We start from the raw sequence: 112740 nt of genomic DNA on the forward strand, positions 1-112740 counted from the left end.
GCGTACCGGCACCCGCTGGTCGGACTGCTGGAACTGCACCAGGAGAACTTCGCGCTGCCCGACGCGTCAGGCATGGAGCTGCTGGTCTTGTCCGCCGCTCCCGGCAGCCCCGCCGAGGACGGGCTGCGCCTGCTCGCCGGTCTGGGCGCGGACAGCTCCGACGCTCGTCCCGCGGCAGACGTCCGGGTGCGCGAGTGACTCAGCGGCGCAGGGCGGTCTCCCCGCGCATGCGGGACAGCTTCTCGGGGTTGCGCACGGCGTAGAGGCCCGTGATGCGGCCGTCGTCGAAGCGGACCGCCACCACGGTGTCGAGTTCGCCGTCGAGACGGATGACCAGGGCCGGATGGCCGTTCACCTGGGCCGGGTCCATCGTCATCTCGACGGGCAGCTTGGCCAGACTGCCCAGCATGAGGCGGGCCACCTTGTCGGACCCGGTGACGGGCCGCAGGACTGCCTGCTTGATGCCGCCGCCGTCGCCCAGCAGGACGACGTCGGGCGCCAGGATGTCGAGCAGGCCCTGGAGGTCACCCGTCTGTACGGCACGCCGGAACGCGGCGAGCGCGTCCCGTGTCTCGGCGCGGGAGACGGCCCCGCGCGGCCGGCGGGCGGCGACGTGGGCGCGGGCCCGGTGCGCGGTCTGGCGTACGGCGGCCGGGCTCTTGTCGACGGCCTCGGCGATCTCGTCGTAGCCGAGGTCGAACACCTCGCGCAGCACGAACACCGCCCGCTCGGTGGGCGAGAGCGTCTCCATGACCAGCATCATCGCCATCGACACGCTGTCGGCCAGCTCGACGTCCTCGGCCACGTCGGGGGTGGTGAGCAGCGGCTCGGGCAGCCAGGAGCCGACGTAGGACTCCTTGCGGCGGCCGAGTGTGCGCAGCCGGGTCAGTGCCTGGCGGGTGGTGACGCGGACCAGGTACGCGCGCCGGTCGCGCACCGTGTCGAGGTCCACGCCCGCCCATTTCAGCCAGGTCTCCTGGAGCACGTCCTCCGCGTCGGCGGCCGAGCCGAGCATCTCGTAGGCGACGGTGAAGAGGAGATTGCGGTGGGTGACGAAGGCCTCCGTGGCGGGGTCGGTGCCCGCGCCGTCCCGATCGCGCCCGCCGTCCGGCTCGCGTCCGCCGTCCCGATCGCGCCCGCCGTCCGGCTCGCGTCCGCCGTCCGGTTCGCGTCCGCCGTCCCGTTCGCGCTCGCCGTGCTCGCTCATCGCCGCTCGCTCCCGCTCGTTCTCCTCCAACGGTGTCATGCGCACAGGACGCCGGCCACCGCCCCTTTGTGACACCCGCCGGTGGTGGCCCAGGTCACAACAGCGCCCTGTCACAGGGACCGGGCCGTCGGCATCTTGTGTTCGTCACTGAGGCACCGAGAGCGAGGACGAGGTCATGGACACCCGATTCAACCTGTTCGAGAACGAGTTCGGCGGCCGGTTCGCGAAGAGGTTCGCGGGCGCCGGGATGCTGCTGCACCAGTCGGCGCTGCCGAGCGCCACGCAGGAGTTGGTGTCACTGCGGGCCAGCCAGATCAACGGCTGCGGGCACTGCATCGACATGCACGTCAAGGAGGCCGCGGCCGCCGGGGAGAGCGCGGTCCGGCTGCACCTGGTCGCCGCCTGGCGCGAGTCCACCGTGTTCACCGAGGCCGAGCAGGCGGCGCTGGCCCTCGCCGAGGAGGGCACCCGGCTCGCCGACGCCCACGAGGGCGTGTCCGACGAGACGTGGGCCCAGGTGCGCAAGCACTACGACGACGACCAGATCGCGGCGCTGGTCTGCCAGGTCGCCCTGATCAACGCGGCCAACCGGCTCGCCGTGATCACCCACCAGAAGGGTGGCTCGTACGAGGCGGGGATGTTCGCGGCGGCGATGGACTGACGCCGGGGCGTTGGTGCGGGCCTGGGCCGGTGTGTGGCCCTGGCCCAGGCCCACACCGACCCGACACCCGCCCCCATTCCCACGGTCACGATTGAGTCTCGGCCTCGCCGCACCCCTTGATTCCGCTCATGTAATCGTTTCCAATCCCTCGTGTAATCGATTCCACGAGGAGGTGGAACGGCGATGGCGAGCATCAAGGACGTTGCCGCCGAGGCGGGCCTGTCCGTCGCGACGGTCTCGCGGGCGCTCAACGGCCACCCGTCCGTCAGCCCCGCCGCACGCGAGCGCGTGCTGGCCGCCGTCGAGACGCTGGGCTACCGCCCGAACGCCGTCGCCCGGTCGCTGCGCACCGACCAGACCCGCACCCTCGGCCTGGTCATCAGCGACGTCATGAACCCGTACTTCACCGAGCTGGCCCGTTCCGTCGAGGAGGAGGCCCGCGCGCTCGGCTACAGCGTCATCATCGGCAACGCCGACGAGCGGCCCGATCTCCAGGACCACCACGTGACGACGCTGCTGGACCGGCGTATCGACGGGCTCCTCGTCTCGCCCACCGACGGCGGCTCCCCGCGCATGCTGGACGCCGCGCGGGCCGGGACGCCGATGGTCTTCGTCGACCGGTGGATCCCCGGCGTGGACGTGCCCGTCGTCAGGTCGGACGGGCGGGCGGCGGTACGGGATCTCGTCGCGCATCTGCACGGGCTCGGGCACCGCCGGCTCGCGATCATCGCCGGGCCCGCCGCCACCACGACCGGACGCGAGCGCGTCGACGCCTTCCGGGAGGCACTCGGCGCGTACGGGCTCCCCCTGCCCGACGCCTACATCGGCCAGGGCGACTTCCAGGCGGGCAGCGGACGCCGGGTCACCGAGGGCTTCCTCGACCTGCCCGAGCCGCCCGAGGTCGTCTTCGCCGCCGACAACCTGATGGCGCTCGGCGCGCTGGACGCCGTACGCGCGCGGGGTCTTCGGGTCCCCGAGGACATCGCGCTCGCCGCGTTCGACGACATCCCCTGGTTCGTGCACACCGATCCGCCCGTCACCGCGATCGCCCAGCCCACGGGTGAGCTGGGGCGGGCCGCCGTACGCGCGCTCGTCGACCGGATCGGCGGGCGGGCCGGCGAGTCCATCACCCTTCCGGCGCGGCTCGTCGTGCGCCGCTCCTGCGGCGAGCACGCCCCCACCACCCGAGATCCCCTGCCCCCCACCCCCGTACAGAAGTCCCTGTCCCCCTCCCCCGTACAAAGGAGTACGCCGTGAGCAGCCGCAGTCCGGACGAGTTGCTGCGCATCGAGGGCATCCGCAAGACCTTCCCCGGCGTGGTCGCGCTCGACAGCGTCGACTTCGACCTGCGCCGGGGCGAGGTGCACGTGCTCCTCGGTGAGAACGGCGCGGGCAAGAGCACCCTGATCAAGATGCTCTCCGGCGCCTACACACCCGACGCCGGGCGGATCCTGGCCGGTGGCGAGGAGGTGCGCATCCACGGTGCGCAGGACTCCGAACGCCTCGGGATCGCCACCATCTACCAGGAGTTCAACCTCGTCCCCGACCTCACGGTCGCCGAGAACATCTTCCTGGGGCGCCAGCCGCGCCGCCTCGGCATGATCGACCGCAAGAGGATGGACGCCGACGCCGAGGTGCTGCTGAAGCGGGTGGGGGTCCATGTGTCTCCCCGTGCGCGGGTGCGTGAACTCGGCATCGCCCGGCTCCAGATGATCGAGATCGCCAAGGCGCTCAGCCTCGACGCGCGCGTGCTGATCATGGACGAGCCGACCGCCGTGCTCACCTCCGACGAGGTGGAGAAGCTGTTCGCCATCGTGCGTCGGCTGCGCGAGGACGGCGTCGGGGTCGTGTTCATCACCCATCACCTGGAGGAGATCGCCGCCCTCGGGGACCGGGTGACCGTGATCCGGGACGGCAGGAGTGTCGGGCAGGTGCCCGCCTCCACGCCCGAGGACGAGCTGGTACGGCTCATGGTCGGGCGGTCCATCGAGCAGCAGTACCCGCGCGAGCGCACCGACGCCGGTGAGCCCCTGCTCAAGGTGGAGGGGCTGACGAGGGACGGGGTCTTCCACGACGTCGGCTTCGAGGTGCGGGCCGGTGAGGTCGTCGGCATCGCCGGGCTCGTCGGGGCCGGGCGGACGGAGGTCGTCCGGGCGGTGTTCGGCGCCGATCCGTACGACGCGGGGACCGTGCACGTCGCGGGCACCGCGCTCAGGCGCCACGACGTGAACGCCGCCATGGCCGCCGGTATCGGGCTCGTGCCCGAGGACCGCAAGGGGCAGGGGCTCGTCCTCGACGCCTCCGTCGAGGACAACCTCGGTCTCGTCACCCTGCGGTCCAGCGCCCGCGGCGGACTCGTCGACCTCAAGGGGCAGCACGCGGCGGCCGAGCGGATCGCCGGTCAGCTGGGCGTGCGGATGGCCGGGCTCGGACAGCACGTGCGGACGCTGTCCGGCGGCAACCAGCAGAAGGTCGTCATCGGCAAGTGGCTGCTGGCGAACACCAAGGTGCTGATCCTCGACGAGCCGACGCGCGGCATCGACGTCGGCGCCAAGGTCGAGATCTACCAGCTCATCAACGAACTGACGGCCGCCGGAGCCGCCGTGCTCATGATCTCCAGCGATCTGCCCGAGGTGCTCGGCATGAGCGACCGGGTGGTCGTGATGGCGCAGGGGCGGGTCGCGGGTGAACTCCCCGCCGAACAGGCGACCCAGGACGCCGTGATGGCCCTCGCCGTCAGCACTCACCCCAACGGAACGGACGGAACGGAGGCCTCCCGTGGCCACTGACACGCTCAAGAGCAAGCCGGGCGCGCAGGGCGCCACGGGCGGGCTGCGCCGCCTGCTGCTCGACAACGGCGCGCTGACCGCGCTGATCGTCCTGGTCATCGCCATGTCGGCGCTGTCCGGGGACTTCCTGACCACCGACAACCTCCTCAACGTCGGCGTCCAGGCCGCCGTCACCGCGATCCTCGCCTTCGGCGTCACCTTCGTCATCGTCTCGGCGGGCATCGACCTGTCGGTCGGCTCGGTCGCCGCGCTGTCGGCCACCGTGCTGGCCTGGAGCGCCACCGAGGCCGGCATTCCGGTGGTGCTCGCGGTACTGCTGTCCGTGGCGACCGGCATCGCGTGCGGCCTGGTCAACGGCTTCCTCATCTCGTACGGGAAGCTGCCGCCGTTCATCGCGACGCTCGCCATGCTGTCGGTGGGGCGCGGTCTGTCGCTGGTCATCTCGCAGGGTTCGCCGATCGCCTTCCCGGACTCGGTCTCGCATCTCGGTGACACGCTCGGCGGGTGGCTGCCGGTGCCGGTGCTCGTGATGATCGTGATGGGGCTGATCACCGCGTTCGTGCTCGGCCGCACCTACATCGGCCGGTCCATGTACGCCATCGGCGGCAACGAGGAGGCCGCGCGGCTGTCCGGGCTGCGGGTGAAGAGGCAGAAGCTCGCCATCTACGCCTTCTCCGGTCTGTTCGCCGCCGCCGCGGGCATCGTGCTCGCCTCCCGGCTCTCCTCCGCGCAGCCGCAGGCCGCGCAGGGCTACGAACTGGACGCCATCGCCGCCGTCGTCATCGGCGGTGCCTCGCTGGCGGGCGGCACCGGCAAGGCGTCGGGCACGCTCATCGGCGCGCTGATACTGGCGGTGCTGCGCAACGGCCTCAACCTGCTGTCCGTCTCCGCGTTCTGGCAGCAGGTCGTCATCGGTGTCGTCATCGCGCTTGCGGTGCTCTTCGACACGCTGCGGCGCAAGGCGGGCGCGATCACGCCCGCGGCCGGGGCCGGCGGGGGCGGCAACCGGGGCAAGCAGGCACTCACGTACGTGATCGCGGCGGTCGTGGCCGTCGCCGTCGTCGGCGCGACCTCGCTGCTGCACAACGGCTCCTCGGACGGGAAGTCGCAGAAGGTCGGCCTGTCGCTGTCGACGCTCAACAACCCGTTCTTCGTGCAGATCAAGGACGGTGCGCAGGAGCAGGCGAAGAAGCTGGGCGTGGACCTGACGGTCACGGACGCCCAGAACGACGCCTCGCAGCAGGCCAACCAGTTGCAGAACTTCACCAGCGAGGGCCTGTCCTCGATCATCGTCAACCCGGTGGACTCCGACGCCGCGGGCCCCGCGGTGAGCTCGGCGAACAAGGACGACATCCCCGTCATCGCCGTGGACCGCGGCGTCAACAAGGCGGACACGTCCGCGCTGGTCGCCTCCGACAACGTCGAGGGCGGTCAGCTGGGCGCCAAGGCGCTCGCCGAGAAGCTCGGCGGCAAGGGCACCATCGTCATCCTCCAGGGCCAGGCAGGCACCTCCGCCAGCCGGGAGCGCGGGGCGGGCTTCGCGGCCGGCCTGAAGGAGTACCCGGGCATCAAGGTCGTCGCCAAGCAGCCCGCGGACTTCGACCGCACCAAGGGCCTGGACGTGATGACGAACCTGCTCCAGGCGCACCCCGACGTCGACGGCGTCTTCGCGGAGAACGACGAGATGGCGCTCGGCGCGATCAAGGCGCTGGGTTCCAAGGCCGGCAAGTCGGTCCAGGTGGTCGGCTTCGACGGCACCCCGGACGGGCTGAAGGCGGTCCAGGAGGGCACGTTGTACGCGTCCGTGGCGCAGCAGCCGAAGGAACTGGGCAGGATCGCCGTACAGAACGCGGTGCGGGCTGCCGAGGACAAGAAGGTGGAGAAGACGGTGAAGGTGCCGGTGAAGGTGGTCACCAAGGAGAACGTGGCCGGCTTCGAGGGCTGACACCGGCACACGGGAGTGCACGGGCGGACGGTCGGGTGACCGTCCGCCCTCCTCACTCGGATCGGAGAACGACTGATGTACGACTACGACCTCCTGGTCGTGGGGTCGGCCAACGCCGACCTGGTGATCGGCGTCGAACGGCGGCCGGACGCGGGCGAGACGGTGCTCGGCTCGGACCTGGCCGTCCATCCGGGCGGCAAGGGCGCGAACCAGGCGGTGGCCGCCGCCCGGCTCGGTGCCCGTACGGCCCTGCTGGCCCGGGTCGGCGACGACGACTACGGCCGGCTGCTGCTCGACTCACAGCGGACGGCCGGCGTCGACACGGTCGGTGTCCTGGTGGGCGGCGCCCCGACCGGCGTCGCGCTGATCACCGTCGACCCGTCCGGGGACAACAGCATCGTGGTCTCGCCGGGCGCCAACGGCCGGCTGGCACCGGGCGACGTCCGCGCCGCCGCGAGCCTCTTCCACGCCTCCCGGGTGGTCTCCACGCAGTTGGAGATCCCGCTGGAGACGGTCGTGGAGGTGGTCCGCTCGCTCGCGCCGGACAGCCGCTTCGTGCTGAACCCGTCGCCGCCGCGCCCGCTGCCGCAGGAGGTGCTGGCGGCCTGCGACCCGCTGATCGTCAACGAGCACGAGGCGAAGGTGATCCTCGGCGACTCCCGTGTCGGCGAGCGTCCCGAGGACTGGGCCCGCGTCCTGCTGGCCAAGGGGCCGCGCTCGGTGGTCGTCACCCTGGGCGCGGAGGGTGCGCTGGTCGCGTCGGCCGCCGGGGGTGTGACCCGGGTGCCGTCCGTGTCGGTGGACGCCGTGGACACGACGGGCGCGGGCGACGCGTTCACCGCGGCGCTGGCCTGGCGGCTCGGCACCGGCGAGTCGCTCGCCGGGGCGGCGGCGTACGCGGCCCGGGTCGGCGCGGCGGCCGTCACGAAGGCGGGGGCGCAGGCGTCGTACCCGACGGCGGCGGAGGCCGAGGCGCTGGAGGCCGAGCCGCGGGAGGCCGAGCCGCTGGAGGCCCGGGCGCGGGAGGGGGAGGGCCGGTGAAGCGGGCCGGGATACTCAACCGCCACCTGTCCGGCGCCCTCGCCGAACTCGGCCACGGGGACGGCGTGCTGGTGTGCGACGCGGGCATGCCCATTCCGGGCGGGCCGCGCGTCGTCGACCTGGCGTTCCGGGCCGGGGTGCCCTCCTTCGCGGAGGTGCTGGACGGCCTGCTCGCCGAGCTGGTCGTCGAGGGCGCGACGGCGGCGACGGAGGTCCGGGAGGCGAACGCCGGGGCCGCGGCGCTGCTGGACGGGTACTTCCCCGCGCTCGAACTCGTCCCGCACGAGCGGCTGAAGGAGCTGTCGGCGGGGGCGCGGCTGGTGGTGCGGACCGGCGAGGCCCGGCCGTACGCGAACGTACTGCTGCGGTGCGGGGTCTTCTTCTGAGGTTCTGAGGGCTTGCTCCGAGAAGCCGAAGCGAGACGTTTGAGAGGGCCCGGTCCGTCGACCGGGCCCTCTCGGTTCCCTCCCCTTCAGAACCCCGTGATTCCCCCCCGGGACCCCCACGGGAGTTCCGATGCCAAGTACGACCCGCCGGACCGCGAGAGGGTTGCACGGGTCGCCGGGATTATTTTTCGGGCCCCGCGCCGCCCGCGCCGCCCGCGTGCGCGGCGAACCGTGCGGCAGTCTCGGCGAGCACCTCGCGTCCGTCGCGTGCCCACAGGCCCTCGTTGAACAGCTCGACCTCGATGGCGCCGGTGTACCCGGCCGCCTCCACGTATCCCTTCCACTCCCGCATGTCGATCGCGCCGTCCCCGATCTGGCCGCGCCCGTTGAGGACCCCCTCGGGCAACGGGGTCGTCCAGTCGGCGAGCTGGAAGGTGTGGATGCGTCCGCCCGCCCCGGCCCGGGCGATCTGCTCGGGCGCCCGGTCGTCCCACCAGATGTGGTACGTGTCGACGGTGACGCCGACCTGCTGGGCGGGGAAGCGTTCGGCGAGGTCCAGGGCCTGGGCGAGGGTGGAGACCACGCAGCGGTCGGAGGCGAACATGGGGTGCAGCGGTTCGATGGCCAGTCTCACCCCGTGCTCCTCGGCGTAGGGGCCGAGTTCGGCGAGCGCGTCCGCGATGCGTTCCCGGGCGGCGCGCAGGTCCCTGGAGCCGGCGGGCAGGCCGCCCGAGACCAGGACCAGGGTGTCGGTGCCGAGCGTGGCCGCCTCGTCGACGGCCCGCTTGTTGTCGGCCAGTGCCGCCGCCCGCTCGCCCGGGTCGATCGCGGTGAGGAAGCCGCCCCGGCACAGCGTCGTCACCGCCAGGCCCGCGTCGCGGACCAGTTTGGCGGCCGCCTCGACGCCGTACGACTGGACCGGCTCCCGCCACAGGCCCACGCCGGGTACGCCGAGGTCCCCGCAGGCGTCGACGAGTTCCGGCAGCGACAGCTGCTTGACCGTCATCTGGTTGATGCTGAAACGCGCGAGGTCGCTCACTGGTTCACTCCGTACAGGCTCAACAGGTTGCGCATCCGTTCCTCGGCCCGCTTCGGGTCCGGGAACAGGCCGAGGCCGTCGGCGAGTTCGTAGGCGCGGGCGAGGTGCGGCAGGGAGCGGGCCGACTGGAGGCCGCCGACCATCGTGAAGTGGCTCTGGTGGCCCGCGAGCCAGGCGAGGAAGACCACGCCCGTCTTGTAGTAGCGGGTGGGAGCCCGGAAGAGGTGGCGGGAGAGTTCGACGGTGGGGTCGAGGAGGGCGCGGAAGCCCTCCGTGTTGCCCGTGTCGAGGACGCGGACCGCCTCGGCGGCCAGCGGGCCCAGGGGGTCGAAGATGCCGAGCAGGGCGTGGCTGAAGCCCTGGTCGTCGCCCGCGATCAGCTCGGGGTAGTTGAAGTCGTCGCCGGTGTAGCAGCGCACGCCCTGCGGCAGGCGGCGGCGCAGGTCGATCTCGCGCTGGGCGTCGAGGAGGGAGACCTTGATGCCGTCGACCTTGTCGGGGTGGGCGGCGATGACCTCGAGGAAGGTGTCCGTCGCCGCGTCGAGGTCGGACGAGCCCCAGTAGCCCTCCAGGGCCGGGTCGAACATCGGGCCCAGCCAGTGCAGGACCACCGGTTCGGCGGCCTGGCGCAGGAGGTGGCCGTAGACCTCCAGGTAGTCCTCCGGGCCCTTCGCCGTCGCCGCGAGGGCGCGGGAGGCCATCAGGATGGCCTGGGCGCCCGACTCCTCGACGACGGCGAGCTGTTCCTCGTAGGCCGACCGGACGTCCGCGAGGGTGGGGGCGGTGCTGGCGGTGGCGGTGGCGGTAGTGGTGGTAGTGGCGGTCGTGGTCAGCTGGTCGGTGCCGACGCCGCAGGCGATGCGGCCGCCGGTCGCCTTCGCCTCGGCGGCGGAGCGGCGGATCAGTTCGGCCGCTCCCGCCCAGTCCAGGCCCATGCCGCGCTGTGCGGTGTCCATCGCCTCGGCGACGCCGAGCCCGTGGGACCACAGGTGGCGGCGGAAGGCGAGGGTGGCGTCCCAGTCGACGGCGGCGGGCGAGTCGGGGGTGGTGTCCGCGTACGGATCGGCGACGACGTGCGCGGCCGAGAAGACCGTACGGGAGGTGAAAGCGCTTCCCGGGCTCTCCCGGGTGACGGCCAGGGGCTCGGTGCGGGGTTCGTAGGCGCGCAGGGTGCCGTGCGCGTCGGGGAGGTGGAGGGTCACAGGGCGATCTCCGGCACGTCGAAGCGGCGGCCCTCGGCGGAGGACCTCAGGCCCAGTTCGGCGAGCTGGACGCCGCGGGCGCCGGCCAGCAGGTCCCAGTGATAGGGGGCGTCGGCGTAGACGTGGCGCAGGAACAGCTCCCACTGGGCCTTGAAGCCGTTGTCGAAGTCGCCGTTGTCGGGGACCTCCTGCCACTGGTCGCGGAAGACCTCGGTGGCGGGGATGTCCGGGTTCCAGACCGGCTTGGGGGTGGCGGAGCGGTGCTGGACGCGGCAGCCCCGCAGTCCGGCGACCGCCGAGCCCTCGGTGCCGTCGACCTGGAACTCGACCAGTTCGTCGCGGTTGACGCGGACCGCCCAGGAGGAGTTGATCTGCGCGATCGTGCCGCCGTCGAGTTCGAAGACGCCGTAGGCGGCGTCGTCGGCGGTGGCGTCGTAGGGCTTGCCGTTCTCGTCCCAGCGCTGCGGGACGTGGGTGGCGGCGAGGGCCTGGACGGACTTCACCCGGCCGAACAGCTCGTGCAGGACGTACTCCCAGTGCGGGAACATGTCGACGACGATGCCGCCGCCGTCCTCGGCGCGGTAGTTCCAGGAGGGGCGCTGGGCCTCCTGCCAGTCGCCCTCGAAGACCCAGTAGCCGAACTCGCCGCGCACGGACAGGATCCGGCCGAAGAAGCCGCCGTCGATGAGGCGCTTGAGCTTGAGCAGGCCGGGCAGGAAGAGCTTGTCCTGGACGACGCCGTGCTTGATGCCCTTCGCCTCGGCGAGACGGGCCAGTTCCAGGGCGCCGTCCAGGCCGGTGGCCGTCGGCTTCTCGGTGTAGACGTGCTTGCCCGCGGCGATCGCCTTCTTGATCGCCTCCTCGCGGGCGGAGGTGACCTGGGCGTCGAAGTAGATGTCGATGCCGTCGTCGGCGAGGACCGCGTCCAGGTCCGTGGAGACGTCGTTGAGGCCGTGCTGTTCGGCCAGCGCCTTCAGCGCGTGCTCGCGGCGGCCGACCAGGACCGGCTCGGGCCACAGCACGGTGCCGTCGCCGAGGTCGAGGCCGCCCTGTTCGCGCAGCGCCAGGATGGAGCGGACCAGGTGCTGGCGGTAGCCCATGCGCCCGGTCACGCCGTTCATGGCGATACGCACCGTCTTGCGTGTCACGTCATTCCCTTCGTACGAGCCATGCCGCAAGCTATGGATCGAGCCATACAGCAAGCGCTTTCTATGTATAACGAAGCTAGCCTGTGAACGGTGGTCTGGACAAGACCGCAGTCGGGGTGAGTTGTTCGAGGGTGCGAACGGCGGCGTGCGGTGGCCGTAAGGTCACCCGGGACGGCGTTCGGCACACGCGCGATGCGGAGGACGAGGACATGACGGTGACACTGGCGGACGTGGCGGCCCGCGCCCAGGTCTCCCCCGCGACGGTGTCGCGCGTGCTGAACGGGAACTATCCCGTGGCCGCCTCCACCCGGGAGCGGGTACTCAAGGCCGTCGACGAGCTGGACTACGTGCTCAACGGTCCCGCGAGCGCGCTGGCCGCGGCGACGTCCGACCTGGTGGGCATCCTGGTCAACGACATCGCCGACCCCTTCTTCGGCATCATGGCCGGCGCCATCCAGTCCGAGATCGGCGGCCCCGGCGGCAGAGCGGGCGGCGAGAGACTCGCCGTGGTCTGCAACACCGGCGGCACCCCCGAACGCGAGCTGACCTACCTCACGCTGCTGCAACGCCAGCGCGCGGCCGCGGTCGTGCTGACCGGCGGTGCGATGGAGGACGCGGCCCACCAGGCGGCCGTCGCGGCCAAACTGCGCAAGCTCACGGAGGCCGGGACGCGGGTGGTGCTGTGCGGGCGGCCGCCGGCGCCGGACACCGGGGCGATCGCGCTCACCTTCGACAACCGCGGCGGCGGCCGGGAACTGACCGAGCATCTCATCGGGCTCGGGCACCGGCGGCTCGGCTACATCGCGGGCCCGGAGGAACGGACCACGACCCGGCACCGGCTGGAGGGGCACCGCACCGCGCTCGCCGCGCACGGCATCGAGGAGGATCCCCGCTGGACGGTCCACGGCCGCTACGACCGGCAGGCCGGGTACGAGGCCACGCTGGAGCTGCTGCGCAGGGACCCGACGCTGACCGCGGTCGTCGCCGCGAACGACTCCGTCGCGCTGGGCGCGTGCGCGGCGCTGCGCGACTCGGGGCTGCGGATCCCGGACGACGTGTCCGTGGCCGGCTTCGACGACCTGCCGTTCAGCATCGACGCGGTGCCCGCGCTGACGACGGTCCGGCTGCCGCTGGCGGAGGCGGGGGCGCGGGCGGGGCGGGTCGCGATGGGGCGGGAGGAGGCGCCGGTGGGGGGGATCGCCACGGTGCGGGGGGAGTTGATGGTGCGGGGGTCCTCCGGACGGCCGCGGGTTTGAGCGGACCGTTGGTAACGCGGTGGGCCCGCGTTGGGGTGGGCCTCCCTGGGGGCTGCGCCCCCAGACCCCCGCTTCGGCCTGAACGGCCTCGTCCTCAAACGCCGGACGGGCTGGGAGTGCCGGGCTGAGAGTGCCCCGCCTGCGTCGTGAGGTGACGGGCCGGGGTTGCTCCGCCGCGACACCGAAGCGACGGGCAGGAGTGCGCGGCGTGGTGGCGGGTACGCTCCGGGACCATGAAGCTGGCGTTCTCCACTCTCGGTGTTCCCGGACTGCCCCTGACCGATGTGCTGGGGCTCGCGACCGCGTACGGCTATCACGGGGTGGAGTTGCGCGCCCATCCGGAGGAACCGGTGCACACGGGCCTGGCTCCCGGTGAACGGGCCGCGGTGGCCGCCGAGTTCAGGGCGGCGGGGGTCGAGCCGCTGGGGCTGGCGGGGTACGCGCGGGTCGCGGCGCCCGGGGACGACGACGCCGTGATCGCCGAGGTCCGCGCGCTGCTCGAGCTCGCCCGCGATCTGGGCGCCCCGTACGTCCGGGTCTTCCCCGGCGGCGGCACCGAGCAGAGCGCCGAGGAAGCCGACGCGGTGGCCGCCCGGCGGCTGGGCACGGCCGCCGAGTACGCCGCCGAGCTCGGCGTACGCATCCTGCTGGAGACGCACGACTCGCACCGCACCGGTGCCGACGCGATGCGCGTCCTGGGGCTGGTCGGGCACCTTCAGGTCGGCGCCCTGTGGGACGTGATGCACACCTGGCTGGGCGGCGAGCAGCCCTCCGACTCGTACGCGGCGCTCTCCCCGCACCTGGGCTACGTCCAGGTCAAGGACATCGCGTCCGCCGACGACACCACGCCGCTGCCGCTGGGCGCCGGCGTCCTGCCGCTCACCGAGGTGGTGGACGTGCTCTCCCGGCACGGCTGGGACGGCTGGCTGTGCTGGGAGTACGAGAAGCGGTGGTACGAGTCGGCCGCCCCGTTGCCCGAGCTGCTGGAGGGCGGCCGCGAGCACCTCGCCCGGCTGCTCACGGACGCGGCGTGAGCGCACCCGCCGCCGAGAGGACCCGGCGCTCCAGCCGCTCCCGGCAGCCCGGCCACTCCGCCGGCGTGATCGAGTAGATCGCGGAGTCGCGCAGCCGGCCCTCCTCGCCCGGCGCCCAGGAGCGGGACCAGTTGCGCAGGACGCCCTCGAAGCGGGCGCCGGTCTTCTCGATCGCGGCGCGGGAACGCTCGTTGCGGGCGTCGGTCTTCAGGTCGACGCGGGAGACCTGCCAGACCTCGAAGGCATGGCGGAACAGGAGCAGCTTGGCCTCGGCGTTCACGCCCGTGCCCTGCGTGGAGCGGGCGAGCCAGGTGAAGCCGACCTCGACGGCGTCGAGCGCGTCGTCCGTGAGCCAGGAGCGGGGTTCCCAGTAGGCGGTGGCGCCGACCGCGCGTCCGGTGGCGAGGGACACCTGCGCGTAGGGCGCCAGCCGTCCCGTGGCCGCCCTGGCCGACTGGGCGTCGATGTAGGCGCCGACCTCGTCGGCCCCCGGCACCCACGTGAACCCGTAGGTGCCGCGGTCCTCCTCCGCCGCCAGCGCCAGGTCGGCCGCGTGCCGGTGGCCCAGCGGCTCCAGTCGTACCAGCGTGCCTTCGAGGACCGGGCCCTTCAGTGCGAACGTCACCCGACGGATTCTTCAGTGCGGGCCGGGGGTCGTCCAACGAATTCCGGGCCGCCTCCCGTGGCGACGACGTCCGGCGTCCGGGTGCGGCCGCGCCGTGCGGGCGTGAGCGTCGTCAGGGCCACTCCGCCCACCAGCAGCGCCGCCGCGCACCAGCGCAGGGGGGTCACCGACTCGCCGAGGAACAGGGCCGCCGACGACATGCCGAAGACCGGGACGAGGAGCGAGAACGGCGCGACCGTCGAGGCGGGGTGACGGCGCAGCAGCCAGCCCCAGGCGCCGAAGCCGAAGACGGTCGAGACCCAGGCGACGAAGAGGATCGTGCCGGTGCCCTGCCAGTCCAGGGCGCGCAGGGCCGCGAGGTCCTCGGCCGGGCCCTCGGTGAGCAGGGAGAGGCCCAGCAGGGGGAGCACCGGGACGGTGGAGACCCACACCATGAAGTTCAGTGCGTCGGGCGGGGACGCCTTGCGGGTCAGGACGTTGGACAGGCCCCACGCGGCGGCCGCGCCGACGACCATCATGAAGGCGCCCAGCGGGCCGGAGGCGCCTTCGTCTAGCGCCGCCACGCCGATGCCGGCCAGCGCGACCAGCATGCCCAGCGCCTGGACGCGGGAGGGGCGTTCGCCCAGGACCGCCGCGGCGATCACCGCGGTGAACACCGCCTGGATCTGGAGGACGAGGGAGGACAGGCCGGCCGGCATGCCCTGGTCCATGCCGACGAAGACCAGGCCGAACTTGGCCACGCCCAGCACGAGTCCCACCGCCACGATCCACTTCCACGCCACCTTCGGGCGGCCCACCAGGAAGACGGCGGGCAGTGCGGCCGCCAGGAAGCGCAGGGCGGAGAAGAGGAGCGGCGGGAAGTGGTCGAGGCCGATCTCGACGACCGTGAAGTTCACGCCCCAGACGGCGGCGACGAGCACGGCGAGGAGGAGGTGGGGAGGTCGCATGTGTCGAGGATCGCGTCAGGGGACCGTGTAGCACCAGCGATGATTACTGCATGGTTGGATGAAGGACTGCTAAGCCTTCATCGCTGCCACCTCTTCTGCCCGGGGAGCCGTCATGCTCGATCTCCAGCGTCTGCGCGCCCTGCACGCCGTGTCCGTGCACGGGACGGTCGGGGCGGCGGCCGCCGCGCTCGGCTTCACGCCGTCCGCCGTGTCGCAGCAGATCGCCAAGCTGGAGCGGGAGACCAGGACGGTGCTGCTGGAGCGGGAGGGCCGTGGCGTGCGGCTCACCGACGAGGCGTGGCAACTGGCCTGCGCCGCGCGTGAGTTGCTGGCCATCGTGGAGCGGGCGGAGACCCGTCTGGAGGAGCGGCGCGGGGTGCCGTCGGGGCGGCTGACCGTGGCCGCGTTCGCGTCGGCGGCGCGCGGGCTGCTGCCGTCCGTACTGGCCGACCTGGCGGTACGTCACCCCGCGCTCGACGCGCGGCTCACCGAGGTCGACCCGCATCTGTCCGTGGACCTGGTGGCCAAGGGGGCCGTCGACCTGGTGGTGGCGCACGACTGGGACATCGCCCCGCTGCCGGCCCCGGCCGGGGTGGAGCAGGCGCCCATCGGCGAGGACCTGTGCGATCTGCTGGTGCCCGAGGGGCATCGTTTCGCCGGGAGGTCCGGCGTACGGCGTGCGGAGCTGGGCGGGGAGCGGTGGATCTGCCAGCCGCCGGGGCGGGTCTGCCACGACTGGCTGCTGCGGACGCTGCGCGGCGCCGGGCACGAGCCGGACATCGTCCACCAGGCGGACGAGAACCCGACGCTCGTCGCACTGGTCGCGGCCGGTCTCGGCGTCGCCCTGATCCCCCGCCTGGGACGGGGCCCCCTGCCCGCGGGGGTGGTGGAGGTCCCGCTCGACCCGATGCCGGTACGCCGCCTGTACGCCCTGTGGCGCACGGGCGCGGCCCGCCGCCCGGCGATCGCGGAGACGGTACGCACCCTGCGCGCCCACTGGCCGAAGGCCTCCGCCCACAACACCCGAACCACCGGACCCCACCCCGCCTGACCCAACCTCACGCTCACCACACGCCCCGCGCCCCACAACCCCGGCTGACCCAACCCCACGCCCCACCCTCACCGCACGCCGCACAACCCCGCACCCCACGACCCACGCCCCACGCCCCAGCCGACCCGTAGCCCGCGCCGACGTCACACCGTCGTCCTCACGACGGGCGGCTCGGCATCGGCCACCTCACACCCGGCCGCCGCACACCGGTCGCCCCGAACCGGCCGACTCCACGCCGGCGAGCCACCGGCGGTCCGCCCGGCGCACCGGGGCGGCCCGGCAGGGGCCGATCCCGCGCGCGGGCGAGCGGCTGCTGCTCGAGCCGAGCCCCAGCCACGCGCATCAGACGCACCGGCGCCGCGTGCCGGGCTTTCGCGCCCCACGCGTCCCGTCCGCACCGACTTGGGAAACCCCGTCCGGCCGGGAACCCGTCGCCCGTCGTGGTCGTCCAAGGCGTGCGTCGCCGGACGAGTCTTCGCGGTGCGGTGTCGGCCTCGCCGCCGGCTGCGAGCGCCGACCCACCTCTCCGCCGTACCGCGGCCGGCCGCACGCCGTCGCCGTCGCGACCCCTCCCTGCGCCGGCGGCGGCCCTCCCGCTCACCCGGCGTGGCTTCGGGCGACTCGTGTGCGCTCCCTTGACTGGCAGAAACTTCCCGGATATTGGTGACTCCTTGGCAGTTTCCTTCACCAGCCCTCCGGAAGGAGCGCACGTGCACCACAGCAGCACGGCCGGCACGGGAAGCACCGCACAGCCCTCCAGACGCACCGTCCTCACCGCCACCGCGGTCGTCACCGCGGCCCTGGCGGCCGGCGGCAGCACCGCGTACGCCGACGCCCGCAGGCCCGGCGACGACAAGCTCCGCGCCCTCATCTCCCGCATGACGCTGGAGGAGAAGGTCGGCCAGCTCTTCGTCATGCGGGTCTACGGCCACTCGGCAACCGACCCCGACCAGGCCGACGTCGACGCCAACCTCGAGGAGATCGGCGTCCGCACCGCGGCCGAGCTGGTCGCCAAGTACCGGGTCGGCGGCATCATCTACTTCGCCTGGGCGCACAACACCCGCGACCCGCACCAGATCGCCGAGCTGTCCAACGGCATCCAGAAGGCGTCCCTGGAGCTGCCCCGCGGCCTGCCCGTACTCATCTCCACCGACCAGGAGCACGGCATAGTGGCCCGCGTGGGCGAGCCCGCCACCCTCTTCCCGGGCGCGATGGCCGTCGGCGCCGGCGGGTCGCGTTCCGACGCCCGCGCGCTCGGCCGGATCGCGGGCGCCGAGCTGCACGCGCTGGGCATCCGCCAGGACTACTCCCCCGTGGCCGACGTGAACGTCAACCCGGCCAACCCGGTGATCGGCGTACGGTCCTTCGGCGCCGACCCGGCGGCGGTGGCGAAGCTGGTGGCGGCCGAGGTGACGGGGTATCAGCGCTCCGGCGTCGCCGCGTGCGCCAAGCACTTCCCCGGGCACGGTGACACCGCCACCGACAGCCACACCGGCTTCCCGGTCATCACGCACAGCCGCGAGCAGTGGGAGGAGCTGGACGCGCCGCCCTTCCGCGCGGCGATCGAGGCCGGCATCGACGCGATCATGACCGCTCACCTGATGGTCCCCGCGCTCGACGACTCCGGCGACCCGGCCACCCTCTCCCGCGCCATCCTCACCGGCATCCTGCGCGAGGAACTCGGCTACGACGGGGTCGTGGTCACCGACTCGCTCGGCATGGAGGGCGTGCGGACGAAGTACGGCGACGCGCGGGTGCCGGTGCTGGCGCTGAAGGCCGGTGTCGACCAGCTGCTCAACCCGCCGGACCTGCCGCTCGCCTGGAACGCGGTCCTGACGGCCGTACGGGAGGGCGAACTCACCGAGGCACGGCTCGACGAATCGATCCTGCGCGTGCTGCGGCTGAAGGCGAAGCTGGGGCTGTTCCGGGACGCGTACACCAGCCGCCGGGACGTCGACCGGACCGTCGGCACCCGGGGACACCTGGCCGCGGCCGACCGGATCGCCGAGCGGACCACCACGCTGCTGGTCAACGAGGGGCGCCTGCTGCCGCTCTCGCGCCGGGAGCACCGCAAGCTGCTGGTCGTGGGCGCCGACCCCGCCTCGCCGTCCGGCACGACCGGACCGCCCACCGGTGTCCTCGCGGGCGCACTCACGGAACTGGGCTTCACGACGACCGCCCTGTCCACCGGCACCGCGCCCTCCGCCGCCGTCATCGACCGCGCCGTCGCGGCGGCCGGGGACGCCGACGCGGTGGTGGTCGCCACGTACAACGTGACCGCGGGCAGCAGCCAGCGCACCCTGGTCACGCGGCTGCTGGAGACCGGGAAGCCGGTCGTCGCGGTCGCCGTCCGCAACCCGTACGACGTCGCCCAACTCCCCGGTGTCCCCGCCTTCCTCGCGGCCTACTCGTGGACGGACGTGGAGGTGCGTGCCGCTGCCCGGGTGATCGCCGGGCGGGTGCGGCCACGCGGAAAGCTGCCGGTGCCGGTGGTGCGCGCGGACGACCCGGACACGGTGCTCTTCCCACTCGGGCACGGACTGACCTACCGGTCGTAGCCGGTCGTAGCGCGCGCTACGACACGCGCCGGGGGCGCCCCCGGCGCCCGTGCCCGAAGCCTCCCGCGCGTCTGGCGTGCGCCTGCTCCGGCGGGTCACGCTGGACCGGGGAATCCGGGGGGCTGCGATGCGTGAGCGATGGACTGCGGGGGTGTGGGGTGCGCCTGCGGCGCTGTACGTTCTGCTGTGTGCCGTGCTGCTGACGGGCTGCCGGAGCCCGGAGGCCCAAGGCCCGGAGGCGGACTCGGCGGTGGCCGGGCCCCGGCCGTCCGGATACGGGGCGGTGTTCCTGGCGGTCGACGAGTGCAGTTCGTTCGGTACGGTCGGCTTCACCGAGGTGCCCTGTGACAGCGAGCGGGCGGCGGCGCGGGTCGTGGCCCGGGAGGACGGCCGGGCGAGCAATGGACCACCGTGTCCCGCCACCACCGACTTCGTGCTGCACATCAGTGAGCCGCGTCCCTCCGCCGACGAGGACGGCGACGGGACCGTGCCCCGGGGTTACGCCTGCATGCGCAAGCTCCTCCCCCCGCACCCCGGCGATCCGGGTGGCGGGGGCGGCCCGCGCACCGTCGTCGGCGACTGCGTCCGCGACAGCGGTGACGGCAGGGTCCGCGAGACCGCGTGCGACGGCAAGGGGGAGAAGGCGCCGCGGTACCAGGTGGTCCGGGCGGTCGCCGAACGGGCCGACTGCCCCGCCTCGACGGGCCTGTACGTCCGGCTCGGCGGTGAACGCCCGGTGGGCTGTGCCCGGCCGCTGTGAGCGGCCGGGCACAGTCACCGTGCCGGACGAGGGTCCCTTACGGGCGCAGCGCCGGCTCGCGCTCGACGTCCCGCTTGTCCAGCCTGGCGTCGAACGTCGCCAGCGGCCTGGCCGCCGACGGGTTCTCCTGGACCTTGGCGGAGGCGACACCCGCCCAGTCCAGGATGCGGGCCGTGGCGTAGGCCTTCTGGTCGGGCACCAGACCGGCCACGTTCGCGCCGTGGTTCATGCCGGGCGCGGTCAGGACGTAGGAGTCGCGCGCGCCGTGGCCGAGGCGGAACGGCTCGGCGCCCCACGGGTCGTTCTCGCCGTACACGAACAGCATCTGCCGGGCGTGGTGCTTCACCCAGGTGTCGACGTCCCGCATCGCCCACGACTCGAACTTCATCGGGATGGACCGGGGCACGAAGTTGCGCGGCGGCTGGTAGCCGTAGCGGATGTACTTCTTCTCGATGTGCGGGAAGTGGATCGTCGGCGCGCCCAGCTGGGTGCCCGCCTGGTAGTAGTACGGCGTGTAGGTCTCCAGGCCCTGGTCCGTGTAGGCGGAGAAGCCGGAGATCGTGTCGACGGAGTCCCAGATCGCCTCGTCGGAGGCGTTCTTGGCGTCGGCGGGGATGTCCGCGCAGTCGGCGAGGGTGCTGTACTGCCAGAAACCCCAGACGTAGTCGAGGACGACGGCCTCGTAGGCGCGGTCGAGGTTGCCGATGGTGTCGAACGTGTAGCCGTTCTCGGCCGCGTACGCCGCGTACTTCTTCTCCAGCGGTGCCCGGCGCACCAGCGCCTCGCGCTGCACCCCGTTCAGCTTGTCGCGGCACTCCTCGGTGCCGACGCGGGCGAAGAAGCGGTCGTAGGCCGAGTCCTCGCGGTTCACCACGTCGTTGGGGGCGACGTAGGCGACGACGCCGTCCATGTCACGCGGGTAGAAGCGCTCGTAGTAGGTGGCGGTCATGCCGCCCTTGGAGCCGCCGGTGGAGACCCAGTTCTTCTTGTAGAGCGGCTTCAGCGCCTTGAAGATGCGGTGCTGGTCGCTGGCGGCCTGCCAGATGTCCAGCTTGGACCAGTCGGCCGGGGCGGGCCGGGACGGGGTGAAGTAGCGGTACTCCATGGAGACCTGGTTGCCGTCCACGATCTGGGTCGGCTCGCGCCGGCTGGGGGTCGTGGAGACGTTGTAGCCGCCGGTGTAGAACACCGTCGGGCGGTTCACGTCCTTGTGCAGCACGGTGATCCGCTGCTGGAACGTGCCCTTGGACGGGTGCCGGTGGTCGACCGGCTGGGTGTAGTTGAGGACGAAGAAGCGGTAGCCGGTGTACGGCTTCTCCTCGATCAGGCTCATGCCCGGTATGGACAGCAGCCGGTCCTTGATGTCGACGGCCTTCGGCTCGGCGGCGGTGGCCGCGCCCGCCGTGCTGACGGTGCCTATGAGCACCACGAGAGCCAGCAGCCATCTGAGCGCCTTGCGCATGCACCCTCCCTGTGAAACTGATGTCCGCCGGAAGCTATCGGAGCAAGCGGCGCGAACACCAGGGCGCGCACACGAGGGTCAGCAGAGTATCCAGCCCGAACTGACCGAGTTCTTGGACACCTTGCCGGTCACCCACACGCAGCGGTTCCCGGCGTGCACGGTCACCGGCCCGGCCCGGTAGGCGAAACGGCCCGAGTCCACCACCGCCCGGCCGCCGCGTGCCCGCACACCGACGGACATCTGCCGCTTCGTGCCGGGCTTCTTGGGGACGGTGACGGCACAGACGTAGCCACCGCGCTTGTGGACGAGGACGGAACCGGTGGAGAAGTGCAGGGTGCGCACCTTGCGGCCGGGGCACCCCGTGGCCGCCTGCGCCTGATGCGGCAGCGCGACGGCGAGCAGGGCGGCCGCGCTCAGCACGGCCGTGCCGAGCGCCAGCCGACGGCGGGTTGCGGCACCGGCCCGGACCACTGCGGTCCCCCTCCATAGGGCGATCACTGACGTACGGATGTACGGATGTACGGACGCACGGCAGGCGTCGAATGGTTGCCCGAGCGGGTCGGTGTGTCAGCGCGTCGCGCCGACCGGCTCCTCCGGTTCGGCCGCTCCGACGAAGGTCCGCCACAGGCGCGCGTACCGTCCGTCGAGTGCCAGCAGTTCGTCGTGCGTGCCGTCCTCTGCGACCCGCCCGTCGTCCATGACGACGACGCGGTCCGCGCGGGCCGCCGTGGTCAGCCGGTGCGCGACGACGAGCGTCGTACGGCGTCCCGCGATGCGGTCGGTCGCCTGGTTGACCTGTGCCTCCGTGGCCAGGTCCAGGGCAGCCGTGGCCTCGTCGAGGAGCAGGACGTCCGGGTCGACCAGCTCGGCGCGGGCCAGCGCGATCAACTGCCGCTGTCCGGCGGAGAGGTTGCGGCCCCGCTCGGCGACCTCGTGGAGGTAGCCGCCGGTAAGTGTGGCGATCATCTCGTGCGCGCCGACCGCCCGCGCCGCCGCCTCCACCTGGGCGTCGGTGGCGTCCGGGCGGCCGTAGGCGATGGCGTCCCGGACGGTGCCGGGGAAGAGGTACGCCTCCTGCGGGACCACGCCCAGCCGGTGCCGGTAGGAGGTGAGGTCGAGGGCGCGCAGGTCCTGCCCGTCGACGGTGACCCGGCCACCGGTCGGGTCGTAGAAGCGGGCCACCAGCTTCACCAGGGTCGACTTGCCCGCGCCGGTCTCGCCGACGAAGGCGACGGTCTGCCCGGCGGGGATGCGCAGGTCGATGCCGGTGAGGGCCGTCTCCGCCGCGTCGTCACCGCCGTACTTGAAGTCCACGTCCTCGAACGCGACCTCGCCGCGCAGCGACGTGACCTCGGACGGCTTGTCGGCGGCCCGGGTCGAGGTGGGCTCGCGCAGCAGCTCCTGGATGCGGCCCAGCGAGACGGACGCCTGCTGGTAGCCGTCGAAGACCTGGGAGAGCTGCTGGACGGGTGCGAAGAACAGGTCGATGTAGAGCAGGTACGCCACCAGCGCGCCGGTCGTCAGCGTCGCGTCGTCGATCCGCCCGCCGCCCACGATCAGCACGGCCGCGGCGGCGCCCGAGGAGAGCAGCTGCACGAACGGGAAGTAGATCGAGATCAGCCACTGTCCCCGGATGCGGGCCTGCCGGTAGCTGTCGCTGCGCTCGGCGAACCGCCGCCCGCCGTCCCGCTCGCGCCTGAAGGCCTGCACGATCCGCAGGCCCGCCACCGACTCCTGGAGGTCGGCGTTGACCGTGGACACCCGCTCGCGGGCGAGTTCGTAGGCCTTCACGCTGGCCTTGCGGAAGAAGTACGTGGCGATGATCAGCGGCGGCAGGGTCACGAAGACGATCAGTGCGAGCTGCACGTCGATCACCAGCAGGGCGACCATGATGCCGAAGAAGGTGACGACGGAGACGAAGGCGGTGACCAGCCCCGTCTGCAGGAACGTGGACAGCGCGTCCACGTCCGTCGTCATCCGGGTCATGATCCGGCCGGTCAGCTCGCGTTCGTAGTAGTCGAGGCCCAGCCGCTGGAGCTGGGCGAAGATCTTCAGCCGGAGCGAGTACAGGATCCGCTCCCCGGTCCGGCCGGTCATGCGGATCTCGCCGGTCTGCGCCGTCCACTGGGCCAGCACGGCGAGCAGCCCGAGCAGCGAGGCCGCCCACACCGCGCCGAGGGCGACCTGGGTGACGCCTTCGTCGATGCCGTGCCGGATCAGCACCGGCAGCAGCAGCCCCATGCCCGCGTCCACGGCCACGAGGGCGAGGCTGATCAGCAGCGGCGCGCGGAAGCCGCGCAGCAGGCGCCGCAGACCGTACGACGACTCGGGCCGTACCGCTCGCGCTTCGTCGATGTCCGGGGTGCCGTCCGCCGGGGGCAGCGCGTCGACCTGGGCGAGCAGCTCCGGGGTGGCCGGGGTGCCGGCGAGCGCGGTGTCCTTGGGCGCGCGGTCGCCGGTCCACAGCCGGGGCGTGACCCCGCGCTCGGCGTCGAACTCGGCGTCCAGCTCGTCCCGTACGGAGGTGTCCTCCGCGGGTGCCTCGGGCAGGGCGTGGCCCGGTGAGACGCCGCCCAGCTCGTCGGGGTCGGTGAGCAGGCGCCGGTAGAGGGCGGAGCGCCGCTGGAGCTCCTCGTGGGTGCCGAGGTCGGCGAGGCGGCCGCGGTCGAGGACGGCGATGCGGTCGGCGAGGCCCAGGGTGGAGCGGCGGTGGGCGATGAGGAGCGTGGTGCGGCCCCGCATGACCTGCTTCAGCGCCTCGTGGATCTCGTGCTCCACGCGGGCGTCCACGGCGGACGTGGCGTCGTCGAGGACCAGCAGCCGGGGGTCGGTGAGGATCGCCCGCGCGAGCGCGACGCGCTGGCGCTGGCCGCCGGAGAGGGTCAGGCCGTGCTCGCCGACGGTCGTGTCGTAGCCGTCGGGCAGCGCGGTGACGAACCCGTGCGCCTGCGCCGCCCGCGCGGCGGCCTCGATCTCCTCGTCGGTGGCGTCCGGATGCCCGTAGGCGATGTTGGCGCGCACGGTGTCGGAGAAGAGGAAGGAGTCCTCGGGCACCAGCCCGATGGCGGCCCGCAGCGAGTCGAGGGTCAGCTCGCGCACGTCGTGGCCGCCGACGAGGACGGCACCGCGCGTCACGTCGTAGAAGCGCGGCAGCAGCAGCGAGACCGTGGACTTGCCGGAGCCGGAGGAGCCGACGACGGCGAGGGTCTCGCCGGCCCGGATCTCGAAGGAGAGCCCGTCGAGGACCGGCCTGCCCTCCGCGGACTCCGTGTCGTAGCCGAAGGCGACGTCGTCGAACTCGACGGTCGCGGGCGCGTCGGCCGGCAGCGTCTTCGTGCCGTCCTCGATCGCCGGCTCGGTGTCGATCAGCTCCAGGACGCGCTCGGTGCCGGCGCGGGCCTGCTGGGCGACGGTGAGGACCATCGCGAGCATGCGGACCGGGCCGACGAGCTGGGCGAGGTAGGTGGAGAAGGCGACGAAGGTGCCGAGGGTGATGTGTCCGCGTACGGCCAGCCAGCCGCCGAGGGCGAGCATGGCGACCTGCCCGAGCGCGGGAACGGCCTGGAGGGCGGGCGTGTAGGTGGCGTTCAGCCTGATCGTCCGCAGCCGCCCGGCGAAGAGCCTGCGCCCGACCTCCCTGAGCTTCCCGGTCTCCTGGTCCTCCTGCCCGAAGCCCTTCACCACGCGCACGCCGCTCACCGAGCCGTCGACCACGCCGGCGACGGCCGCGGCCTGGGCCTGGGCGTACCAGGTGGCGGGGTGCAGGCGGGTGCGGCTGCGGCGGGCGATGAACCACAGCGCGGGGGCGACGGCCAGCGCGACGAGGGTGAGCGGCGGGGACAGCCACGCCATGATCACCAGGGAGATCAGGAAGAGCAGGACGTTCCCGATGGTCATCGGGAGCATGAAGAGCAGGCCCTGGATCAGCTGGAGGTCACTGGTCGCCCGCCCGACCACCTGCCCCGTGGACAGTTCGTCCTGCCGCCGTCCGTCCAGCCGGGTGATCGTGTCGTACATGCCGGTACGCAGGTCGTGCTGGACGTCGAGGGCGAGCCGGCCGCCGTAGTAGCGGCGGATGTAGGTCAGCACGTAGACCACGACCGCGGCGCCGACCAGGAGACCGGCCCAGACGGCCATGTCCCTGGTCTTGTCGCCGATCACGTCGTCGATGATCACCTTGGTGATCAGCGGGACGAAGGCCATGACGGCCATGCCGCCCAGTGAGGCGCCGAGAGCGAGGACGACGTCCTTGGGGTGCCGCCAGGCGTACCCCGCCAGCCGTCGTACCCATCCCCGTTGCGCGTCCACGCCGTGCCCTCCGGTCGGTCGTCCTGCTCATCTGATCTACCGGAAGGCACCAACACGGGCGAGCGGGGATTTCATCCCGCTGTAACAATCAGACCCGCACGCGGAGCCTGAGGAAGCGGGTCGTCTGTACGTCGTTCTGGTTGTCGTCGCTGACGACGAGGACGTCGAGACGGCCCCCGGCGCGGCCGGTGACGGTCATCCCCTCGAAGTTGTCGAGGAGCGGATTGGGCTGGGGCTGCTTGGCCGTGGCGCCGAGGGAGGGGCAGTCGGCGAGGTCGGCGAGGCGGGTCTTGCCGAGCGTGGTGCCGCCGCGGTGCCGCTCGGCCAGCTGGAGACGGACGGTGTTGCCGACCCCGGCGGTGAAGCCCCGCTCCAGGACGAGGAGGCGTCCGTCGGGCGTCGCGGCGACCTCGGAGATGCCGAGCCCGGGGTCCGTCCGGTAGGTGTACCGGGCGCCGAGCCGGAAGTCGCCGTGCCGTGTCCGCTGCCAGGTCTGGAAACGGACCAGGTCGGCCGGGTCGCCGTCGAGCGGGTACTCCATCGAGGCGAGCAGGGTCCGGCCGCCGGGCAGGAGCGTCAGCCCCTCGAAGCTGCCGTTGGCCCGGGCGCGGCCCGCGGGAGCGGTACGCAGGTCGGTCGGCACGGGGAGGCGCTCGAGGATCCGGCCGGTGCGGGAGTAGCGGCGGACGGACGGCTCGGTCTCGGAGGAGACGAGGTACGTGCCGTCCCCGTCGGCGACCAGTCCCTCGGAGTCGAGCGCGGCGCCGTTCTCGTCGGCGAGCGTGATCACGCCCCGCGGCTTCAGGGTCCGCGTGTCCAGCCGGAACAGCTCGGACCGGTCGGAGAGCGCGGCCAGGGAGCCGCGCCGGTCCCCGGCGAGGGCGGAGAGGTTGCCGACGTAGGTGTCGTCGTACGTCGTCTTGTCGAGGGCGTCGGAGAAGCCGGTGAGGGAGACGGAACGGGAGCAGTCGTTGCGCTGGTGGCTCTGCTGTGCAGCGGCCGGTCCGGCGGCGGTCAGGCAGCCGGCCGCCGCGAGTCCCGCGGTGAGGGCGGCGAGGGCGGTACGGAGGGTTCTGGGGCGCATGGCCGTCACCCTAGGGCGGGGGGATGGACGGAAGTTGGCCGCTTTTCGAAAGGTGGGATGCGGGGGCGTCCCGGTGGCAAGTAATGCTCCATGCCAGAGCAGAAGGAAAGCGGTCAGCGATTGGCCGGGCGGCTGTACGCGACGCTGCGGGTGCTGAAGTTCATCGCGGACCCCGGCCGTCCCAAGCCGACCCTCCAGGATGATTTCAAGGACAAGGACAGTCCGCGGCAACGGATCCAGGCCCTGAAGCTGGACCTCTTCGAGGACCTGGTGACCGCCGTCCAGAAGGGCCGGCACGCGAAGGAGATGGCCGAGGTGTTCCGCGCGATGCCCGCCGTGGTGCCGCTCAGGCAGGGCGCCCTCAAGGACAACCTCGGCACGCCCGAACTCGTCGAGTTCAACGCGGGATACCGGGCCCAGCTCGCGACCCTCAAGGAGACCCTGCCCAAACTGCTCGACTGACCTCCGCGTTCAGCGGAGCCGCATGCCGCGGCTCTCCGCGATCCGGTGCACGTCCGTCAGCGCCTCGCACATCCGCGACAGCAGGAAGCGGAGTTGCTCGGGCGTCGCGCGCGCGTCGGTGAGCAGGTCGGCGGCGTGGTCCAGCAACTCCCCGGCCATGCCCAGTTGGGTGCTCTCCACGACGTCGGCCATCCGGGACAACGGTCCGTCGCCGTCGGTCAGGAGGTAACAGGGCTTGCCCTCGGAGCCTGCCCAGGGCAGCAGCCGGGCGGTGCGCGTGCCGTCGTTCACCGCGCGACCTCCACGCCGTGGATCACACGCGGCCCCAGGTCGATCCCGTGTACCGCGAACCACAGGGCCCTGCGCCGGACCCGCTGTCGCCGGGCTTCCTCGCGTCGCTCGTGGGCCAGGAGGTAGGGACGTACGAGGGCGTTGTCCTCTCCCCTCAGGGCGGGCGGGCCGGCGAGGGCGGTCGTGGGGTCCGCGCCGCGTGCGGGCTGCGCGGGCCTCGCCGCCGGACGCCGTCGTCGGCGCCGTCGTCCCGAGGCGGGCAGGAGGAGTTCGAGCAGCAGAAGCAGGGGCGGCCCGGCGAGGCGGGCGATACGGTGACGCATGTCGTCGACTCCGTTGTGGTCGGTGACCATGCCCCCGGACCGGTGCGACGGTCGCGGGGGTCTCGCTTTCCGTAGCGATACGCGTACAGAGTGAGACGGGCGGAACTAGGCTCGCCAGGGGTGCGGATGTGACAGCACCTTGGTCACACGGGAGTCGAACGGATGAGCAACATCTACGGCGACTGGCTCAGGCAGCAGCGCGAGGCGGCCGACCTGACGCAGCAGCGATTGGCCGACATGGCCATCATGACGCGGTCGCACATCGCCCATATCGAGGCGGGGCGCCGGGTGCCGTCGAAGGAGGACGCGCGGCGGCTGGACACGGCCCTGAACACGGGGGATGTCCTGACCAGCTTTCTTCCTCCGGACGAGGCGGCGGTTGCGGAGTACTTCGAGGCGGCGCGGCATCTTGAACAACAGGCGGTGATGATCAGGGAGTTCGCGCTGTCGTTCGTCCCGGGAATTCTTCAAACGGAGGGGTACGCACGTGCGGTTCTGAGCACGGCCTTCCCCCGCGTGGGTGATGAGGAACGTGACAGGCTGCTTGTCACACGCCTTGAGCGCGCGAAGCTACTCGACGATCCCGTTACGCCCGTAGTCTGGGCGCTGCTGGATGAGGCGGTGCTGCACCGCCCCATCGGCGGCCCCGCCGTCATGGCCGAACAGATTCGTCACCTCGCAGACCTCGCGGAGAGCGGCCGGATCCAGGTACATGTGCTGCCGTTCGCCCTGGGTTTCCATCCCCTCCTGAGCAACATGCTCACCCTGATGTGGTTCGAGGATCAGCCGCCAGTGGCGTACGCGGAAGGTCTTTACATGGGCATGGTCCACGACAGCCCGTCCGTCGTCCGGGAATTGCAGCATCGCTACGATTTCGCACTGGGCAACGCACTGCCGCTCAGGGAAACACTGGCTCTGCTCGAGGCGACGGCAAAGGACTACGAACGCCATGACTGATCGGACCATACGCAACTCGACGGTGCTGGAAGGCTGGCGGAAGTCCTCCCACAGCAATGATCAGGGCGGCAGTTGTGTGGAGGTGGTGGACGTGTACGCATCCGGGATACCCGTGCGGGATTCGAAGGTGCCGGGGGGACCGGCGCTGGTGTTCTCGGCGGCCGGCTGGGCGTCGTTCGTCACGGCCCTCAAGCAACACCCCTCTCCCTCAAAACCGTGAACAATCCAACCCTCCCTGTCCTCCACCCGCTCATACGAGTGGCCGCATGACAAAAACCTCCAAAGTGTTCACGCTTTCCCGACCATGGGTCCATGAGCCCGGCCCCCTGGCACGACCGCAACCCCCTCAGCACCGGCCATGTGATCAGCACGGTGCGTACCCTCATGCGCTCCGACGGCCTCGACGTCTCTGTGGCCGCCATCGCCCGCGCCTGCGGGACCTCGCGCAACTTCCTCTACGAGAACTGGAAAACCCCGTCCGCGCTTCATCTGCGCGCGCTGAGCTCCGAACTGGCGCAAGCCTTCGTCGTCGCGGACCGCACCCGCCCCAGCGACGGCACGGTTGACGGCATCGCCGAGCACCTGGCGCAGGTCGTACGGGTCGTCCGGCGCCATCCGACGACCGCTGCCGTCGCGCGTACCTCACTCACGGCGATGGCGAAGGCGCACACCACGACCGACGGTCCTCTGGTGCGGGTCGTGACGGAACGTGTGGGCGATCTGCTGCTCCCGCTCGCTCCACGTGGCGGGATCTGGGGCGATCCCGTTCTGCACTCGCGGCCGTGGAAGATTCTGTGGATCGCCCGTCCCGCGGCCCTCTGTCCCGAGGCCGTCGGCGACGAGGAATGGGAGGGCAGCCTGGACGCGGCCTTCGCCGAGCTGCTGCGTGACCTGCTCGCCCCGTGGGCCACCAAGGAGTGACCCTCCCGGCACGGGATTCACAGCCGGCCCCCAGTCCGAGCACAGCCCGTGCCCATCGGGCGTGGACACGGTGGTGTGGTGACATCTGCCACCGCTCCACCGCACGCGGCCACCGAGCCGCCCGTACCGTCCGCCGCACCCGGCGCGCCACGCTGGTCGCTGCCGGTCCTGCTGGCGATCCTCGCCCTGGCGGCCGGGCTGTACTCCTGGAACCTGTCCGGGGCCGGGCTGAACAGCTTCTACAGCGCCGCCGTGCTCAGCGGCACCGAGAGCTGGAAGGCGTGGTTCTTCGGCTCGCTGGACGCGGGGAACTTCCTGACCGTCGACAAGCCGCCCCTCGCCCTGATGGTCATGGGGCTCTCCTGCCGCCTCTTCGGGTACGGGACCTGGCAGATGATGCTGCCGATGGCCCTGGCCGCCCTGGGGACGATCTGGATCCTGCACGGCTCGGTGCAGCGGGTGTGGGGCCACGGCGCGGCGGCGGTCGCCGCGCTGGTGCTGGCGCTGACGCCGATCACGGTCGCCATCAACCGGGACAACAACCCCGACACGCTGCTGGTGTTCCTGATGGTGGCCGGGGCGGCGCTGGGCCTGCGCGCCGTCCGTGACGGGCGGCTGGTTCCCCTGCTGGGTTCGGCGGCCTGCTTCGGACTGGCGTTCAACACGAAGATGCTCCAGGGCTACATCGCTCTGCCGGCGGTCTTCCTCGTCTACGTGTACGCGACCGACCTCGGCTGGACGAAGCGGCTCAGGAACCTGGCGCTCGCCGCCGTCACGCTGGCCGTCTGCAGTTTCTGGTGGGCGGCGGCGGTGTCCCTGGTGCCGGCCTCCGAGCGGCCGTACATCGGCGGTTCGACGGACGGCACGGCCTGGGACCTGATCATGGGCTACAACGGCCTCGGCCGGGTCTTCGGCGGCGACGGCAACATGGGCGGGGGCGGCGGCGGAGGCGGCGGATTCTCCGGCACCGCGGGCATCGGCAGGATGTTCAACGACGCCCTCGGCGGCCAGATCTCCTGGCTGCTCCCCTTCGCGGGCATCGCACTCGTCGGCGGTCTGGTGCTGCGCGGCAAGGCGCCCCGCACCGACCTCACGCGAGCCGCGCTGGTGCTCTGGGGCGGCTGGACGGCCCTGCACTACCTGACCTTCGCCATGGCCGAGGGCACCATGCACCCGTACTACACGACCGCGCTCGCACCGGGCATCGCGGCGCTGTGCGGGGGCGGCGGCGTCATGCTGCTGCGCGCCTTCCGGACCGACCGGCGGTGGGTGTGGGTGCTGCCGCTCGCCCTCGGGGTCACGGGCGTGTGGGCGATCGTGCTGCTGCGCCGCGCCTCGGGCTGGAACACCTGGCTCTGGCCGACGGTCGCGGTGGTCATGGCGCTGGCGATCGCCGGGCTCCTCGTCTTCCGTTCGGGACGCCGGGTGCGGCTGCTGGCGGTGTCGGTGGCGGCGGCCGTCGTGGCGGCGGTGGCGGGCCCGGCGGCGTACGCCTGGTCGGTGCCGTCCGGTTCGGGCGGCGGCATGGGCGGGACCAACCCGACCGCCGGTCCCACGACGGGCGGCGGCATGGGCGGCCCGGGCGGCGGACGCGGCGCCGCCGGCGGAGGCCGGGGCGGCTTCCCGGGCGGTGACGGTGAGCGGCCCGGCGGCCAGCCGCCGAACGACCAGGGCGGCCCGGGCGGCGGCACCTCGCCGGGAAGCGACGAGCTGCCCAACGACGCCGAGTTGCCGAAGGGCGGCGCGGGCGGCGGCATGGGCGACACGAGCAGTGAGCTGGTCGCGTACCTGAAGAAGCACCAGGACGGGGCCACCTGGCTCCTGGCGGTGTCGAGTTCGCAGAGCGCCTCGCAGCTCATCCTCAGCAGCGGCGAACCGGTCATCTCCATGTGGGGCTGGTCCGGCAGCGACAACGCGATGACCCTGACCCGGCTCAAGGAGCTGGTGGAGAAGGGCGAGTTGCACTACGTCCAGGTGGGCGGCCAAGGCATGGGCGGCGGCAGGGGCGGCGGCTCCGGGCTCAGCTCCGAGGTGACCGAGTGGGTCCAGGAGCACGGCACGGCCGTCAAGGAGAGCGAGTACGGCGGGACTTCGTCCTCCGACGAGGCCGACGCGCAGTCGGACAGCGCATCGACCGTCTACCGGCTGGACCCCGCAGACGTGACCTGATCCGCGGCTCGGCCACCGTCACGTAATCGACACTCTCCGTACACTCCACCTCCAACATGTCCATGTCACGCTCGTGTCACCGCTCCACTCCACACGCGTAGATCGGACACCCCACATGCTCGCGATACGCACGCGGCGCCGGAAGGCGGCGGCCCTCGCAACGGCCGCCGTACTCGCCGGACTCGCCGCCCCCTCACTGGCGGCGACCCCGGCCACGGCGACAACGACGACGAACACGGACTACGACTCGACGTACTACAAGGACGCGATCGGCAAGACGGGCACCGGCCTCAAGTCCTCGCTCCACACGATCATCAGCGACCAGACGAAGCTGTCGTACTCGGCGGTCTGGGACGCGTTGAAGGCCACCGACGAGGACCCGGCCGACAGCGGCAACGTGATCCTGGTCTACTCGGGCGCCTCCCGCAGCAAGTCGCTGAACGGCGGTGACAGCGGGGACTGGAACCGCGAGCACGTGTGGGCCAAGTCCCACGGCGACTTCGGCACCGCCACCGGCCCCGGCACCGACCTGCACCACCTGCGCCCCTCGGACGTCCAGGTCAACAGCGACCGGGGCAACAAGGACTTCGACAACGGTGGGAGCGCCGTCGACAACGGCGGCGGCAGCCTCACGGACTCCGACTCCTTCGAGCCCCGCGACGCCGTCAAGGGCGACGTGGCCCGCATGATCTTCTACATGGCGGTCCGCTACGAGGGCGAAGACGGCTTCGCCGACCTGGAGGTCAACGGCAGCGTCGACAACGGCAGCAACCCGTACATCGGGAAGCTGTCCGTGCTGAAGGCGTGGAGCGACGAGGACCCGCCGGACGCCTTCGAGGAGCACCGCAACCAGGTCATCTACGACGACTACCAGCACAACCGCAACCCGTTCGTCGACCACCCGGAGTGGGTCGAGTCGATCTGGTAGCCGTTCTCGGCCCGGTGCCTTCTCAGCCCGGGTAGGGGGCGGCGGCGCGGGCCGTGTGCAGCGCCGCCGCCCACCAGGCCAGCTGCTCGAACAGGGTCTTCGCGTACCCGGGGGCGTCGGCGTCGAGCGGGCTGCCGTCCTGCCACGCGGCGTAGTAGTTCGGGAAGGCGAGCCCGTCCCGGATGGTCACCGCGTGCAGTTCGGTCAGGACGTTCTCCAGGTGCAGCACGGCGTGCCTGCCACCCGCAGGGCCGCCGTAGCTGACGAAGGCGACCGGCTTGGCCTTCCACTGCGTGAAGTGCCAGTCGATGGCCGCCTTCAGGGACGCGGGGTAGCTGTGGTTGTACTCCGGCGTGACCAGGACGACCGCGTCGGCGCCGGCCAGCGCGGACGTCAGGGGCGCCATCCCCGCCGGGCGGGGGTAGTCGTCGCCGGCCTGCCTCGGAGAGACCGCGGGCAGCGTCAGAGGGACGTCGACCTCGGCGAGGTCGACGACCTCCACGTCGAAACCGCCGTGGCCACGGGCCTGCTCGGCCACCCAGGAACCCACCACGGGGCCGAACCGACCGTCCCGGACGCTGCCGACGAGGACCACGAGCTTGAGCTTGTCGTTGTTCATGTCCCTCACCATCGGGTCCGCCCGGCGGGGCAGCCAGACCGTGCTCAGGCTGGCCCCGGCAGGGCCAGCCTGAGCCCCGCCGGAGCGGCCGGAGCCGTCCTATCCTCGACGGCATGGGGACACCTCTGGGGGACTTCATCCGGGCCAGGCGGGACAGCACCCAGCCGGAGTCGCTGGGGCTGCCGGACCACGGCCGCAGGCGGTCACCGGGACTGCGGCGCTCGGACGTCGCGGCGCGGGCCGGGATCAGCGTCGAGTACCTGACGCGCATCGAGCAGGGCCGGGACCGTCACCCCTCCAACGCCGTGCTGCGGGCGATCGGCGACGCGCTGAGCCTCTCACCGGCCGAGCGCGACCACCTGCGCTACCTCGCGAAGATCACCGGCGGTGAGTGCACCGACCGCACCAGGCCCGCCCCGCCACGCCGCGAGGTGCGCCCGTCGGTCCTGGAGACGCTGCGCCTGCTGGAGCCGGGGATCGCACTGGTCACCAACCGGCTGGGGGACATCCTGGCCCGCACTCCCGCGTACGAGTCGGTGACGAGCGGCACGGGGCTGCTCGACGGCGACGCCCCGAACCTCACGCGGTACGTCTTCACCGACCCGCGGGCCCGGGAGTTCTTCGCCGACTGGGACGACGTCGCGGACGAGCAGGCCTTCGACCTGTGGCTCGGGCCCGCGGCGGAGAACTCCGAGTGGTTCACCGCGGATCTCGCACCGGCGGCGGGGCCGGAGTTCACCCGGCGGCTGAACCGGCACGTCGTTCCGGCGCGGGGCGTGCTCCGGCTGCGCCACCCCTCCGGGCCGGAGCTGCGGCTGCGGCGCGAGACGCTCGACGTCACCTCGGACGCGCAGCAGCTGCTGGTGCTGCTGCCGGCCGACGAGGAGACCGCGCGGGCCGTCGAGCGGCTCGGGCGTGGGTCGCGCGGCGGTCTGCGGGCCATCTCCTGACCCTTCCCGGCCGGGGTGGCCGGGCCCGTCAGCCGAGGTGGGTCGGCGCGAACATCCGCAGTACGGCGGGGAGGACGACCACCGACGGACCCGGTGCGGCGAGCGCCTTCGCGAGGTCCGTCTCCAGGGTCTGCGGGGACGTACGCAGTCCGGGCACGCCGAAGGACTCGGCGAGGGCGACGTAGTCGGGGCGGGTGAGTTCGGTCGCCGTCGGCTGCCCGAAGGCGTCGGTCATGTACTCGCGCAGGATGCCGTAGCCGCCGTCGTCGACGATGAGCCAGGTGACGTTCAGGTCGTACTGGCGTGCGGTGGCCAGTTCGGCGACGGAGTACAGGGCGCCGCCGTCGCCGGAGACGGCCAGTACCGGGTGGGTGGGGTCGGCGGCCGCGGCGCCGAGGGCCGCCGGGAAGCCGTAGCCGAGGCCGCCGGCGCCCTGGGCGGAGTGCATGGTGTTGGGGGCCTTGGCGTCGAAGGCGGACCACGCCCAGTAGGCCAGGATGGTCATGTCCCAGAAGGAGGGGGCGCCGGACGGGAGGGCGTTGCGGACGGCGGCGAGGACGTCCTGTTCGAGGGTGAGTTCCTGGGACGCGATGCGCTCGCGGACCTGGTCCAGTACCGCTCGTACGCGCTCGGGGGCGGTCGGGTCGGTGCGCTCCTCCACCGTTTCGAGGAGGGCCTGGAGCGCGAGGCGGGCGTCGGCGTGGATACCGAGGGCCGGGTGGTTGGACTCCAGCTTGCCGAGGTCGGCCTCGATCTGGATCACCCGGCCGCGGGGGGCGAACGTGTGGTAGTTCGAGGAGAGTTCACCGAGGCCGGAGCCGACCACGAGGAGCACGTCGGCGTCCTGGAGGAAGTCCGTGGTGTGGCGGTCCTCCAGCCAGGACTGGAGGGAGAGGGGGTGCGTCCAGGGGAAGGCGCCCTTGCCGCCGAAGGTCGTGACGACGGGGGCCTGGAGCCGCTCGGCCAGCTGCCGCAGCTTCTTCGACGCGTCCGCGCGGACGACGCCCCCGCCCGCGATGATCGCGGGGCGTCGCGCGCTCGACAGCAAGTGGGCCGCCAGCGCCGTGAGTTCGGGGCGCGGGGGCAGTTCCTCGGGGAAGGTGTCGCCGCCCGTCACCACGGGGATCGGGGTTTCGGCCAGGAGGACGTCCTGCGGGATCTCCACCCACACCGGGCCGTGCGGGACGGTCAGTGCCGAGGTCCACGCCTCCGCGATCGCGGACGGGATCTGGGACTGGGTGCGCACGGTGTGGACGGACTTCACCACGCCACGGAAGGAGGCGGCCTGGTCGGGGAGTTCGTGCAGGTAGCCGTGGCGGCCGCCGCCGAGGCCCGCCGTGGGGACCTGGCTGCCGATCGCCAGGACGGGGGCGGAGGCCGCCCGCGCCTCCTGGAGCGCGGCCAGCGAGGTGAGCGCGCCGGGGCCGGTCGACAGCAGCAGCGGGGCCGCCTCGCCGGTGATCCGGCCGTACGCGTCGGCCGCGAAACCGGCGTTGTTCTCCACCCGCAGGCCGATGTAGCGCAGGTCGGAGCGGCGCAGCGCGTCGAACATGCCGAGGGCGTGCTGGCCGGGCAGGCCGAAGACGGTGGTCGCGCCGAGCCCGGCCAGGGTCTCCACGACCAGGTCTCCGCCGTTGCGTCCGGGGGGAGGGTTCAGCGCGGCCTCCGTCTGGGCGGTGGTCGGACGGAGCACCAGGTCGTGGTCGTGGGTCACTTGCTCTCGGTCTCCTGGTCCGTCGCGCGGGCCTGCGCGATCTGGCGGGACATGATGGTGGTCAGTTCGTACGCGGTGTGGGACGCCGCGACCGAGGTGATCTCGGCGTGGTCGTAGGCGGGGGCGACCTCGACGACGTCGGCCGAGACCAGGTTGCAGGATGCCAGGCCGCGCAGGATCTCCAGCAGTTCGCGGGAGGTCATGCCGCCGGCCTCGGGGGTGCCGGTGCCGGGGGCGTGGGCGGGGTCGAGGCAGTCGATGTCGATGGAGATGTACAGGGGGCGGTCGCCGATGCGCTGCCTCAGCTGGTCGGCGACCTCGTCGGCACCGCGGCGGTAGATGTCCGCCGACGTCACGATGCCGAAGCCCATCTTCTCGTCGTCGGTGAGGTCCTTCTTGCCGTACAGGGGGCCGCGGGTGCCGACGTGGGAGAGCGCGGAGGTGTCGAGGACGCCCTCCTCGACCGCGCGCCGGAAGGGGGTGCCGTGCGTGTACTCGGCGCCGAAGTAGGTGTCCCAGGTGTCCAGGTGGGCGTCGAAGTGGAGCAGGGCGACCGGGCCGTGCTTCTTGGCGACCGAGCGGAGCAGCGGCAGGGCGATGGTGTGGTCGCCGCCCAGGGTCATCAGGCGGGCGCCGGTGCCGAGGAGGTCGTCGGCGGCGGCCTCGATCGTCTCGACGGCCTCGTTGATGTGGAAGGGGTTCACGGCGATGTCGCCGCCGTCCGCGACCTGGGCGAGGGCGAACGGGGCGGCGTTCTGGGCCGGGTTGTAGGGGCGCAGCAGGCGGGAGGCCTCGCGGATGGCGTTGCCGCCGAAGCGGGCGCCGGGGCGGTAGGAGACGCCCGAGTCGAACGGAACGCCCACGACGGCGACGTCGGCGGCGCCGACCTCGTCCAGGCGGGGCAGCCGGGCGAAGGTCGCGGGGCCGGCGTACCGGGGGACACGGGAGGAGTCGACGGGACCGCGGGGCGTCTCGTTGCTGCTCATGTACTGCCTTCCTTCTTACGCTTCGTCGCGTATGTACTGCTGCTGTCCGACTCTACTGGTGAGCCGGGACCGGCGGTTCGGGCGCGGTGTCGGGGGCCCGTCCGGCGAGACGTTCGCGCCAGGCGGTGAGGATCGCCTCGTCGGTGGGGCGGGTCGCCAGGGAGACGGCGACGTAGACGGCGAGGGAGGCGAGCAGGCCGTAGTAGACGGGCTCGTTGGCGAGGATGCCGTAGCCCGCCATCAGGCCGACGACCGCGAGTCCGCCGACGGCGACGGCGGCGAGGGCGCCCTGTGCGGTGCCGCGCTTCCACAGCAGTCCGCCGAGGATGGGGACGAGGAGGCCGCCGACGAGGAGGTTGTAGGCGACGGTGAGGGCCTCGACCACGTTGTTGAGGGCGATGGCGGTGCCGATGACGGCGAGGCCCATGACGAGGATGAACAGGCGGTTGCCCTTCACCTCGTCGTGCGCTTCGCCCTGTACGTCGCCGTGCTCGTCGTCCGTGCTGCGGATCACGCCGCGCAGTCGCGACCAGATGTCGTTGTTGGCGACGGTGGCGCAGGCGATGAGGGCTCCGGAGGAGGTGGACATCACGGCGGCCAGGGCGGCGGCCAGCACCAGTCCGCGTACGCCGACGGGGAGTTCGTCCTTGACGATGGTGGCGAAGGCGTCGTCGGGGCTTGCGAGCTTCGGGTAGAGGACCTTGGCGGCGGTGCCGATGACGGCGCCCGCGACGGCGTAGACGAGGCAGTAGGTGCCGGCGACGGTGCCGCCCCACTTCGCGGTGCGGTCGCTGCCCGCGGTGAAGACGCGCTGCCAGATGTCCTGACCGATGAGCATGCCGAAGGTGTAGATGAGGACATACGTGAAGATGGTCTCGCCGCCGACGCCCAGCGGGTCGAAGTACGAGGTGGGCAGCTGAGCCTTCATCTCGCCGAAGCCGCCGGCCTTGACGACGGCGATGGGCAGCAGCAGGAGCAGTACGCCGATGGTCTTCACCACGAACTGCACCATGTCGGTGAGCGTGATGGACCACATGCCGCCGAGCGTGGAGTAGGCGACGACGATGGAGCCGCCCAGGATGATCGCGAGGGTGCGGTTCACGTCGAAGAGGACGTCGAAGATGGTGGCGTAGGCGATGGTGGAGGTGACGGCCAGCATCAGGGTGTACGCCCACATGACGACGCCGGAGATGACGCCGGCCCGGCCGCCGTAGCGCAGGTCGAGCATCTCGGAGACGGTGTAGACCTTCAGGCGGGCGATGCGGGCCGAGAAGAAGACGGACAGGGCGAGCAGGCCGAGGCCGATGGTGACGACCATCCAGGCTCCGGAGAGTCCGTACTGGTAGCCGAGGCCGACGCCGCCGATGGTGGACGCGCCGCCGAGGACGATCGCGGCCATGGTGCCGGAGTACATCGCGGGGCCGAGGCGGCGGCCGGCGACGAGGAACTCGCTCTTGGACTTGGCGCGGCGCATGCCCCACCAGCCCATGGCCAGCATGCCGGCGAGGTAGACGACGATCACTGTGTAGTCGACGGCCGTGAGGGCCCTCCTTCGCGCACTCTCGACGGCGGGTCGTGCGGTGGTCGGGGTTGACACTAGGTGGCCGAAAAGCGACTGCGAAGTGTACGTTTCATCCACTTGGGATCGCTGGAATGGAGGAACCGTCCACCATGCAGGAGCCGGCCGCACCGCCCACTCCCCCGGTGTCCCTGGCGGCGCTGCTCTCCCGCGACGACCTGGGCCTGCGCCGGATCGCCGGGCCCCCGGCCGCCGACGTGAGGGTCCACTGGGCGCACACCTCGGAGATGTCCGACCCCTTTCCGTACCTGCTGGGCGGCGAGCTGCTGCTGACGGCGGGGGTGCACATCCCGCCCGGGGCGGGCGCGGCGTACTTCGGCGAGTACGTCTCGCGGATCGTGGCGGCGGGCGGCGCCGCGCTGGGCTTCGGGCTGGCGCCCGTATACGACACGGTGCCCGGGGCGCTGGTCGCGGCCTGCGAGGCGTCGGGGCTGGCGCTGGTGGAGGTGCCGCCGCGCACGACGTTCTCGGGCGTGGCCCGCGCGGTGTGGCAGCTGATGGCGCAGGCCAGGCTGGCCGAGCTGCGCCGGGTCTCGGAGGCTCAGCAGGGTCTGGCGACGGCGGCCGCGCGTCCTGACCCGGTGCCGTCGGTGCTGCGCCGGCTGGCCGCCCGGCTCGAGGGGCGGGCGGTGCTGTACGGACCGGACGGCGCGGAGATCGCTGCGGCGGGGCGGGAACCCGGGGAGGAGGTGCGGCGGGCGCTGGCCGAGCTGGCCCGGTTCGTCACCGGCCACGCCTCCACCACGGCCACGAACAGCGTCGCGGGCGCCCGGCTGGCCGCGTACGCCCTCGGCACCGGGCCGGGCTTCGTCCTCGGGATCGCGGCCCCGCAGCAGGAACCCGGGGACCACACCATCGCCTCGGTGGCCGCGGTCCTGCTCTCCCTGCTCACCGGCGAGCACCGCGGCGGCACGGGCGCGGCCCGCTCCTCGGCACTCGTGCGGCTGCTGCTGGGCGCCCGGCCCGAGGAAGTGGCGCCACTGCTCGGCTCACGGGACGGCGAGGGCCCCGCCCACTGGCACGTCGTGCACGCCCGCCCGACCGCCGGCCCCCCGGACCCCGTCTCCGCCTCAGCACTGGGCGCGGCCCTGGGCTCCCCGCTGGTCGACCCGTCCGGAGACGTCGTACGGGTACTCGTACCGGCGGCCCCCGAGGCAGCGTCAGGGTCAGCTTCCGGTGCGACGCCGAGTCCGGCGTCCGGGGAGGCTTCCGGGCCGGCGTCCGCGGCGACTTCCCGGCCCGGGGCCGGGGCGGCTTCCCGGTCGGCGTCCGGCGAGGCTTCCCGGTCCGCGGCCGGGGGCGCTTCCCGGTCCGCGACCGGGCCGACTTCCGGGTCCGCGGCCGAGCCGGCGTCCGGGTCCGCTTCCCGGTCGGCGGCCGGGCCGGCTTCCGGGTCCGCTTCCCGGTCGGCGTCCAGGGACGCTTCCCGGTCCGGGGCCGGGTCCGCGGCCGGGGCGGTCGCCGACGGCCGGGAACCGGCGTACGGTCCGGCGCCGCAGCCCGGCTGGACGCTCGGGGTCAGCGCGGCGGTCGCGCCCGCCGAGTGGGCGGTCGCCGACGCGCAGGCGGCCCGCGCGCTGGCGAGGGCGAGGGCGACGCGGGCGACGCTGGTGCGGCACCGCGACCGGCGCGCGTTCGCCGACCTCGTGCCCGACGGGGAGGCCGAGGCGCACGCGCGGGCGCTGCTCGCGCCGGTCGCGGCGACCCCCGCGCTCACCGAGACGCTGCGCGCCTGGCTGTCGCTGCACGGCAGCTGGGACCGTACCGCCGTCGCGCTGTCCGTGCACCGCAACACCGTGCGCCAGCGCATCGCCCGCTGCGCGGCCCTGCTGGAGGCGGACCTCGACGACCCGGACGTCCGGATGGAGCTGTGGTTCGCGCTGCGGCGCACGTGAGGGGGCGTGCCGAGGCGCGAGCGGGGCGTGACCCGCGTCCCAGCGGGTGACATGGCGGAGACTGACGCAGGCCGCTGCCCCACAATGGAGCCATGCCGATACCCGGGACACCCAGCCGCGCCGAACTCGCCGAGCACCTCGTCAGGACGCGTATCGCGGGCGACGTCGCCACGCCCCGCGAGAACAACCTCTCCCACTACCGGAAGCTGGCGAACGGCGACCGGGGCTTCTGGCTCGGCCTGGAGCTGCGCGACCGCTGGAGCGACGAGCAGGACGTGCTCGCGGTGATGGCGGAGCGCGTCGGCGTCAACGACGACCCGGAGTACCGGTACGGCCAGGACACCATCGACCCCGAGCTGACCGTGTCCGCGCTGGAGCGCATGGCGGGGCGGCTGCGCAAGGCCGCCGACGGGGGGCAGCGGGTGCTGTTCGCCACCGGCCACCCGGGCGGCCTGCTCGACGTGCACCGCGCCACGGCCGCCGCGCTGCGCGCCGCGGGCTGCGAGATCGTCGTGATCCCGGAGGGGCTGACGACGGAGGAGGGGTACGTCCAGCAGTTCGCGGACGTGGCGGTGCTGGAGCACGGCGCCTCGCTGTGGCACACCCACTCCGGCGAGCCGATGAAGGCGATCCTGACCGGCCTGGAGCGCGCCGGCCGCCCGCTGCCCGACCTGGTGGTGGCCGACCACGGCTGGGCGGGTTACGCCGGTCAGCACGGCGTGGACTCGCTCGGTTACGCGGACTGCAACGACCCGGCGCTCTTCCTCGCCGAGTCCGAGGGCACCCTCCAGGTCGCGATCCCGCTGGACGACCACGTGGTCAGCCCCCGCTACTACGACCCGATGACGGCGTACCTGCTGACGGAGGCGGGACTGAAGTAGCCCGTCGGCCCCGTCACGGCCAGGGGTTCAGCCCCTCCCGGCGGCGCTGCGCGAAACCCGGCGTCGGGTCCAGGTAGACCCGGCGCACGATCGGGAACTCCTCGCGCAGCCGCTGCTCGGCCCGCTCGCACGCCCACTCGATCTGCGCCGCCGTCGCCACGTCCCGGAAGTCGACCTTGGCGGCGACCAGCGCCTCCCGCGGCCCCTGCACGAGGGTGGTCAGCTCCAGTACGGCCTCGATGTGCTCGACGGCCACCAGTTCCGCCCGGATCCGCTCCCGCACGGTGCGGGGCAGCGGGCGGCCGACGAGGAACTCGGCGTTGGAGCGGCCCAGCACCCAGGCGACGTACAGCAGCAGGGCGCCGATGCACAGCGAGGCGACGCCGTCCCAGACGCCGGAGCCGCTGAGCTGCCCGCCGAGCAGTCCGCCCGCGGCCAGCAGCAGTCCGGCCAGCGCGGCGGAGTCCTCCATGACGACGGCCTTCACGGCGGTGTCCGGGGTGCGGCGCAGATAGCGGCCGAAGGAGACGCGGTGGTGGGCGGCCTCGCCGCGGACCTGTCTGAGGCCGGTGCGCAGCGAGTAGCCCTCCAGCACGAAGGCGACGGCCAGGACGATGTACGACACGAGCGGGTCGCCGAGGTCCTCGCCGTGGGTGAGTGTGTGGATGCCGTCGTAGAGGGAGAAGACCGCGCCGCCGACGAAGGTGGCGACGGCGGCGAGCAGCGCCCAGATGTAGCGCTCGGGTCCGTGGCCCAGGGGGTGGTCCTCGTCGGCGGGGCGCACGCTGCGTTTGAGCGAGGTCAGCAGCAGCACCTCGGTGACGGTGTCGGCGACCGAGTGCGCGGCCTCGGACAGCATCGCGCTGGATCCGCTGATCACACCGGCGACCGCCTTGGCGACGGCGATGCCCAGATTGGCGAAGGCGGCGACGAGCACCGTGAAGGTGCTGTCGCCGCCGCCGTTCTTCGCGTCCGCTGTGTCCCCTGTCTCCGCCATGCCCCTCAGTGTTCCCGAGGGACGCGCACCACGCCTTCCTGGACGACCGAGACGGCGAGCCGCCCGTCCTGCGTGTGGATGCGGGCCTGGCCGAGGCCCCGGCCGCCGGACGCGGACGGCGACTGCTGGTCGTACAACAGCCATTCGTCGGCGCGGAAGGGCCGGTGGAACCACATGGCGTGGTCCAGCGAGGCCCCGACGACGTCCCCGACGGCCCAGCCGCCGCGGCCGTGCGCGAGCAGGACCGAGTCGAGGAGGGTCATGTCGGAGACGTAGGTGGCGAGGACGACGTGCAGGAGGGGTGTGTCGACGGCACCGCCCAGTTTGCCGTTGGTGCGGAACCACACCTGGGAGTGCGGCTCGCGCGGGGTGCCGAAGTCGCCGTACGGCGGGTCGTCGACGTGGCGCAGGTCGACGGCCGCGCGGGCCTCCAGGAACCGTTCGACGGTCTCGGCGGGCAGGTGCGGATAGCCGCGCAGCCGTTCCTCGCCGGTGGGGAGGGTCGCCGGGTCCGGTGCGGGCGGCATCGGGGCCTGGTGGTCGAGGCCCTCCTCGTACGTCTGGAAGGACGCCGACAGGGTGAAGATCGGTTTGCCGTGCTGGACGGCGACCACGCGGCGGGTGGTGAAGGAGCGGCCGTCGCGCAGGCGGTCGACGTTGTAGACGATGGGGGCGCCGGGGTCGCCGGGGCGCAGGAAGTACGCGTGCAGGGAGTGCGCGTGCCGGTCCTCGGGGACGGTGCGCCCGGCGGCGACCATGGCCTGGGCGGCCACCTGCCCGCCGAAGACCCGGGGGACGACGGCGGAGCGGGAGTGGCCGCGGTAGATGTCCTCCTCGATCCGCTCGAGGTCGAGCAGGTCGAGGAGGGACTGGAGTGCTTCGCTCATGTCCTGGAGACCCTGAAGATCCGCGGTCTACAGGCCCATGTTCTTCGCGATGATCATCTTCATGACCTCGCTGGTGCCGCCGTAGATGCGGTTGACGCGGTTGTCCGCGTACAGGCGGGCGATCGGGTACTCGTTCATGTAGCCGTAGCCGCCGTGCAGCTGGAGGCAGCGGTCGATGACGCGGTGGGCGACCTCGGTGCAGAACAGCTTGGCGGACGCGGCCTCGGCGGGGGTGAGTTCACCGGCGTCCAGGGCCTCGGTGGCGCGGTCGGCGACGGCCTCGGCGGCGTCCACCTCGGCCTGGCAGGCGGCCAGCTCGAACTTGGTGTTCTGGAAGTGGGCGACCGGCTTGCCGAAGACGGTGCGGTCCTGGACGTACTGCTTGGCGAACCGGACGGCGGCCTTGGCCTGGGCGTAGGCGCCGAAGGCGATGCCCCAGCGCTCGGAGGCCAGGTTGTGGCCGAGGTAGGAGAAGCCCGTGTTCTCCTCGCCGAGCAGGTCCTCGACGGGGACCTTGACGTCGACGAAGGCCAGCTCGGCGGTGTCGGAGGTGCGCAGGCCGAGCTTGTCGAGCTTGCGGCCGACCGAGTAGCCCTCGGACTTGGTGTCCACGGCGAACAGGGATATGCCGTGGCGGCGGTCCTCGGCCGTGGGCGCGTCGGTGCGGGCGCAGACGATGACCTTGTCGGCGTGCACGCCGCCGGTGATGAAGGTCTTGGCGCCGTTGAGGACGTAGTGGGTGCCGTCCTCGGAGAGCTTGGCGGTGGACTTCATGCCGGCGAGGTCGGAACCGGTGCCGGGCTCCGTCATCGCGATGGCCCACATCTCCTCGCCGGTGACGAACTTCGGCAGGAAGCGCTTCTTCTGCTCGTCGGTGGCCAGCATGTTGATGTAGGGCAGGGCGAGCAGCACGTGGACGCCGGAGCCGCCGAACTGGACGCCCGCGCGGGCGGTCTCCTCGTACAGGACGGCCTCGAACTTGTGGCTGTCCATGCCCGCGCCGCCGAACTCCTCGGGCACGTTGATGCCGAAGATGCCCAGCTCGCCGAGCTTGTGGTAGAACTCGCGCGGCGCCTGGCCCGCGGCGAACCACTCGTCGTAGACGGGGACGACCTCGGCCTCGATGAAGGCGCGGAGGGTCTCCCGGAACGCCTCGTGGTCCTCGTTGAACACCGTACGGCGCACCGCGCCACCTCCAGGGTACGTATCTAAGCGCTTGCTCAGACTTCACCGTACCGGCGGGTAGACAGAGGCGTCCAGGGTGGGAGGTGGGTAACCCTCGTCACTCCCCGCTCCCCTCACCGCAACGCGCCCCCTCACTGCGCCCCCACCGCCGCGAACGCCCCCCGTGCCATCCGGTGCAGGAGTGCCGCCGTGACCGCGCGGCCCGGCAGGGCGCCGGGGCGGCCCAGGTGCGGGGTGGAGTTCAGGAGGCCGAAGACCGAGTGGACCGCGGAGCGGGCGGCGGGCTCGGCGACGGCCGGGTAGACCTCGCGGAGCACCCCGACCCACAGCTCGACGTACTGCCGCTGCAACTGCCGCACCATCTTGCGGTCGGTGTCCCGCAGGCGGTCCAGCTCGCGGTCGTGCAGGGTGATGAGCGGGCGGTCGTCGAGCGCGAAGTCGATGTGGCCCTCGATGAGCGAGTCGAGTACCGCGTCGGAGCCGGTCGCCGCACCCGCCTCCGCCAGCCGCCGCTTCGCCCCGGTGAGCAGCGAGTCGCTGATCCCGACCAGCAGCTCGGCGAGCATCGCGTCCTTGCCCGCGAAGTGCCGGTACAGCCCGGGTCCGCTGATGCCGACCGCGGCGCCTATCTCGTCGACGCCGACCCCGTGGAAGCCGCGCTCGGCGAAGAGCCGGGCGGCCTCCTTGAGGATCTGCTCGCGGCGGGTCGGGGCGTCGGTTCTGGTGGCCATGGAGTCAATTCTAGACAGGCGGGTTAGCGGTCGTTAACCTGAGGGAAACGCGTTAACGCTCATTAACTGGTCGACCACTGGTGAGGGGACCGCAGGATGCACGAGGCACCGGAGATGACGACGGCGGCTGATCCCGCGTCCGAATCCTTTCGGGCCAACGAGGAGGCGCACGGCGTCCTCGTTCAGGAGCTGCGCGGCAAGCTCGCGGCGGCCCGGCTCGGCGGCGGGGAGCGGGCGCGGGCCCGGCACACCGCGCGCGGCAAACTGCTGCCGCGCGACCGCGTGGACACACTGCTCGATCCGGGCTCGCCCTTCCTGGAGCTGGCGCCGCTCGCGGCCGACGGGCTCTACGACGGAGCGGCCCCGGCGGCCGGAGTCATCGCCGGGATCGGGCGGGTGAGCGGCCGGGAGTGCGTGATCGTCGCCAACGACGCCACCGTCAAGGGCGGCACGTACTACCCGATGACCGTGAAGAAGCACCTGCGGGCACAGGAGGTGGCGCTGGAGAACCGGCTGCCGTGCCTGTACCTGGTCGACTCGGGAGGCGCGTTCCTGCCGATGCAGGACGAGGTCTTCCCGGACCGCGAGCACTTCGGGCGGATCTTCTACAACCAGGCCCGGATGTCCGGCGCCGGCATCCCGCAGATCGCCGCCGTCCTCGGCTCCTGCACGGCGGGCGGCGCGTACGTCCCGGCGATGAGCGACGAGGCGGTGATCGTCCGCAATCAGGGCACGATCTTCCTGGGCGGACCGCCGCTGGTGAAGGCGGCCACCGGCGAGGTGGTCACGGCGGAGGAGCTGGGCGGCGGCGAGGTCCACTCCCGGGTCTCGGGCGTGACCGACCACCTGGCCGAGGACGACGCGCACGCCCTGCGGATCGTGCGGCAGATCGTCTCCACCCTGCCGGAGCGCGGCACGCTCCCCTGGGGCGTCGAGCAGGCCGTCGAGCCGAAGGTGGACCCGCAGGGGCTGTACGGCGCGGTCCCGGTCGACTCCCGCACCCCCTACGACGTCCGCGAGGTCATCGCGCGCGTGGTGGACGGCTCCCGGTTCGCCGAGTTCAAGTCCGAGTACGGGCAGACCCTGGTCACCGGCTTCGCCCGCGTCCACGGCCACCCCGTCGGCATCGTCGCCAACAACGGCATCCTGTTCTCCGAGTCGGCCCAGAAGGGCGCCCACTTCATCGAGCTGTGCGACCAGCGCGGCATCCCGCTGGTCTTCCTCCAGAACATCTCCGGGTTCATGGTGGGCAGGGACTACGAGGCCGGTGGCATCGCCAAGCACGGCGCCAAGATGGTGACGGCGGTGGCGTGCACGCGGGTGCCCAAGCTGACGGTGGTCGTCGGCGGGTCGTACGGCGCCGGGAACTACTCGATGTGCGGGCGGGCGTATTCGCCGCGCTTCCTGTGGATGTGGCCCAACGCCAAGATCTCCGTCATGGGCGGCGAGCAGGCCGCGTCCGTGCTGGCCACGGTGAAGCGGGACCAGCTGGAGGCGCGCGGCGAGGAGTGGCCGGCCGAGGAGGAGGAGACCTTCAAGGCACCGATCCGCGCCCAGTACGAGAGCCAGGGCAACGCCTACTACGCGACCGCCCGCCTGTGGGACGACGGGGTCATCGAGCCCGCCGACACCCGGCAGGTGCTGGGTCTGGCCCTGACCGCGTGTGCCAACGCGCCGCTGGGCGAGCCCCGGTTCGGCGTCTTCCGGATGTGAGGAGGGGACTTCGATGGGAAGCGCGACGGGCAACGCCATGGGGAGCTTGATGTTCGACACGGTACTGGTGGCCAACCGCGGTGAGATCGCGGTGCGGGTCGTCCGGACGCTGCGCTCGATGGGCGTGCGTTCGGTGGCGGTCTTCTCCGACGCCGACGCGGACGCGCGGCACGTACGGGAGGCCGACGAGGCGGTACGGATCGGCCCGGCGCCCGCGACGGAGAGCTATCTGTCCGTCGAGCGGCTGCTGGAGGCGGCGGCCCGGACGGGGGCGCAGGCCGTGCACCCGGGGTACGGCTTCCTCGCCGAGAACGCCGGTTTCGCGCGGGCCTGCGAGGAGGCGGGGCTGGTCTTCATCGGGCCGGGCGCCGACGCCATCGCCCTGATGGGCGACAAGATCCGCGCCAAGGAGACGGTGAAGGCGGCCGGGGTGCCGGTGGTGCCCGGCTCCAGCGGCAGCGGGCTCACGGACGAGCAGCTCGCCGACGCCGCCCGCGAGATCGGGATGCCGGTGCTGCTCAAACCGTCGGCCGGCGGGGGCGGCAAGGGCATGCGGCTGGTGCGGGACGCCGCCGTGCTCGCCGACGAGATCGCCGCCGCCCGCCGGGAGGCCCGCGCCTCCTTCGGCGACGACACGCTGCTGGTGGAGCGGTGGATCGACCGGCCCCGGCACATCGAGATCCAGGTGCTGGCCGACGGCCACGGGAACGTGGTGCACCTGGGCGAGCGCGAGTGCTCGCTCCAGCGCCGGCACCAGAAGGTGATCGAGGAGGCGCCGAGCGTGCTCCTGGACGAGGCGACCCGCGCCGCGATGGGCGAGGCGGCCGTGCAGGCGGCCCGCTCCTGCGGCTACCGGGGCGCGGGCACGGTGGAGTTCATCGTGCCGGGCAGCGACCCCTCCCAGTACTACTTCATGGAGATGAACACCCGTCTCCAGGTCGAGCACCCGGTGACCGAGCTGGTCACGGGCCTGGACCTGGTGGAGTGGCAGCTCCGGGTGGCGGCGGGCGAGCCGCTCGGCATCGTGCAGGAGGACGTCCGGCTGACCGGGCACGCGATCGAGGCCCGCCTGTGCGCCGAGGACCCCTCGCGGGGCTTCCTCCCCTCCGGCGGCACGGTGCTGCGGCTGCGCGAGCCCGAGGGCGACGGCGTGCGCACCGACTCGGGGCTCAGCGAGGGCACCGAGGTCGGCAGCCTGTACGACCCGATGCTGTCCAAGGTGATCGCCTACGGCCCCGACCGGGAGACCGCGCTGCGCAGGCTCCGGGCGGCCCTGGCCGGGACGGTCACGCTCGGCGTGCAGACGAACGCCGGGTTCCTGCGGCGGCTGCTCGCGCACCCGGCGGTGGTGGCGGGCGACCTGGACACCGGGCTGGTGGAGCGGGAGGTGGACGGCCTGGTCTCCACGGACGTGCCGGAGGAGGTGTACGAGGCGGCGGCGGCCGTACGGCTGGAGGCGCTGCGCCCGCGCGGTGACGGCTGGACGGACCCGTTCTCGGTGCCGAACGGCTGGCGCACCGGGGGCGAGCCGAAGCCCGTCGCCTTCCCGCTGCGTGCGCCGGGACTCGAACCCGTCACGCACACCCCGCGCGGCACCCACACCGTCACCGACGACCGGGTCGCCGTCACCCTGGACGGCGTCCGGCACACCTTCCACCGCGCCGCCGACTGGATCGGCCGTGACGGCGACGCCTGGCACGTGCGCGACCACGACCCGGTCGCCGCCTCCCTCACCCGGGCGGCGCACGCGGGCGCCGACTCGCTGACCGCGCCGATGCCGGGCACGGTGACGGTGGTGAAGGTCGCCGTCGGCGACGAGGTGAGCGCGGGCCAGAGCCTGCTGGTGGTGGAGGCGATGAAGATGGAGCACGTCATCTCCGCCCCGCACGCGGGCACCGTCGCCGAGCTGGACGTGGCGCCCGGCACCACGGTCGCCATGGACCAGGTGCTCGCGGTCATCACCCCCGCCGACGACGCGAAGGACGCGCAGAACGCACAGGACGTGAAGGACGTGAAGGACGTGAAGGACGTGAAGGAGGAGACGGCATGAACGCCCCGGAGCCGGCCCTGCCGATGACCGTGCCGGCCGACGGCCTGCCCGCCCGCGTCCGTATCCACGAGGTCGGCGCGCGCGACGGACTGCAGAACGAGAAGGCGACCGTCCCCACGGTCGTCAAGGCGGAGTTCGTCCGCCGCCTGGCCGACGCGGGCCTGACCACCATCGAGGCGACGAGCTTCGTCCACCCGAAGTGGGTCCCCCAGTTGGCGGACGCCGAGGAGCTGTACCCGGCGGTGTCCGACCTGCCGGTGTCGCTGCCGGTCCTGGTGCCCAACGAGCGCGGCCTGGACCGGGCGCTGGCGCTGGGCGCCCGGAGCGTGGCGGTCTTCGCCAGCGCCACCGAGTCCTTCGCCAAGGCCAACCTCAACCGCACGCTGGACGAGGCGCTGGCCATGTTCGAGCCGGTGGTGGCCCGGGCGAAGGACGCGGACGGCATCCGCGTACGGGGCTATCTGTCGATGTGCTTCGGCGACCCGTGGGAGGGCCCGGTGCCCGTCCCGCAGGTGGTGCGGGTCTGCCGGGCCCTGCTGGACATGGGCTGCGACGAACTGAGCCTCGGCGACACCATCGGGGTGGCGACCCCGGGGCACGTGAGCGCCCTGCTGACCGCGCTGGGCGAGGCCGGTGTCCCCGTGGACCGGATCGGCGTCCACTTCCACGACACCTACGGCCAGGCCCTGTCCAACACCCTCACCGCCCTGCGGCACGGCGTGACGACCGTCGACGCCTCCGCCGGCGGCCTCGGCGGCTGCCCCTACGCGAAGTCCGCCACCGGCAATCTCGCCACCGAAGACCTCGTGTGGATGCTGCGCGGCCTCGGCATCGACACCGGGGTCGACCTCGGCCGTCTCGTCGCCACAAGCGTCTGGATGGCCGCCCACCTGGGCCGACCCAGCCCGTCCCGCACCGTACGAGCCCTCTCCCACCAGGAGTCGTGAACGACATGGACCACAAGCTCTCCCCCGAACTGGAAGAACTGCGCCGCACGGTCGAACAGTTCGCGCACGACGTGGTGGCGCCGAAGATCGGCGACTTCTACGAGCGGCACGAGTTCCCGTACGAGATCGTCCGCGAGATGGGCCGCATGGGGCTGTTCGGGCTGCCGTTCCCGGAGGAGTACGGCGGCATGGGCGGCGACTACTTCGCGCTGGGCGTGGCCCTGGAGGAGCTGGCCCGGGTCGACTCGTCGGTGGCGATCACGCTGGAGGCGGGCGTCTCGCTGGGCGCGATGCCGGTCCACCTGTTCGGCACCGAGGAGCAGAAGCGCGAGTGGCTGCCCCGGCTGTGCTCGGGCGAGATCCTGGGCGCGTTCGGCCTGACCGAGCCGGACGGCGGCAGCGACGCGGGCGCGACCCGCACGACGGCCCGCCTGGACGAGGCGACGAACGAATGGGTCATCAACGGCACCAAGTGCTTCATCACCAACTCGGGCACGGACATCACGGGCCTGGTGACGGTCACGGCGGTCACCGGCCGCAAGCCGGACGGACGTCCCCTGATCTCGGCGATCATCGTCCCGTCGGGCACCCCGGGCTTCACGGTGGCCGCCCCGTACTCGAAGGTCGGCTGGAACGCCTCGGACACCCGTGAGCTGTCCTTCGCCGACGTCCGGGTCCCGGCGGCGAACCTGCTGGGCGAGCGGGGCCGGGGCTACGCGCAGTTCCTGCGCATCCTGGACGAGGGCCGGGTGGCCATCGCGGCGCTGGGCACGGGGCTCGCGCAGGGCTGTGTGGACGAGTCGGTCGCCTATGCGAAGGAACGTCACGCCTTCGGCAAGCCCATCGGCGCCAACCAGGCCATCCAGTTCAAGATCGCCGACATGGAGATGAAGGCGCACACCTCCCGCCTCGCCTGGCGCGACGCGGCCTCGCGCCTGGTGACGGGCGAGCCCTTCAAGAAGGAGGCGGCGCTGGCGAAGCTGTACTCGTCGACGGTCGCCGTGGACAACGCCCGGGAGGCCACGCAGATCCACGGCGGCTACGGCTTCATGAACGAGTACCCGGTGGCCCGCATGTGGCGGGACGCGAAGATCCTGGAGATCGGCGAGGGCACCAGCGAGGTCCAGCGGATGCTGATCGCACGGGAGTTGGGGCTGGTGAGCTGAGGCTCGCACACCGCGGGGGTGGGGCCGCGACGGCCCCACCCCTGGACAAGATCTGAGGTTAGGCTAACCTACCTTCGAATTGTCCCGCAGAGCGCGACGCTCCGCACCGTTCGAAGGCAGCCACCACCATGTCCAACGCCAGAGTCACCCACCCGACCCGCCGCGGAATCCTCGCCGCCGGCGGCGCCCTCGGCCTCGGTGCCGTGCTCGCGGCCTGCGGGGACGACGACGCGAAGAGCGGTGGTTCGGGCGACGGGACGGACGCTGCGAAGTCCGGCCCCTGGTCCTTCAAGGACGACCGCGGCACGACCGTGAAGCTGGACGAGGTGCCGACGAGCATCGTCGCCTTCACGGGTGTCGCCGCCGCCCTCTTCGACTACGGCGTCCAGGTCAAGGGCGTCTTCGGGCCCACCACGACCAAGGACGGCAAGCCCGACGTCCAGGCCGGCGACCTCGACGTCGACAAGGTCACCGTCCTCGGCAACGAGTGGGGCAAGCTCAGCGTCGAGAAGTACGCGGCCCTCGCCCCCGAGGTGCTCGTCACCACGACCTTCGACACCGCTGGCACCCTGTGGTCCGTCCCGGAGGAGTCCAAGGACAAGGTCGCCAAGCTCGCCCCGAGCGTGGCGATCTCGGTCTTCGACCGCCAGCTCACCAAGCCGCTCCAGCGCATGTGGGAGCTGGCGGAGTCGCTCGGCGCGGACATGAAGGCCAAGAAGGTCACCGACGCCAAGGCCGCCTTCGACAAGGCCGCCGCCCGGCTGCGCGCGGCCGCCAAGGCCAGGCCCGAGATCAGGGTACTGGCCGGCTCCGCGAGCCCCGACCTGTTCTACGTCTCCGGCACCAACCTCTCCGTGGACCTGGAGTACTTCAAGGCCCTCGGCGTGAACTTCGTCGAGCCCTCCGAGGCTGCCAAGAAGGCCACCGGCGGCTGGTTCGAGTCCCTGAGCTGGGAGAACGTCGACAAGTACCCGGCCGACGTCATCATCATGGACGACCGCGCCTCGACCATCCAGCCCGCGGACATCTCCGAGGGCACCTGGAAGCAGCTCCCCGCGGTCAAGGCCGGCCAGGTCATCGCCCGCTCCCCCGAGCCGATCCTGTCCTACGACAAGTGCACGCCGCTGCTTGACAACCTGGCCGAGGCGATCGAGAACGCCAAGAAGGTCGGCTGACCCACCACCTTTCTCCGGAGCCCCTCATGACGACGGCCGTAGCCGCCCCGTTCCGCTTCTTCTCCCTCAGGGTCGCAGGGACGATGCGGCTCGGCCCGTCCCTGGCCCGCGTCACCTTCGCGGGGCCCGACCTGCGCGCCTTCCACTCCGACGGCCTCGACCAGTCGCTGTCGCTGTTCCTGCCGCACCCGGGGCAGGCGGAGCCCGCGGTACCCGTCGAGCTGGGCGACAGCTGGTGGCAGGGCTGGCGTGAACTGCCGGACGACGTACGGGCGGTGATGCGCTCGTACACGCTCAGGGCGCTGCGCCGCGGCCCCGGCGGGCACACTGCCGAGATCGACGTCGACTTCGTGCTGCACGGCGTCGAGCCGGGGTCGGCGCTCCAGGCGGGTCCCGCCGCCCGCTGGGCCGCCGAGGCCACCGCCGGCGACCGGGTCCTGCTGCTCGGCCCGGCGGTCGCCGAGAACCGGGCGATCCGCTTCCGGCCGCCCGAGGACACCGACCTGGTGGTGATCTGGGGCGACGAGACCGCCGTACCGGCCGCCTGCGCCATCGTGGAGTCCCTGCCGGCCGGCACCCGCGCGCGGGTCTGGCTGGAGGTGCCGCACGCCGAGGACGTGCAGGAAGTGACGACCGCGGCGGACGCCGAGGTCACCTGGCTGGTCAAGGAGGCCGCCGGCGGTCCCGAGACGGCCCTCGCCGCCCTCCGCGCCGCCGGACTCCCGCCCGCCGGGCAGCCGTACGTCTGGCTCGCCGGCGAGTCCGGGTGCGTCAAGGCGCTGCGCCGGCACTTCGTGGGCGAGCGCGGCGTCGACCGCCGCCGGGTCACCTTCGTGGGCTACTGGCGCCAGGGACTGACAGAGGAACAGCTCCGCGAGCGGGGCTGACGACCGGACACACGGGGCGCCAGTGACGGTGGTCACGCACAGGCATGTGTTCGAGCCGTCCAAGTTAGGTTAGGCTCACCTAAGTTGAATCAAGGGTTCCGGGTCTGCCCATGCCCGCCCCCCCCTCTCGGCCCGTCCCCAACCGGAGGACCTCCGCATGCGTTCGCACCTGCTCAACGACACCACTACGGAGCACTACCGCCGCTCCGTGATCGAAGGAGTCGAGCGGGTGGCCGCCAAACTCGCCACCACCGACCGCCCGTTCACCGGCGTCACCGCCGACGCCCTCTCCCCCCGCATCGACGGGATCGACCTCGACCGGCCCCTGCACGACACGGCCGCGGTCCTCGACGAGCTGGAGGACGTCTACCTCCGTGACGCCGTCTACTTCCACCACCCCCGCTACCTCGCCCACCTCAACTGCCCCGTGGTCATCCCGGCGGTGCTGGGCGAGGCCGTACTGTCCGCCGTCAACTCCTCCCTGGACACCTGGGACCAGTCGGCCGGCGGCACGCTCATCGAGCGGAAACTGATCGACTGGACCACCGCCCGGATCGGCCTCGGCCCCGCCGCCGACGGCGTGTTCACCTCCGGCGGCACGCAGTCCAACCTCCAGGCGCTGCTGCTGGCCCGCGAGGAGGCGAAGGCCGAGAGCCTCGCCGACCTCAGGATCTTCGCCTCCGAGGTCAGCCACTTCAGCGTGCGGAAGTCGGCGAAACTGCTCGGTCTCGGCCCCGACGCCGTCGTCTCGATCCCCGTCGACCACGACAAGCGCCTGCAGACCGTCGCCCTCGCCCGTGAGCTGGAGCGCTGCGCGAAGGACGGCCTCGTCCCCATGGCCGTCGTCGCCACCGGCGGCACCACCGACTTCGGCTCCATCGACCCGCTGCCGGAGATCGCCGGGCTGTGCGAGCAGTACGGCGTGTGGATGCACGTCGACGCGGCCTACGGCTGCGGGCTGCTCGCCTCCCTGAAGTACCGGGACCGCCTCACCGGCATCGAGCGGGCCGACTCGGTCACCGTGGACTACCACAAGTCCTTCTTCCAGCCGGTGAGTTCGTCCGCCGTGCTGGTCCGGGACTCGGCCACCCTGCGCCACGCCACCTACCACGCGGAGTACCTCAACCCGCGCCGCATGGTGCAGGAACGTATCCCCAACCAGGTGGACAAGTCCCTCCAGACGACCCGCCGCTTCGACGCGCTCAAGCTGTGGATGACGCTGCGCGTGATGGGTGCCGACGGCATCGGCCGGCTCTTCGACGAGGTGTGCGACCTCGCCGTCGAGGGCTGGAAACTGCTCGCCGCCGACCCGCGCTTCGACGTGGTGGTCGAACCGTCGCTGTCCACGCTGGTCTTCCGCTGCATCCCGGCGGCCGTCACCGACCCCGCCGAGATCGACCGCGCCAACCTGTACGCGCGCAAGGCCCTGTTCGCCTCCGGCGACGCCGTGGTCGCGGGCACCAAGGTGGCCGGGCGCCACTACCTGAAGTTCACCCTGCTCAACCCCGAGACGACCACGGCCGACATCGCCGCCGTCCTCGACCTGATCGCCGGCCACGCCGAGCAGTACCTGGGAGAGTCCCTTGACCGCGCATCCTGAGTCCGCGCTTCCTGAAGCCAGCGCCGCGTACGACTTCGTGGGCATCGGCCTCGGCCCCTTCAACCTCGGCCTCGCCTGCCTCACCGAGCCCGTCGCCGAGCTGAACGGCGTCTTCCTGGAGTCCAAGCCCGACTTCGAGTGGCACGCCGGCATGTTCCTGGACGGCGCCCACCTCCAGACCCCGTTCATGTCGGACCTGGTCACGCTCGCCGATCCGACCTCCCCGTACTCCTTCCTCAACTACCTGAAGGAGAAGGGCCGGCTGTACTCCTTCTACATCCGGGAGAACTTCTACCCGCTGCGCGTCGAGTACGACGACTACTGCCGCTGGGCCGCCAACAAACTGAGCAGCGTCCGCTTCTCCACGACGGTCACCGAGGTCACGTACGACGAGCGCGAGGAGCTGTACGCCGTAGCGACCACCGCAGGCGACACCTACCGGGCCCGCCGCCTCGTCCTCGGCACCGGCACCCCGCCGCACATCCCCGACGCCTGCCGGGGCCTGGCGGGCGACTTCCTCCACAACTCCCGGTACGTCCAGCACCGTGCGGAGCTGGTCAAGAAGAAGTCGATCACGCTGGTCGGCAGCGGCCAGTCCGCCGCCGAGATCTACCACGACCTGCTCGGCGAGATCGACGTCCACGGCTACCAGCTCAACTGGGTGACCCGCTCCCCGCGCTTCTTCCCCCTCGAATACACCAAGCTCACCCTCGAGATGACCTCCCCGGAGTACGTGGACTACTACCACGCGCTGCCCGAGGACACCCGCTACCGCCTCACGGCCGAGCAGAAGGGCCTGTTCAAGGGCATCGACGGCGACCTGATCAACGAGATCTTCGACCTGCTCTACCAGAAGAAGCTCGCCGGTCCGGTCCCCACCCGCCTGCTCACCAACTCGGCGCTGACAAGCGCCCGGTACGCGGACGGCACGTACACGCTGGGGTTCCGCCAGGAGGAGCAGGACACGGACTTCGAGATCGACACCGAGGGCCTGGTGCTCGCCACCGGCTACCGGTACACCGAGCCGGAGTTCCTCAAGCCCGTCCGCGACCGGCTGCGCTACGACTCCCACGGCAACTTCGACATCGCCCGCAACTACGCCGTGGACGTCACGGGAGGCGGCGTGTTCCTGCAGAACGCGGGAGTCCACACGCACAGCGTCACCAGCCCCGACCTGGGCATGGGCGCCTACCGCAACAGCTGCATCGTCCGGGAGCTGCTCGGCCGCGAGTACTACCCGGTCGAGAAGACGATCGCGTTCCAGGAGTTCTCCATATGAGCACGGCCACCACCGCAATCGGCGCGCTGACCCTGCGCCCCCTCGACCCGCTGCACGACGCCGAGCTGCTGCACGGCTGGCTCACCCACCCCAAGTCCGCGTACTGGATGATGCAGGACGCCAAGCTGGTGGACGTCGAGCGGGCGTACATGGAGCTGGCCGCCGACGAGCACCAGGAGGCCCACCTCGGCCTGCACGACGGGGTCCCCGCCTTCCTGATGGAGCGCTACGACCCGGTCCACCGCGAGCTGGTCGGGCTGTACGAGCCCGAGCCGGGCGACGTCGGCATGCACTTCCTGGTCGCCCCCACCGACCGGCCGGTACACGGCTTCACCCGCGCCGTGCTCACCACGGTCATGGCCGAACTCTTCGCCGACCCGGCCACCACACGGGTCGTCGTCGAACCGGACGTCACCAACACCGCCGTCCACGCCCTGAACGCAGCCGTCGGATTCGTGCCCGAGCGCGAGATCCAGAAGCCGGAGAAGAAGGCGTTGCTGAGCTTCTGCACCCGTGAGCAGTTCGAGAGGGCGGTGTCCGCATGAGCCTCGCCGACGCCGTCGCCCACCTCTCCCCCGAACGTTGGGAGCGGGCCAACCGCCTCCTCGTCCGCAAGGCGCTGGCCGAGTTCACGCACGAGCGGCTGATCACGCCGGAGCACTCCACAGGCGACACGTACGTCGTCCGCAGCGACGACGGCCTGACCCGCTACCGCTTCACCGCGACCGTCCGCGCCCTGGACCACTGGCAGGTGGACGCCGACTCGATCACCCGCCACCGCGACGGGAGCGAACTCCCGCTCGCCGCACTGGACTTCTTCATCGAGCTGAAGGAGTCGCTGGGCCTGAGCGAGGAGATCCTGCCCGTCTACCTGGAGGAGATCTCCTCCACCCTCTCCGGCACCTGCTACAAGCTCACCAAGCCGCAGCTCACCTCCGCCGAGCTGGCGCGGGCCGGCTTCCAGGCCGTCGAGACCGGCATGACCGAGGGCCACCCCTGCTTCGTCGCCAACAACGGGCGGCTCGGCTTCGGCGTCCACGAGTACCTGTCGTACGCCCCCGAGACCGCGAGCCCGGTCCGCCTGGTGTGGCTGGCCGCGCACCGCTCGCGGGCGGCGTTCACGGCGGGCGTGGGCATCGAGTACGAGTCCTTCGTACGGGACGAGCTGGGCGAGGGGACCGTCGACCGCTTCCACCGCGTGCTGCGCGAGCGCGGCCTGGACCCGGCCGACTACTTTTTCATCCCGGTCCACCCCTGGCAGTGGTGGAACAAGCTCACCGTCACCTTCGCCGCCGAGGTCGCCCGCGGGCACCTGGTCTGCCTCGGCGAGGGCGACGACGAGTACCTGGCCCAGCAGTCCATCCGCACCTTCTTCAACGCCTCGCACCCCGAGAAGCACTATGTGAAGACGGCCCTGTCCGTCCTCAACATGGGCTTCATGCGCGGTCTGTCGGCGGCGTACATGGAGGCCACCCCGGCCATCAACGACTGGCTGGCCCAGCTCATCGAGGGCGACCCGGTGCTGAAGTCGACGGGGCTGAGCATCATCCGGGAGCGGGCGGCCGTGGGCTACCGGCACCTGGAGTACGAGCGGGCCACCGACCGCTACTCGCCGTACCGCAAGATGCTGGCGGCGCTGTGGCGGGAGAGCCCGGTCCCGTCCCTCCAGGACGGGGAGTCCCTCGCCACCATGGCCTCCCTCGTCCACGTCGACCACGAGGGCGCCTCCTTCGCGGGCGCGCTGATCGAGCGGTCCGGGCTGACGCCCACCGAGTGGCTGCGGCACTACCTGCGGGCCTACTACGTCCCGCTGCTGCACAGCTTCTACGCCTACGACCTGGTGTACATGCCGCACGGCGAGAACGTGATCCTCGTGCTGGAGGACGGCGTGGTGCGGCGGGCGATCTACAAGGACATCGCCGAGGAGATCGCGGTGATGGACCCGGACGCCGTGCTGCCGCCGGAGGTCGCCCGCATCGCGGTGGACGTGCCGGACGACAAGAAGCTCCTGTCGATCTTCACGGACGTCTTCGACTGCTTCTTCCGCTTCCTCGCCGCGAACCTCGCGGAGGAGGGCATCGTGGAGGAGGACGGCTTCTGGCGGACGGTCGCCGAGGTCACCCGCGAGTACCAGGCGTCGGTGCCGGAACTGGCCGACAACTTCGACCGGTACGACATGTTCGCGCCCGAGTTCGCGCTGTCCTGCCTCAACCGGCTCCAACTGCGCGACAACCGGCAGATGGTGGACCTCGCGGACCCGTCCGGCGCGCTCCAGCTCATCGGGAACCTGAAGAACCCCCTCGCGGGGCTCTGATCCGCAAACGGGCGGGCACCCCGGAGACGGTCCTCCGGGGTGCCCGTCACTTCGTCCGGGTCAGGTCGTCCAGGGCACCTGCGGCGACCGGTAGTAGTCGATCCCCAGCGCCTCCCAGCGCGGCGCCTGCTGGGCGAGCCGCACCTTGTAGGTGTCCCAGTCGTGCGCCTTCGCCGGGGCCCAGCCCAGCTCGGCGACGCCCGGCAGCCTCGGGAAGGCCATGAAGTCCAGCTGGTCCGGGTTGGACAGGGTCTCCGTCCACAACGGGGCCTCGACACCGCGGACCGCGGACGCCGGGGCGCCCGGCAGATAGGTGTCCGGGTCCCAGTCGTAGGACCGCCGCACCTCCACGTAGCCCGCCCAGGACAGGCCGAGCGGGGTGTCCTTGGTGTACTTCATGTCCAGGTACGTCCGGTCGGCCGGGGAGAGGATCAGCCCGGTGCCGTTCTTCGCGGCCTCGGCGACCTGGGCCTTCTCCGCGTCGCTGGTGCGGTCCAGGCCCCACCACTGGACGAGCGCGCCCTCGGCCGGGGTGGCGCTCGCCAACTGGTGCCAGCCGATGACCGTCTTGCCGTACTTCGCGACGATCGGCTGCACGCGGTCCATGAACTTCACGAAGTCCTCGTGCGGCGTGGAGTGCGCCTCGTCGCCGCCGATGTGGAGGTAGGGGCCCGGGGTGAGCGCGGCGAGTTCCCGCACGACGTCGTCCACGAATTCGTAGGTGATGTCCTTGTCCACGCACAGCGTGCTGAAGCCGACCTCGGTGCCGGTGTACAGCGGCGGGGCCACGCCGTCGCAGTTCAGTTCGGCGTAGGAGGCGAGGGCCGAGTTGGTGTGGCCCGGCATGTCGATCTCGGGGATCACCTCCAGGTGCCGGGAGGCGGCGTAGCGGATGATCTCCTTGTAGTCCGCCTTGGTGTAGTAGCCGCCGGGGCCGCCGCCGACCTCGGTGGAGCCGCCATAGGTCGCCAGGCGCGGCCAGGAGTCGATGGCGAGGCGCCAGCCCTGGTCGTCGCTGATGTGCAGGTGGAGCTTGTTGTACTTGTAGAGGGCGACGCGGTCGATGTAGCGCTTGACCTCGTCGACGCCGAAGAAGTGCCGGGAGACGTCCAGCATCGCGCTGCGCCAGCCGTAGCGCGGGGTGTCGTTCACGGTGCCGCCGGCGACCAGCCAGGGGCCGGGCTGCACGGAGTCCTTCTCGACGGCGGCGGGCAGCAGCTGACGCAGGGTCTGGACGCCGTAGAAGAGCCCGGCGGCCTTGCGGGCGGTGATGGTGACGCCGTCGCGTCCGCTGTCGAGGCGGTAGCCCTCGTCGCCGTAGGAGCCCTTCGCCAGGCGCAGCCGGATGCCGCCGTGGCCGTGGGAGGTGACGGGCAGCCGGTATCCGGTGGAGGGCCGCAGGAGGTCCGCGAGGTAGTCGCCGACGCGGCGGGCCTCGCGCGAGTCGTCGACGCGGATGTGGGTGCCGCGGGTGATGCGGTACGGGGCGCCGCCCGGGTCGATCGAGGCGGGGGCCGGGATCACCCGGTCCATGGGGGTCGCGGTCGTCGTCCGGGCCGGGGTGGCGCCGGTGGTCATGGCGCCGACCGCCGCCACCAGTAGCAGCGATCCCAGCAGCCGGGTGAGGCGGGGAGTCGTTCTGTGGTGCCGTCGATGAGGTCTCACGTGCGCTCCCTTCGCGATGGTGCAGTCACGGGGTGGGGCGTGGGGGTTGGGCGTGGGGGTTGGGTGTGGCGGGGTGGGGACGGGTGTGGACCACTCTCCCGCACCATCACCGCCCGCAGAAGCGATGAAACAATCCCCGCATGGCGGAAATCATCCAGAAGGACGGAACGTGGGTCTTCGACGGCGACGCCCTGCGGTTGACACCCGGACGGGACAAGAACGTCAGTCTGCTCCGCAGGGAGCTGGGTGAACTGCTGGTGCCGCTCGCGGCGTTGGCGGGCATATCGTTCGAGCAGGGGAAGAAGTCGGGGCGGCTCAGGCTGCGTCTGCGGGACGGCGCCGATCCGCTGCTGCACGCGGCGGGCGGCCGGCTGACCGAGCCGCACGACCCCTACCAGCTCCTCGTGGAGTCCGACCGGTACGGCGTGGCCGAGTACTTCGTGGACGAGGTGCGCAACGCGCTGCTCCTCGACCAGGTCCCGTCCGGCCCGGTGGACGCCTTTCTGCTGCCTGGCCCGTCGGTGCCGCTGTCGGTGTCGGCCGGGGACGGCGTCGCGAGCTTCGACGGCGAGCGGGTGCGCCTGGAGTGGAAGTGGCAGGCGGAGGACGCCAAGTCGGCCGCGGGGCCGCGCACCCTCCCCCTCACCGACATCGTCGCTGTGGAGTGGCAGCCGACGGTGGGCCTGGAGAACGGCCACCTCCGTTTCACCGTGCGGGGGGCGCCGACCAAGGCGCCGCCGAAGTACGACCCCAACGCCGTGGAGTTGTGGGGCTTCAAGAAGGATCCGCTGATGGCCCTGGTGGCCGCGGCGGTGCAGGCCCGCCTCCCGCATCCGGCTGCCCCGGCAGCCACGGCAGCCCTGGAGGACGCCGGTGGCGCCGAGGACGCGCCGCCCGCCCCGGCCCCCGCCGCCGAGGACGACCACGACGCGCTGCTGCGACGGCTGCGGGAGCTGGGCGAACTGCACCGCTCCGGGGTGCTGACGGACGAGGAGTTCACCCTGGCGAAGCAGGCGGTGCTGAAACGGATGTGACCGGCTGTCCCACCGGGCCCGACGCGCCCTGTCGGGCCCGGCGCGCCACCGTGAAGTGGTCGACCGTCTCGCCGCTCTCCGCGATGCCCCGCACCTCCAGGGCCGCCGGTTCGGGGCGGCGGCCTGCGAGGAATGTCCATGGCGGCTGAAACTCGTCTCCTCGGGCAACGAAATTTCCGCCACAAGATGGACAGGGCACGAACAGCCCCTCATGAGAGTTTCAACAGCCACCTGCCCGAAATCGGGCAGGATTCTTGCGTAGCCCTCTCCCGTACTCCAGGATCTACCGGGTGCACGACGAACTCGTTGATCATCTGACGCGGTCCACCCCGCTGAGCCGGGGCGAGGCGCTGCGCGTGATCCAGGACGTGCTCGCCTACTTCGACGAGACGACCGAGGAATACGTCCGTCGCCGCCACCGCGAGCTCCAGGCCCAGGGCCTGGTGAACGCGACGATCTTCGAACGGATCGAGGCGGAACTGAAATACCGAGCGGTCGCACCGCCGGAGCTGTCGCTCCGTCAGCTGCGCCGCATCGTCTACGGCTGAATCGTCTACGGCTGAGAAGCCGAAGAAGGACACGAGGTTTACGTATACATGTGCGGAATCGTCGGATACATCGGCAAGCGTGACGTCGCGCCCCTGCTCCTCGAAGGCCTCCAGCGCCTGGAGTACCGCGGCTACGACTCGGCGGGCATCGTCGTCACCTCCCCCAAGGCGGCCGGCCTCAGGATGGTCAAGGCCAAGGGCCGGGTGCGCGACCTGGAGGCCAAGGTCCCCGCGCGCTTCAAGGGCACCACCGGCATCGCCCACACCCGCTGGGCCACCCACGGCGCCCCCTCCGACGTGAACGCCCACCCGCACATGTCGGCCGACAACAAGGTCGCCGTCGTCCACAACGGCATCATCGACAACGCCGCCGACCTGCGCCGCAAACTGGAGGCGGACGGCGTCGAGTTCCTCTCCGAGACCGACACCGAGGTCCTCGTCCACCTCATCGCCCGCTCCGAGGCGGAGAAGCTGGAGGACAAGGTCCGCGAGACTCTCCGTCTCATCGAGGGCACGTACGGCATCGCGGTCATGCACGCGGACTTCCCCGAGCGCATCGTCGTCGCCCGCAACGGCTCGCCGGTCGTCCTCGGCATCGGCGAGAAGGAGATGTTCGTCGCCTCGGACATCGCCGCGCTGGTCGCCCACACCCGGCAGATAGTCACGCTCGACGACGGCGAGATGGCCACCCTCAAGGCCGACGACTTCCGCACCTACACCACCGAGGGCACCCGGACCACGTCCGAGCCCACCACCGTGGAGTGGGAGGCCGCCTCCTACGACATGGGCGGCCACGACACCTACATGCACAAGGAGATCCACGAGCAGGCCGAGGCCGTGGACCGCGTGCTGCGCGGCCGCATCGACGACCGCTTCTCCACCGTGCACCTCGGCGGCCTCAACCTGGACGCCCGCGACGCGCGCGCCGTGCGCCGCGTGAAGATCCTCGGCTGCGGCACCTCGTACCACGCGGGCCAGATCGGCGCCCAGATGATCGAGGAGCTGGCGCGCATCCCCGCCGACGCCGAGCCCGCCTCCGAGTTCCGCTACCGCAACGCGGTCGTCGACCCCGACACCCTGTACATCGCCGTCTCCCAGTCCGGTGAGACCTACGACGTGCTGGCCGCCGTCCAGGAGCTGAAGCGCAAGGGCGCCCGGGTCCTCGGCGTCGTCAACGTCGTCGGCTCGGCGATCGCCCGCGAGGCCGACGGCGGCATGTACGTGCACGCCGGGCCCGAGGTCTGCGTCGTCTCCACCAAGTGCTTCACCAACACCTGCGTCGCCTTCGCGCTGCTCGCCCTGCACCTGGGCCGCACCCGCGACCTCTCGGTCCGCGACGGCAAGCGGATCATCGAGGGCCTGCGCAGGCTGCCCGCGCAGATCTCCGAGATGCTGGAGCAGGAGGAGGACATCAAGAAGCTGGCCGCGCAGTACGCCGACGCCCGCTCGATGCTCTTCATCGGCCGCGTCCGCGGCTACCCGGTCGCCCGCGAGGCCTCCCTGAAGCTCAAGGAGGTCTCCTACATCCACGCCGAGGCCTACCCGGCCTCCGAGCTGAAGCACGGCCCGCTCGCCCTGATCGAGCCCGCCCTGCCGACGGTCGCGATCGTGCCGGACGACGACCTGCTGGAGAAGAACCGCGCGGCCATGGAGGAGATCAAGGCCCGCAGCGGCCAGATCCTCGCCGTCGCCCACCAGGAGCAGGAGAAGGCCGACCACACCGTCGTCGTCCCCAAGAACGAGGACGAACTCGACCCCATCCTCATGGGGATCCCGCTCCAACTCCTCGCCTACCACACGGCCCTGGCCCTCGGCCGGGACATCGACAAGCCGAGGAACCTCGCCAAGTCGGTAACGGTGGAGTAGCGCCCCAAAGGGGCGCGGGGCTGCATCGATGTGCGGCTCCGCCGCGTGGGCGCGAGCAACCCCCACCCACCGGCACAGGCGACACAACCGAACGGACCCCCACGTGTGCCACCAAACACGGGGGGTCCGTTCCCACGCCGGGGGCTGCCCAACCCCCAGCCTGCGCGGCTACCCGGCGGCCGTCATCCGCCGGCCCGCCACGCGTCGCGAGACACCCGTCGGCCAGTGGGCGAGCACCGCGGTCGCCGCGTACCAGGCGACCGCCCCCGCCGCGACGGCGAACCACCCGCCGGCCTTGCCCAGCACCTCGCTGTCCGCGAACACACCGAGGGCGAGGAGCAGGAGAGACACGAAGAACAACCCGTACGTGCCCTGCCCGAGCGTGTCGCCGCCGGCGAACGTGAGGGAGAGGGCGACGAGGGCGAACAGCAGCAGGAAGAGTCCCGCCGCGTTGGCGGAGACCTGATTGTCGGCGGAGACGGCCCAGGTGAACCAGAGCGCGCCGAGCGCGACGAAGGCCGTACCGGAGGCGGCGTCCTTCTCGCGCAGGGCCAGCAGACCGGCGACGAAGAGCGCGATGCCGCCGACGTACTGGGCGACGGTCACGGCGTCCGCCGCCGTCACCTGGTCGATCACGCCGGTGTGGCCGATGCCGAAGGCCAGCAGGGTGATGCCGAGGGCCAGTCGGCCGACGATGGTGGTGGTGCTTCCCGCAGAGACGTCGTTGTCCACGGCGGGCTCCCTTCATGCATGTGCAGTTGTGCGGTGACACGTATATGCCCTTCACAAGGGCACAAACACCTCTACGCGTCGGTAGCTTCACGCAGCATGAGCGACAGGGAGACCCGGGCCGCCGGGACCGTCAGGGAATGACCACCACGGGCCGCTTCGCCCGCTTGGCGAGCCGGCCGGCGACGGAGCCGAAGAGGCGGCCCACCAGGCCGTGACTGGAGCCGACGACGATGGCGTCCGCCTCGTACTCCCGCCCCACCTCTTCGAGTTCGTGGCAGATGTCGCCGCCGCGCTCGACCAGGATCCAGGGCACCTCGGCGAGGTAGTCCGCGCACGCCAGCTCCAGACCGAGGACCTCGGTGCGGTGGTCGGGCACGTCGACGAAGACCGGGGGTTCGCAGCCGGCCCACACCGTGGTGGGCAGCCGGTTGGCGACATGCACGATGACCAGGCCGGAGCCCAGCCGGGAGGCCATGCCGATGGCGTAGGCGAGGGCGCGCTCGCTGGAGGTGGAGCCGTCGAAGCCGACGACGACGCCGTGCTTGAAGGCTGGGTCGCACGACTGGCGTGGCTCTTCGGCCGCCAGGGGCTCGGCCGCCGTAGGTTCGGCGACGGGCCGCTTGCGGTCCGCGGGTTCGAAGAATTCGTGACCGGCCATGGCTGTCTCGGCGTTTTTATCCTCTATGGGGGACAACAGTGTGCGGCGGAGCTGTGTCCGGGAATGGTCTTCCCAACCCCATACCCCCAAGGGTACGGCGGCACGCCTCCTTCGCCCAGATCCCGCGAAGGGTCCGCCGCGGGGTCCACCGGAGCATGCCCGAGGGGGCGCCCGTAACGCAATGGTTGCTGGGCTGTACAGGCGGTTTGCACAGGATTCAACAGTCCGTTACCGGTCGTGACCCATGCGCCGGGCGGGCGTTGATCTCCATGCCGCCACCCCAGGGAGCCCCCGTGTCCGGACCGCACCGTCCCGCCGAGCCGACGTCCGGCGCACCCGACCGCCCCGGCCCGCCCGAGCGCGCCGTCCCGGCCGCGCCCGCCCGGGACGGCGTCACCGACCTCGTCCGCTGGGCGGCGTTCAGCTGCTTCCTCGTCCCGGTCGCACTCCTGTGGTACGGCGCCTCGTTCGCGGGCACCGCCGGTACGGCACTCGGCCTGGCCGCCGTCACCGGCGTCTGCCGCCTGCTGTTGCGGCGTTCGGAGCGCCTCGCGGCCCGGCCGCGGCACCGGAGTCGCGCGGTGCGGGACCGCGGCCGCGCGGTGCGGGGCGGGGGCCGGCGCAGGGCCCGACCGCCGGCTCACAGGGGCGGACGGCATGCTGGGGAAAACACACCGGTCGACTGACCGGTTTCCGCGCACAGTTCCGCTTCTTTTCAGCCAACTTCCGCCGGTGGCGCATCACCACCCCTCACCACCCCTCAACCCCCGTTCCACCTGCACGGAAAGGGTCTCGGGGACCCTCCGCACCCTATGGGGATTGGCCACTGACACAAGGCGCACTTCCCTGTGGCGCCCCGGAGTGCAACGCTTCGTGATCGACTGCTTCACGCCAAGTTGCCATGTCGACAATGTCCCAAGTGCCGAACCGGCCACCTCGGCGCGACGGGACACAGTAGATTCGATCTTGACTGTCTACGGCGGGGGACTCGTGCAGGACCGAGGGGAAACGTGTTGGAGCGAGAGACCCGAAGGGTAGAGGGTGCCGCGACCACCGAGGGGGGCTTAGCAGTATGAGCCACGACTCCACTGCCGCGCCGGAAGCCGCGGCCCGGAAGCTCTCCGGTCGACGCCGCAAGGAGATCGTCGCGGTGCTGCTGTTCAGCGGCGGCCCCATCTTCGAGAGTTCCATACCGCTGTCGGTGTTCGGGATCGACCGCCAGGACGCCGGCGTGCCGCGCTACCGACTGCTGGTGTGTGCCGGTGAGGAAGGCCCGCTGCGGACCACGGGGGGCCTGGAACTCACCGCGCCGCAGGGCCTGGAGGCGATCTCACGCGCCGGCACGGTCGTCGTACCGGCCTGGCGCTCGATCACCTCACCGCCGCCGGAGGAGGCACTGGACGCGCTGCGCCGCGCGCACGAGGAAGGCGCCCGCATAGTCGGCCTGTGCACCGGCGCGTTCGTACTCGCGGCGGCGGGCCTGCTCGACGGCCGCCCCGCCACCACGCACTGGATGTACGCGCCGACGCTGGCCAAGCGCTATCCGTCGGTGCACGTGGATCCGCGCGAGCTGTTCGTGGACGACGGCGACGTGCTGACCTCCGCGGGCACCGCGGCCGGGATCGACCTGTGTCTGCACATCGTGCGCACGGACCACGGCAACGAGGCGGCCGGCGCGCTGGCCCGCCGCCTGGTGGTCCCCCCGCGCCGGACCGGCGGCCAGGAGCGCTACCTGGACAGGTCTTTACCGGAGGAGATCGGCGCCGACCCGCTCGCCGAGGTCGTCGCCTGGGCGCTGGAGCACCTCCACGAGCAGTTCGACGTGGAGACGCTGGCCGCGCGCGCCTACATGAGCCGCCGCACCTTCGACCGCCGGTTCCGCTCGCTGACCGGCAGCGCCCCACTGCAGTGGCTGATCACCCAGCGGGTGCTCCAGGCGCAGCGCCTGCTGGAGACGTCGGACTACTCGGTGGACGAGGTCGCGGGCCGCTGCGGCTTCCGCTCGCCGGTGGCGCTGCGCGGTCACTTCCGCCGCCAGCTGGGCTCGTCCCCGGCCGCCTACCGGGCGGCCTACCGGGCGCGCCGCCCCCAGGGCGAGCGGCAGACGGACCCGGACGCGGGAGCCTCCCGTGCCCTGGCCCCGGCCGAGGCACCGACCGCGCTCCCCCCGGAGAACGCGGTCCCGTTCCAGACCCGCCGCACGGCGACCCCGATACCGGCGGGCGCGGCGAGCGTGCCGGGCCAGCGCAGCCCGGCGCCATGAGATGACGTGACACTTCAAACGCCGGACGGGCCACTTCAGCCCGTCCGGCGCTTGAGGACGAGGCCGTCCAGGCCGAAGCGGGGGCCTGGGGGCGGCAGCCCCCAGCGAGCCCAGCACCGACGCCGGGGACCAATAGACAGACGCCCACCGTAAAGTGGCCCGCATGAACGATCGCATGGTGTGGATCGACTGCGAGATGACCGGCCTCTCGCTGTCCGACGACGCGCTCATCGAGGTTGCCGCCCTCGTCACCGACTCCGAGCTGAACATCCTCGGTGACGGCGTCGACATCGTCGTCCGCCCGCCGGAGCGGGCCCTTCAGACGATGCCGGAGGTGGTGCGTCAGATGCACACCGCGTCCGGCCTGCTCGAGGAGCTCGACGGCGGCACGACCCTGGCGGACGCCGAGGCCCAGGTCCTGGCCTATGTGCGCGAGCACGTGAAGGAGCCCGGCAAGGCCCCTCTGTGCGGCAACTCGGTCGGCACCGACCGCGGCTTCCTGCTGCGGGACATGCCGACGCTGGAGGACTACCTCCACTACCGGATCGTCGACGTCTCCTCGATCAAGGAGCTGGCCCGCCGCTGGTATCCCCGGGCGTACTTCAACAGCCCCGAGAAGAACGGCAACCACCGCGCGCTCGCCGACATCCGCGAGTCCATCGCCGAGCTGCGCTACTACCGGGAGGCGGTCTTCGTCCCGCAGCCCGGCCCCGACTCCGACACCGCCAAGGCGATCGCCGCGAAGCACGTCGTACCCGCCGGATAGGGGCGCGGCCGCCCGGGCGGCGGCCTCCCGAAATGCGGGCGCGAGCACCCCTTCGGACCCTGTACACTTTTTCTCAGCCGGTCGGGAACCCCGCCATGCGGGATTCGAGCACCGGCCTTGGTGGGTGTAGCTCAGCTGGTAGAGCACCTGGTTGTGGTCCAGGATGCCGCGGGTTCAAGTCCCGTCACTCACCCTGAGGAATCAGCCGGTGACTCTCGAAAGAGGTCACCGGCTGATTCGCGTTGACACGCCGGCGGGGCGGCCCGCACGACCGCGCGCGCGCCGCCCCGCCCACGGCCTCACGACGACCTGCGCTCCACCAGTTCGGTCGCCAGGACCACCTGGTGCCGCTCCAGCCCCCGCGAGGCGGCCGGCCGGCGGTCCGCGATCTCGGTCAGCAGCAGGTCGATCATCGCGCGGCCCATCTCCTCGATGGGCTGGCGCACACTGCTCAGCGGCGGCTCCATGTGGCGGGCGATGGCCGAGTCGTCGTAGCCGACCAGCGCCACGTCCTCCGGGATGCGCCGGCCCGCCTGGCGCAGGGCCTGGCGGGCACCCGCCGCGGTGACGTCCGAGGCGGCGAAGACCGCGTCCACCTCGGGGCGGCGGCGCAGCAGCTCCACCATCGCGCGGTGACCGCCCTCCTCGGTGAAGTCCCCCGCCTCGATCAGTGCCTCGTCCGGGTCGTGCCCCGCGTCCCGCAGGGCGTCGCGGTAGCCGTCGACGCGCCGCTGGGCACCGTAGACGTCGAGGCGGCCGGTGATGTGGGCCACGTGGCCGCGCCCCCGGGACAGCAGGTGCTCGACGGCCGAGCGGGCGCCGCCGTAGTTGTCCGAGTCCACCGAGGCCAGCGACTCCGTGGCCGAGCGCGGGCCGCTGATCACCGCGGGGATCTCCAGCTGGGTCAGGAGGTCGGGCAGCGGATCGTCCGCGTGCACCGAGACCAGCAGGACGCCGTCCACCCGGTGGGCGGCCAGGTACTGGGCGAGCCGCTCCCGCTCCCGGTCGCTGCCCGCGAATATCAGCAGCAGCTGCATCTCGGTGTCGGACAGCTCGGAGCCGACACCCTTCAGCATGTCCGAGAAGTACGGTTCCGCGAAGAAACGGGTCTCCGGTTCCGGCACCACCAGGGCGATCGCGTCCGTGCGGTTGGCCGCCAGCGCACGGGCCGCCGTGTTCGGGACGTAGCCGAGTTCCGCGACCGCCGCCTCGACGGCCGCCCGGGTCGCGTCGCTGACCCGGGGCGAGCCGTTGATCACCCGGGAGACCGTGCCCCGGCCGACGCCCGCCCGTGCCGCCACCTCTTCGAGGGTGGGTCGGCCCCCACTCCGCCCACGCGCTCCGTGGCCTGCCATCGGCTCCGCCTCCCGTCGACACCCCCGCACTCTGCGGCTGGCCTGGAATTTAACAGGCCGGTCGGGTGTAATGACCGACTCCGGACCCTCCACCGTCGTACGGGGGTGTCTCCGCGCCGCTCGCAACGTCCAGTTAACAGGCCGATAACTGAACGCAATTCGTCGCGTCCGTTCCCTTGACACCCCCGCCCGGACCGACGACTCTTCAACACATCACTTGTGGGAGCGCTCCCACACTACCTGGCACATACACATCCCGCACGTTCCCCGCCCGAGCCGCAGCAACGAACGAACGACATGAAGCAGCGGGTCCAACCATGTAGTTGGCCGGGGGGTCGGCACGTCAGGGCAACAGGAGGACGCAATGCGAGCAGCACGTACACGATCCGCCCGCAAGGTGGTGGTCATGGCGGCCATCGCGTCGCTGGGCGCCGGGCTGCTGGCCGGCTGTGCCGACGACGGGAACGACGAGGACGGCTCGTCGTCGGGCGACAGCAGCGGCAAGACGACGATCACCCTCGGTCTGTTCGGCACGATGGGCTTCAAGGAGGCCGGCCTCTACGAGGAGTACGAGAAGCTCAACCCGGACATCAACATCGAGGAGAACGTCACCGAGCGGAACGAGAACTACTACCCCGCCCTGGTGAACCACCTCACCACCAACAGCGGCCTCCAGGACGTGCAGGCGATCGAGGTCGGCAACATAGCCGAGGTCGTCGCGACCCAGGCGGACAAGTTCGTGGACATGTCCAAGGCCGAGGGCGTCCAGAAGAGCAACTGGCTGGACTGGAAGTGGCAGCAGGCCACCACCAAGGAAGGCGCCACCGTCGGCCTCGGCACCGACATCGGCCCGATGGCCATCTGCTACCGCAAGGACCTGTTCAAGAAGGCGGGGCTGCCGACCGACCGCGAAGAGGTCTCCAAGCTGTGGGCCGGTGACTGGAAGAAGTTCATCGCGGCCGGCGAGAAGTACAAGGAGGGTGCCGGCAAGGACACCTACTTCATGGACTCGCCCGGCGGTCTGATCAACGCCATCACCAGCAGCGAGGACGAGAAGTTCTACGACGCGTCCGGCGAGGTCATCTACAAGACCAACCCGGCCATCAAGGAAGCCTTCGACCTGACCGCCGAGGCGGCCGAGAAGGGGCTGGTCCAGTCGCAGACCCAGTTCCAGCCGTCCTGGGACCAGACCATCTCCAACAGCCTGTTCGCCACCGTCGCCTGCCCGCCGTGGATGCTCGGCACGATCAAGGCCAAGTCGCAGCCGGACTCCGCCGGCAAGTGGGACGTCGCCCAGGCCCCGAAGGCCGGCAACTGGGGCGGTACCTTCCTGGGCGTGCCCAAGAGCGGCAAGCACGTGAAGGAGGCCCAGAAGCTGATCACCTGGCTGACGGCGCCCGAGCAGCAGGCCAAGCTGTTCTCGAAGATGGGCAGCTTCCCGAGCGCGCCCGCCGCGTACAAGCTGCCCGAGGTGACCGGCGGCAAGAACGACATGACCGGTGACGCGCCGATCGGCGAGCTGTTCGCCAAGGCCGCCGAGGAGATCCCGACCCAGGTGATCGGCCCGAAGGACCAGATCGTCCAGCAGGGTCTGACCGACAACGGCGTCATCCTCGTCACCCAGGGCAAGTCGGCCAAGGAAGCCTGGGAGAACGCCGTGAAGACCATCGACAACAACCTGGAGAAGTGACCGGAATGACCACCCGGCACGACACCGCCGCGTCCCCCGTCAAGGGGGGCGCGGCCCCGGGCCGCCCGCCCGGCGGCAGGGCGTCCGCGGAGGCCGATCGGAAGAAGCGGGCCAAGCTCTCCCGCCGCTGGCAGCGGGACATGCGCTGGAGTCCGTACGCGTTCGTCTCGCCGTTCTTCCTGCTCTTCCTCGCCTTCGGACTCTTTCCGCTGATCTACACCGGCTGGGCCTCGCTGCACACGGTGGAGCTGACCGCGCCCACCGACATGAAGTGGACGGGCCTGGACAACTACACCCGGATCTTCGACGACGAGTTCTTCTGGAACGCCGCGAAGAACACGCTGTGGATCGGCATCATCTCCACGGTGCCGCAGCTGCTGATGGCGATGGGCCTCGCGCACATCCTCAACTACAAGCTGCGTGCCTCGACCTTCTACCGGGTCGTGATGCTGGCGCCGTACGCGACGTCGATCGCCGCGGCCTCGCTGGTCTTCGTGCTGCTCTTCGGCCGCGACTACGGCATGATCAACTGGGTCCTCGACATGGTGGGCCTGGACAAGATCGACTGGCAGAACGGCTCGTGGTCGTCCAAGTTCGCCGTGTCCACGATCGTCATCTGGCGCTGGACCGGCTACAACGCGCTGATCTACCTGGCCGCGATGCAGGCGATCCCGCAGGATCTGTACGAGTCGGCGGCGCTGGACGGCGCCAGCCGCTGGCGGCAGTTCATCCACGTCACGCTGCCCTCGCTGCGTCCGACGATCCTGTTCACGGTCGTCGTGTCGACCATCGGCGCCTCGCAGGTCTTCGGCGAGCCGCTGCTGTTCGACGCCAACAAGGGCGCCTCGGGCGGTTCCCAGCACCAGTTCCAGACGCTCGGCCTGTACCTGTACGAGCAGGGGTGGGTCAACCAGCACCTGGGCCGCGCCTCCGCGATCGCCTGGGCGATGTTCCTGATCCTGATCGTGATCGGGATCCTCAACGCCGTCATCTCGCGCCGGCTGCGCGCCAGTAGTTAAGGAGAACCGGCCGTGACGACGACCATGACGAAACCCCCGGCCGACGCGGTACCCGAGCCGCCCCGGCGGGGCCGACGACGTTCCAAGGCGTCCCGGGCCGGCGGAACGCTGCACGCCGGGCCGATCGCCTACATCATCCTCGCCCTGTTCACCATCGGCTCGCTGTTCCCGCTGGTGTGGTCGGCGATCGCCGCCTCGCGCGACAACCAGCGGCTCGCCCAGACGCCGCCGCCCCTGTGGTTCGGCGGCAACCTCTTCGACAAGCTCGAGGTCGCCTGGAACGACGCCAACCTCGGCGAGGCCTTCCTCAACACCACCATCGTGGCGGGGATCTCGGCGTTCACCATCGTCTTCCTTTCGACGATCGCCGGGTTCGCCTTCGCCAAGCTGCGCTTCCGCGGGCGGGGCGCGCTGATGCTGATCGTCATCGGCACGATGATGGTGCCGCCGCAGCTCAGCATCATCCCGCTGTACATGATGGTCGCGAAGCTGGACTGGTCCGACCAGCTCCAGGCGGTGATCCTGCCGTCCCTGGTGAACGCGTTCGGTGTGTTCTTCATGCGGCAGTACCTGCTCCAGGCCCTGCCGGACGAGATCATCGAGGCCGCGCGCGTGGACGGCGCCAGCAGTTGGCGCGTGATCTGGCACGTGGTGTTCCCGGCGGCGCGGCCCGCGATGGCCGTGCTCGGCATGCTGATGTTCGTGCAGTCCTGGAACGACTTCCTGTGGCCGTTCCTGGTGCTGACGCAGAACGGCAGTCCGACCGTGCAGGTCGCGATCGCGGGGCTGGGCCGCGGCTACACGCCGGACCAGTCCCTGATCATGGCCGGCGCGCTCCTCGGTACGCTGCCGCTGCTCCTGGTGTTCGCGATCTTCGGCAAGCAGATCGTGGGCGGCATCATGCAGGGCGCCGTCAAGGGCTGACACCCCACCCCGGGGGCCGGGTCACCGCCGCCCCGGCCCCGGTTCGGGTCGACGCCGCCCCGGCTTCCCCCCTCGTCCTTCCTACCCCGTCGGTCCCACCGGTCGGTCTGCGCGACCGGGACGACCCCGCCACCACCCGCTATGGGAGCGCTTCCATGCTTGAGTCCGCAACGCCGGTGACCCCGGTGACCTTCCCCCCTGCCTTCCTCTGGGGCGCCGCCACCTCGGCGTACCAGATCGAGGGTGCGGTGCGCGAGGACGGCCGTACCCCATCGATCTGGGACACCTTCAGCCACACGCCCGGGAAGACGGCCGGCGGGGAGACCGGAGACATCGCCGTCGACCACTACCACCGCTACCGCGACGACGTGGCGCTGATGAAGGACCTGGGCCTCGGCGCCTACCGCTTCTCGATCTCCTGGCCCCGGGTGCAGCCGACCGGCCGCGGCCCCGCCGTCCAGCGCGGCCTGGACTTCTACCGGCGCCTGGTGGACGAGCTGCTGGCCGCCGGGATCAAGCCCGCCGTCACCCTCTACCACTGGGACCTGCCGCAGGAGCTGGAGGACGCGGGCGGCTGGCCCGAGCGGGACACGGCGTACCGGTTCGCCGAGTACGCGCAGATCGTCGGCGAGGCGCTCGGCGACCGGGTGGAGCAGTGGATCACGCTCAACGAGCCGTGGTGCGCCGCCTTCCTCGGTTACGCCTCCGGTGTGCACGCCCCCGGCCGCACCGACCCGGCGGCCTCGCTGCGCGCCGCGCACCACCTGAACCTGGCGCACGGCCTGGGCACGGTGGCGCTGCGCTCGGTGATGCCGGCCCGCAACTCGGTGGCGATCAGCCTCAACACCTCCGTCGTCCGGCCGCTGTCGAAGAGCCCCGCGGACCTGGCGGCGGCGCGGAAGATCGACGACCTGTCCGGCGGGATCTTCCACGGCCCGATCCTGCACGGCGCCTACCCGCAGTCCCTCCTGGAGGCGACCGCCTCGGTCAGCGACTGGTCGCACGTCCAGGACGGCGACCTGGGGCAGATCCGCCAGCCGATCGACGCGATCTGCCTCAACTACTACACGCCCACCGTGGTGTCGGCCGCCGACGCCGACTCGCGGGCCCCGCGCGCCGACGGCCACGGCTCGAGCGACCACTCGCCGTGGCCCGCCGCGGACGACGTGGCGTTCCACCAGCCGCCGGGCGAGCGCACCGAGATGGGCTGGAGTGTCGACCCGACCGGCCTGCACGAGCTGATCATGCGCTACAATCGGGAGGCCCCCGGCATGCCGCTGTACATCAGCGAGAACGGCGCGGCCTACGACGACAAGCCGGGCGCGGACGGCACGGTGCACGACCCCGAGCGGGTCGCCTACCTGAACGGCCACCTCTCGGCGGTCCGGCAGGCCATCGCCGACGGGGCCGACGTCCGGGGCTACTACCTGTGGTCCCTGCTGGACAACTTCGAGTGGGCGTACGGCTACGAGAAGCGCTTCGGCGCGGTGTACGTCGACTACGTCTCCCAGCAGCGCACCCCGAAGTCGAGTGCCCTGTGGTACGGCCGGGCGGCCCGCACGGGCACGCTCCCGCCGGTGGACTCGGCCGAGTAACCCCTTCGGGAAGCCGAGTAACCCCCTTGGGGAAAGGGGGCAACGGGGGCGAGTGAAGCGGGGCGCGGCATTCCACGGGGGGATGCCGCGCCCCGCTCGTGGGGCCGGTGTGGGGGGTGCCTCTATGTCTTTCGTCAAGCGAGGCGTGGGGTTCGGTGTTCGTAGAAAGTGCCGTCTCGGAGCATCGCGAACAGCACGCTGATCCGCTGTCGGGCGAGGCGGAGAAGAGCCTGCGTGTGGGTCTTTCCTCTGGCTCGGCATCGGTCGTAGTAGGTCCGGGAGGCGGGATCGTGCAGGGCGGCGAACGCGGATAAGAACATCGCGCGTTTGAGCTGCCGGTTGCCGCCTCGTGGTGCGTGTTCGCCGTGGATCGAGGTTCCCGACGACTTTGTCGCGGGTGCGAGGCCGGCGTAGGAGGCCAGGTGGGCGGCGGTGGGGAAGCTGGTGCCGTCGCCGACGGTGACCAGCAAGGTGGCAGCGGTCCTGATCGCGATCCCCGGCATCGAGATCAGGACCTGGGAAAGAGGGTGCTTCTCCAACAGCTGCCCGATCTGTGCTTCCAGAGCTCGGCGCTGTTCGTGAACAGCCGCGAGCGAGCGGGCCAGCGACGGGACGACGATGTCGAGCGTGCCGGTGCCGGGAACGACGACGGTCTGCTCGTCGAGCGCGTCGAAGATCTCGTCGATCAGCCGCTGGGCCATGCGCGGGGCCTTGGGCCGGATTCCGTCAACGAGCCTGCGGCGTCCGGCTTTTCGCAGTGCGGCGGGGGAGCCGTAGCGTTCCAGCAGCCAGGTGACGGCCTGGTGGTCCAGGCGTGGGCCGAGGGCGCGTTCCAGGCTGGGGTGGAATTGGGTGAGCAGACCGCGTATGCGGTTGGAGGTGCGGGTGGCCTCGGCCGCGAGGTCCTGGTCGAAGCCGACGAGGACGGTCAGCTCGGCGGTGATCTCGTCGGTGAGTTCCAGGGACCGCAGGGTGTGGGGCATGGTGCGGGCGGCGTCCGCGATGACCGCGGCGTCCTTCGCGTCGGTCTTGGCCTCGCCCGGGTAGAGGTCGGCGATCCGCCGCATCGCCAGGCCCGGCAGGTAGGCGACCTTGCAGCCCGCGTCTCTTGCGACGGTCAGCGGCAGGGCTCCGATAGAGGCGGGCTGGTCCACGACCAGCAGGACGGTGCCGAACTTCGCGGCCAGCTTGTCGAAGACGGCCCGCAGCTTCGGCTCGCTGTTGGGCAGGGGCTTGTCGAAGACCTTCTTGCCGGCCGGGGTCAGTCCATGGCCGTGATGGGCGGTCTTGCCGACGTCCAGGCCGAGGAAGACGTCCACGTCGCCGGTGTCGAACATCGTGCTCTCCACTTCCTTTGGCACGGCTGGCCTGGGCATCGGTGTCGTACGCGCGCATCCACGTTATGCAGACCTGCCGCCCGTGAACTGCCCGGTATTGCACCGGACCGGACGGTGGCCGGACCTCTCATCAGCGTCTCCGACGGCACCTCTCGGGCCCGGTGAACACCACCCCCCAGGTCATACGGTTCAACAGGGGGACACAGTCATGCCGGGCTCGGAGGCCAGCGGCCCTCTTGCAGGACCGCGGAAAACATAACGGGGGAAGCCCGGCCCTACTTGTAGGCGGCGAATGCCTTGGAGAAGGCGTTCGCCTCCTGGTCGATGGAGCTGCACGTGGCGTCGGCCGAGGGCTTCGGGCCGCCGGCGCAGGCCTTGTCGCGGGTCGCGGACCACATGGACAGTCCGCCCAGGCCCTTGGACTTCGCGAACTCCACCAGCTGGGTGGCGTCGTCGACCTTGAAGATCTCGGAGGCGACGTCGTTCACGCCGATCATCGGGGTGACGGCGACCGTCTTCCAGGCGTCGCTGTCGGAGCGGCCCAGCACGCCCTTGACCTGGGCCTGGGTGGCGGTGGCGGCCTGCTCGGCGTAGGTGCCCATGTCGTCGCTGTACGCGGGGCCGTAGTCCATCGCCATGATGTTGACGGTGTTGATCTCCACGCCGTTCTTCTCGGCGTCGGCGAGCAGGTCGACGCCCGCCTGGGTCAGGCCCTCGGGCATGACGGGGAGGGTGAAGGAGACGTCCAGGCCGGGGTGGTCCTTCTGGAGCGCGGCGATGGCCTGGGCGCGGCGGGTGTTGGCGGCCGTGTCGGGCAGCGCGCCGCCCTCGACGTCGAAGTCGACCTTGGTGAGCTGGTAGGTGTCGACGACCTTGCCGTACGCGGCCGCCAGCGCGTCCGCCGACGTGCAGGTCGTGCCCAGCTCGGAGCCGGAGGCGCCGCCGAAGGAGACGCGGACGTCGCCGCCCGCGTCGCGCAGGGCGCCTATCTGGTTCGCGACGGCGTCGCCGCCGAGGTCGGTGACGCCGCCCCACTTGGGGGTGCAGCCGCCGCCGTCGGTGACGAAGGCAAGGGTGTAGTTCTTCACGCCGGTCGCCTCGGCGCTCGCGAGCAGGTCGAAGGCCGGGTAGAGGGAGGTGTCGACGTACGGCGCGAAACCGGCGCCCGCGGCGGTGCCGTTGCCGGGGGTCTTGGTGGGCGCCGGGGTGGTGTCGGTGGGGGTCGGTTCGGCGGTGTCGGTGGCCGTGGGGGTCGGTGTGGGCGTCGGGGCCGGCGGGTCGGTGGGGCGGCCGCTGGGCTCGGGGGTGGCGCCGTCGTCCGCCGAGCACGTGGCGTCGTCGACGAGGCAACCGGTGGGGTCGGCGGTGCCGTTGACGACGAAGCCGACCGTCACGGACTCGCCGGCCTTCAGTCCGTCCGTGTCCCACTTCGGCGGGGTGACGGTGATGTGCTGTCCGTCGGCCTTCGACTCGGCGTTCCACAGTGAGCCGAGCTTCGCGCCGGAGGGCAGGTCGAACTCCAGCGTCCAGTCCGTCTTCGCCTGCCCGCTGTTGTTGGTGACGACGTACTGGGCGGTGTAACCCGTCGACCACTCGCTGGTCTTGGTGTACGCGGCGCCGACCCCTGCCGCCTGGGCGGTGCTGGTGAACAGCAGCGCGCCACCGCCGGCCACGGCCGCCGCGACGACGGCGCCGATCGCCTTGTTCCTGCCACTGAGCTTGCGTCGGTGCGTGCGCATCACGTGCCTGCCTTCGCTGTTCACGGTGCCTCCGCGGGAGACCTGCGGGGGCGGGGTGGGGGTGCGGCAGCACGCTAGCGAGCCGGAAACGGGCAAAGAGCCTGATCCGGACGGGGGTTGGCGATCTTAGGGTGCGCTTAAGGAAGGGATCGGGGCCGATTAAAGGTCGAGCCCGTCCGGGGGTGCCGGCGGCGGCGCACGGCACCCCGGTGCCCGCGCTGCCGTACCGGCGCCGTCCGCCCGTCCAGCTGGATCCAGATCCGCACCTCGGTACCGCCCAGAACGGACGAGCCGATGCGTACGTCGCCGCCGGTGGACTCCGCCAGCCGGCGCACGATGTCCAGGCCGAGCCCGGTCGACCCGTCGGTGCCCGAACCCCGGCCGCGGGCCATGGCGGCCTCGGGGTCGGGTATGCCGGGGCCGGCGTCGGACACGAGCACGATCACCGCGTCCTCGCCGTTGTGCAGGTCGACCGCGAAGGCGGTGCCCTCGGCGGTGTGCCGGAAGACGTTGCCGAGCAGGGCGTCCAGGGAGGCGGCCAGGTCGGTGCGGGCCACGGGTATGCGCACCGGGCGGTCGGCGCCGGCCACCCGCCACTTGCGGCCCTCGTCCTCGGCGAGCGCGGACCAGAACCCCATCCGCTCCCGGACCACCTCGGCCGCGTCGCACCCGGCGCCGGGACCGGCGGCGGCCGTCTGCGGCTTGGCGTCCCGGGCGGTGCGGATGATCGTGTCGACCTCGCGCTCCAGCTGTTCGACGGCGGCGCGGGTCTGCTCGGCGGCCGGGCCGTCGCCGAGCGAGGCCGCGTTGAGCCGCAGCACCGTCAGCGGGGTGCGCAGGCGGTGGGACAGATCGGCGGCCAGCTCCCGTTCGTTGGCGAGGAGTTGGACGACCTGGTCGGCCATGGAGTTGAACGCGACCGCCGCGCGGCGCAGTTCGTTCGGCCCCTCCACGGGCACCCGCGAGCCCAGCTTCCCCTCCCCCAGCTCATGCGCGCCCTCGACCAGGCGCCGCGCGGGCTGCACCATCCGTACGCCCAGCCGGTCGGCGACCGCGACCGAGCCGACGATCAGGGCGGCGCCGACCGCGGCGAGCACCGCCCAGGCCGTGCCGACCCCGTTGGTCACCTCGGACTCGGGGACGTACACCTCGACGACGGCGATCTCGCCGGAGCTGAGCGCGACCGGCTGGAGCAGGGTGGAGCCGCCGCCCACCTCGGTGGTGGAGGCCCGCCCCATCTCCCGTACGGCGGCGATGTCCTCGTCGGTGGCGCGCTGCCGCCCGATGTCGGTGGGGCCGCCAGTGCCGGTGCCGGCATCGGTATCGGTATCGGCACCGGACCCGCTCGCCGAGGCCGGTATGTGTACGGCCATCCCGGCGTCCGAGCCGGCGGAGGCGACGACGCGTTCCAACTGCTCGCGGTCGGTGGTGATGGACAGGGCCGGGGCGACGGCGGCGGCCTCCCGCTCGGCATTGGAGAAGGCACGGTCGCGGGCCATCTCCCGGATGACGAGTCCGAGGGGGACGGCGAAGGCGACCACGACCATCGCGGTGACCGCCAGCGACACCTTGACCAGGGCCCATCTCATCGCGGCGGCTCCACTGCGGGAGTGTCCACGGCCGGCGGCTCCAGCTTCACGCCGACGCCGCGCAGGGTGTGCAGATAGCGCGGCCGGGCCGCGGTCTCGCCGAGCTTGCGCCGCAGCCAGGACAGATGGACGTCGATGGTCTGGTCGTCGCCGTAGGACTGCTGCCAGACCTCGGCGAGCAGCTCCTTGCGGGGCACGACGACGCCCGGCCGGCCGGCCAGGAAGGCGAGCAGGTCGAACTCGCGGCGGGTCAGGTCGAGGGCCGCGCCGTCCAGTTCGGCCTGGCGGCGCAGCGGGTCGACGGTGAGGCCGCCGACCCTGATGATGCTCGACGGCGCCGCCTCCGCGGGACCGCCGCGGGCGCGGCGCAGTACGGCCGCCATCCTCGCCGACAGGTGCTCGACGGAGAACGGTTTGGTGAGGTAGTCGTCCGCGCCCGCGTTCAACAGCCGTACGACCTCCGCCTCGTCGTCGCGGGCGGTGGCGACGATCACCGGTACGTCGGTGATGCCGCGCAGCATCTTCAGCGCCTCGGAGCCGTCCAGGTCGGGCAGTCCGAGGTCGAGGATCACCACGTCGAAACGGAAATGGGCGACCTCGCGCAGCGCCTCCAGGGCCGTACCCACGCTGCGCACGGTGTGCGAGGCGTCGGTCAGCTGCCGGATGAGCGCCGAGCGTACGAACTGGTCGTCCTCGACCACGAGCACACTTGCCATGGGCGGCACCGTACGCCATGCGGACCGGCCCGGTCCGAGCCTGTGGACAACTCCGCGTCCGGGCCTGTGGACAACTCCGCGCAGACCTCCGTCACACCGCGTTCGGGCGACACGCGTGGGACGGGTGAGGCAGTATGGCCGCGATGCGCAGAGGACTTGTCCACGTAATCGCCTGGCTGCTGGCCACCGGCGCGGCGGTCACGCTGTCGTGGTGGGGTGTCCACACGGTGATGGCGGGCACGGCCTACGACGCCCCGCGCGCGCTGCCCATCACGGCGGCCGACGCGAGTGTGCGGGACGAAGAGGGCGGCGACGGCGGCGGGGAGTCCCTGGCGTCGTCCACCAGCCGGCCGTCTCCGTCCTCGTCGCCGTCCCCGTCGGGCAGTCCCTCGCCCGCGCCGAGCGGGAGTTCCGGCAAGCCCGATCCCGCCCCGTCGCGGACCGCGCCGTCCCCCGCTCCCGAGGGCGCGACGAGCCCCTCCCCCGCCACGTCCGGGCGGGTCAGGAGTTACGACACCGACGGGGGCCGCGCGGTCTTCGACCTCGGTACGTCGTCCGCGTCCCTGGTGTCGGCGACGCCGGGCACGGGCTGGTCGATGCAGGTGTGGAAGACGGAGTCGTGGATCCGGGTGGAGTTCACCTCGGGCGCGGACCGGGTGTCGGTGTTCTGCACCTGGCACGACGGGCCGCCGCGGGTGGAGATCGGCACCTACTGAGCCGCCTCCGGCCGCCGGGTCACCGGTGCCGGGTCACCGGAAGACGGAGGCGGGCGGGGCCGGTGAGTCCACGGCGGCCGCGTCCGTCACGGGTACGGCCCCGCCGGTGAAGTCGGTGAGCGCGCGGCCGTGTTCCACGCGCGCGGGCTGCGGGTCACCGGCGGCGCGGCGGGTGAGTTCCGCGACGGGCAGCGGGTGGTCGCACGCGACGAGGATCGCGTTGCCGAAGCGCTTGCCGCGCAGGACGGCCGGGTCGGCGACGAGGGCGAGTTCAGCGAACCGGGCGGCGGCGGTGGCGATCTGGCCGCGCAGATGGGCGAGCGGCGGGCCGTCGGCGAGGTTGGCGACGTAGACCCCGCCGGGCGCGAGCGCGCGCCGCACCTCGTCGAGGAACTCGGTGGAGGTCAGATGGGCCGGGGTGCGGGCCCCGCCGAAGACGTCCGCGACGATCAGCTGTGCCCAGCCGTCGGGCACCTTGGCCAGTCCGGCGCGGGCGTCGGTGGAGCGCACCCGGATCCGCGCGCCGGGGTCCAGGGGAAGCTCCCGGCGCACCAACTGGACCAGGGCCGCGTCCCGCTCGACGACCTGCTGGGTGGAGCGGGGGCGGGTGGCGGCGACGTAGCGGGCGAGGGTGAGGGCGCCGCCGCCGAGGTGCACGGCCTGGACGGGCCGGCCCGGCGGGGCGGCGAGGTCGATGAGGTGCCCGATGCGGCGCTGGTACTCGAAGGACAGGTACCGCGGGTCGTCGAGGTCGACGTGCGACTGCGGGGCGCCGTCGATCAGCAGCGTCCAGGCCCGGCTCCGGTCCCGGTCGGGGACCAGCTCGGCGCGCCCCTGGTCGACGTCCTCGACGACGGCTTCGGCGGCGGCGCGCTCGCGGCGGGCGTTCCTGGACTTTCCCATCGGCCCATTATCGGACCATCGCGGGTCCGTGGTCGGGCCGGCCGGTCAGCGGCAGCTGTCCGCGGCCCTGATCAGCCGGGCCGCCTCGCCCAGCGCGGCCCGCAGCACGGCGGGGTCGGTCGCCAGGTCCGCCTCGCCGGGCGGCAGCAGCCAGTCGGAGCCCTCCACGGGCGGCTCGGGCTCCGCGACGATGCTCAGTCCGCGGCCGTCCGTCTCCGTACAGGTGCTGCCCGGCACGTCCCAGGCGGCGGCGGTGCCCGGCGGCACCAGGAATCCCAGGGTGTCGCAGCCGTCGTCGTGCAGCACGGAACCCACCGCCTCGCCGGCTCCCCGCCTGAGGATGTCGACCGCCTCCAGACCCTGCCGGGTCGGCACGGTGACGACGTCGCAGGCGTCGCACGGGGGATCGCTGATCCGGCTGGTATCCATCCCGGCCTCCACCACGGAACTCCTCCTTGGACGAGCGGGTCGGGAGTCGGGAGCCTCCCGGTCCACACGGTTCAACGCGTCGGACCGTCAACGGCTACGGCACAAGTTGGCCGCAAAGGATGGCACTTCATGGCAGATCACGGATGAGATATCCGGTTTGTAGCCAAACAGTGCGTGGCGACTCCGTCACAGCCGGTACGTTCTTGCTCGCCGGAAACAGGGATGCCACGCGATGACCGACCCAGAAATCACCGCAACTCACTCCTTTTCCGGCATGGTTCGACGGTTCGCACGAGAGGACCCGGCCATGGCGTCGTCAACGGTGACCTCCGCCCAGCCCGAACGGCCACCGCGGCCGAACCTCGCCTTCCGACGGTTGCGCGGCAAGCGCTCGCCGGCCGAGTTCGCGGCGGCGGTCCGCCGCGCCGCGCGCGAGATCGGCGAGCGGGTCAGCTGTGACGCCCGCTACGTCGGCCGGGTCGAGGCGGGCGAGATCCGCTGCCCCAACTACGCCTACGAGCGGGTCTTCCTGCACATGTTCCCCGGCCGCACGCTCACCGACCTGGGGTTCGCGCCCCGTTCGTCGGTACGCGGACGGCAAGCGCGCCCCACCGGTGAGTCGCGAGGGGCGGGTGAGCCGTATGAGACGCATGACACGTATGACACGTATGACACGCGAAACGCGCAAGACCTGTACGAAACGCACGACAACAACGAGGAGAGCGACGTGCTGCGTCGCGCATTCATGACGAGCGGTGCCACGGTGGCCGCCGCCTCGCTGGGCCCCCTGGGGCTCGCCCTCGACGCCGCGGCGGCCGGGCGCCCCGCGCGCCGGTCCGGGGCGGGCGAGGCCGGTGCCCTGGAAGAAGCCGTCCGCCGGATCCGGCTGCTCGACGACCGGCACGGCGCGGACGGCCTCTACCGGCGCGCGGCGGCCCCGCTGCGCACCGCGTACGCGCTCCTGGACGCCGGCGCGTCCCGGCAGGCGACCGCGGACCGGCTCTACTCGGGCGCCGGTGAACTGGCGATCTCCGTGGGCTGGCTGGCGCACGACTCGGGCCGCTTCGACGACGCCCGCTCCCACTACGCCGAGGCCCTCGCCACCGCCCGGATGAACGGCGACCCGGGCCTGGAGGCGCACGCCTTCTGCAACATGGCGTTCCTCGCCCGCGACGCCGGGCGTCCGCGCGAGGCGGTACGTGCGGCCCAGGCCGCGCAGCGCGCCGCCCGTCCGCTGGGCTCGGCCCGGCTGATGTCCCTGCTCGCGCTGCGCGAGGCGGGCGGCTGGGCGGGGCTCGCCGACCGCGTCGGCTGCGAGCAGGCATTGGTGCGCGCCCAGACCTTCTACGAGCGGGGCCCCTCGGCCGCCGACCCCGAGTGGATGAGCTTCTACGGCGAGGCCGAGCTGGAGGGCCTGGAGGCCCAGTGCTGGTCGACCCTGGGCGACTGGCCCCGGGCCGCCCGGCACGCGCGGCGCGCGGCGGAACTGCAGGACCCGCACTTCACCCGGAACCTCGCGCTGTACTCGGCGGAGCTGGCCGACGACCTGGCCCGCGGCGGCCGCCCCGACGAGGCGGCGGGCGCGGGCCTGCGGGTCCTGGACCTGCTGGGCGAGGTCCAGTCCTCACGCATCCACACGATGCTCGCGGGAACCGCCCGCGTCCTCCTCCCCCACCGCCGCGCCACACACGTCTCCACCTTCCTGGACCGCCACGCAGCGCTGCCGCGGCCTGCCTAGCCGCCGCTACGGACAGTCGTGCCGTCCGTCCCGCCCCAACTGCGGGCAGTCGTGCCTCCCCCAGTGCCTGAACGGCCTGGGAAGTACCCCAGGCGGCACGGGTGGGCGCAGCGGCACCCCGCAACACCGGGCCGCGAAACCCACCCCCGCCCAGCCCAGACGCCGGGCACCTTTTAAACAGGCACAGGCACAGGCACCTGCACCGTCACCCCACCAAATGCCCCAGATCGTTCCAGCTCTCCACCGCCGGCTCCCCGTACGCCCACCCCAACACGGACAGCGACGTCGGATTCAGCCGTATCCGCGCCCCGAAAGACACCGGCAGCCCCAGCCACCGCGCCCCGATCGACCGCAGAATGTGCCCGTGGGCGAAGACGAGCACGTCACGGTCGGCATCCCGCGCCCACGCCACCACCTCGTCCGCGCGCGCGGAGACGTCCGCCGGACTCTCCCCCTCGGGGACCCCGTCCCGCCACACCAGCCAGCCGGGCCGCACGGCCTGGATCTGCTCCGGTGTCATGCCCTCGTACGCCCCGTAGTCCCACTCCATCAGCGTGTCCCACGCGCGGGCGCGCTCACCGAAGCCCGCCAGCTCGCACGTCTCACGCGCGCGCACCAGCGGACTGGTCCGCACCTCGACGCCCGGCAGCCCGTCCAACGGCGCCCGGTGCAGCCGCTCGCCGAGCAGCTTGGCGCCGTCCCGGCCCTCCTCCAGGAGCGGTACGTCGGTCCTGCCGGTGTGTCTGCCGGACAGCGACCACTGCGTCTGTCCGTGCCTGGCCAGCAGGATGCGCGGTGCCATGAAGAGGCCTTTCCGGGATAAATGTCTGCGGGGACCCCTCCATCATCCCGTACGGTCCGCACGGGCAACCCGAGGGGCGATCCCGGCGTCTATCCGGTCCGAGGGCGCCTCGTGAAGGGGGCGCGGCGAGGCCGTAGAGTGGCTCGCCCGTGTCGGTCCAGACGCGCGAGTGACGAGAAGGGGGAGGGCGATCGGATTGCCGCACACCGAGACACCGGGCACCGAGGCGACCCCTCATCCTCGGCTGCGCTGGTGGACCGAGCTGCCGCTCATCGTCCTCGTGTACGCCTGCTACAGCGCCGGGCGGCTGCTCGTGCGCGGCGACGTCTCCGACGCCGTCGACCACGGCCTGGCCCTGCTGGACATCGAGAAGGCGCTCTTCCTCAACGCGGAGCACCCGCTCAACCGCCTCTTCACCGACCAGCCCTGGATCGGCGTACCGGCCGACTTCTGGTACGCCTCGCTGCACTACGTGGTCACCCCGGCGGTCCTGATCTGGATCTTCCGCTCCCGTGCGGTGCGCTACCGGGCGGCCCGCACCTGGCTGATGACGTCCACGTTCATCGGCCTCATCGGCTTCACCCTCCTGCCGACCTGCCCGCCCCGGCTGCTGGACGCGAGTCACGGGTTCGTCGACACGATGGCGCAGTACAGCTCGTACGGCTGGTGGGGTGGCGCGGCGAGTGCGCCGCGCGGCATGGGCGGGATGACCAACCAGTACGCGGCCATGCCGAGCCTGCACGTGGGCTGGGCGCTGTGGTGCGGGGTGATGCTGTGGCGCCACGGCGGCACCCGCCTGGCCAAGGTGGCCGCCGTCGTCTACCCGCTGGGGACCACGATCGTGGTGATGGGCACCGCGAACCACTACTTCCTCGACGCGGTCGCGGGCGCGGCCGTGATGGGCGCGGGGCTGCTGCTGACGCCGTTCGTGCTGCGGACCGCGGAGCGGGCGCGGACCATGCTCACGGCCCGTTTCGCACCGGGCGCGGCCGCTTCGCCGTCCGCCTCGGAGTCCGCCTCCGACGGCGCGGGTTCCGCGATTGTCAGTGGCGGATGCCAGACTTCCGCGGGTGAGCGATTCCCACGGCAGCGCGAGCAGCGGTTCCCCTCAGGAGCCGAGCCGGACCCCGCCCCCTCGGACGCGGGGGACGAGACTCCGGCACCGGCTCGCTGAGCTGCGCGGTCCCGACGTACCGGCCAAGGCGCTGGACGCGCGCGCCCTGGCCGCCCTCGCCGCCAACCCGGGGTGCCGCCGGCGGGCCATTCTCGACGGTGCCGGGGTGGACAAGGCCTCGCTGGCCAGTGCGCTGGGCTCGCCGTCGGTCTTCGGACAGTCCCAGTTCGCCTTCACGCGGGGCAACGCCTTCGAGGCGAGGGTCAAGGCGGACGGCGGCGCCGAGCTGCTGCGGCTCGTGCACGAGAGGCTGGACCGGGGCGCCGAGCCGCCCGCCGAGGCGCTGGTGCCCGACCTGTCCGCGACCGGCCCCGAGGGGCGCGCGGCACGGACGTCGCTGGCCCTGCGCGAGGCCACCGGCTCGCCCGGTGCGTGGACGCTGCTCGACCATCCGATGCTCGCCCTCGAGGTCGCCGGTTCGCCCGCCTTCCTGGAGCCGGACGCCGTGGTGGTGCATCCCGACGGCAGCTGGACGGTAGTCGAGATCAAGTCCTTCCCCATGCTGGACGGCTCCGCCGACCCGGCGAAGGTCGGCGCCGCCGCCCGGCAGGCCGCGGTGTACGTGCTGGCCCTGGAGCGGGTCGCCGCCCGCCTCGACCCGGCCCCGCGCGTGCGCCACCGGGTCCTGCTCGTCTGCCCCAAGGACTTCTCCAACCTGCCCACCGCGTCCGCCGTCGACGTGCGCAAGCAGCGCGCCGTCACCGAGCGCCAGCTGGCCCGCCTGACCCGTATCGAGGAGATCGCCGACGCGCTGCCCGAGGGCGTCTGCTTCTCCCCCGAACTGCCGGCCGAGGAGCTGACGGCGGCGGTCGAGGCGGTCCCGGCGACGTACGCGCCCGAGTGCCTGTCCGCCTGCGAGCTGGCCTTCCACTGCCGCGCCCGCTCCCGCGAGGACGGCGCGGTGACCTGTCTGGGCCGCCCGGTACGCGCGGAGCTGGGCGGTCTTTCGACGGTCGAGGACGTGCTGGCCGCGGCCCGCGGGGAGGCCGGCGACCCGGACGATCCGGCGGTGGCCGCGCTGCGCAGGGCGGCCCGGCTGCGCGCGGAGGCACTGGCGACGGCGGGTGCCGGAGCCGACGGGGTGCCCGGTGCCGTGGCCGGCGAGGTGTCCGCGTGTCGCTGATCACCACGCTCGCCCGGCTGGAGGCCGTGCACACCGGGCGCGCCCAGCCCGCCGCCACCGTCCGGCACCGGCACCTGTCCGACCGTCCGCTGGTCTTCGTGCCGCTGATCACCGCCGGTGAGGCGGGTGCCCCGCTCGGCGCGCTGGTCGGCACCGACCGGGACGCGCCGCGGCTGCTGGTCGTGCCGCAACCCCGCGACCGTGACCTGCGCTTCGCGTTCCTGGCCGAGCTGGCCGACATCGTGCTGCCGCACGTCGAGGCGTGTGCCGCCGACGTCGAGGCCGCCGAGCGCACCGAGACCGACCCGGAGACGGGCAAGCGGGTCAAGGTCGAGGTCGACCTGTGCGCCGACGCCGCGCAGCTGATCGTGCCGAGCCGCGCAGGCATCGACTTCGTACGCCTGCTGGGCCGGTCCATGCGCTTTCGGCGTACGGCGGAGCAGGACCCGGAGACTCCGCACCCCGCGCCGCCGCGGGTGCCGCTCCTCGGCCGGTGGCTGACCCACTACGGCGAGCGGGCCCGCGTGCCCGGCTCCGCCCTCCTGCTGGCCATGACCGATCTGCTGGGCCGGCACTGGGCGAGTGGGCAGTCCACGCTGGAGGACCAGCATCTGGGCGCGCTGCTCGCGTGGATCGCCCCGCCCGATTCCTTCCCGACCGGCGCCGAGGCCGCCCGCCACGCGGAGCTGGCCCGGGACGCCGCCGGCCAGTTGCGCTGCCCGCCCGCGGGCCCGGCGACCGACCCGGCCTTCGACAACAAGCTGCTCGCCCCCGCCATCGAGCGCTACGACCGGGCCCGCACCGCGTTCGCCGCGGCCGAGGACGGCCTGGAGGCCGACGAACGGCTCGGTGCGCTCACGGCGGCCGAGCACGAGATCCGCACCCTGGTCGAGAGCCGTACGCGGCCCACCTGGGACTCGGTGTGGCGGGGCCTGGACCTGCTGCGCGCGCTGCCCGCCGGCGCGCACGCCGAGGACCGCTGGACCCGCGACCGCTGGTCGTTCACCTCCCACCGCGACCGCGTCATGGCCGGCGAACCCCCGCAGCCGCGCCGCGACGACGCGGTGACGGCGGCGAACAAGCTGGCCACGCGCGAGCGCGAGCAGGCCCGTCTCGAGGCCCAAGAGGCACTGGACGATCCGCTGGTGATGGCCGGGCGTCGGCTGTCCGGGGAGGCGTTCGCGGGCGAGGTCGTCGATGTCGTGATGGCGTACAGCGAGAGCAAGCGGCCCAGTCCGCGCCCGCTGGTCACGGTCCGCACGGACGACCGCCCGCACCTGGGCGAGCGGGTGAAGGTCTACCGGTCGCTGGGCGGCAAGCCGCAGGCGGCCGAGTACGTCGGACCGGCGGGCCCGGACGGTCCCGACGACGGGACGCTGGTCCTGCGGATCATGGACAAGATGGGCCGCGGCAAGGAGCCCGAGGCGGGGTCGGTGCCCGAGAAGGGTGACCTGGTCTGCTTCACCCTCTTCGAGCACGAGCAGCGGGGCGGCGCGAAGCTCCCCGACCCGGAGCAGACCCCGTGGACCCACGGCGGCCCGCCCGGCGAGACGGCCGCGGTGCCGGAGGCCGCCGACGCCCAGACCGAGGAGGACGTGCTGTGACCGCCGAGGCCCCCGCCGCGCCCGCCACCCCGGCCTTCGACCCGGGTGCGGAGGCCGGCCGCGCCACCGCGGCGATCCTCCACGACACGCTGCACGGCGCCGAGCGCGGTGTCGTCGTCGACTCCCCGCCCGGCGCCGGGAAGTCCACCCTCGTGGTGCGCGCCGCCCTGGAGCTGGCCGAGGCGGGCCGCCCGCTGATGGTGGTGGCGCAGACCAACGCCCAGGTCGACGACCTGGTGCTGCGCCTGGCTGAGAAGAACCCGGACCTCCCGGTGGGCCGCCTGCACAGCAGCGACGCCGACCCGTACGACAAAGCACTCGACGCACTGGCGAACGTACGCAAGTCGGCGAAGGCAGGCGACCTCGCCGGGCAGGCCGTCGTCCTGTCGACGGCCGCGAAGTGGGCGCACGTCAAGGTGGACGAGCAGTGGCGGCACGCGATCGTCGACGAGGCCTACCAGATGCGCTCCGACTCCCTCCTGGCCGTGGCCGGGCTCTTCGAACGGGCGCTGTTCGTGGGCGACCCGGGTCAGCTGGACCCGTTCGCGACGGTGGGCAGCGAGCAGTGGGCGGGCCTGGCGTACGACCCGTCGTCCTCGGCCGTGACGACACTGCTCGCCCACAATCCGGGCCTGCCCCAGCACCGCCTGCCGGTCTCCTGGCGCCTGCCGGCGTCGGCGGCCCGCCTGGTCTCGGACGCCTTCTACCCGTACACGCCGTTCCGCAGCGGCACGGACCACGGCGACCGGAGCCTGGCCTTCACGGTGCCGTCGGACGGCTCGGGCCCCGACCGGGTGATCGACGAGGCCGCCGTCTCGGGCTGGGGCCTGCTGGAGCTGCCCGCGCGGCACACCCCGCGCACCGATCCGGAGGCGGTGCGGGCGGTGGCGGCGGTGGTCCGGCGCCTGCTCGACCGGGAGGGCCGGGCGACGTCCGAGCGCTCACCGGAGCCCGCCCCGCTGACCGCCGCCCGCATCGCCGTCGGCACCGCGCACCGGGACCAGGCGGCGGCGGTCCGTTCGGCGCTGGCCGACCTCGGCGTGACCGACGTGACCGTGGACACGGCGAACCGGCTCCAGGGCCGCGAGTACGACGTCACGGTCGTCCTGCACCCGCTCTCCGGCCGCCCCGACGCCACCGCCTTCCACCTGGAGACCGGCCGCCTGTGCGTCCTGGCCTCCCGGCACCGGCACGCCTGCATCGTGGTCTGCCGCGAGGGGGTCGGCGCCCTGCTGGACGACTACCCGTCCACGGAGCCGGTCCAGCTGGGAACGCTGGTGAAGTTCCCCGACGGCTGGGAGGCCAACCACGCGGTGCTGGCGCATCTCGCGGAGCACCGGGTGGCGTGGCGCCCCTGAACGCCGGTTCGGCCACTGTCCGCGCGGGCCGCCAGGGCTCCGTGTGCGCGGGAGAGCCGCGTCGTGGGGTAGGCAGGGATTGGGTGAACAGTGTGGGTGATTTTGTCCTTGGGGCGCTCATTTGAGGGATGGATGAACAATTTGGGGGCGAGTGCTCACGCGGGAGAGGCATGGGGGCGGGGTGCGAGCGTCAAGGGCGTGCCTGTGGGCCATGTCGCTCGCCGGCCGGTGGAGCAGCCGACGGGCGTGCTCCGGAGCTCGACCCGCCCCTCGCGCCTGCAACGTCGCGAGAAGCTCGGCCAAGCGCTGCGGCCGACTCGTACGACGACTCCCTCACCCGAACAACCGAAGCGCGACCGCCTTCTACCGGCGATCGAGTGCGGCACGAACCTGGTTGAGCCCCTCCACTCTCCAGTGGCCCCGGTCGGGCATCTGGTCGTCCCGGCGCCAGCGCCAGGCCGAGAACATCGCCCAGTTCAGGGCGCGGCAGCGGTGAATGAGCCCCTGGTCGGCCCCCGCGTAGTGCTGACCCACTTCTTCGGGCGCATGGGCGAGGTCGAACTCGACCGGCCCGCGGCAGCACGTGGCGAGGTCGATGAAGAGCGGCCCTCGCCTCGTGCTCAGGAGGTTGCCCGGGTGAGGCTCGCCGTGCAGCAGCTGCTCGCCGACCGCGTCGAGGCTGATCGCGGAGCTCAGTCCGTCGAGTGTGCCGCTGAGGAGTTCCCGGTCGGCGTCGGACAGCTCGGGGGACTGCTCCCGGTCGTTCACCGCTCTCAGCGCCGCGGCGACCCGATCGGTGAAATGCGGCGCGTCCAGCTCGAGTCGGCGCAGGGCGGCATGGTGGCGCAGGAACACGTCCGCGTAGTCGGCGGGCGCGACCTCCGGTCCCACGGGTTCGTAGTAGGTCCAGAGCGAGACGGCGAAGGCATCGCGCACATACACCCTGGGCTCGACCCGGGGATCGAGCTCGGCCACCGGAGCGTCGACGTCGGCGAGACGGCGGGCGACCTCCACCTCGAACTCGGAGTCGGCCAAGTGCCCCAGCGGTGCGACCCGAACCAGGACGTCGCAGGGGACCAGGCGCAGCGCGACGCGGTCGGAGTTGTGGACGACGACCGCGTCGTCGACCCGCAGCCCCAGCTCCGATGCGGTCGCCCGTCCTGCCTCGATGGCGCGCCGCAGCTCTCTTGGCTCCATGCCGTTCTCCTTCATTCTTCGTCATCGAGTACACGGCCGCACGGATCACCTTGACCTCGACCGAACTTTAGGTTGGAGGCTGAGCGGAACGTTGTCCTTACTGAAGGGTGCTGCTCATGCATGCGATCCACGTGGCCTCGTTCGGCGCTCCGGAGGTGCTGACCCCGGTGGACCTGCCCGACCCGGTGCCCGGCCCCGGCCAGGTGGTCGTGGGCATGGTCGCGGCCGACGTCATCTTCCTGGACACCCTGCTGCGCGGCGGCTGGGGCCAGGACATCTTCCCGCGAACGCCGCCGTACGTGCCGGGTGGCGGCGGAGCGGGTGAGGTGCGGGCCGTCGGTGACGGAGTGGCCCCGGCCTGGGTCGGCCGACGGGTGGCCGTGCGAACCGGCACGGGTTACGCCGAGCAGGTCGTCGCGGCTGAGGGCGAGATCATGCCGATCCCTGACGGGCTGGCGGCCACGACGGCGGCCGCACTGGTGCACGACGGTGTGACCGCACTCGACTTCCACCGGCTGGGGGCGCCGCGCGAAGGAGAGTGGGTACTGATCTCGGCGGCGGCCGGAGGGGCGGGCTCGTTGTTGGTGCAGCTGGCCGTCGGCGCCGGAGCCCGGGTGGTGGCCGCCGCGTCCAGCGAGGCCAAGCTGGCCCTGGCCCGCGACCTGGGCGCCGAGGCCGTCGTCGACTACACGCGGGCGGACTGGATCGAGCGGGTGCGCGAGGCGACCGGCGGCGGTGCCGCACTCGTCTACGACGGCGCGGGCGGGGCGCTCGGTACGGCGGCCGTCGACGCGCTCGCGGACGGCGGACGGTTCGTCACCTACGGCACCGCCGACGGCTTCGCCGCCCCGGACCGGGAGTCGGCGGCACGCCGGGGCCTGCGGCTGCTCACGCCGCTGATGGACGGCCCACCGGACCAGGAGAGGGTCCGGGACCTGCTGGGCCTGGCCCTGGAACGCGCCGCCGCGGGACACCTGCGCCCGGCGATCGGCGCCACCTACCCGCTGGACCAGGCCGCCGAAGCGCACCGCGCCCTGGCCGCGCGTGCCACAGTGGGAAAGTCACTGCTACTGATCGGCAGCGAGAAGGTGTCCTGATGCGCAGAGTGACCTATTCCATGAACGTCTCGCTCGACGGCTACATCGTCGCACCGGACGGTTCCATCGACTGGTCGGATCCCGACGACGAGGTCTTCCGCTCCTTCACCGACGAGCTGCGGCAGGACGGCGTCCACCTGATGGGACGGCGACTCTACGAGACGATGCTGTACTGGGAGACCGCCGACCAGGACCCGTCACTCGGCGCCCCGGAGCTCGAGTGGGCCGCGCTCTGGAAGGCGCTGCCGAAGGTGGTGTTCTCCAAGACGCTCTCGGCGGTCCAGGGCAGCAACACCCGCTTGGCCTCCGGCACCCCGGCGGAGGAGATCGAGCGCCTGCGGGCCGAGCCCGGGGAGGGCGACATCGCGATCGGCGGCGCGACCCTCGCCGCCGAGGTCGCCGCGTCCGACCTGATCGACGAGTACCGGGCCATGGTCCACCCGGTCCTGGTCGGCGGCGGCACCCCGTTCTTCCCCCGGCACGAGCGCCGGGTGAAGCTCGAACTCGTCGAGACCCGCACCTTCGGTGGGAAGGTCGTCCAGCTCCGCCACCGCGTGATCCACTGACCGAGGCGTCACGCCGTCCGTCTCGCCGCAGCCGGGGCCGCACCCAGCTCGCACCACACATACTTGCCCCTGTCCCCCTCCCGGGCCAGAGGCTGCCACCCCCACACGTCCGCACAGGCCCTGACCAGCGCCAGTCCCCGCCCGTCCTCCCGGTCCACGGCCCGGTCGAACGGCTGCGGCGGCTCGGGCGGAGAGGGGTCCGCATCCCAGGCACCGAGCCGAAGCACCCCCGTCCCGGACCAGCGCACCCGCAGCGCGGCAGGCCCTTTCGTATGCCGTACGGCATTGGACACCAGCTCCGTCGCCAGCAGTTCGGCGAGGTCGACCATCCGGATCAGACCGTGCATCGTCAGGATCAGACGCAGGGTCCGGCGACAGATGGTGACGGCTCTGGGGTCGTTCGGGATGTACAGCGAGTACTCCCACGGCTCGCTTTCAGGCATGCCGGTTCCCTTCGGGGACGGGGTGGGTGAGTGCGGGCCGGTGTCAATGCCGCGTCGCCATGACAGGGCAAAGCGGTGCGCTTCCGGCGCCACAGGGTTGCGCTAGGTGAAACTTGCGTCACCGACGGTAGGGCATAGATTTATTACGGAGCAAGTGAATCGCGTAACCTTGCCTCGAACGGGCCGCACACGGACGGCCGTTGAGCAAGGAGGAGACGTGCCGCCCAGACGTACCCCCACGGCACGCCAGGAGCGCCTGGGAGTCGAGCTGAGAAAGTTGCGGGAAGCCGCAGGCCTGAAGGCGACCGAGGCAGCGAGTCTCCTTGGCGTGAACTCCGTCCAGATCAGCCAGATCGAAGCCGGGATCGCTGGTGTGAGCGAAGAGCGCCTGCGGCGCCTTACCGCGCATTACGCCTGTGCGGACGAGGATCTGATCGCGGCGCTGGTGACGATGGCCGCCGGCCGCACGCGCGGATGGTGGGAGGAGTACCGAGGATCACTCCCCCACCCGTTCCTGGACCTCTCGGAGTTGGAGCATCACGCGTCTCATCGGTGGGACGTGGACTTCCTGCACGTTCCGGGGCTGCTGCAGACCGCGGACTACGCTCGCGCCCTCTTCTCCTACGTCAACCCTCAGTTCTCGGTCGACGAGATCCAACGCTGGGTGGATCATCGCCTGAAGCGCAGGGTCATTGTCGAGCGCCCACAGCCGATCCCGTACGAAGCAGTCATCCATGAAGCGGCCTTGCGCATCAAGGTGGTCGACAACGCCGGAATGAGGGCTCAGCTCGCCCACATCCTCAATCTCTCCGAGTCCGACCACGTGACCGTACGTGTGATCCCTTTCGCTGTGAACGAGTTCGCGGGTGCCGGTAGCGCGATGGTGTACGCGGGTGGCCCCGTTCCTCAACTGGACACGGTCGTCCGCGACACACCACATGGCACCGTCTTCGTCGACGCTGAAGCTCAACTGAGCCATTTTCGAACGTTGTTCCGTAGGGTAGAAGAAGTGGCCTTCGAACCCGAACGTTCCCGTGAGTTCATTCACCGGCTGACGAAGGAGCTGTAACCCTATGACGCGCGGCGCATGGCAGAAGTCGTCGTATTCCGGCGGTGGCGAGGGCAACGCCTGCGTGGAGGTCGCCCTCGACCACCCCCACATAGCCGTCCGCGACTCCAAGGCCCCCGCCCGAGCCGCGCTCACCTTCTCCGGCCCGGCGTTCACCGCGTTCCTCACCGCCCTCCGGAACTCACTCGGGGACTGGGACCTGTCCGGGCGATCACGAGTCCCATTACCGTGGCTGTGACAGAAGGACCTGATGAGTGCAGTGGAGATAAGCCGGGCGGAGGCAGTCGCGCTCGTGCAGCGCATCATGGACGCGAGCTGCGCCTCTGACGACGAGGTGGCCGGTTGGCTGGACAGTCTCGACAGAGCCCTGGCATGCCCATCAGGTCACATCAGCGACCTGATCTTCTGGCCGCCGGAACGGGACCCGTCGGCTGATGAGGTAGTCGACCAGGCCCTGGCGTATCGGCCGGTCGCTTTGTGAGGTCGGCACTCAACTCCGAAGCCGGATGAGCAGGGCTGCGGTGGTTGCGGTGCCGAGCAAGACGTAGCCGCGCTTGTCATAACGGGTGGGGACGGCCCGGGACTGCTTCAGCCTCTTGATTGCTCGTTCGACGGTGTTGCGCTTCTTGTATCGCTCTTCGTCGAAGCCGTGTGGCCGTCCCTAGTCGAGAATGCCGAAGCCGCTGTCGGTGAGGGCCTCATGACGCGCCTGATCACCACGTTGGCCCTCGCCGGGGAATAACCGGAGGCCCCCTCCTGTTACGTCGCGGAGCGACCCGCGCAAGTCACACCCCAACAGGAGGCACCCCACCATGCCCGCAGACGCCGCAGAGGAGATCCGGGGCACCGTCCACGGCACCGCTCCCGTCCCGCTCTCCGTACTGGACCTGGTGACCGTCGGGGCCGGCCGGACCGCCACCGACGCGCTGCGGACCAGCGTGGACATCGCGCGTCTCGCCGAGGCCCGCGGCTTCCACCGGTACTGGGTCGCCGAGCACCACTCCATGCCCGGCGTCGCCTCCTCCTCCCCCGCGGTGATCCTGGCCCACCTGGCCGCGTACACCGACCGCATCCGGCTCGGGTCGGGCGGCGTCATGCTGCCCAACCACGCGCCGCTCGTGATCGCCGAGCAGTTCGGGACACTGGAGGCCATGGCCCCGGGCCGGGTGGACCTCGGCCTGGGTCGCGCCCCCGGCACGGACGGTGCCACCGCCGCCGCCCTGCGCCGCACCGACCGGCTGAACGAAGGTGCCGACGACTTCCCGCAGCAGCTCGCGGAGCTGATCCGGTTCCTGGACGACGACTTCCCCGACGGGCACCCCTACGGCCGTATCCACGCCGTGCCGGGGCCCGTGCAGGCCACCTCGCCGGGGGGCGTGCAGTCGGCGCACCGGCCGCCGGTGTGGCTGCTCGGCTCCTCGGGCTTCAGCGCGCGGCTGGCCGGCACCCTCGGGCTGCCCTTCGCCTTCGCCCACCACTTCTCGGCGCAGAACACGGTCCCGGCGCTGGAGCTGTATCGCGAGTCCTTCCGGGCGTCCGCCGTCCTGGACGCGCCCTACGCCCTCATCGGCGTCTCCGCGCTGGCGACCGACGACGAGAAGGAGGCCCGTCGGCAGGTGCTGGCGGCGGCGCTGAACATGGTGCGGCTGCGCACCGGGCGCCCCGGTCTCGTGCCGGCGCCCGAGGAGGCCGAGGCGTACGACTTCAGCCCGATGGAGCTGGAGTTCGTGCAGTCCTGGAACGCCAACGTCATCCACGGGAGTGTCGACGAGGTGCGGACCGGGCTCGACGACCTGCAGAAGCGCACCGGCGCCGACGAGCTGATGATCACCGCCAACGCCCACGGCGGCGACGTACGCCTGCGCTCCTACGAGCTGATCGCCGACGCCTACGGGTTGCCGACGCCCGCCTGAACCCCGGTCGTACCGGGCCCGGCGGAGCCCAGCAGCGCGGAGATGCGGTCCGGCGCCACCGGTCGGGAGTACAGCCAGCCCTGACCGGTGTCGCAGCCGATGCGGCGCAGGCGGGTCGCCTGGTCCGAGGTCTCCACGCACTCGGCGGTGACGGTCAGGCCGAGGCGGTGGGCGAGCTGGACCATCGCCTCGACGATGACCTCGTCGGCCGGGTTGGCGGCGCCTCCCACGGCCTCACGCCCTCCGGCCTCACGCCCTCCGGCCTCACGCCCTCCGGCTTCGCCCCCCGCCTCGCCCCCTGGGCCGCCCTCGTACTGGAAGCCCCGTACGAACGCGCCGTCCAGCTTCAGGACCGAGACCGGGAGCCGGCTGAGGTAGGCCAGGTTCGAATAGCCGGTGCCGAAGTCGTCGATGGCGATGTGGACGCCCATGTCGCTGAGCGCCTTGAGGACCTGGAGCGGGCGCCCGGCCGAGCCCATCACCGCCGATTCCGTCAGCTCCAGCTGGAGGAGGTGGGGCGCCAGGCCCGTCTCCTCCAGGGTGCGGGCCACGTCCGCGACCAGGTCGGAGTCCCAGACCTGGCGGACCGCCACGTTGACGCTGACGAAGATCGGCGGCTCGTCCGGGTGGGCCAGCTGCCAGCGGCGGGCCTGGTGGCAGGCGGTGCGCAGGATCCAGCGGCCGAGTGGAACGATCGAGCCATCCTCCTCCGCCAGTGCGATGAACCGATTCGGCGCCAGTACGCCGAACTGAGGATGATTCCAGCGGATGAGCGCCTCGACGCCCCGCACCCGGCCGTCCTCCATGCCGACCAGCGGCTGGTATTCGAGGGCGAACTCGCCGCGTTCGATGGCGGGACGGAGCGTGGCGGCCAGCGCCTGGCGGGTCATGCGGTTGGCGTTGCGCTCGGGGTCGAAGAGGGTCCAGCGGGCCCGGCCGTCGGCCTTGGCCCAGTACAGGGTGGTGTCGGCGGCCTGCATCAGGGCGGTGGGGGTGGTGCCGGCGGTGTGGCGTTCGACGACGCCGACCGAGGCGGTGACCGAGAGGCGGCGGTCGGACAGCTCGAAGGGCGGCTGGAGGGCCGTCAGGACCGTCCCGGCCAGGTCGGCGAGCTGGTCGGTGCCGGTGGAGTCCTCCACCAGGAGGGCGAACTCGTCGCCGCCGAGCCGGGCCACCAGCGGGGCGCCCGACCGGGCGTGAGCGGCCTCCTCGGCGCACCGGGTCAGCCGTTCGGCGACGGCGGCCAGCAGGTGGTCGCCGACGCGGTGGCCGTGGGTGTCGTTCACGGCCTTGAAGCCGTCCAGGTCCAGGTAGCACACGCCGATCCGGCCGGTGCCGCCGTGCTCGTGGGGCTCCGCCTCCAGCGCGGCCGTCAGGCGTTCGAAGAACAGGGCCCGGTTGGGCAGCCGGGTCACCGGGTCGTGCATCTGGAGGTGGCGCAGCCGGGCCTGGAGTTCGCGCCGGGCGCTGACGTCGGCGACGGACAGCAGCAGGCCCGGGGTGTCCGTGTCCCCGGAGTCGGCCAGCGGTTCGACCGTGACCTGCGCCCACAGGGAGTGCCCGTCGGCCCGCTTCAGCCGCCGGGTGCAGCGCAGCCGGGGCTGGTGGCCGCGCAGCACCTCGCGGTACGCGTGCCAGGTGCCGGCGTCGGAGGCGAGGTCGACGAGGTCGGCCGCCACGCAGCCGGCCAGCGCGGCCGGGTCGGTGCCGAGCAGGGTGCCCAGGGTGTCGTTGGCGCTGACGACCAGGCCCTCGGCGTCGACGACGGCCATGGCGAGCGGGGCCGCGGTGAACACCGATCTGTAGGCCGGGGGTCTCGTACCCGTTCCATGGGCCAGGGGTCTCGTACCCGCGGTACGAGGAGCCAGGCCGTTGTCACTGTCCGTGATGGTCGACGGGCCGAGGTCTGTCGCGGGCGCCGGCCCTTCGGAGGTTCCGTTCACCGCTCGCTCCCGCAGTGCCTCGATCTCTGTTCGTGCTCTGTTCGTGCAGGAAAGTGTGCCGATCATAGAGGCTGACACCGGGCCCTTCCAGCCGCCGTTCCGTGTTCTGGACCGAGCGAACCCTCCGGCCGATCGTTTCTGCTCGCACCTGGACGGGTTCTTCATGCCTCCGACCAGTTGTGACGTTCCGTGAGTGTCTCCGAGCTGTCGGCCCGGAGGGCCCCGGCGACATCCCGGCCGGCTCACCCGTCCGGTGCAGGCGAACAGGGCGCAATACGACAATCATGCACAAGCTGGGTGCGGTGTCCCGTCAACCGCGCCCGGAGGTCCATGTGCCGCGCCAGCTCCCCCTGAGGCGACTTCCCCGGGAGGCCCTCGAGGCGCTCGGTGCGGGCCGCCGGACGGCGGGGACGGCCGCCCGGCCCAGGCTGCGCAGCACGGCGGCGGTGTGCACCACGATGTCGGCGCTCGCCGCGACCTCCCTGATCACCGCCCCCTCGGTCGCCGAGCCGTTCTCCCCCGAGCCCTGCGCGCTCCAGCGTGCCGAGGTGCACCACTCCGAGGGCCTGGACACCTGGAACGCCACCTATCCGCGGCCCGCGCGCTCCCTGGACGCGGTGATGGTGTTCCTGTCCTTCCCGGACTCCCAGCCGCTGACGTCCCCGGCCGAGCTCGCCGCCGACCACTTCCCCGCCACCGGCCGCTTCTTCCGGCGCGCCTCGTACGGCGCGTTCACGCTCCGCCCGCATCCGCTGCGGAGCTGGATCCCGATGCCGAGCCCGTCGACGTCGTACGCCATACGGCGTGACTGGAGCCCCGAGCACCGGGCCGCCTACCTGCGCGACGCGCTGACCGCCGCCGACCGGTACGTCGACTTCTCCCAGTACGACGTCGTGTACTTCGTCGCGGACCCGGACGCGCCCGGCGTGGACTCCGACGCCACGAAGGTCGTCAACCTGGACACCCCGATGCGGGCCGACGGCACCGACATCCGGCGGGTCGTCACGGTCTTCGAGAACCATCCGCCGGACCGGCTGGTCCTGGCCCACGAGACGGGGCACGTCTTCGACCTGCCCGACCTGTACCACCGGCCCGTCGACGGCAAGGGCGACTGGGACACCCATGTCGGCGACTGGGACCTGATGGGCAGCCAGTTCGGACTCGCCCCCGACCTGTTCGGCTGGCACAAGTGGAAGCTGGGCTGGCTGGAGCCCCGGCAGGTGGCCTGCGTACGGGGCAGCGGGCCGACCCGGCTGACGCTGGAGCCGCTGGGGGCCGGACCCGGGGTGGTGGTGGCGGGCGCCGCCGGAGCGCCGGCCTTCGGCCTCGGGCGGGGTACGAAGCTGGCCGTGGTGCGCACGGGCGCGGACAGTGTGCTCGCCTTCGAGGTGCGCACACCGGTCGGCAACGACGTCTCCGCCTGCCGGGCGGGGGTCCTCGTGTACCGGGTGCGCAGCGGGGCGGAGTCGGGGGGCGGTCCGGTCGAGGTGGTCGACGCCCACCCGGACACCGAGGCCTGCTGGGCCGACTCGGTCTACCCGCCGCTCGCCGACGCCCCGGTGTCCCTCGGCGAGAGCTTCACGGTGCCGGGCGACGGCGTACGGGTCGAGGTCGAGGACCGCACGGAGTCCGGCGCCTGGACCGTACAGATCACCCCGGGGTGAGCCGGTACGTTGTCGGGCAACGGCGCCCGTCGTTGGGGGGTGCGGGTGGCGAAGCCCCCGCCACGCGCGGCGAAGCCGCGCAAAAACAACGATGGCGAGGTGGTTCGCGCTTTCCGCGAACACGCCTCGCCATCGCCAACGTGCGCCGCCAGGGACTCGAACCCCGGACCCGCTGATTAAGAGTCAGCTGCTCTAACCAACTGAGCTAGCGGCGCCTGCTGACGTCGTAGACCTTAGCATCCTGGTCGGCGGGAGGAAAAATCGAAATCCGCACCGCGGAGCGGGCCGCCCGGACGGCCGCCCAGAGCAGGATTTCCGGGCCCGGAAGCCAGGGCTGGCGGGTGTCCGGAGCCACCAGCCAGCGGGACGCGGAACGCGGATGCGTGCCCGCGGGGGCCGGTACGGTCACGGCGTCGCCGGCGCCGTGGCACAGCAGGGGCGGCACCGCGCCGGTACGGCCGCCCTCCCGGCCGCGGGCGCCCCACTCCTCCCACTCCAGCAGCGACGGCAGCCGCTGGGCGGTGCCAGGCGCGGCGAACAGCAGCATCCGGCCCCGGAACTCCGCCACCGGGCCCGAACCCGGGCCGTCGTCCCACATCCGGTCCAGCATCCGGCGCCCGAAGATCGCGGGGGCGCTCACCACGTCGAAGGCCGAGCCGCAGGGCAGGACGACGGGGGCCTCGGGCCGCTCCTCCCAGAGCGCGAGCGTGCTGCGCGGATACGCGCCCGCCGAGGCCAGCCAGGAGGCGCCGTCCGAGGTGACGTCCGAGACATGGGGCGCGGCGTTGCGTGTGCTGCTCATGTCGCATACATCTACCGGGCGTGAGGAACCCGCTCCGCTGGGTTGCCGGAAACCGGGACAGGGCGGCGGGGAAGGGAGTATCTTGCCCAGCCGCCTGGCATATGCGGCCGGGCTACTCGGCCGACCCGCGGACCGGATCACCGGCCGAACCTCCGCCGAACCGCCGTCGGTGCACCCCCGGTGCACCCCCGGAACACCCCCGGACCGCCTCCGAACTCCGTCGGACCGCCGTCGGACCGCCTCCGAACCTCCGCCGAACCGCCGCCTGACCGCCGCCTGACCGCCGTCTGTCCGCCGTCTGACCGCTGTCTGACCGCCATCGGACCGCCGACCGAACCTCCGGTCAGACCGGGTCGGCGTGCCCCCGGGCGCCCTCGCCGCCGCGCATCAGGTCCCGTCCGAACTCCACCATCTTCTTGGCGTAGTCCTCGGTCCACTCGGCCCGTTCGGCGATGTCGGCGGCCGTCAGCCGGTCGAACCGGCGCGGGTCGGCGAGCTGCGCCGCCGCCATCGCCTGGAACTCCACCGCCCGGTCCGCCGCCGCGCGGAACGCCTGCGTCAGTTCGGTGGCCCGCTCCAGCAGCGCCCGGGGGTCGTCGATCGCCTCGAGGTCGAAGAAGTGTTCCGGATCGGCGGCCGCCTCCGCCGGCTCGAAGAGCAGGGGCGCGGGGCGTAGCCGCGGTTCGTTCCGACCCGGCGTGGGCTCCGCCATGTCTTCTCCTCCTCGTACGTCACGACGGCCCTCCCCGCGCACGGGGGCACCCCGGTGGAGTGGGCCACCGTCCATTGTCCCGCGCCCGTGCAAGAGGGCGGGGTGTGCCCGGTGACGCGGACCGGACACACCCCGCCCCTCGGGCGGTCTCGCGCGGCTCGCTAGCCGGCGTAGGTCTCGAATTCGGCGACCTTCGGGGTGCCCGAGGCGCCGGTGATCTCGAAGGTGATCTTCTCCAGCGAGATCGGGGAGAAGCCGATCACGCCCGCTCCGCTGCCGGAGGCCAGGACGGCGCCGGTGTCGTGGTTGACGACGCGGTAGGACCCGATGGTGCCCTCCGAGCCCGCCGCCTCCCGGATGTTGATCTTGGAGACGGTGGTGGCGGAGGACCACTTGACGGAGATGGAGCCGGTCGAACCGGCCGGTGACCAGTAGGTGCTCAGGTCACCGTCGCGCACGTTGCCGTAGCTGGTGCCGCTCGCCTTGGACGAGCCGTCGGAGCCGGCCCCGACGCTGAGGTTGGTCCCGCTCGGCGGGTCGGTCGGATCCGGGTCGGTGGGGTCCGTCGGATCGGTCGGGTCCGTCGGGTCCGGGTCGGTGGGGTCGGTCGGGTCCGGGTTCTGCGGCGTGCAGCTGCCGTCCGACACCTTCAGACCCTTGTTCGCGCCGGCCGTGGCGCTCACGACGGAGGGCACGCAGGAGGCGTCGTCGAGGCTGTAGGAGTACGGGATGGACACCGTGGTGTTGGACTGCGGGTCGGGGCCGGCCGGGTTGTTGTCCTCGCCGGGCTCGGACCAGGTCACGTTGTCGAAGATGTTGCCGCTGACCTGCCAGGAGCCGGCCGCGTCGGTGTAGAAGGTGCCGAGGACGTCCTTGGAGTCCTCGAAGTAGTTGTTGTCGACCTTGGCCTTGGCGCCCGCCCGGGAGTTGATCCCGGACTTGACCAGGCCCACGTAGTGGTTGTTGTACATGTGGGCCGTGCCGCCGCGCAGCAGGGGTGCGCGGGAGTCGATGTTCTCGTACTTGTTGTGGTGGAAGGTGACGTAGCCGTTCGACACGTCGCTCTCGCTGGACCCGATCAGCCCGCCGCGGCCGGAGTTGCGCAGCACGCTGTAGGACAGGGTCACGTACTGGGTGTTGTCCTTCATGTCGAAGAGGCCGTCGTAGCCCTCCGACTCCCCGCCCGAGGCCTCCAGGGTGGAGTGGTCGACCCAGACGTTGCGGACGTCGCTCTCCATGCCGATGGCGTCGCCGCCGTTGGAGGTGGGCGAGCCGGACTTCTTGACGTTCCGGACGGTCACGTTCTGGATGATGATGTTGCTGGACTCCCGGATGTGGATGCCCAGTTGATCGAAGACGGCACCGTTTCCGACCCCGACGATCGTGATGTTGCTGACCTGCTTGATCTCGATCTTGTCGGCCGCGGTGTTGCAGCTGTCGCCCGACACCTTGCTGGTGTTGCCGTGGTTGATGGTGCCCTCGACCTCGATGGTGATCGGGGTGCTGCTGCCGGCCCGGCCGCACAGGGCCTGGTGGATCGCGGTGCCGGTGGTGGCCCGTACGGTCTGCCCGCCCGCGCCGCCGGTCGTGCCGCCGTTCTGGGTGGCATAGCCGGTGGCGCCGCCGGCCGCCGCCGCCGCCTCGGGCATCGCCAGCACCACACCGGCCGCGGCCGCGAGGGCCAGCGTGCCCAGCGCCGCTTGGAGTCGCAGCGCGACTGGTCGTCTCATCCTCGGTCTCCCCATTCGCCTTCACATGCCGGAACGAAGGCCATGTCGTGATCATGTCAATACAACATGGCGGGAAAGCGCTTTCTCGGCGTGAGAATAGGGGTCACTCTGGGACCTGACAAGAGTTCAGACAACTTCCAGCACGTTCAGAATATGGATCAGCGTCTGCCTACATGAACAACGGGCCGGCCCGCCGGACACCCTCCCCCGCCACGCCGCGAGGCCGATGTGCACCCCGGGCGGAGCTGCGGTACGATCATCTTGCCTGATCACGGGGGCCAACCCCCGGCAGCAGGCAGTGCGTTGGTGGTCCAAGGAAAGACGCCCCACTTCCCGTGGGGAAATGCAGGTGCAAGGCCTGCCCAGCGCTCGACGAGAACCCCGGCCCCGCTGATGCGGGACCGGGGTTCTTCCGTGTACGGCTCTCGCTCAGGCCTGCACCACCGGCTCCCGCGTGAAGAGCGCGCCCAGCTCCGGCGCGTTGACCCGGCGGTCCGCCAGACGCAGGCCCTCCCAGATGGTGACCTGGTTCGCGGTGAGGACCGGCTTGCCCAGCTCCTTCTCCATGGCGGGGATGTGGGCCGCCGTGCGCAGGGCCGTGTCCGGCAGGAGCACCGCCTCGGCCTCGGGGCGGTCGGCGGCGCGGGCCAGCGCCAGCACCTCCTCCTCGGTCCAGGTGCCGACCTCCGCCGCCGTGATGATGCCGGAGCTGACCACGTCGACCACCTCGATGCCGGCGGCGTCGAGGAACTCCGCGAAGAGCCGCGCCACGTCGTCCGGGTAGGTCGCCCCGATCGAGACCCGCCGCGCCCCGATCTCCTTCGCCGCGTGCACGAAGGCGAAGGAGGTGGAGGAGGCCGGCAGACCCGCCGCCTGGGCCAGGGCGCGCACCTGCTCCTGCGCGCCCTCCCAGCCGTGCACGAAGCTGCCACTGGTGCAGGCCCACACCACGGCGTCGGCGCCGGCGAGCCGCAGCTCCGCCACGCCCGCCGCGAGCCGGTGCGGCGAGCCCATCTCGCGCAGGGCGTCCACCCGGTGCGCGTCCTCGCCGATGTCCGTGTGCACCAGGTCCACCCGGATGTCGCTGCCCAGGAGCTGCTCGATGCGTGGATAGTCGTCCTCGCCGGAGTGGCCCGGGTACAGGAATCCCAGTGCTGTCATGTCCACCCTTCCTGCTGCTGTTCCGTGTCCGGGGCGTCGCCGACGCCCGGCATGTCCGCCAACGGGGGACCGACCGGGCCCGCCACCGCGGGGCCGACGGGACCCACCACGGCGGGACCGGCCGGACCCGCCGCCGCGGGGCCGATGCGCGCGGACGGATCCGTCAGCGCCTGGTACGGCCCCACCGCAGGGGTACCCAGTCGGCGCAGTGCCGCCCACATCGTCACTTGGTTGGCCGAGATCACCGGGATCCGCAGCTCGGCCTCCAGCTGCGGGATGACGTCGTAGGTGGGGAGGTTGGTGCAGGAGATGAACAGGGCGTCCGCCGCCCCCTGGGCCGGGACGGCCTGGCGTGCCATGTCGGCCACGTCGCGGTACGGCACCTTCCAGATGTGCCGGGTCAGCCCCATGAAGGCGCAGCCGGTGACCGTGACGCCGGCCTCGGCGACGTACGCCTCCAGCGCCCGGGTCACGGAGACGGTGTACGGCGTCACCAGCGCGACCCGGCGTACGCCCAGCTCGGCCAGCGCGTCCAGCAGCGCGCCGGAGGTGGTGACGGACGGGACCGCGCCCGCCCAGGTCATCGCCTCGCACATGGCGCGTTCACCGGCGATGCCGCCGACGAAGCTGCCGGAGGTGCAGGCGTAGGCGACGACCTCGGGCGCGATGGCGTTGAGGGTGCGCACGGCCTCGCCGAGTGTCTCGTGCTCGCTGACCAGCCGGGCGAGGTCCAGACTGACCTCGACGGGCACGAACGGGGTCCGTGTCATGTGCAGCGACACGTCGTCGGGCACCCATCGCCAGAGCTCACGATCGAGTGCGAAGTCGAACGGGGCGACCACGCCGACCCCGCGTTGCGGAGCTGGTCCGCCGAGAAAGGAGATGTCCATGGCACGCACCGGCCTCACACTGAGGAAGGAGAGGGCAACGCACCGTTACGCACGGCCGTGTTGACGAAGGTAGGTTGCGGTGCGAGCGTGGTCAATCCGCCCGCGTCACTCCCAGGTCAACAGCCGGTTAACTTCCCCGTCAACACCTGAACCGCACCCGCGCCCCCATACGGGAGACAGGCCCGCCGATGACCACGCCCACGCCCGCGCCCGCGCTGCTCGTTCTGGACGCCGAGCCGCTCCCCCGACTGGGCCGGCTGACCGGCCGGGCCCGCGTCGAGCACGCCGACGAGTCGACCCTCGCCGAGCGGCTGCCGCACGCCGACGTCCTGCTCGTGTGGGACTTCACCTCGCACGCCGTACGGAAGGCGTGGCCCGGGGACGGCCCGCGGCCGCGCTGGGTGCACACGGCGAGCGCCGGGGTGGACCATCTGATGTGCCCGGAGCTGGCCGAGTCGGACACGGTGGTGACCAACGCGCGCGGTGTCTTCGACCAGCCGATCGCCGAGTACGTCGCCGCGCTCGTGCTGGCGATGGCCAAGGACCTGCCCACGACGCTGCGGTTGCAGGGCGAGCGGACCTGGCGCCACCGCGAGTCGATGCGGGTGGCCGGAACTCGCGCCTGCGTGGTGGGTTCCGGGCCGATCGGGCGGGCGATCGCGCGGACCCTCGAGGCGCTCGGCATCACCACCGCGCTGGTCGGCCGCACCGCCCGCGCCGGGGTGCACGGGACCGGCGATCTCGACCGGCTGCTGGCCCGCGCCGACTGGGTGGTCGCGGCGGCCCCGCTGACCGACGACACGCGCGGCATGTTCGACGCCCGGCGGTTCGGGCTGATGCCGCCCTCCGCCCGGTTCGTGAACGTGGGGCGGGGTCAGCTGGTCGTCGAGGACGCTCTCGCCGAGGCGCTGACCAGGCACGGGATCGCGGGCGCCGCCCTGGACGTGCTGAACCACGAGCCCCTCGCGCCGGACAGCGCGCTGTGGGAGGTGCCGGAGCTGATCGTCTCGCCGCACATGAGCGGGGACACGATCGGCTGGCGGGACGAACTGGGCGCGCAGTTCGTGGAGTTGTTCGAGAGCTGGGCGGCGGGCGAGCCGCTGGCCAACGTGGTCGACAAGAAGCGCGGATACGTGCCCGGACACTGACGACACCGACGACACGACGTCCCAAGAAACGCGGGAGGGTGCATGACCGACCTCACGGAGCTGACCGCGGTCCAGCTCGTCGACGGGTACCGCAAGGGCGTTTTCAGCCCCGTGGAGGTGACGCGGGCGGCGATGGAGCGGGCCGAGCGGATCCAGCCGGAGGTGAACGCCTTCGTCCTGCTGACCGGCGAGGAGGCGCTCGAACAGGCCCGGCGGGCGGAGGAGCGGTGGCGCCGCGGGGAGCCGTGCGGGCGGCTTGACGGGGTGCCGGTCACGGTCAAGGACATCCTGCTGACGCGCGGTCTGCCCACGCTGCGCGGCTCCCGGGCCGTCTCGCCGGACGGGCCCTGGGACGAGGACGCGCCGTCCGTGGCCCGGCTGCGCGAGCACGGCGCCGTGTTCCTCGGCAAGACGACGACGCCCGAGTACGGCTGGAAGGGCGTCACCGACTCGCCCCTGTCCGGCGTCACCCGCAACCCGCACGACCCCTCCCGTACGGCGGGCGGCTCCAGCGGGGGCGCGGCGGCGGCCGTGGCGCTCGGGGCGGGGCCGCTGGCGCTGGGCACGGACGGCGGCGGCAGCGTGCGCATCCCGGCGTCCTTCTGCGGCGTCTTCGGCCTGAAACCGACGTACGGCCGGGTGCCGCTGTACCCGGCGAGCGCCTTCGGCACCCTCGCGCACGTCGGTCCGATGGCCCGGGACGCGGCGGACGCGGCGCTGATGCTGGACGTCATCGGCACACCGGACGCCCGGGACTGGTCGGCGCTGGGTCCCGCGCCCGGGTCGTACACCGAGGCCCTGTCCGGCGGCGTGCGCGGGCTGCGGGTGGCGTACTCGCCCTCGCTGGGCGGGCAGGTGGCGGTGCGTCCCGCGGTGGCCGGCGCGGTGCGGCGGGCGGTGGAGCGGCTGGCGGAGCTGGGCGCGTACGTGACGGAGGCCGACCCCGACTTCACGGACCCGGTGGAGGCCTTCCACACCCTGTGGTTCAGCGGGGCGGCGCGCGTGGTGCAGCACCTGCGCGCGGGGCAGCGGGAGCTGCTCGACCCGGGGCTGCGGGAGATCGTCGGGGCGGGGGCGAGGTATTCGGCGCTGGAGTATCTGGCCGCGGTGGACGTGCGGATGGAGCTGGGCCGGCGGATGGGCCGCTTCCACGAGGAGTACGACCTGCTGGTGACGCCGACGCTGCCGATCACGGCGTTCGAGGCGGGCGTCGAGGTGCCGAAGGGCTCGGGGCACCGGCGCTGGACGGGGTGGACGCCCTTCACCTACCCCTTCAACCTGACCCAGCAGCCGGCGGCCACCGTGCCGGTGGGGGCGGACGGGGACGGGCTGCCGGTCGGCGTGCAGGTCGTCGCGGCCCGCCACCGCGACGACCTGGTCCTGCGGGCTGCGCACGCGCTGTACGAGGCGGGCGCCGCCTCATGACCGTCCGGAGGACGGGATGAACGCGGAGACGGTCATCGCCGTCGCCGCCACCGTCGTCGCGCTCGGATCGCTGTGGGTCAGCTGGTCGCAGACCAGGGCGACCCGCCTGCACAACCGGCAGTCGGTCAGACCCCTGCTGCAGATCCGGCGGATACGGCAGGACGACCTCGTCGGGCTGAAGCTCGTCAACGCCGGACTGGGACCGGCCGTCGTGACGCGCAGCGTGGTGCTCCTGGACGGGGTGGTGGCCGGGGAGTGGAACCGGGAGGTCAAGCCGGCCGTCTTCGCACCCGGCCTGTGGCCGAAGACGTACTCCCTGCGGGCGGGTTCCGTCGTGCTCGCGGGGCAGGAGACGTTTCTGGTGCGCCTGGAGTCGGCCGGAACCGACGCAAGCGATTCCGACCGGCTCCAGGAGTTCTGGGGTCTGGTCGACCGGCGGCTCGTCATCGAGGTCGAGTACGAGTCGCTGTACGGCGGTGAGGGGTTCTCCGTGACGTCGGCTACGCCCGGCGGAAGCTGAGGGTCTCCCCCGCCGCTCCCGTGCGCCACAGGTCGTTGCAGGCCTCGGCCATCGCGTCGAGGCCTTCGGTCACGCGGCCCCAGACGATGCCGGGGACCCAGCCGACGTCGCCGTTGAGGAGCAGGTTGTTGCGCTCGTAGAAGAGGGCGAGGTCGACGAGGGTGGTGCCGGCGTGGACCTCGCGGTCGTAGCCGTACGCCTTGGTGCCCAACTCGGCACCCGCGAAGGCGAAATAGCACAGATCGCCCGGAATGGGCGTTACCGTCGGGTTCTCCAGCGGTGGTTCGGATGTCGCGAAGGGCGGGAAGAGGGCGTAGATCTCGTTGCGCGCGTATTTGGCGTGATACACGTCGCTGCCGAGGGGGAGGGCGTCCCAGACGGCCTTGCAGGTGATCGGGGCCCGGTCGTCGAGCAGTTGGGCCGTGCACGTGATTCCGCGCTTGACCAGCGAGACTTCGATGTAGCGATCAGCCATGCCCTCCATGGCAGTGCCCCGCGGCCCTGGGGTCAAGGGCGCCGTGCCGATGTATCGGACTGAAAAAGATCGGCATAACCTGCCCACCTTCGGGTAGCTGCGCGCCCATGGCTCCACCACACAGAACCCCTCCAAGGGGTATATCCGACCAAAGGTCCAGGACAGCCGGGCCCTCTCGCCGGTCGCTGCTCGCGGGGGTCGCGGCGCTCGGCGCGCTGGGAGCCGCCGGCTGCTCGCGGGTGGCCACGGCGTCCGACGTGGAAGGCGGTGACCTTCTCGACCGGCTCAAGGCACAGGGCGTCGCCCGGCTCGGCATCGCGGGCGAGATCCCCTTCGGGTACATCGACAAGAACGGTGAGCTGACCGGCGAGGCGCCGGAGCTGGCGAAGGTCATCTTCAAGCGGCTCGGAGTGGACCGGGTGCAGCCGGTGCCGACGGAGTTCGGCTCCCTCATCCCGGGGCTGGCGTCGCAGCAGTTCGACGTCGTGGCGGCCGGGATGTACATCAACGCCGACCGCTGCCAGCAGGTCATCTTCTCCGACCCCGACTACCAGATGCTCGACGCGTACATCGTGCGCAAGGGCAACCCGCTCGGGCTGCGCGACTACAAGGACGTCGTCGAGAAGAAGGCCAAGTTCGCGACCGGCACCGGCTACGCCGAGATCGCCTACGCGGTGGAGCACGGGTACAAGGAGGACGACATCCTGATCGTCCCCGACCAGGTGGCCGGGCTCAACGCCGTCGAGTCCGGGCGCGTGGACGTCTTCGCGGGAACGGCGCTGACCGTCCGCGAGGTGGTCAAGAAGTCCAGCAAGGCGGAGGCGACCGAGGCCTTCGCGCCGGTCGTCGACGGCAAGCCGCACGTCGACGGCGGCGGTTTCGCCTTCCGCCCGGACGAGACCAACCTGCGGGACGCCTTCAACGTCGAGCTGCAGAAGCTCAAGGAGAGCGGCGAACTGCTGCGCATCCTCAAGCCCTTCGGTTTCACCGAGAACGAGATGACCGATCTGACCGCGAAGGAGTTGTGCGGCGGATGACCTCGGGACTGTGGGAACTCGTACTCCAGGGCGTCTGGGTCACCATCCAGCTGCTCTTCTTCAGCTCGTTGCTGGCGACGGCCGTCTCCTTCGTGGCCGGTATCGCGCGCACCCACCGGCTGTGGATCGTCCGCTTCCTCGCGGGCCTCTACACCGAGGTGTTCCGCGGCACCTCCGCGCTGGTGATGATCTTCTGGGTCTTCTTCGTGCTGCCCCCCGCCTTCGGCTGGCAGCTGGTGCCGATGTGGGCGGGCACGCTGGCGCTCGGGCTGACCTACGGGGCGTACGGCTCCGAGATCGTGCGCGGCGCGCTCGGCGCGGTCGACCCGGCGCAGAAGGAGGGCGGCATCGCCCTGAGCTTCACGCCGTGGCAGCGGATGAAGCTGATCCTGCTGCCGCAGGCGGTGCCGGAGATGATCCCGCCCTTCTCCAACCTGCTGATCGAGCTGCTCAAGGGCACCGCCCTGGTGTCGATCATGGGCATGGGCGATCTGGCCTTCAGCGGCAACCTCGTGCGCCTCGCGCTCCAGGAGAGCGCGGAGATCTACACGTACATCCTGCTGATCTACTTCGTGATCGCGTTCCTGCTCACGCGGGTGATGCGCGGCCTGGAGAAGAAGCTGAAGGCGGGCGTCGGGAAGGCGCCGAAGAAGAAGGCGGCCGCCGTGCGCGTGCCTGAGGGAAGTGGTGTGTCGTGAAATGGGACTGGAGCGCGGTCTCCGACTTCATGCCGCACTTCTGGGACGGGCTGCTGGTCACCCTGCAGATCCTGGTCCTCGGCTCGCTGGTCTCCTTCGCCCTGGGTCTGGTGTGGGCGCTGCTGATGCGGGTGCCGAGCCGCTGGGTGACCTGGCCGGTCGGGGTGGTCACCGAGTTCGTCCGGAACACCCCGCTGCTGGTGCAGCTGTTCTTCCTCTTCTACGTGCTGCCCGAGTGGAACATCACCTTCTCGGCGCTCACCACCGGTGTGGTCGCCATCGGCCTGCACTACTCGACGTACACGATGCAGGTCTACCGGGCCGGCATCGAGGGCGTGCCGGTCGGCCAGTGGGAGGCCGCGACGGCGCTGAACCTGCCGCTCGCGAAGACCTGGACGGCGGTCATCCTGCCGCAGGCCATCCGCCGGGTGGTGCCCGCCCTCGGCAACTACGTGATCTCCATGCTGAAGGACACGCCGCTGCTGATGGCGATCACGGTGCTGGAGATGCTCGGCGAGGCACGGCTGTTCTCGCAGCAGAACTTCCAGTTCACCGAGCCCCTGACGGTGATCGGTGTGGCCTTCATCATCATCTCCTACCTGGCCTCCCTTGCCCTGCGAGCCCTGGAGCGACGCCTTGTCCACTGACACTCTTCCCAACCCCGAGAAAAGCCCGGAGCAGAGCAGCGGTGAGCTGATCCGCCTGGAGCAGGTCACCAAGCGGTTCGGGGACAACACCGTCCTCGACCACCTGGACTTCTCCGTGGACGCCGGCAAGCACGTCACCCTGATCGGGCCGTCCGGTTCGGGCAAGACGACGATCCTGCGGCTGCTGATGACGCTGCTCAAGCCCGACGAGGGCACGATCACCGTGGACGGGCAGAAGCTGTTCCCGGCGACCGAGAAGGAGCGGCGGGAGGTGCGCAAGCAGATCGGGATGGTCTTCCAGCAGTTCAACCTGTTCCCGAACATGACGGTGCTGCGCAACATCACCGAGGCCCCGGTCACCGTGCTCGGCATGTCCAAGGACGAGGCGGTGGAGCGGGCCAAGGGCCTGCTGGACCTGGTGGGCCTGGCCGACAAGTGCGACGCGCACCCGGCCCAGCTCTCCGGCGGCCAGCAGCAGCGGGTGGCGATCGCCCGGGCGCTGGCGATGCGGCCGAAGGTGCTGCTGCTCGACGAGGTGACCTCGGCGCTCGACCCGGAGCTGGTCGCGGGCGTCCTCGACCTGCTGCGGGACATCGCCCGCACCACGGACATCACCATGCTCTGCGTGACCCACGAGATGAACTTCGCCCGGGACATCTCGGACCAGGTCCTGATGTTCGACTCGGGCCGGGTCATCGAGGCCGGTCCGCCGGAGAAGATCTTCAGCGAGCCGGAGCACGACCGCACGCGGGAGTTCCTCAGCGCGGTGCTGTGAGCACACGGCGTCACTGCCCCAACGTCCGAGGTCGGGACGTTGGGGCATTCCGCTGGCATATGCCAGCGGATCGGCGTCGCAGTTGGGGGCGCTGAAAATCCCGCCAACACCCCCTCACGCCTGGCCTCTTGGCGGCTATCGTGGAGGGCATCCGCTGTCTGCACCGGGGGCACAGGCAGGGGCAGGGGCCTACGAGCTAGCGCAGGGGGAGACCACCGTGGCGCTGCAGCACAAGCCGACCGCGCCGCACCACTCGGCCCAGGACGCCCTGCGCGTCCTGGAGACGGTGACGCGGCACACCTCCGGTGTCACCGACACCGAGATCGCCCGCGAGTGCGGCGTCGAGCGGGAGCGGCTGACCACGCTCCTGCGCATGCTGCGCCGCGAGGGATACGTCGAGCAGAGCGCCGACGGCGCGTACGTGAGCGGGGAGGCGCTGGACCGCCTCGGCTCGGCCCACGGCCGCGAGCAGGCCCTGCGCGACAAGCTCCAGCGCACCCTGGACCGGCTGCGCGACTCGGTGGGCGCCGCCGTCTACATCAGCCGGTACGTCGACGGCGAGGTCAGCGTCACCCAGTACGCGGACAGCCCGGCCACGCCCAAGGTGAACGAGTGGGTGGACTTCCGTGTCTCGGCGCACGCCACCGCGGTCGGCAAGAGCCTGCTGACCCAGCTGGACCACGCGGGCCGGCGCGACCACCTGGCCCGGCACCGGATGGCCCGCCTGACCTCGCGCACCATCACCAGCGACAGGCTGCTGCTGTCCCGGCTGGAGTCCCAGCCGCCCAGCGTGCCCGTCCTCGACCTCCAGGAGTACGCGGTGGGCACGGTCTGCGCGGCCGTCCCGATCACCGCCGGTTCCGCCGTGGGCTGCCTGGCCCTGTCGCTCCCCGTCGAGCACGCGCACCGGCTGCGCGAGGCCGCGGACGAGCTGAACCGGAGCGCGGCGCCGGTGCTGCTGTCGCTGGCGATCTGAAAGCTGGTCGAAAGCACCTCCCGGGACCAGGTAGTATTTTCGTCGTCGCCGACCGCGGGAAGCGGACGGCGGGAGTCCTGCGCCGCTAGCTCAGTTGGTTAGAGCAGCTGACTCTTAATCAGCGGGTCCGGGGTTCGAGTCCCTGGCGGCGCACAGAGGAAGGGCCCTCTCGCTCAGGCGAGGGGGCCCTTCGCCCGTTTCGGTCGTTCCGCTCGTTCCGCTCGTTTCGCTCGTTCAGAAGGTCACGTCCGAGCACGCGTAGAACGCGTTGCCCGTGTCGTGGACCGTCCACACCGCGAGGATCACGTGGTGTCCGCTCAGCCCGGACGGCAGCGTGCCGGTGTGGGAGAGCGTGGCCGGGGGCTGCTTGCCGCCGTAGGGCACCGTGAAGAACGGCGTG

Annotated in this window: 103 protein-coding genes and 3 tRNA genes (2 of these 106 only partly in view); 64 read left to right on the plus strand and 42 right to left on the minus strand. The window is 71.8% G+C overall.

Going from position 1 to position 112740, the window contains the following annotated elements; genetic code table 11:
• A protein-coding gene (locus tag ACGH7X_RS14035; RefSeq protein WP_399885206.1) for a helix-turn-helix transcriptional regulator crosses the window boundary here: on the plus strand, positions 1–198 show its final stretch. The gene continues 651 nt to the left of window position 1, outside the view; 198 of the gene's 849 nt are visible here — the last part of the coding sequence; its start codon lies off the left edge, out of view; the stop codon is at positions 196–198.
• A gap of 1 nt (position 199) precedes the next feature.
• On the opposite strand, the gene ACGH7X_RS14040 is transcribed toward ACGH7X_RS14035, so the two are convergent.
• On the minus strand, positions 200–1246 hold the full coding sequence (locus tag ACGH7X_RS14040; protein ID WP_399885208.1) for an RNA polymerase sigma-70 factor: 1047 nt from the start codon (positions 1244–1246) through the stop codon (positions 200–202).
• 136 nt (positions 1247–1382) lie between these two features.
• On the opposite strand from ACGH7X_RS14040, the gene ACGH7X_RS14045 reads away from it, so the two are divergent.
• The 6 genes from ACGH7X_RS14045 to rbsD all read left to right on the plus strand — a co-directional run bounded on the left by ACGH7X_RS14045 (position 1383) and on the right by rbsD (position 8029).
• Positions 1383–1868, plus strand: a complete 486-nt coding sequence (locus ACGH7X_RS14045; protein ID WP_399885210.1) for a carboxymuconolactone decarboxylase family protein — start codon at positions 1383–1385, stop codon at positions 1866–1868.
• 183 nt (positions 1869–2051) lie between these two features.
• Positions 2052–3125 (plus strand): LacI family DNA-binding transcriptional regulator, encoded by a 1074-nt coding sequence (locus tag ACGH7X_RS14050; RefSeq protein ID WP_399885212.1) that lies wholly within the window; start codon positions 2052–2054, stop codon positions 3123–3125.
• Positions 3122–4657: a sugar ABC transporter ATP-binding protein gene (locus tag ACGH7X_RS14055; RefSeq protein WP_399885214.1), complete on the plus strand. Its 1536-nt coding sequence runs from the start codon at positions 3122–3124 to the stop codon at positions 4655–4657. The genes ACGH7X_RS14050 and ACGH7X_RS14055 overlap by 4 nt, the downstream gene beginning before the upstream one ends.
• Entirely contained in the window at positions 4647–6602 is a 1956-nt protein-coding gene (locus ACGH7X_RS14060) for a substrate-binding domain-containing protein (RefSeq protein WP_399885216.1), read from the plus strand. Before ACGH7X_RS14055 ends, ACGH7X_RS14060 begins: the two co-directional genes overlap by 11 nt.
• A 75-nt stretch (positions 6603–6677) precedes the next feature.
• Positions 6678–7643 (plus strand): ribokinase, encoded by a 966-nt coding sequence (locus ACGH7X_RS14065; RefSeq protein ID WP_399885219.1) that lies wholly within the window; start codon positions 6678–6680, stop codon positions 7641–7643.
• Complete coding sequence (gene rbsD / locus ACGH7X_RS14070) at positions 7640–8029, plus strand: D-ribose pyranase (RefSeq protein ID WP_399885220.1); 390 nt, start codon at positions 7640–7642, stop codon at positions 8027–8029. Before ACGH7X_RS14065 ends, rbsD begins: the two co-directional genes overlap by 4 nt.
• Positions 8030–8210: 181 nt before the next feature.
• On the opposite strand, the gene ACGH7X_RS14075 is transcribed toward rbsD, so the two are convergent.
• The 3 genes from ACGH7X_RS14075 to ACGH7X_RS14085 are packed head-to-tail and all read right to left on the minus strand — an operon-like array spanning position 8211 to position 11418.
• Positions 8211–9068 carry a sugar phosphate isomerase/epimerase family protein gene (locus ACGH7X_RS14075; RefSeq protein WP_399885222.1) on the minus strand — a complete coding sequence of 286 codons (858 nt, stop codon included), beginning with the start codon at positions 9066–9068 and terminating at the stop codon, positions 8211–8213.
• On the minus strand, positions 9065–10270 hold the full coding sequence (locus tag ACGH7X_RS14080; protein WP_399885224.1) for a dihydrodipicolinate synthase family protein: 1206 nt from the start codon (positions 10268–10270) through the stop codon (positions 9065–9067). The genes ACGH7X_RS14075 and ACGH7X_RS14080 overlap by 4 nt, the downstream gene beginning before the upstream one ends.
• The gene (locus ACGH7X_RS14085; protein WP_399885226.1) at positions 10267–11418 is read right to left on the minus strand and encodes a Gfo/Idh/MocA family protein; all 1152 of its coding nucleotides are present in this window, start codon (positions 11416–11418) and stop codon (positions 10267–10269) included. Before ACGH7X_RS14085 ends, ACGH7X_RS14080 begins: the two co-directional genes overlap by 4 nt.
• A 209-nt stretch (positions 11419–11627) precedes the next feature.
• Between ACGH7X_RS14085 and ACGH7X_RS14090 the strand changes: the two genes are divergently transcribed.
• Together ACGH7X_RS14090 and ACGH7X_RS14095 are read left to right on the plus strand one after the other, a co-directional pair.
• The gene (locus ACGH7X_RS14090) at positions 11628–12674 is read left to right on the plus strand and encodes a LacI family DNA-binding transcriptional regulator (RefSeq protein WP_399885228.1); all 1047 of its coding nucleotides are present in this window, start codon (positions 11628–11630) and stop codon (positions 12672–12674) included.
• 233 nt (positions 12675–12907) lie between these two features.
• A complete protein-coding gene (locus ACGH7X_RS14095; RefSeq protein ID WP_399885230.1) occupies positions 12908–13708 on the plus strand; it encodes a sugar phosphate isomerase/epimerase family protein in 801 nt (266 codons plus the stop codon).
• On the opposite strand, the gene ACGH7X_RS14100 is transcribed toward ACGH7X_RS14095, so the two are convergent.
• Positions 13692–14333 carry a GNAT family N-acetyltransferase gene (locus ACGH7X_RS14100; protein WP_399885232.1) on the minus strand — a complete coding sequence of 214 codons (642 nt, stop codon included), beginning with the start codon at positions 14331–14333 and terminating at the stop codon, positions 13692–13694. The genes ACGH7X_RS14095 and ACGH7X_RS14100 overlap by 17 nt on opposite strands.
• Positions 14330–15280 carry an EamA family transporter gene (locus tag ACGH7X_RS14105; RefSeq protein WP_399885234.1) on the minus strand — a complete coding sequence of 317 codons (951 nt, stop codon included), beginning with the start codon at positions 15278–15280 and terminating at the stop codon, positions 14330–14332. The genes ACGH7X_RS14100 and ACGH7X_RS14105 overlap by 4 nt, the downstream gene beginning before the upstream one ends.
• 112 nt (positions 15281–15392) lie before the next feature.
• On the opposite strand from ACGH7X_RS14105, the gene ACGH7X_RS14110 reads away from it, so the two are divergent.
• From ACGH7X_RS14110 to ACGH7X_RS14120, 3 genes are all read left to right on the plus strand, one after another.
• A complete protein-coding gene (locus ACGH7X_RS14110) occupies positions 15393–16331 on the plus strand; it encodes a LysR family transcriptional regulator (protein WP_399885236.1) in 939 nt (312 codons plus the stop codon).
• A gap of 710 nt (positions 16332–17041) precedes the next feature.
• On the plus strand, positions 17042–18889 hold the full coding sequence (locus tag ACGH7X_RS14115) for a glycoside hydrolase family 3 protein (protein ID WP_399885238.1): 1848 nt from the start codon (positions 17042–17044) through the stop codon (positions 18887–18889).
• Between the two features lie 127 nt (positions 18890–19016).
• Complete coding sequence (locus ACGH7X_RS14120; RefSeq protein WP_399885240.1) at positions 19017–19649, plus strand: hypothetical protein; 633 nt, start codon at positions 19017–19019, stop codon at positions 19647–19649.
• 37 nt (positions 19650–19686) lie between these two features.
• Here ACGH7X_RS14120 and ACGH7X_RS14125 read toward each other — a convergent pair whose 3' ends face one another.
• The 4 genes from ACGH7X_RS14125 to ACGH7X_RS14140 all read right to left on the minus strand — a co-directional run bounded on the left by ACGH7X_RS14125 (position 19687) and on the right by ACGH7X_RS14140 (position 26503).
• Positions 19687–21111: a S28 family serine protease gene (locus tag ACGH7X_RS14125; protein WP_399885242.1), complete on the minus strand. Its 1425-nt coding sequence runs from the start codon at positions 21109–21111 to the stop codon at positions 19687–19689.
• Positions 21112–21189: 78 nt separating this feature from the next.
• Entirely contained in the window at positions 21190–21582 is a 393-nt protein-coding gene (locus ACGH7X_RS14130; protein ID WP_399885244.1) for a hypothetical protein, read from the minus strand.
• Between the two features lie 96 nt (positions 21583–21678).
• Complete coding sequence (locus ACGH7X_RS14135) at positions 21679–25419, minus strand: ABC transporter ATP-binding protein (RefSeq protein WP_399885246.1); 3741 nt, start codon at positions 25417–25419, stop codon at positions 21679–21681.
• 88 nt (positions 25420–25507) lie between these two features.
• A complete protein-coding gene (locus tag ACGH7X_RS14140; protein ID WP_399885248.1) occupies positions 25508–26503 on the minus strand; it encodes an esterase-like activity of phytase family protein in 996 nt (331 codons plus the stop codon).
• A 90-nt stretch (positions 26504–26593) separates the two neighbouring features.
• On the opposite strand from ACGH7X_RS14140, the gene ACGH7X_RS14145 reads away from it, so the two are divergent.
• Positions 26594–26965, plus strand: coding sequence for a hypothetical protein (locus ACGH7X_RS14145; RefSeq protein WP_399885250.1), 372 nt, complete (start codon positions 26594–26596; stop codon positions 26963–26965).
• Between the two features lie 9 nt (positions 26966–26974).
• Here the strand turns inward: ACGH7X_RS14145 and ACGH7X_RS14150 are convergent, their stop codons facing one another.
• Both ACGH7X_RS14150 and ACGH7X_RS14155 read right to left on the minus strand, forming a co-directional pair.
• Entirely contained in the window at positions 26975–27256 is a 282-nt protein-coding gene (locus ACGH7X_RS14150; RefSeq protein ID WP_399885252.1) for a hypothetical protein, read from the minus strand.
• The gene (locus tag ACGH7X_RS14155; RefSeq protein WP_399885254.1) at positions 27253–27579 is read right to left on the minus strand and encodes a hypothetical protein; all 327 of its coding nucleotides are present in this window, start codon (positions 27577–27579) and stop codon (positions 27253–27255) included. Before ACGH7X_RS14155 ends, ACGH7X_RS14150 begins: the two co-directional genes overlap by 4 nt.
• Before the next feature lie 162 nt (positions 27580–27741).
• On the opposite strand from ACGH7X_RS14155, the gene ACGH7X_RS14160 reads away from it, so the two are divergent.
• The 5 genes from ACGH7X_RS14160 (at position 27742) to ACGH7X_RS14180 (ending at position 32554) form a co-directional block, all read left to right on the plus strand.
• A complete protein-coding gene (locus tag ACGH7X_RS14160) occupies positions 27742–28536 on the plus strand; it encodes a Scr1 family TA system antitoxin-like transcriptional regulator (RefSeq protein ID WP_399885256.1) in 795 nt (264 codons plus the stop codon).
• The gene (locus tag ACGH7X_RS14165) at positions 28529–28756 is read left to right on the plus strand and encodes a DUF397 domain-containing protein (protein ID WP_399885258.1); all 228 of its coding nucleotides are present in this window, start codon (positions 28529–28531) and stop codon (positions 28754–28756) included. The genes ACGH7X_RS14160 and ACGH7X_RS14165 overlap by 8 nt, the downstream gene beginning before the upstream one ends.
• 92 nt (positions 28757–28848) lie before the next feature.
• Positions 28849–29457 (plus strand): TetR/AcrR family transcriptional regulator, encoded by a 609-nt coding sequence (locus ACGH7X_RS14170; protein WP_399885260.1) that lies wholly within the window; start codon positions 28849–28851, stop codon positions 29455–29457.
• Between the two features lie 78 nt (positions 29458–29535).
• Positions 29536–31626, plus strand: coding sequence for an ArnT family glycosyltransferase (locus tag ACGH7X_RS14175; protein ID WP_399885262.1), 2091 nt, complete (start codon positions 29536–29538; stop codon positions 31624–31626).
• Between the two features lie 115 nt (positions 31627–31741).
• Positions 31742–32554: an endonuclease I family protein gene (locus ACGH7X_RS14180; RefSeq protein WP_399885264.1), complete on the plus strand. Its 813-nt coding sequence runs from the start codon at positions 31742–31744 to the stop codon at positions 32552–32554.
• Positions 32555–32576: 22 nt separating this feature from the next.
• Here the strand turns inward: ACGH7X_RS14180 and ACGH7X_RS14185 are convergent, their stop codons facing one another.
• Positions 32577–33173, minus strand: coding sequence for an NADPH-dependent FMN reductase (locus tag ACGH7X_RS14185; protein ID WP_399885266.1), 597 nt, complete (start codon positions 33171–33173; stop codon positions 32577–32579).
• Positions 33174–33286: 113 nt separating this feature from the next.
• On the opposite strand from ACGH7X_RS14185, the gene ACGH7X_RS14190 reads away from it, so the two are divergent.
• A complete protein-coding gene (locus tag ACGH7X_RS14190; protein ID WP_399885268.1) occupies positions 33287–34123 on the plus strand; it encodes a helix-turn-helix domain-containing protein in 837 nt (278 codons plus the stop codon).
• Between the two features lie 28 nt (positions 34124–34151).
• Here ACGH7X_RS14190 and ACGH7X_RS14195 read toward each other — a convergent pair whose 3' ends face one another.
• Genes ACGH7X_RS14195 through ACGH7X_RS14205 form a run of 3 tightly spaced genes read right to left on the minus strand, consistent with a single transcriptional unit; the run spans position 34152 to position 38321 of the window.
• Complete coding sequence (locus ACGH7X_RS14195; protein ID WP_399885270.1) at positions 34152–35837, minus strand: thiamine pyrophosphate-binding protein; 1686 nt, start codon at positions 35835–35837, stop codon at positions 34152–34154.
• Entirely contained in the window at positions 35834–36823 is a 990-nt protein-coding gene (gene speB, locus ACGH7X_RS14200; RefSeq protein WP_399885272.1) for an agmatinase, read from the minus strand. Before speB ends, ACGH7X_RS14195 begins: the two co-directional genes overlap by 4 nt.
• Before the next feature lie 52 nt (positions 36824–36875).
• Positions 36876–38321, minus strand: a complete 1446-nt coding sequence (locus ACGH7X_RS14205; RefSeq protein ID WP_399897005.1) for a sodium:solute symporter — start codon at positions 38319–38321, stop codon at positions 36876–36878.
• A gap of 173 nt (positions 38322–38494) precedes the next feature.
• On the opposite strand from ACGH7X_RS14205, the gene ACGH7X_RS14210 reads away from it, so the two are divergent.
• Entirely contained in the window at positions 38495–40297 is a 1803-nt protein-coding gene (locus ACGH7X_RS14210) for a helix-turn-helix domain-containing protein (protein WP_399885273.1), read from the plus strand.
• A 92-nt stretch (positions 40298–40389) separates the two neighbouring features.
• Positions 40390–41178, plus strand: a complete 789-nt coding sequence (locus tag ACGH7X_RS14215) for a phosphatase (RefSeq protein WP_399885275.1) — start codon at positions 40390–40392, stop codon at positions 41176–41178.
• 13 nt (positions 41179–41191) lie between these two features.
• Here ACGH7X_RS14215 and ACGH7X_RS14220 read toward each other — a convergent pair whose 3' ends face one another.
• The 4 genes from ACGH7X_RS14220 to ACGH7X_RS14235 all read right to left on the minus strand — a co-directional run bounded on the left by ACGH7X_RS14220 (position 41192) and on the right by ACGH7X_RS14235 (position 44978).
• On the minus strand, positions 41192–42175 hold the full coding sequence (locus ACGH7X_RS14220) for a cation diffusion facilitator family transporter (protein ID WP_399885277.1): 984 nt from the start codon (positions 42173–42175) through the stop codon (positions 41192–41194).
• A gap of 5 nt (positions 42176–42180) precedes the next feature.
• A complete protein-coding gene (locus tag ACGH7X_RS14225; RefSeq protein ID WP_399885279.1) occupies positions 42181–43062 on the minus strand; it encodes an acyl-CoA thioesterase in 882 nt (293 codons plus the stop codon).
• A gap of 27 nt (positions 43063–43089) precedes the next feature.
• Positions 43090–44247, minus strand: a complete 1158-nt coding sequence (locus ACGH7X_RS14230; RefSeq protein WP_399885281.1) for an acyl-CoA dehydrogenase family protein — start codon at positions 44245–44247, stop codon at positions 43090–43092.
• 131 nt (positions 44248–44378) lie between these two features.
• On the minus strand, positions 44379–44978 hold the full coding sequence (locus ACGH7X_RS14235) for a TetR/AcrR family transcriptional regulator (protein WP_399885283.1): 600 nt from the start codon (positions 44976–44978) through the stop codon (positions 44379–44381).
• Between the two features lie 96 nt (positions 44979–45074).
• Between ACGH7X_RS14235 and ACGH7X_RS14240 the strand changes: the two genes are divergently transcribed.
• The 10 genes from ACGH7X_RS14240 (at position 45075) to ACGH7X_RS14285 (ending at position 58109) form a co-directional block, all read left to right on the plus strand.
• Positions 45075–46691, plus strand: a complete 1617-nt coding sequence (locus ACGH7X_RS14240) for a carboxyl transferase domain-containing protein (protein WP_399885285.1) — start codon at positions 45075–45077, stop codon at positions 46689–46691.
• Between the two features lie 49 nt (positions 46692–46740).
• Positions 46741–48741, plus strand: coding sequence for an acetyl-CoA carboxylase biotin carboxylase subunit (locus tag ACGH7X_RS14245; protein WP_399897008.1), 2001 nt, complete (start codon positions 46741–46743; stop codon positions 48739–48741).
• On the plus strand, positions 48738–49688 hold the full coding sequence (locus ACGH7X_RS14250; protein WP_399885287.1) for a hydroxymethylglutaryl-CoA lyase: 951 nt from the start codon (positions 48738–48740) through the stop codon (positions 49686–49688). Before ACGH7X_RS14245 ends, ACGH7X_RS14250 begins: the two co-directional genes overlap by 4 nt.
• 5 nt (positions 49689–49693) lie before the next feature.
• Entirely contained in the window at positions 49694–50854 is a 1161-nt protein-coding gene (locus tag ACGH7X_RS14255) for an acyl-CoA dehydrogenase family protein (RefSeq protein ID WP_399897011.1), read from the plus strand.
• Between the two features lie 128 nt (positions 50855–50982).
• Positions 50983–52029 (plus strand): ABC transporter substrate-binding protein, encoded by a 1047-nt coding sequence (locus tag ACGH7X_RS14260; protein WP_399885289.1) that lies wholly within the window; start codon positions 50983–50985, stop codon positions 52027–52029.
• Between the two features lie 26 nt (positions 52030–52055).
• Positions 52056–52916: a siderophore-interacting protein gene (locus ACGH7X_RS14265; RefSeq protein WP_399885291.1), complete on the plus strand. Its 861-nt coding sequence runs from the start codon at positions 52056–52058 to the stop codon at positions 52914–52916.
• Positions 52917–53073: 157 nt separating this feature from the next.
• Complete coding sequence (gene desA, locus ACGH7X_RS14270; RefSeq protein ID WP_399885293.1) at positions 53074–54516, plus strand: lysine decarboxylase DesA; 1443 nt, start codon at positions 53074–53076, stop codon at positions 54514–54516.
• Between the two features lie 37 nt (positions 54517–54553).
• Positions 54554–55795 (plus strand): lysine N(6)-hydroxylase/L-ornithine N(5)-oxygenase family protein, encoded by a 1242-nt coding sequence (locus ACGH7X_RS14275; RefSeq protein ID WP_399897013.1) that lies wholly within the window; start codon positions 54554–54556, stop codon positions 55793–55795.
• Positions 55792–56340, plus strand: coding sequence for a GNAT family N-acetyltransferase (locus tag ACGH7X_RS14280; RefSeq protein ID WP_399885295.1), 549 nt, complete (start codon positions 55792–55794; stop codon positions 56338–56340). The genes ACGH7X_RS14275 and ACGH7X_RS14280 overlap by 4 nt, the downstream gene beginning before the upstream one ends.
• The gene (locus tag ACGH7X_RS14285; protein ID WP_399885297.1) at positions 56337–58109 is read left to right on the plus strand and encodes an IucA/IucC family protein; all 1773 of its coding nucleotides are present in this window, start codon (positions 56337–56339) and stop codon (positions 58107–58109) included. Before ACGH7X_RS14280 ends, ACGH7X_RS14285 begins: the two co-directional genes overlap by 4 nt.
• A gap of 60 nt (positions 58110–58169) precedes the next feature.
• Here ACGH7X_RS14285 and ACGH7X_RS14290 read toward each other — a convergent pair whose 3' ends face one another.
• Positions 58170–59774, minus strand: a complete 1605-nt coding sequence (locus tag ACGH7X_RS14290; protein WP_399885299.1) for a beta-N-acetylhexosaminidase — start codon at positions 59772–59774, stop codon at positions 58170–58172.
• Between the two features lie 140 nt (positions 59775–59914).
• Here ACGH7X_RS14290 and ACGH7X_RS14295 point away from each other — a divergent pair, with 140 nt between their 5' ends.
• From ACGH7X_RS14295 to glmS, 3 genes are all read left to right on the plus strand, one after another.
• Positions 59915–60808: a DUF4429 domain-containing protein gene (locus ACGH7X_RS14295; protein WP_399885300.1), complete on the plus strand. Its 894-nt coding sequence runs from the start codon at positions 59915–59917 to the stop codon at positions 60806–60808.
• A 290-nt stretch (positions 60809–61098) separates the two neighbouring features.
• On the plus strand, positions 61099–61356 hold the full coding sequence (locus tag ACGH7X_RS14300; protein WP_399897016.1) for a hypothetical protein: 258 nt from the start codon (positions 61099–61101) through the stop codon (positions 61354–61356).
• 48 nt (positions 61357–61404) lie between these two features.
• Complete coding sequence (gene glmS / locus ACGH7X_RS14305) at positions 61405–63222, plus strand: glutamine--fructose-6-phosphate transaminase (isomerizing) (protein WP_399885302.1); 1818 nt, start codon at positions 61405–61407, stop codon at positions 63220–63222.
• 168 nt (positions 63223–63390) lie between these two features.
• Here glmS and ACGH7X_RS14310 read toward each other — a convergent pair whose 3' ends face one another.
• Entirely contained in the window at positions 63391–63954 is a 564-nt protein-coding gene (locus ACGH7X_RS14310; protein ID WP_399885304.1) for a GPR1/FUN34/YaaH family transporter, read from the minus strand.
• Between the two features lie 130 nt (positions 63955–64084).
• The gene (locus tag ACGH7X_RS14315; RefSeq protein WP_007449983.1) at positions 64085–64612 is read right to left on the minus strand and encodes a universal stress protein; all 528 of its coding nucleotides are present in this window, start codon (positions 64610–64612) and stop codon (positions 64085–64087) included.
• 293 nt (positions 64613–64905) lie between these two features.
• On the opposite strand from ACGH7X_RS14315, the gene ACGH7X_RS14320 reads away from it, so the two are divergent.
• The 4 genes from ACGH7X_RS14320 (at position 64906) to ACGH7X_RS14335 (ending at position 67834) form a co-directional block, all read left to right on the plus strand.
• Positions 64906–65298, plus strand: a complete 393-nt coding sequence (locus ACGH7X_RS14320; protein WP_399885307.1) for a hypothetical protein — start codon at positions 64906–64908, stop codon at positions 65296–65298.
• A gap of 386 nt (positions 65299–65684) precedes the next feature.
• Entirely contained in the window at positions 65685–66875 is a 1191-nt protein-coding gene (locus ACGH7X_RS14325; protein WP_399885309.1) for a helix-turn-helix domain-containing protein, read from the plus strand.
• Positions 66876–67038: 163 nt separating this feature from the next.
• Positions 67039–67641, plus strand: coding sequence for an oligoribonuclease (gene orn, locus ACGH7X_RS14330; protein WP_399885311.1), 603 nt, complete (start codon positions 67039–67041; stop codon positions 67639–67641).
• A gap of 120 nt (positions 67642–67761) precedes the next feature.
• Positions 67762–67834, plus strand: a tRNA-His gene (locus ACGH7X_RS14335).
• A 106-nt stretch (positions 67835–67940) separates the two neighbouring features.
• Here ACGH7X_RS14335 and ACGH7X_RS14340 read toward each other — a convergent pair.
• Positions 67941–68996 carry a LacI family DNA-binding transcriptional regulator gene (locus ACGH7X_RS14340; RefSeq protein WP_399885314.1) on the minus strand — a complete coding sequence of 352 codons (1056 nt, stop codon included), beginning with the start codon at positions 68994–68996 and terminating at the stop codon, positions 67941–67943.
• Between the two features lie 364 nt (positions 68997–69360).
• Here ACGH7X_RS14340 and ACGH7X_RS14345 point away from each other — a divergent pair, with 364 nt between their 5' ends.
• The 4 genes from ACGH7X_RS14345 (at position 69361) to ACGH7X_RS14360 (ending at position 74224) form a co-directional block, all read left to right on the plus strand.
• The gene (locus ACGH7X_RS14345) at positions 69361–70686 is read left to right on the plus strand and encodes an ABC transporter substrate-binding protein (protein WP_399885316.1); all 1326 of its coding nucleotides are present in this window, start codon (positions 69361–69363) and stop codon (positions 70684–70686) included.
• A gap of 5 nt (positions 70687–70691) precedes the next feature.
• Positions 70692–71705: a carbohydrate ABC transporter permease gene (locus tag ACGH7X_RS14350; protein ID WP_399897019.1), complete on the plus strand. Its 1014-nt coding sequence runs from the start codon at positions 70692–70694 to the stop codon at positions 71703–71705.
• A 12-nt stretch (positions 71706–71717) separates the two neighbouring features.
• Positions 71718–72629, plus strand: a complete 912-nt coding sequence (locus tag ACGH7X_RS14355; RefSeq protein WP_399885318.1) for a carbohydrate ABC transporter permease — start codon at positions 71718–71720, stop codon at positions 72627–72629.
• Positions 72630–72784: 155 nt separating this feature from the next.
• Positions 72785–74224, plus strand: a complete 1440-nt coding sequence (locus ACGH7X_RS14360; RefSeq protein ID WP_399885320.1) for a GH1 family beta-glucosidase — start codon at positions 72785–72787, stop codon at positions 74222–74224.
• A gap of 134 nt (positions 74225–74358) precedes the next feature.
• Here the strand turns inward: ACGH7X_RS14360 and ACGH7X_RS14365 are convergent, their stop codons facing one another.
• From ACGH7X_RS14365 to ACGH7X_RS14380, 4 genes are all read right to left on the minus strand, one after another.
• The gene (locus ACGH7X_RS14365; RefSeq protein ID WP_399882081.1) at positions 74359–75561 is read right to left on the minus strand and encodes an IS110 family transposase; all 1203 of its coding nucleotides are present in this window, start codon (positions 75559–75561) and stop codon (positions 74359–74361) included.
• Positions 75562–75836: 275 nt separating this feature from the next.
• Positions 75837–77300 carry a cellulose binding domain-containing protein gene (locus ACGH7X_RS14370; protein ID WP_399885322.1) on the minus strand — a complete coding sequence of 488 codons (1464 nt, stop codon included), beginning with the start codon at positions 77298–77300 and terminating at the stop codon, positions 75837–75839.
• 137 nt (positions 77301–77437) lie between these two features.
• On the minus strand, positions 77438–78889 hold the full coding sequence (locus tag ACGH7X_RS14375) for a sensor histidine kinase (protein WP_399885324.1): 1452 nt from the start codon (positions 78887–78889) through the stop codon (positions 77438–77440).
• Complete coding sequence (locus tag ACGH7X_RS14380) at positions 78886–79605, minus strand: response regulator transcription factor (RefSeq protein ID WP_399885327.1); 720 nt, start codon at positions 79603–79605, stop codon at positions 78886–78888. Before ACGH7X_RS14380 ends, ACGH7X_RS14375 begins: the two co-directional genes overlap by 4 nt.
• Before the next feature lie 143 nt (positions 79606–79748).
• Here ACGH7X_RS14380 and ACGH7X_RS14385 point away from each other — a divergent pair, with 143 nt between their 5' ends.
• Entirely contained in the window at positions 79749–80321 is a 573-nt protein-coding gene (locus ACGH7X_RS14385; protein ID WP_399885329.1) for a hypothetical protein, read from the plus strand.
• Positions 80322–80354: 33 nt separating this feature from the next.
• Here the strand turns inward: ACGH7X_RS14385 and ACGH7X_RS14390 are convergent, their stop codons facing one another.
• Both ACGH7X_RS14390 and ACGH7X_RS14395 read right to left on the minus strand, forming a co-directional pair.
• Positions 80355–81224 carry a spermidine synthase gene (locus ACGH7X_RS14390; protein ID WP_399885330.1) on the minus strand — a complete coding sequence of 290 codons (870 nt, stop codon included), beginning with the start codon at positions 81222–81224 and terminating at the stop codon, positions 80355–80357.
• Between the two features lie 45 nt (positions 81225–81269).
• Complete coding sequence (locus tag ACGH7X_RS14395) at positions 81270–81653, minus strand: hypothetical protein (RefSeq protein WP_399885332.1); 384 nt, start codon at positions 81651–81653, stop codon at positions 81270–81272.
• 307 nt (positions 81654–81960) lie between these two features.
• Between ACGH7X_RS14395 and ACGH7X_RS14400 the strand changes: the two genes are divergently transcribed.
• Complete coding sequence (locus ACGH7X_RS14400) at positions 81961–83391, plus strand: hypothetical protein (protein ID WP_399885334.1); 1431 nt, start codon at positions 81961–81963, stop codon at positions 83389–83391.
• A 205-nt stretch (positions 83392–83596) separates the two neighbouring features.
• On the opposite strand, the gene ACGH7X_RS14405 is transcribed toward ACGH7X_RS14400, so the two are convergent.
• Entirely contained in the window at positions 83597–84193 is a 597-nt protein-coding gene (locus ACGH7X_RS14405) for a histidine phosphatase family protein (protein ID WP_399885337.1), read from the minus strand.
• A 196-nt stretch (positions 84194–84389) separates the two neighbouring features.
• On the opposite strand from ACGH7X_RS14405, the gene ACGH7X_RS14410 reads away from it, so the two are divergent.
• From ACGH7X_RS14410 to ACGH7X_RS14425, 4 genes are read left to right on the plus strand one after another with little or no spacing between them, the layout of a single operon-like run.
• Positions 84390–85367 carry a phosphatase PAP2 family protein gene (locus ACGH7X_RS14410; RefSeq protein WP_399885339.1) on the plus strand — a complete coding sequence of 326 codons (978 nt, stop codon included), beginning with the start codon at positions 84390–84392 and terminating at the stop codon, positions 85365–85367.
• The gene (locus ACGH7X_RS14415) at positions 85264–86490 is read left to right on the plus strand and encodes a hypothetical protein (protein ID WP_399885341.1); all 1227 of its coding nucleotides are present in this window, start codon (positions 85264–85266) and stop codon (positions 86488–86490) included. Before ACGH7X_RS14410 ends, ACGH7X_RS14415 begins: the two co-directional genes overlap by 104 nt.
• On the plus strand, positions 86481–88094 hold the full coding sequence (locus ACGH7X_RS14420; RefSeq protein ID WP_399885343.1) for a hypothetical protein: 1614 nt from the start codon (positions 86481–86483) through the stop codon (positions 88092–88094). The genes ACGH7X_RS14415 and ACGH7X_RS14420 overlap by 10 nt, the downstream gene beginning before the upstream one ends.
• Positions 88091–89452: an AAA domain-containing protein gene (locus ACGH7X_RS14425; protein ID WP_399885345.1), complete on the plus strand. Its 1362-nt coding sequence runs from the start codon at positions 88091–88093 to the stop codon at positions 89450–89452. Before ACGH7X_RS14420 ends, ACGH7X_RS14425 begins: the two co-directional genes overlap by 4 nt.
• Before the next feature lie 363 nt (positions 89453–89815).
• Here the strand turns inward: ACGH7X_RS14425 and ACGH7X_RS14430 are convergent, their stop codons facing one another.
• Positions 89816–90649: a phosphotransferase gene (locus ACGH7X_RS14430; protein WP_399885347.1), complete on the minus strand. Its 834-nt coding sequence runs from the start codon at positions 90647–90649 to the stop codon at positions 89816–89818.
• A 116-nt stretch (positions 90650–90765) separates the two neighbouring features.
• On the opposite strand from ACGH7X_RS14430, the gene ACGH7X_RS14435 reads away from it, so the two are divergent.
• Both ACGH7X_RS14435 and ACGH7X_RS14440 read left to right on the plus strand, forming a co-directional pair.
• The gene (locus ACGH7X_RS14435; protein WP_399885349.1) at positions 90766–91746 is read left to right on the plus strand and encodes a zinc-binding dehydrogenase; all 981 of its coding nucleotides are present in this window, start codon (positions 90766–90768) and stop codon (positions 91744–91746) included.
• Positions 91746–92312: a dihydrofolate reductase family protein gene (locus ACGH7X_RS14440; RefSeq protein WP_399885352.1), complete on the plus strand. Its 567-nt coding sequence runs from the start codon at positions 91746–91748 to the stop codon at positions 92310–92312. The genes ACGH7X_RS14435 and ACGH7X_RS14440 overlap by 1 nt, the downstream gene beginning before the upstream one ends.
• Before the next feature lie 8 nt (positions 92313–92320).
• Here ACGH7X_RS14440 and ACGH7X_RS14445 read toward each other — a convergent pair whose 3' ends face one another.
• Positions 92321–92755 (minus strand): ATP-binding protein, encoded by a 435-nt coding sequence (locus ACGH7X_RS14445; protein WP_399885354.1) that lies wholly within the window; start codon positions 92753–92755, stop codon positions 92321–92323.
• 217 nt (positions 92756–92972) lie between these two features.
• Here ACGH7X_RS14445 and ACGH7X_RS14450 point away from each other — a divergent pair, with 217 nt between their 5' ends.
• From ACGH7X_RS14450 to ACGH7X_RS14465, 4 genes are all read left to right on the plus strand, one after another.
• A complete protein-coding gene (locus ACGH7X_RS14450) occupies positions 92973–93824 on the plus strand; it encodes a helix-turn-helix domain-containing protein (protein WP_399885356.1) in 852 nt (283 codons plus the stop codon).
• A gap of 4 nt (positions 93825–93828) precedes the next feature.
• The gene (locus tag ACGH7X_RS14455) at positions 93829–94062 is read left to right on the plus strand and encodes a DUF397 domain-containing protein (RefSeq protein WP_399885358.1); all 234 of its coding nucleotides are present in this window, start codon (positions 93829–93831) and stop codon (positions 94060–94062) included.
• 12 nt (positions 94063–94074) lie between these two features.
• Positions 94075–94305 carry an e9imm peptide gene (locus ACGH7X_RS14460; RefSeq protein WP_399885360.1) on the plus strand — a complete coding sequence of 77 codons (231 nt, stop codon included), beginning with the start codon at positions 94075–94077 and terminating at the stop codon, positions 94303–94305.
• Between the two features lie 331 nt (positions 94306–94636).
• Positions 94637–95737 carry an LLM class flavin-dependent oxidoreductase gene (locus ACGH7X_RS14465; RefSeq protein ID WP_399885362.1) on the plus strand — a complete coding sequence of 367 codons (1101 nt, stop codon included), beginning with the start codon at positions 94637–94639 and terminating at the stop codon, positions 95735–95737.
• On the opposite strand, the gene ACGH7X_RS14470 is transcribed toward ACGH7X_RS14465, so the two are convergent.
• A complete protein-coding gene (locus ACGH7X_RS14470; RefSeq protein ID WP_399885364.1) occupies positions 95713–97680 on the minus strand; it encodes a putative bifunctional diguanylate cyclase/phosphodiesterase in 1968 nt (655 codons plus the stop codon). The genes ACGH7X_RS14465 and ACGH7X_RS14470 overlap by 25 nt on opposite strands.
• Before the next feature lie 284 nt (positions 97681–97964).
• Here ACGH7X_RS14470 and ACGH7X_RS14475 point away from each other — a divergent pair, with 284 nt between their 5' ends.
• Positions 97965–99344: a M6 family metalloprotease domain-containing protein gene (locus tag ACGH7X_RS14475; RefSeq protein ID WP_399885366.1), complete on the plus strand. Its 1380-nt coding sequence runs from the start codon at positions 97965–97967 to the stop codon at positions 99342–99344.
• A gap of 141 nt (positions 99345–99485) precedes the next feature.
• Here ACGH7X_RS14475 and ACGH7X_RS14480 read toward each other — a convergent pair.
• The 6 genes from ACGH7X_RS14480 to ACGH7X_RS14505 all read right to left on the minus strand — a co-directional run bounded on the left by ACGH7X_RS14480 (position 99486) and on the right by ACGH7X_RS14505 (position 104639).
• Positions 99486–99559 (minus strand) — tRNA-Lys (locus ACGH7X_RS14480).
• The gene (locus ACGH7X_RS14485) at positions 99550–100146 is read right to left on the minus strand and encodes a bifunctional DNA primase/polymerase (protein WP_399885368.1); all 597 of its coding nucleotides are present in this window, start codon (positions 100144–100146) and stop codon (positions 99550–99552) included. Before ACGH7X_RS14485 ends, ACGH7X_RS14480 begins: the two co-directional genes overlap by 10 nt.
• 343 nt (positions 100147–100489) lie before the next feature.
• Entirely contained in the window at positions 100490–100858 is a 369-nt protein-coding gene (locus ACGH7X_RS14490) for a hypothetical protein (protein WP_399885370.1), read from the minus strand.
• 161 nt (positions 100859–101019) lie between these two features.
• Positions 101020–102588 (minus strand): polysaccharide lyase family 1 protein, encoded by a 1569-nt coding sequence (locus ACGH7X_RS14495; protein WP_399885372.1) that lies wholly within the window; start codon positions 102586–102588, stop codon positions 101020–101022.
• A 429-nt stretch (positions 102589–103017) separates the two neighbouring features.
• A complete protein-coding gene (locus ACGH7X_RS14500; protein ID WP_399885374.1) occupies positions 103018–103749 on the minus strand; it encodes an aspartate/glutamate racemase family protein in 732 nt (243 codons plus the stop codon).
• The gene (locus ACGH7X_RS14505; RefSeq protein ID WP_399885376.1) at positions 103746–104639 is read right to left on the minus strand and encodes a decarboxylase; all 894 of its coding nucleotides are present in this window, start codon (positions 104637–104639) and stop codon (positions 103746–103748) included. The genes ACGH7X_RS14500 and ACGH7X_RS14505 overlap by 4 nt, the downstream gene beginning before the upstream one ends.
• Before the next feature lie 188 nt (positions 104640–104827).
• Here ACGH7X_RS14505 and ACGH7X_RS14510 point away from each other — a divergent pair, with 188 nt between their 5' ends.
• The 3 genes from ACGH7X_RS14510 to ACGH7X_RS14520 are packed head-to-tail and all read left to right on the plus strand — an operon-like array spanning position 104828 to position 107732.
• Entirely contained in the window at positions 104828–105787 is a 960-nt protein-coding gene (locus ACGH7X_RS14510) for a D-2-hydroxyacid dehydrogenase (RefSeq protein WP_399885378.1), read from the plus strand.
• Positions 105788–105829: 42 nt separating this feature from the next.
• Positions 105830–107212 (plus strand): amidase, encoded by a 1383-nt coding sequence (locus ACGH7X_RS14515; RefSeq protein ID WP_399885380.1) that lies wholly within the window; start codon positions 105830–105832, stop codon positions 107210–107212.
• Between the two features lie 16 nt (positions 107213–107228).
• Entirely contained in the window at positions 107229–107732 is a 504-nt protein-coding gene (locus tag ACGH7X_RS14520) for a hypothetical protein (RefSeq protein WP_399885382.1), read from the plus strand.
• Here the strand turns inward: ACGH7X_RS14520 and ACGH7X_RS14525 are convergent.
• Positions 107713–108207: a DUF3830 family protein gene (locus ACGH7X_RS14525; RefSeq protein ID WP_399885384.1), complete on the minus strand. Its 495-nt coding sequence runs from the start codon at positions 108205–108207 to the stop codon at positions 107713–107715. The genes ACGH7X_RS14520 and ACGH7X_RS14525 overlap by 20 nt on opposite strands.
• A gap of 107 nt (positions 108208–108314) precedes the next feature.
• On the opposite strand from ACGH7X_RS14525, the gene ehuB reads away from it, so the two are divergent.
• From ehuB to ACGH7X_RS14555, 6 genes are all read left to right on the plus strand, one after another.
• Positions 108315–109244, plus strand: coding sequence for an ectoine/hydroxyectoine ABC transporter substrate-binding protein EhuB (gene ehuB / locus ACGH7X_RS14530; protein WP_399885386.1), 930 nt, complete (start codon positions 108315–108317; stop codon positions 109242–109244).
• Positions 109241–109942, plus strand: coding sequence for an ectoine/hydroxyectoine ABC transporter permease subunit EhuC (gene ehuC / locus ACGH7X_RS14535; protein WP_399885389.1), 702 nt, complete (start codon positions 109241–109243; stop codon positions 109940–109942). The genes ehuB and ehuC overlap by 4 nt, the downstream gene beginning before the upstream one ends.
• On the plus strand, positions 109939–110589 hold the full coding sequence (gene ehuD / locus ACGH7X_RS14540) for an ectoine/hydroxyectoine ABC transporter permease subunit EhuD (RefSeq protein WP_399885391.1): 651 nt from the start codon (positions 109939–109941) through the stop codon (positions 110587–110589). Before ehuC ends, ehuD begins: the two co-directional genes overlap by 4 nt.
• Entirely contained in the window at positions 110579–111364 is a 786-nt protein-coding gene (ehuA, locus tag ACGH7X_RS14545; protein ID WP_399885393.1) for an ectoine/hydroxyectoine ABC transporter ATP-binding protein EhuA, read from the plus strand. The genes ehuD and ehuA overlap by 11 nt, the downstream gene beginning before the upstream one ends.
• Before the next feature lie 217 nt (positions 111365–111581).
• A complete protein-coding gene (locus ACGH7X_RS14550) occupies positions 111582–112340 on the plus strand; it encodes an IclR family transcriptional regulator (protein WP_399885396.1) in 759 nt (252 codons plus the stop codon).
• Positions 112341–112419: 79 nt separating this feature from the next.
• Positions 112420–112493 (plus strand) — tRNA-Lys (locus ACGH7X_RS14555).
• A gap of 81 nt (positions 112494–112574) precedes the next feature.
• Here the strand turns inward: ACGH7X_RS14555 and ACGH7X_RS14560 are convergent.
• Positions 112575–112740, minus strand: the 3' end of a protein-coding gene (locus ACGH7X_RS14560; protein WP_399885398.1) for a lytic polysaccharide monooxygenase. Its footprint extends 440 nt past the window's final position; 166 of the gene's 606 nt are visible here — the last part of the coding sequence; its start codon lies beyond the right edge, outside the window; its stop codon occupies positions 112575–112577.

It is taken from the genome of Streptomyces sp. BBFR51, assembly GCF_044591655.1.
Taxonomy (GTDB): Bacteria; Actinomycetota; Actinomycetes; order Streptomycetales; family Streptomycetaceae; genus Streptomyces.

Coding starts and splice junctions, on each gene's coding strand:
- ACGH7X_RS14220 (WP_399885277.1), bottom strand. CDS start 42,175: ATGGCGGAGACAGGGGACACAGCGGACGCGAAGAACGGCGGCGGCGAC.
- ACGH7X_RS14105 (WP_399885234.1), bottom strand. CDS start 15,280: ATGCGACCTCCCCACCTCCTCCTCGCCGTGCTCGTCGCCGCCGTCTGG.
- ACGH7X_RS14265 (WP_399885291.1), top strand. CDS start 52,056: ATGACGACGGCCGTAGCCGCCCCGTTCCGCTTCTTCTCCCTCAGGGTC.
- ACGH7X_RS14465 (WP_399885362.1), top strand. CDS start 94,637: ATGCCCGCAGACGCCGCAGAGGAGATCCGGGGCACCGTCCACGGCACC.
- glmS (WP_399885302.1), top strand. CDS start 61,405: ATGTGCGGAATCGTCGGATACATCGGCAAGCGTGACGTCGCGCCCCTG.
- ACGH7X_RS14040 (WP_399885208.1), bottom strand. CDS start 1,246: ATGACACCGTTGGAGGAGAACGAGCGGGAGCGAGCGGCGATGAGCGAG.
- ACGH7X_RS14190 (WP_399885268.1), top strand. CDS start 33,287: ATGGGGACACCTCTGGGGGACTTCATCCGGGCCAGGCGGGACAGCACC.
- ACGH7X_RS14375 (WP_399885324.1), bottom strand. CDS start 78,889: ATGAGATGGGCCCTGGTCAAGGTGTCGCTGGCGGTCACCGCGATGGTC.
- ACGH7X_RS14120 (WP_399885240.1), top strand. CDS start 19,017: ATGCGTGAGCGATGGACTGCGGGGGTGTGGGGTGCGCCTGCGGCGCTG.
- ACGH7X_RS14475 (WP_399885366.1), top strand. CDS start 97,965: ATGCACAAGCTGGGTGCGGTGTCCCGTCAACCGCGCCCGGAGGTCCAT.
- ACGH7X_RS14090 (WP_399885228.1), top strand. CDS start 11,628: ATGACGGTGACACTGGCGGACGTGGCGGCCCGCGCCCAGGTCTCCCCC.
- ACGH7X_RS14285 (WP_399885297.1), top strand. CDS start 56,337: ATGAGCCTCGCCGACGCCGTCGCCCACCTCTCCCCCGAACGTTGGGAG.
- ACGH7X_RS14245 (WP_399897008.1), top strand. CDS start 46,741: ATGTTCGACACGGTACTGGTGGCCAACCGCGGTGAGATCGCGGTGCGG.
- ACGH7X_RS14185 (WP_399885266.1), bottom strand. CDS start 33,173: ATGAACAACGACAAGCTCAAGCTCGTGGTCCTCGTCGGCAGCGTCCGG.
- ACGH7X_RS14440 (WP_399885352.1), top strand. CDS start 91,746: ATGCGCAGAGTGACCTATTCCATGAACGTCTCGCTCGACGGCTACATC.
- ACGH7X_RS14380 (WP_399885327.1), bottom strand. CDS start 79,605: ATGGCAAGTGTGCTCGTGGTCGAGGACGACCAGTTCGTACGCTCGGCG.
- ehuC (WP_399885389.1), top strand. CDS start 109,241: ATGACCTCGGGACTGTGGGAACTCGTACTCCAGGGCGTCTGGGTCACC.
- ACGH7X_RS14510 (WP_399885378.1), top strand. CDS start 104,828: ATGACCACGCCCACGCCCGCGCCCGCGCTGCTCGTTCTGGACGCCGAG.
- ACGH7X_RS14165 (WP_399885258.1), top strand. CDS start 28,529: ATGACTGATCGGACCATACGCAACTCGACGGTGCTGGAAGGCTGGCGG.
- ACGH7X_RS14490 (WP_399885370.1), bottom strand. CDS start 100,858: ATGGCGGAGCCCACGCCGGGTCGGAACGAACCGCGGCTACGCCCCGCG.
- ACGH7X_RS14155 (WP_399885254.1), bottom strand. CDS start 27,579: ATGCGTCACCGTATCGCCCGCCTCGCCGGGCCGCCCCTGCTTCTGCTG.
- ACGH7X_RS14430 (WP_399885347.1), bottom strand. CDS start 90,649: ATGGAGCCAAGAGAGCTGCGGCGCGCCATCGAGGCAGGACGGGCGACC.
- ACGH7X_RS14460 (WP_399885360.1), top strand. CDS start 94,075: ATGAGTGCAGTGGAGATAAGCCGGGCGGAGGCAGTCGCGCTCGTGCAG.
- desA (WP_399885293.1), top strand. CDS start 53,074: ATGCGTTCGCACCTGCTCAACGACACCACTACGGAGCACTACCGCCGC.
- ehuB (WP_399885386.1), top strand. CDS start 108,315: ATGGCTCCACCACACAGAACCCCTCCAAGGGGTATATCCGACCAAAGG.
- ACGH7X_RS14260 (WP_399885289.1), top strand. CDS start 50,983: ATGTCCAACGCCAGAGTCACCCACCCGACCCGCCGCGGAATCCTCGCC.
- ACGH7X_RS14295 (WP_399885300.1), top strand. CDS start 59,915: ATGGCGGAAATCATCCAGAAGGACGGAACGTGGGTCTTCGACGGCGAC.
- ACGH7X_RS14210 (WP_399885273.1), top strand. CDS start 38,495: ATGCAGGAGCCGGCCGCACCGCCCACTCCCCCGGTGTCCCTGGCGGCG.
- ACGH7X_RS14340 (WP_399885314.1), bottom strand. CDS start 68,996: ATGGCAGGCCACGGAGCGCGTGGGCGGAGTGGGGGCCGACCCACCCTC.
- orn (WP_399885311.1), top strand. CDS start 67,039: ATGAACGATCGCATGGTGTGGATCGACTGCGAGATGACCGGCCTCTCG.
- ACGH7X_RS14435 (WP_399885349.1), top strand. CDS start 90,766: ATGCATGCGATCCACGTGGCCTCGTTCGGCGCTCCGGAGGTGCTGACC.
- ACGH7X_RS14170 (WP_399885260.1), top strand. CDS start 28,849: ATGAGCCCGGCCCCCTGGCACGACCGCAACCCCCTCAGCACCGGCCAT.
- ACGH7X_RS14225 (WP_399885279.1), bottom strand. CDS start 43,062: ATGAGCGAAGCACTCCAGTCCCTCCTCGACCTGCTCGACCTCGAGCGG.
- ACGH7X_RS14495 (WP_399885372.1), bottom strand. CDS start 102,588: ATGAGACGACCAGTCGCGCTGCGACTCCAAGCGGCGCTGGGCACGCTG.
- ACGH7X_RS14445 (WP_399885354.1), bottom strand. CDS start 92,755: ATGCCTGAAAGCGAGCCGTGGGAGTACTCGCTGTACATCCCGAACGAC.
- ACGH7X_RS14395 (WP_399885332.1), bottom strand. CDS start 81,653: ATGGATACCAGCCGGATCAGCGATCCCCCGTGCGACGCCTGCGACGTC.
- ACGH7X_RS14500 (WP_399885374.1), bottom strand. CDS start 103,749: ATGACAGCACTGGGATTCCTGTACCCGGGCCACTCCGGCGAGGACGAC.
- ACGH7X_RS14390 (WP_399885330.1), bottom strand. CDS start 81,224: ATGGGAAAGTCCAGGAACGCCCGCCGCGAGCGCGCCGCCGCCGAAGCC.
- ACGH7X_RS14385 (WP_399885329.1), top strand. CDS start 79,749: ATGCGCAGAGGACTTGTCCACGTAATCGCCTGGCTGCTGGCCACCGGC.
- ACGH7X_RS14485 (WP_399885368.1), bottom strand. CDS start 100,146: ATGAGCAGCACACGCAACGCCGCGCCCCATGTCTCGGACGTCACCTCG.
- ACGH7X_RS14325 (WP_399885309.1), top strand. CDS start 65,685: ATGAGCCACGACTCCACTGCCGCGCCGGAAGCCGCGGCCCGGAAGCTC.
- ACGH7X_RS14235 (WP_399885283.1), bottom strand. CDS start 44,978: ATGGCCACCAGAACCGACGCCCCGACCCGCCGCGAGCAGATCCTCAAG.
- ACGH7X_RS14360 (WP_399885320.1), top strand. CDS start 72,785: ATGCTTGAGTCCGCAACGCCGGTGACCCCGGTGACCTTCCCCCCTGCC.
- ACGH7X_RS14215 (WP_399885275.1), top strand. CDS start 40,390: ATGCCGATACCCGGGACACCCAGCCGCGCCGAACTCGCCGAGCACCTC.
- ACGH7X_RS14250 (WP_399885287.1), top strand. CDS start 48,738: ATGAACGCCCCGGAGCCGGCCCTGCCGATGACCGTGCCGGCCGACGGC.
- ACGH7X_RS14180 (WP_399885264.1), top strand. CDS start 31,742: ATGCTCGCGATACGCACGCGGCGCCGGAAGGCGGCGGCCCTCGCAACG.
- ACGH7X_RS14110 (WP_399885236.1), top strand. CDS start 15,393: ATGCTCGATCTCCAGCGTCTGCGCGCCCTGCACGCCGTGTCCGTGCAC.
- ACGH7X_RS14515 (WP_399885380.1), top strand. CDS start 105,830: ATGACCGACCTCACGGAGCTGACCGCGGTCCAGCTCGTCGACGGGTAC.
- ACGH7X_RS14140 (WP_399885248.1), bottom strand. CDS start 26,503: ATGCGCCCCAGAACCCTCCGTACCGCCCTCGCCGCCCTCACCGCGGGA.
- ACGH7X_RS14370 (WP_399885322.1), bottom strand. CDS start 77,300: ATGCGCACGCACCGACGCAAGCTCAGTGGCAGGAACAAGGCGATCGGC.
- ACGH7X_RS14255 (WP_399897011.1), top strand. CDS start 49,694: ATGGACCACAAGCTCTCCCCCGAACTGGAAGAACTGCGCCGCACGGTC.
- ACGH7X_RS14455 (WP_399885358.1), top strand. CDS start 93,829: ATGACGCGCGGCGCATGGCAGAAGTCGTCGTATTCCGGCGGTGGCGAG.
- ACGH7X_RS14350 (WP_399897019.1), top strand. CDS start 70,692: ATGACCACCCGGCACGACACCGCCGCGTCCCCCGTCAAGGGGGGCGCG.
- ACGH7X_RS14405 (WP_399885337.1), bottom strand. CDS start 84,193: ATGGCACCGCGCATCCTGCTGGCCAGGCACGGACAGACGCAGTGGTCG.
- speB (WP_399885272.1), bottom strand. CDS start 36,823: ATGAGCAGCAACGAGACGCCCCGCGGTCCCGTCGACTCCTCCCGTGTC.
- ACGH7X_RS14280 (WP_399885295.1), top strand. CDS start 55,792: ATGAGCACGGCCACCACCGCAATCGGCGCGCTGACCCTGCGCCCCCTC.
- ACGH7X_RS14365 (WP_399882081.1), bottom strand. CDS start 75,561: ATGTTCGACACCGGCGACGTGGACGTCTTCCTCGGCCTGGACGTCGGC.
- ACGH7X_RS14045 (WP_399885210.1), top strand. CDS start 1,383: ATGGACACCCGATTCAACCTGTTCGAGAACGAGTTCGGCGGCCGGTTC.
- ACGH7X_RS14345 (WP_399885316.1), top strand. CDS start 69,361: ATGCGAGCAGCACGTACACGATCCGCCCGCAAGGTGGTGGTCATGGCG.
- ACGH7X_RS14125 (WP_399885242.1), bottom strand. CDS start 21,111: ATGCGCAAGGCGCTCAGATGGCTGCTGGCTCTCGTGGTGCTCATAGGC.
- ACGH7X_RS14205 (WP_399897005.1), bottom strand. CDS start 38,321: ATGCTGGCCATGGGCTGGTGGGGCATGCGCCGCGCCAAGTCCAAGAGC.
- ACGH7X_RS14065 (WP_399885219.1), top strand. CDS start 6,678: ATGTACGACTACGACCTCCTGGTCGTGGGGTCGGCCAACGCCGACCTG.
- ACGH7X_RS14520 (WP_399885382.1), top strand. CDS start 107,229: ATGAACGCGGAGACGGTCATCGCCGTCGCCGCCACCGTCGTCGCGCTC.
- ACGH7X_RS14095 (WP_399885230.1), top strand. CDS start 12,908: ATGAAGCTGGCGTTCTCCACTCTCGGTGTTCCCGGACTGCCCCTGACC.
- ACGH7X_RS14505 (WP_399885376.1), bottom strand. CDS start 104,639: ATGGACATCTCCTTTCTCGGCGGACCAGCTCCGCAACGCGGGGTCGGC.
- ACGH7X_RS14145 (WP_399885250.1), top strand. CDS start 26,594: ATGCCAGAGCAGAAGGAAAGCGGTCAGCGATTGGCCGGGCGGCTGTAC.
- ACGH7X_RS14400 (WP_399885334.1), top strand. CDS start 81,961: ATGGCGTCGTCAACGGTGACCTCCGCCCAGCCCGAACGGCCACCGCGG.
- ACGH7X_RS14525 (WP_399885384.1), bottom strand. CDS start 108,207: ATGGCTGATCGCTACATCGAAGTCTCGCTGGTCAAGCGCGGAATCACG.
- ACGH7X_RS14050 (WP_399885212.1), top strand. CDS start 2,052: ATGGCGAGCATCAAGGACGTTGCCGCCGAGGCGGGCCTGTCCGTCGCG.
- ACGH7X_RS14160 (WP_399885256.1), top strand. CDS start 27,742: ATGAGCAACATCTACGGCGACTGGCTCAGGCAGCAGCGCGAGGCGGCC.
- ACGH7X_RS14315 (WP_007449983.1), bottom strand. CDS start 64,612: ATGGCCGGTCACGAATTCTTCGAACCCGCGGACCGCAAGCGGCCCGTC.
- ACGH7X_RS14240 (WP_399885285.1), top strand. CDS start 45,075: ATGCACGAGGCACCGGAGATGACGACGGCGGCTGATCCCGCGTCCGAA.